The sequence below is a fragment of the Cohnella boryungensis genome (genome assembly GCF_042651945.1).
In the GTDB taxonomy this organism is placed as follows: Bacteria; Bacillota; Bacilli; order Paenibacillales; family Paenibacillaceae; genus Cohnella; species Cohnella boryungensis.
In genome coordinates this window covers 1-95,228 of the sequence record NZ_JBHSED010000010.1, presented here as the reverse complement: position 1 = coordinate 95,228, position 95,228 = coordinate 1, and the positions used below count along the sequence as shown (strand labels likewise).

Here is a 95,228-nt window from a genome sequence, read left to right as displayed (position 1 = left end):
GCGCACACTCTACGCCACCGCTGACGCTTCACAGTCGCATTCTGCGACGATGCGCACACTCTGCGCCCCCGCTGACGCTTCACAGTCGCATTCTGCGACGGTGCGCACACTCTGCGCCACCGCTGACGCTTCATAGTCGCATTCTGCGACGATGCGTACACTCTGCGCCGCCGCCGACGCTTCACAGTCGCATTCTGTGACGATACGCACACTATGCGCCACCGCTGACGCTTCACAGTCGCATTCTGCGACGATGCGTACACTCTGCGCCACCGCCGACGCTCCACAGTCGCATTCTGCGACGATGCGCACACTCTGCGCCCCCGCTGACGCTTCACAGTCGCATTATGCGACGATGCACACACTCTGCACCCCCGCTGACACTTCACAGTCGCATTCTGCGACGACGCGCACTCTCTGCGCCACCGCTGACGCTTCACAGTCGTAATCTGCGGCGATATGCGACAAAGCACCCCCGGGTTCTATCGCATATCATCGTAAAAAAACGAGCTCCGAAGGCCATTTGCACCTCGGAAGCTCGCTCCTCTATAAGACCATCCACTTCTACTCGCTACGCTCCGTTAGTGGCCGACAATAATCGGAACTTCGGCATTCGCCGTTTCTCCGCCTTCCACCTTGGCAGGCTTTTTAAGCAAAATGCCTAATCCGGCTCCAGCGACGGCGACGAAAATCAGCACGAAGAAGGTATGCCCGAAAGCGTCGGCGAAGATCGGAAGATCCGGAGCCTGCTTCTGCTGGGCGACCATCAAATCCTGCATCTTCGTCGTGGAGATCGTCGTTAATACCGCCACGGCAAAGGACATCATGACCTGCTGTGCCGCATTCGTAAGCGAGGTTACACGGCCTACGAGGTTAAGCGGAGCCGATTGGATCAAGTGCGTATTCAGCGGCATCATGAACAAGCCCATTCCCGCCCCGAGCAATCCGAGCGGCAGCATAATCGCCAGCTTTCCGTCATCCGCAGAGATGTTGGACAGCAGGAATGCCGCCACTGTAGTAATCACCATCCCGACCATGACAAGAGGACGAGCGCCGAAGCGGTCGGACAGCTTGCCGCCAATCGGCATGAACAAGCCCGAAGCCAGCGCCTGCGGCAGCATCATCAAGCCCGACTCCATCGGAGAATACCCCTTCGCCTGTTGCAGGAACAAGGGCACAAGGAACATCGTACCGAACATTGCAATCTGGGACACCCATTGAACGATAATCCCTTTCGTGAAGTTGCCGGAGCGGAATACCCGAAGCTCCAGCAGAGGATTCTTCTTGTTCACCTCTACTAGAATGAACAGGATCAATGCGAATAAGCCGACACCGATCCCGATCAGCGTTGTAAGATCCGTCCAGGTGGACTGTCCTGTCGCCGGATCGATTCCGCCTTCGGACACGCCGTATACCAGCGCAGCGAACGCTAGCGGCCCGAGAATCATGCCAAGCGCATCCAGAGAAGCGACAGTCTGGCGGCTAATATTCGGTAGCGTCCGAATGCCGAGCACAATGCCGATTACGCCGATCGGCAGGTTAAGCAAGAAGATCCAATCCCAGCTATAGTACTCTACCAGCCATCCCGCAAGAACGGGACCCAGAGCAGGAGCGAGAAGAATAGGAATCCCCATCATGCCCATTACGGCGCCGACCTTGTTCGGCGGAGCCAGGCGGTAAATAAACGCCATCGAGATCGGAACTACGACGCCCCCGCCGATGCCTTGCACGATCCGGAAAGCGATCAGCATCTCTACGCTGTTGGCTAATGCGCATAGCAGAGAGCCAATCGTGAAGAGACCGATGGAGATGAGGAATACCCTCTTGGCTCCGTAGCGATCCGACAGCCATCCGGCCAGCGGAATAACCGCCGCCTGGGCGAGCGCATATCCGATAACCGTCCATTGCACCAGAGACAGATTCGGCAGATTAAATTCTTCCTGAAGCTTGGGCAACGCGACATTAACCGCAGTACCGTCGAGAATGACCATAAAAATGCCGATAATGATAGCTACCAAAGGCCCGATAATGCTTCGCATTGAGATTGAGCCTTCCGCCGCTCCCGGCGTTGATTGAGAACTCATGATACAGCCTCCTAATCCAGATAAGTGAGTACCCTCGCGCAATCTCTTTCCTCCATTGACCGTCGTTCCGGCTAGCGGTACAATAGAGTCATCTGGACGCTGCGATGGATAACTCGTGCATCAAACGGACAATTGTCCGTTTAATCTCGATGTTACCGGACAATTGTCCGGATGTCAATCGTGGAAATTCATTTTTAGCAAAGCGAGGTGGCATCCTTTGGCCATACGTCGTGAACGCAGAGACGCCGGCGAGAATCGCCAGCTCATCCTCCAGACCGCCCATGAGCTCTTTGACGAATATGGCGTTAATCCGGTAAGTATGCATCAGATTGCCAAGACGGCGGGGATCGGTCAGGCGACCCTCTATCGCAAGTACGCGCATAAAGGCGATTTGTGTTTGGATATGCTGCACGAATACGGAAACCATCTTATCGGCGAGATGGACGCTTATCTTGAGCGCCATCGCCATGAGCCCGCTTTGATTCGCCTCGCGGGCATCGTCAATTTCTGGATCGATGCGATTGAGGAGAAGGCGGATCTGCTGATGGAAACCGAGGCAAAGATGAATTGCAAGGAAGACCGGGGAAATTTCTTTCACTCTCCGATGTACCGCTATTCAATGAGCAAGATGTCCGAGTTGTTATCCGAGGTTGCCGAAGAACTGGAAAACTCCGAGCTTGATCCCGATATCGCGGCCCATGCGATTATATGCTCCCTGTCCCCTCACGGTTATTTTCATATCAAGCAGGAGAAGGGCTATACGGCAGAACAGATCAAAGAATATTACAAACGGATGTGTCTATTCGTCTTAAAATAAATAAAAAATGGTGAGGCGTGGATAATCCCGCCCACCATTTTTTTCATTAATCTCGCTTTGCAACAAATCAAGCCCCGAAGGTGCTCTTCTGACGCTCTCTCGATACGCGCAGCTTGCGCTCGAACACGATAATGACTGCCGTTACGACTTCAACCAGCAAAATCCCCGCCAGCGCATCGACGATGACGTGTTGTTTTACGAACAACGTGGACAGAATAATTAAGGAGGACATTCCCGTAATCAACGAAACATTCCATTTGTTCCGGAAGGAACTCGTCCAGATCGCTCTCATGACCATATAGCTGGAGAAGCAATGAATGCTCGGGAAGCAATTAAACGGCTGATCGCGATTATAAATATACCGCATCAGAAAACTAAACGGATCGTCCCCTACCACCGGCGGCCGCGCTACCGTCGTTTGAAAAACCGAGTAGATGAGATAGCAAAGCAACGCGCACACAACATAAGTCATCAAGGACCGATAATAAACGTTAATATCCTTCTTGAAGAAGTAAAACAAGCAGACGTAAATATAGAAAATCCAGATCGAGTACGGCAAGGCGAAATACTTGATAAACGGAATCGCCTCGTCGACAGACGTAAGCAGGCTGTACACTTCCTGATTTTCAATGTTGTTCGTCATCGCGTACATCCACCCGAGCACTGGAAACACGAGCATCAGCAGCAAGGGCGAATATTTTTTCCAATCGATCTCTTTAAGCTTAACCATTGTGACCCCCCTATCTTGCTATGAATCACTGCCCGTCAGTCATGCGTCGGCAAATGGCTCACATAGCTGTCCGAAAGCCGGAGAAGCTCCAGCGCTCGATTATATTCTTCTTCCGTCGAGTCTGCCTCCGTCGGCTGCCCCCCGTCGAAAGGATAGTTCGCGCCGTCCTTGAAGCTCAAGCCGGGCACGAAAATGCCTTTGCCGTTCACGAAGGAGCCCGACGGCAAATAGTACCTTTGCGGCAGCAAATTGTCCTTGCTGTTCAGAATGTCCTGCCCGAAGTAAATGTGGCCTTTAAGCGATATGCCGAGCAGGTTGGCAAGCGTCGGAAAAATGTCTATCTGGCCTCCCGTTTGCGGCAGCACCTGCGGCTCTGTCACTCCCGGAGCGATGATCATTAACGGAATATTGAGCATTTCTGTAAATTTATAGTCTCTTCCGTAAATATCCTTCATCAGGCCCTTCTCATGCTCGGTCAGCGAATAGATCGGCAGGCCGAGGTGATCGCCATAGATGACCAGCATCGTATTATCCCACAAGCCTTCCTTCTTAAGCTTGTCGATAAACAATCCGAGAGCGTAATCCGTGTAATTCTGCGCCTGAATGTAATCGCCCACAAGCGTATCGGAGAATCTGTCCGGAAGCTCCAGGCGAACCTTGCTCTCCGGAATGTTGAACGGATGATGGGACGACATCGAGATGACTTGCGCATAGAAAGGCTTGCCCTCACGACTCATCTTCAGCAATTCATCGGCAGTCTTATCGTACAGAACTTCGTCGGACGAGCCGAAGAATACGAGGTCTTCATCGCCGAAAAACTCTGAATCGTAATACTTCTCAAAGCCCAGCGCCTTATACAGCTCCTTGCGATTCCAGAACTGCACATTATTCGTATGGAACGTAGCCGTTTGATACCCTTGCTCCTTCAACACCTTCGGCATGCTGGGCAAAGCCAGACCGCCGTAATCTTGAGCTGCGGCGCCGTATTGAGGGATATAGAACGACGTATTGACTACGAATTCCGCATCCGAAGTATTGCCCTGACCCACTTGCTGATAAAAATGCGGGAAGTAGAAATGCTCCTTCGCCAGCTTATTCATATTCGGCGTAATTTCTTTCCCGTCGATCGTACGGCCGATCAGGAAGTTCTGAGCCGCCTCCAGCTGCAGGACGATCAGATTTTTGCCTTGCGCTTTTCCCCAGTAGAGCGGAACCGCCGGCTGATCCTCCGTACCCTTCAGCTTGGCGATGGCTTCTTCGGTGACAAGCGAAGGATCCGCAACCTCCTGCGTCGCGCTGGAGATGACGGCGTAAGCCTCGTAATTGAGAATGCCCATATTCTCGGCTTGCTTCAATTCGTTGATGCTGTCGCTGTGCGTCCAGATCGTCGCCGTGCTCCCAAGCAGCGATACGACGAAGACAGATGAGATCAAGACATTGGACTCTCTTCTGGCAAGCGACCTGCCCCAGCTTCTGAACCTTTTGCTCATATAGAGCAGCAGGAACACGACGATATCCGTATAGATAAACAGGAAATACGGATGCAGCAGAGAAAAGACGCTTCCTCTGACCTCCGTCACTTGGTTCACTTGCTGCAACGCATGATAGGTCACGATCACGCCAAAATATTTGTAATACATAATAACGGCGAAAAAGATCGACGTTACGAATAAATTAACGGCCAGATACACGCCCAGCTTTCTTCTCGGCGCAAGCCATTCAATCAGGCAGAACAGTACCCAAACCGATGCAATTCCCGTCGCGAGCTGAAGCCATGCCGAGGCCGTATCGAAGATAACAAGCCGGGCGAGAAGAATCTTCAGCACCATGATCAGGGAGAAAAAGACGAAAGGCTTGGATAACCAAACGCCCAGCCTTGACGATTTCACTGCGATTCACCCCCCAGAACCTTATCTATTATACAAAATGTTAACTCAGTGTTAAAGCCCAACATGAAGGAAGAACCCCTAAAGGTTGGCTAAAGATTTCGCTGTCGCGTATAATGGAACAAAACTTTAAAGGAGTTGCCCCATGGCCATATCGTATACCCGATCCTATGATCATATTCTAGACGACCTGTCCCGTGCAATTATGACCGTTCCGCAATTCTACGAGGCGTTCGAGATGGAAGCCTCCGATTGGGATGAGCTGTCCTCGGACGAACGCAAGGTATGCGTCCGCACATTGGCCGACGATTTGTTCTATCTGCTCGGTTCGGAGCCGACGGCGGAGATCGGATCGGGAACCGCGGAATACGATGCCGGTCACGCCGTCATCAAGGTTGCCGCAGACTCCCAGCTCGTTCACGTCATCTCTTTGCGCGAATAGGTCTCCCGGATTCCTCGGAACTGGAAGGCCAGATAGATAAAGAACAGCGTCAGGACGGCGCCGATGCCGACAACCGAATAGTTGACGGGAACCTCCATCTTCCTCAGCGTCAAGTACAGGAACAGACCGAGTACCGTCAGCGCATTCTCCACGAAGTTCTGCACGGCGATTGTCCTGCCCGACCCGATGACGGATTTGCCTTCCTCCTGGAGCATCGTATTAAGCGGGATGAGGAATATGCCCCCCATTACCCCCGTAATAAACAGCAGAGTGACCGTCAGCCACAGCTCGTTCGTGAAGTTCGCCGTCATGACTGCCGCAACCATCGCAATTCCGTAGAAGAATCCCCTGTACAGCCGGCCTTCGGGCACAAGCTTCGGCGTAAGCCACGCGCTGGCTACGACGCCCAGCGCCGTAACGCCGATGATCATCGATTGCTGATCGGTATCCTCGATTCCCAGGTTCAGAGGTAGCCACGCAATCAGCGCAATGCGAAGGACCGAGGCCGTCAGCCAGAAAGCCCCCGTGCCGATCAGCGAGAAGCGGCTTCTGCGGTTGCGGAACAGCTTGATCGTATCCTGGAAGAACTGTCCCGACGCCGCGCCGTAGCGAATGTTCGGATTTCCCGCTCTGGCGGGGACAAGGAAGGTCATGGCAAGCGACAGCAAGTAAATAAACAAGCAGACGAGGATCGCCGGCAGGTCCGAACGCGCCGCCAGAAATCCGCCGGCGACCGTACCGAGCAAGATCGCGAGAATCGTCGACCCTTCCACCTGCGCGTTTGCCCTCAGAAGCTCCCCTTCGGTTTTGGTCAACTCGGACAGAATGCCGTATTTGCCGGGAGAATAGATCACCGCGCCGACGCCGACGAAGAAGTAACATAACGCCGGAGGCACGCCCACCAGCAGCAGCAGAATGCCGGTCGCCTTAAGTATGTTGCCGAGCAGCAGGACGTTCGACTTCGCCTGCTTGTCAGCGAACGCGCCGACAAGAGGGGCAAGAATGACATAAGCGAATAGAAACGCCATTTGAATATAGGTAACCATTCCATCGGGGTCCGACGCACCCTCCCGCTTGACCAGACCCACAATCAGAAAGAAATTCAAGTTGTCCGCAAAAGCGCTTAGAAATTGAGTCCACACTACCGCATTCAGCGGCGATATCTTCTTGATGTTAGCAAGCAAAATTTCCCACCCTTTCCTTTCAGCCCCCTTATTATACTCCTTCCCGTCAAGTTCGTCCCGTCTCATTTGTGCTTTTTTACGCAACCTTTAACTAACCAACGGGACTCTCTTAAGGAAGCAATCAGGCATTCAACCCTGCATAGCGGCCGCGACAAAAAACGGCGCCTGGCCGCTAAGGCCGCATGCGCCGTGACAAGACTCTGCTATCGCTTCGCGGAGACATCCCGCGCGTGCCAGACCTACTCCTGCCCGGACGCAGGACAAGCTCTGGGCGGCCCCTTCTATCTCCTGGACAACGTCTCCCGAATATGAGCCGCCGTTTTATCGACATCCACGTTTTCGAATACATGCTCGCACGCTTTGCGGTAAGTCACTTCATCGGAGTAGCGGTTCAAGTAGCTTTCGATAACCTCGTACCCGAAGCCCTTGCTTTCCAGCCTTTCTTGTACCGTTCGTTTGTCCGTATAAATAAAGATGCGCACCGCCCTGTCTCCATACAGACGCTTAAGAGCCTCGGCGCCCTCCCGGTTGAGCACAACACAGACATCCTTCTCCCCGTTCAAAGCCTGCTCCAGATCCTCGCGCAAAATCCCGTATTTGTTTCCGTCGATGAGCGCCGTCTGCACGAATCTGCCTTCGTTTTCCCAGTCTGTGAATTGTTCAAGCGCAAGGTAACGGTAATCTCCGTCGGGCTGATGCGGAATTCTCGGCAATCGCGTCGTACAGGAAGGCACGCGGGCCCATCCCATCAGATGGGAAGCCTTTCGGGCCAAGGTTTTGCGCCCCGCTCCGCTCGCTCCCGTAAATACGTAGATTATCGGCTTGGTCATCTCAAGCACCCCCAATACGTGGTTCTTAATTCTTATATCGGTTTTTGAAGGCGCAAATCATAGAGGCTTCGGCCCGAAATCACACCCGGAGACCTATCGAAAACACATCTTAAGACCGCAACCGAAGCTTGTCACATTAGGCTCCGCGGCGGTTCCCAACCCGCTTCCGATTATGTTTAGCTTATTAAGCCGATCAATTCCGGCAATTCAGTTACGGGAGGATCTTCATGCGTCGCTTGTCATTGTTCGTCATTATCCTGGCGCTGCTTAGCACGGGAAGCGCCGCCTACGCGCAAGAGTCGAAAGACTCGCCCTTCAAGGACATTAAAGGACACTGGGCGGAACCCACGATTAAAGAAATGGTCGCCAGAGGCATTCTGGACGGTTATCCGAATGGCAGCTTTCGTCCGGACGAGCCGGTCAAGGTGGATCAATTCATCAAGATGCTCATCCTATCCTACACGACTCTTCATCAGAACGGGGAACGCAGCTGGAGCCCCGCCTTCCTTCAGAGCCTAAGCCCGGAGAACCAAACGATTCTCAAGCAGGATTACCGCTATTACACCTTCAAGGCGGCCACCGTCGGGTACTGGGCCAAGCCTTATATCGATGTCGCGAGCGATCTTCACTTTCTGAACAAGAGCCGCTACAGCGACTTCCAGGCCGATATGACGCGGGAGAACGTAGCCGAAGTGCTCTACTACACGCTGCAGGAAACGGAATTTCTGGAGGATTCCCAATTCAGCCAGACACTGGCCCGGGCCTATGGAGATCTGATGAGCGCGACGGATCGAGAGCAGAAATTTATCGCCGAAGCGCTCGTCAAGGGCATCATGCAAGGCTATCCGAACGGCTATTTCGGCGTCGGAGACAAGGTGACGAGAGCGCAGTCGCTCGTGCTGCTTCAGCGCTTGACCGACAAGACTAAGCGAATTGCCGTGCGAGCCGCCGAAGAGAACGAGCTGCAGCTGGCGGTTCCAACAAGCGGCGGCGGCACCCGAGTCGTGGTTTTTCCCGATCGCCGGATGCGGGACGCGTATGACGTTCTGAAGCAAGCGGGAGCGCTGCGCGGCTCGAACCAGGATCTGCTGGATACCCGCCTGCGGCTGTTCAAGGATCAGAAGGAGAAGGACGCCGTCCTGGCCTCCTCCGCCGGCAGCGTCAAGGCCCAGGAAGAAACGGCGCTCTGGCTCGATCCCCAATACAATACCTACGGCATTACGATCAATCTCCACGAAGGCACGCTGGCCCGCAACCGGGAAGCGGTGGAGACGTTCGCCAACTATCTGTTCGGCTATCAAGCTGCAACGTTCCGCAAATGGTTCGACGAGGTATGCACGCATGTGGAAGCGGGAACGAAGGTGTCCTCCAAGCAGGTTCTTATCGGCGAGGACACCGTGAATATCATGATCGATACCGCCGACAAGCGGGTCGTATTCTCGATCGCGCGCAAGAGCTAACCCCCTTTTGCCGCAGCAAGCAGGCTTCGAGAAGTAAACACGCGTGCCGCCGTCTTTGAGAACGGCGGCACGCGTTTTGTATCGTAACGTTAGGATGAGGATTGGGATGTCGCTACCTTATGCTTTCCGATCGTTACACAAAAAACAGGGCTGTCTCCCCGGTCTTTGCAGACCTTGCGAGACAGCCCTGTCTTGTTGCATAGCTTACAGTTTAACCACGTTTTCCGCTTGCGGTCCGCGGTTGCCTTGTACTACGTTGAATTGAACGCGTTGACCTTCGTCCAACGTTTTGAAGCCTTCGCCCGTGATCGCGCTGAAGTGCACGAATACGTCGTTTCCGCCTTCAACTTCGATGAAACCGAAGCCTTTATCAGCGTTGAACCATTTTACTGTACCTTCTTGCATGTTTTTCACCTCCAAATGCTGTTGCCTCATGAACTTTTTTATTCATACGAATAAAAAATTCACAAAAAGAATAGGGTTAACTTCAAAATGATAACCCTTTCCATTTTGTGAATTCAGGTCACGATTTCGATGGCTCTAACTATATCAGGTTCCCGGGCAAAAAGCAAACTAAATCTAGCCCCTTGCAGTTTCCGTCCCCTTTTCCGTCATTTAGCTTGCCCGAATTTCAGGTTTTTATACGTTTAACCAAAGAATGGAGCGGATTTGCTCTCTTGTTGTATGCCGCTGCGAAAGTATCTGCCGAAGGGCTTTTACGGTATACTGTCTTAAAGAATGGAGCGTGAGCAAAGCATGTCCGTACCCGAAAGCATCACCGTTCGTTCAGTCTGTCCTTTCGATTGTCCCGATACCTGCAGCTTGAACGTGAAAATAGATCAAGGCGTCATCGTGTCCGTGGACGGGAATCCGGACCACCCGGTCACCCAAGGCGCGATCTGCAATAAAGTCAGGCACCTGCACGAAAGGGTCTATCATCCCGATCGGCTGCTCCATCCTCTTCGCCGAATCGGGCCGAAAGGCTCGCAGAAGTTCGAGCGCATCAGTTGGGAAGAGGCCTATGAAGAAATCGTCGGCCGCATGAAGCGCGCGATTGCCGACAAAGGAGCGGAATCGATTCTTCCATACAGCTTCTATGGAAATATGGGAATTCTGAACGCCGAAGGCATGGATCGGAGGTTCTTTCATCGGCTCGGCGCCAGCCAGCTCGAGAGAACGATCTGCAACGGAGCCGGCTCGGCGGGCTATAAATATACGATGGGCGCTTCCGCCGGCACGGATCCGGAGACAACCGTCCATACCCAATATGCCCTGGTATGGGGCTGCAACCTCGTATCGACCAACATGCATCAAGTGATGTACCTGACCCAAGCCCGCAAGAACGGAGCCAAAATCGTCCATATCGACGTGCACCGCAACCGAACGTCGGCTTGGGCGGACGAATTCATCCCGATTCTGCCTGGCACGGATGCCGCGCTGGCTCTGGGCTTGATGCACGTGCTTATTCGGGAGAAGCTGACGGATGAGCGATTTATCGCCGAGCATACGAAAGGGTATGACGAGCTCGCCGCGCAGGCTGAGCTCTACCCGCCGGAGCGGGTCGCCGACATTACCGGAATTCCCGCAGCGACGATCGTCAGGCTTGCCCGCGAATACGGCGAAGCCTCGCCCTCCTTCATCCGCATCGGCAACGGCCTCCAGCACCACGACAATGGAGGCATGGCCGTTCGGGCGATCGCCTGCTTGCCCGCTCTGACGGGCCAGTGGGGCATACCGGGCGGGGGCGCGATCAAGGGCAACGGCTATTATTCGTCCGTCAACGCGGACAAGCTGGAGCGCCCCGATCTGCTTCCCGATCCGAATGTCCGCAGCATTAACATGAACCGGCTGGGCGAGGCGTTGCTGCAAGCCGATCCGCCGGTCGACGTTCTGTTCGTCTACAACAGCAATCCGGCGGTCGTCGCCCCCGATCAGAATCAGGTTCGGCAAGGGCTGATGCGAGACGACCTCTTCACCGTCGTCCACGACCTGTTCCTCACCGATACGTGCCTTTACGCCGACATCGTGCTGCCCGCGACGAGCCACTTCGAGAACCTGGATCTGTTCTCCTCTTATTGGCATTTATATTTGCAGCTGCATGAACCGATCATCGATACAATGGGGGAGTGCAAATCCAACTTTACGCTGTTCAAGGAGCTTGGCTTGCGCATGGGGTTCGAGCCGGAGACGTTCGACTTAACCGAGGAGCAATTGATTCGGGAAGCCCTCGACTATCGCAGCCCGTTCCTTGACGGCTTGACCTACGAGGAGCTTCGGAGAGACGGCTGGGCGAAAATGAAGCTGGACAGCCCTTCGATGATTCCAGGCCGCATCCCGACGCCTTCCGGCAAAATCGAGCTCTATTCCGAGGCGATGCTTCAAGCGCAATTGCCTCCCGTGCCGGAATACGAGCCGATCAAGGAGCCGGAAGGGCTGCCGTTCCTGCTCGTCACCGGACCCAACCACAGCTTCCTGAACTCCACGTTCGCCAATCAGCCGCGAATGAAGAAGCTGGAGAAGCAGCCTAAGGCAGACATGAATTCGGCCGATGCCGCCGCCCGGGGCATCCAGGACGGCGATTGCGTGCGGCTGTGGAACGAGAGAGGCGACGTCCGAATCGCCGTCAGGGTTGCGGACAACGTGCTCCCGGGCGTCCTGGTCACACAGGGCTTATGGTGGGAGCACGGGAACGAAGGGTTGCAAGCCGTTAATACGCTCACGCCGCAGCGGCTGTCCGATATGGGCAAGGGGGCGACCTTCTTCTCCACGAGAGTCGATGTCGAGAAGCTGTAGCGGTATTCACGGCCCCTCGGTCCCCTGTGTCGATCGCGGGAAGGAGGCGGCCTCCTCCTTCTCCTCGTCTAGACCAGCCTTACGGCATCCGAGGCTTCCAGCTTCTCAATCAGTTGCTCGACGATCGGCCGCTCTTGCAGCCTCAGCTCCTCAATCGTCTTAAGAATAGACGGTATACCGCTTTTGTCGCCCTTCATCCAGCCCCGCATCATCTCGTTTCTGGCGGAGAAGGCCAGCTTCTCGATCTTGTCGCAAGGCTCGCGCATCGGCTCCAATCCTTCAATGCCGATCTCTTCGCTCATGTAGCGCAGTCGGGCCGTCATACACTTCTTATGCTCCCAGATCAGATGCAGCGGCCGGATATCCATGCGCAGCTCCCCCTGCTGCATCAGGCTGAGATGCTCCACAATTTTATCGTATACCGCCATCCCGTACTTCGTGCCGACCGGATTGCTGTACATTCGCTTGCTGCTGCACCGGTTGTCCGATGCGACGTAATCCTTCAACGAATCGATAACGAACTCCAGATCGAACTCATACCCCCGCGTCCGCTCAATCCGGAATCGGCAGACGCTGGACTGCCACAGCTGCTTGCCCGGCTTGTGGGCCACTTCCTGAAAGGCTTGCTGCATTGAGGCGAACGTCACCTCGGCCGGAGCGAATTGCCCTTGTTTGTTGTAGCCGAGCGTATGAAAGCATTTGCGATCGTAGTCGTATCCGGTAACCAGCATCTCATGGAAAAATTCCGTTTGCAGATAATGCACCGTATGGGGCAAATAAAATTCATCCACGATCAGACACACATAAATATCTTTGTCGAGAGAATCGATCAGAAACGGCACGACGCCGATCTCGAAGCGGACGAAAACATCGAAGCCTATTCTTTCGCGGTACAGCCACGGGCAATAATCCATATCCAGAAAAATGTTTCCTGATGTAAATAGAATAGGCAAATTGACGTGCACCTTGAGGTTGTCAGCCGCATGCAACTGGATAAAGTTGCTATGGACCCACGCCCAGCTTTGTTTCTCGGAGGTCATAATGGAAAGAGGGATTCCGATATACTGGTAACATCGGATTGGGGTTTGACCGATCGGGAGCTTCTTCTCGTTCATGACTCGACTCTCCTTGATTAGGGAAAATGCAGGACGGTTCACTCCCGATCGGGGTACTTGCGTATGGTTACTGTTATTATACTACATTCGCAGCGGAAAACCTTTTCCTCTACGCCTGTTTCTTCACTCCCTCTGTCTGGGCTCGCGCCTTTTTCCGGCAGGACCGCTCCCCCTCTTTCAGCTCTCGTCCGCCGACGCCGGCACGAGCACCGAATGCTGGGCAACCGTGTGCAAATCCCGCCAAATCCGGTTGATCGGATGATCCTCCATAAGCACTGCCATACCCAGCAATCGGAAAACAATATTCGCATATTCTAATGTGTGGCTGGCCAGCCTCTGACAAGCCTCCCCGACCTCGGCCTGTTCCGCATCCGACATCCGCCCCCTGTCCTCGAACGCAGCCCACGTCCGCTCCACAGCCTCGTAGAAATTCCTCCCGTCGGTCTCCAGTCCGGCCGTCTGCCCGGCAACAACCCTGTCCGCATTCGCATAACGCCCGAGCCGTGCCGTCTCCCATACCTCGCGCCTCGACTCGATGAAGGCGCGCGCCTCTTCGAGAAAATGCCGGCAAATGCCCAAGCACACCGCCGCGAACGAGGTCTGGGCAAACGGCAGGAACGGATAGCGGAAGATTGCATCGTCGTAATGCGGCTCGCTCATAATACTGAACGTACGCTCGGCAGGCACGAACGCCCCCTTGACTGCGATCGAATGGCTTTCCGTGCCTCGCAAGCCGAACGAGTTCCAATCGGGGATCACCTCTACCTGATCGGGAAGAAACGCGAATGAACGAATGTCGTCCTTCATACCTTCAATGCGGCAATTGGCTGTGTAGAGACTTGCATAAGTCGATCCGCTGCAGTATGGCCATTCACCATCCACGAGGTAGCCGCCCTCAACGGGACGTGCAAGCCCATTCGCGTGTCCGCTTCCCGCGACGACCGCATTCGCGCCGGAGAACAGCTCGCGGGCCTGAGCCGGAGGCAAAGCGGCCGAGAAGAAGCCGCCGCCCGAGCCGATGGTCACCAGCCAGCCGAAGCTCCCGTCAATTCGGGACGCTTGCTCGAACACGCGCAGCGCATCCGGCAGCGGAAGCATCAAGCCGTTCAACTGCTCGGGCACGAACAGCTTAAATAACTTCGCTTCATATAGGTAAGCCAGCAGGCCCGGCGTAAGAACGCCCTGATTCAAGCGCGCGTTTGCGCGCACCTCGCTTGCGATTGACTGCGGAATAATAACGCTCATCCTGTAGCACCTCATCTTTCAATAAACAAATGTTTGTATTGTGGACTTTTGTCTGAACATCGATTATGATGAAATCAGTTAAGTCATATTTAATCAAGGAGGATCGGATGATGGACCGCGAGCGGCAAATATTGGAGCTGATCCGCCACAACCCCTTCATCTCCCAGAACGAGATCGCCGCCGACATCGGCATCTCAAGATCCGCCGTCGCAGGCTATATCGCATCCCTAACCAAGCGCGGCATTATCAGAGGAAGAGCCTATGTGACGGCGGAAGACAATACGGCGCTCTGTATCGGCGGAGCCAATCTGGACAGCAAGGCAACCGCGAAGCAGCGCATTCGCCCGGGCTCCTCCAATCCCGCCAACGTGAAGGAATCCTGCGGGGGCGTCTCGCGCAATATCGCGGAGAACCTCGCGCATCTCGGCTGTTCCGTTTCCCTGATGACCGTTGTCGGAGACGACCAGGCCGGGCAATGGGTGCTGAAGGAAACGGCCAAGGCCGGCGTGAACACCGGACTTGCGCTAACTCTCCCGGGAGAGAAAACGGGAACCTACACCGCTCTGCTCGATGTCGACGGAGAGATGTTCGTGGCTTATGCCGACATGGATGTCTACGAGCGTTTCTCTCCGCAGCTGCTCCGTGAGAAGTGGCCTCATATCGCCGCCTCTAAGCTTGTGATCGCGGATACCAATCTGCCTGCCGACACGTTAAGCGAGCTGATCGGGCGCTGCCGCGAAAGCTCGTTGACGCTGTTCATCGACCCGGTCTCCTCGGAAAAGGCGAAGAAGCTGCCCGCCGATCTGCAGGGGGTGACCGCCATCTTCCCCAATCTGGAGGAAGCGGTTCAGCTGGCCGACGGCTCCGCCGCAGACAAGCCGGATTACGCCAAGCTTGCTCGCGCCATTCACGAACGCGGCGTAACGCATGTCTTCATTACGGCGGGCGAGCAAGGCGTCTATTACTCCGAGACCGCAGACGAAGACGGCCCCTCGTTATTTTCCCCGATTCCGACGAAGGTCGTTGAAGTAACGGGAGCGGGAGACGCGTTCGTGGCCGGTGTCGCTTACGGCATTCTGCACAATCATTCTTACAAGGAAGCCTGCCGCCTTGGCTTAGCAGCCTCCCACTTGACGCTGCAAACCGCCGAGTCCGTATCGGCGCAATTAAACGAGCATACGCTCCAACTAACCCTTAAGGAGAGCTGATCGACATGAATCCGAACCCGTCCGCAAGCCAATATCTCACCTATACCGAAGAAGTCCGCGAGGCGCTCGCGAGCAACAAGCCGATTGTCGCCCTGGAGACGACGATTATTTCGCACGGAATGCCCTATCCCCAGAACATCGAGATGGCCCGCACGGTGGAACGCATTATTCGCGAGCAAGGCGCCGTTCCGGCCACAATCGGCATCCTGGACGGACGCATCAAGATCGGCTTGAACGAACAAGAGCTGGAAGCCTTCGCGAACACCCCGCAAGTCGAGAAGGTCAGCCGCCGCGACTTCCCTTATATTCTGTCCTCCGGCAAGATCGGCGCGACGACGGTTTCCGCCACGATGATCGGCGCGGCGCTCGCCGGCATCGAAGTGTTCGCGACAGGCGGCATCGGCGGCGTACACCGCGAAGGCGAGACGACGATGGACATCTCTGCGGATTTGACGGAGCTTGCCCAGACGAACGTGGCCGTGGTGTGCGCAGGAGCCAAATCGATTCTCGATATCGGACGCACGCTTGAATTTCTGGAGACGCACGGCGTTCCCGTCGTGGGCTACAAGACGGACGAGTTTCCGTCCTTCTATGCGAGAGAGAGCGGCTACGGCGTAGACTTCCGCCTCGACGAGCCCGCCCAGGTGGCCGACGTTCTGAGGAAGAAATGGGAGCTTGGCCTAAGCGGCGGCGCGATCATCGCCAATCCCGTACCCGAGGAATCCGCCCTTCAGCAGCACGAGATTGAGAAGGTCATCCAACAGGCGCTGTCGGAGGCCAAGGAGCAGAATATTACAGGCAAAAAAGTGACTCCGTTCCTGCTCGCCCGCATTAAAGAGCTGACCGAAGGACGGAGCCTGGAGACGAATATCGCTCTCGTTTACCATAATGCCAAGGTGGCGGCGCAGATCGCCGTCGCGCTTAAGGCATAAGCTTCCCCACTCGACCAAGCAGCCGTCCGAGTCTTCCCCTATAGCGGGTTGACCCGGACGGCTGCTTGTTTGCCGCTAAGCTGAATGCCGGTCTCTTGTTTCCCCGCTTCCGCCAGATCCTTCAACAATTGCTCCAGCAAGCTCTTCGCCCGCTGCCCTTCCTTGCCCTGTATTTTCACGACGAGCTGCACGGCATCTCCTGAAGCCAGCAGCTTCTCCGCCTGCCTTCTCTTCGTCTCGTAGTCGTGCTCCTCGATCTGCGGAGTCAGCCGGATCTCCTTCAGCTTCGGCGGCTGCGCTTGCTTGCGCGCCTCCTGCTTCTCCTTGTCGGCTTCCCGCTTCGCCGTTCCGCGCGCCACCAGCTTACAGGGCGGGGGGCTGCTGTACAGAGACGTGCAGACCAGATCGGCCTTAAGCTGCCGCGCCAGATTCAGCGCCTCCTCCCGCGAGACCAGCCCCAGATTTTCCCCGTCCAGTCCGGTCAGCTGCAGCTCCGATGCTTTAATCTTTTCATTCAGAATCACAGGCAATAGCCTCCTTCTCGTATGAAGCCGCTAATCTAATAATAGGTTGTCTCCGCTTTCCCGGCAAATCGAATGCATCCTGCACTTGCGGCACCCGACGCCCTCGATGGACGACAAAGAGGGCATACGGCCATTTTCCTCGACCGAACGCCCTCTGGCTCTATCGCTGCTATACCCGCTCCAGCATCAGTTCCCCCGTCGACTCGTCCTTCAGCGCGATCCGCGCTTCGAACGCCTCCCCGCCGTCCTGACCGAATTTGAGCTTGGCGGTTTTGCCCTTTCCGATCAGCGCTTTCACCATCGTATCGGTGAGCGTGCGGCCCAGGCTTTCCTTCCAGATGACGAAGCCGCAGCCGGATTTGTAGTGGCTGCACCCATAGCCTTTGCGGCCCATAAAAATATGACCGCCGCAGCCAGGCCGCGGGCAAAGGCCGATAACACCCGGCTGGGCGGCAGCCTGCGCGGCCTCCTTGACCGAAGACGCGCCTTTGCCTCTTCCGCTCCCTCCGGCCTCCGCCGTCCTCCTGCCGACCGCATTGCCGCCGCCAGCCGCCTTCTTCGCCTTCGTCCCCTTGGCCGGCGGCTCGGGCTTCGCGAACGCGTTGCGGGCTGCGGGCCGCTGATGATTAACCTTGTCCACGATTAACCACGTGAACTTCTTCACGTTGCCCATGAACGCTTCGGCGGACGCCTGACCGCGCGAAATCTCCGTCAGCCGCCGCTCCCAGTGTCCCGTCATCTCCGGGGAGGTCAACAGCTCGACGCCCGCCCCGCGAATCAGCTCGATGGCCGTTCGTCCTTTCGGCGTAATGACGATCCGCTTGCCCTGCATGTCCACGTAACCGACCTGCTTGAGCCGTTCAATCGTCGCCGCCCGGGTAGCCGGAGTGCCGAGTCCCGAATCCTTCATCGCCTCGCGCAGCTCTTCGTCCTCAATCTGCTTGCCCGCGCTTTCCATCGCTTTCAGCAGCGTGCCCTCCGTGTAGGCCTTCGGAGGCTGCGTCTCCTTCTCCTTCACCTCAACGTCGGTACAGACAACCGGCTGGCTCGGATCGACCTCGAACGGAGCGTCCGTCTCCAGCTCCTCGTCCTCGGCGGAGGTCGCGCCCTCCTCCTTGTCCTTGCCTTTCTCCTTGCCTCCCGACTTCGGAGCCGCATCTCCCGCATAGATGACCTTCCAGCCCAGAGAAAGCAATTGCTTCACGGTCGTCTTGAAGGTCTCCTTCTCAACCTCGGTCATCACCGTATGCACTTTATACTCCGCTGCCGGATAGAAGTGGGATAGAAAGCGTTTGGCGACCAGATCATACAGCTTGCGCTCATCGGGACTCAGCCCCTGCGGCTTCTTCATAGTCGGCATAATCGCATGGTGGTCCTCCACCTTCGCCGGATTGCAAACGTTTTTGTTATTCGTGTGCACCAGCTTCTTGTTCGCTCCGTTCACGAACGTTCCGTAATCCGGGGAGCTTCGCATCGTCTCCAGGATTTTGTGCATCTCGGGAATGTTCTGCTCGTTCACATAGTTCGAATTCGTCCGGGGATACGAGATGACCTTATGCTTTTCGTACAGCGCCTGAGCGACGTCCAAGGTTTTTTTCGCGGAAAACCCGAATTTGCCGTTCGCCTCCCGCTGCAGCAAGGTCAAGTCGTACAGCTTATAGGGATACTCCTTCGTATCCTTCACCTCGTAGCTCGCCACAGCTCCCGTCTTCCCCTTGACCTTGTCCGCAATGGCCTGGGCCTTCTCCGGGTCGGTCAGCCGCTCTCCTTGCCAGATGCCCTTATAAGCCGTCCCGCCAGCCTGCTCGAACTGTCCCGTCAGATCGTAGAACTTCAACGAATCGAACGCCTCGATCTGCTTCTGCCGATCGTAGATCAGCGCCAACACCGGCGTCTGCACGCGGCCCACGGACAGCAGCTCGTTATGCTTCGTCGTAAAGGCGCGGGAGCCGTTCATCCCGATCAGCCAATCCGCTTCGCTTCGCACTCTCGCGGCCTGGGTCAGGTTGTCGTATTCCGTATTGTCCTTCAATTGATCGAAGCCCTTGCGAATCGTCTCGGCCGTCAGATCGGAGATCCACAGCCGTTTTACCGGCTGCCGCAGCCCCAGATGGCGGACGATCAGCGAGAAAATATGCTGCCCCTCCCTCCCTGCGTCGCATGCGTTAACCAGCGCTCCGCTTCGGCTCGCGAGCTCTTCGATCACCTTAAGCTGATCCTGCGTCCGCGGGTTGGGGAGCAGCTTGAATACCTCCGGAATGATCGGCAAATCCCCGAATCTCCACTTCTTGTATTTCTCATCGTATAAATCCGGCTCGGCCAGCCCGATCAGATGCCCGATCGCCCAGGTGATGATATAGTTTCCGCCCTCCAGATAGGAGCGTTTGTTTTGCGCCTTCGGTTCGATAACGGCGGCGATGTTGCGGCCCATATCCGGCTTCTCCGCAATGACCAGCGTCTTCAACAAGCCTCGTCCCTCTCCCCTAGAAAATGATGCTTCTCGTAATTGCTCTCTTCGAATTATACTACACTCCCGTCTCGCGGGCGCTGTCGATTTTTCATAACGAAGAATCCGCAACACGAGGATGAAGGAGATCTGAAGCTTGTCATCCCGGCACTCCGGACTAAGACGCGAAGTCGTTGTGCTCCGTCGAGGAAGACCGATTCCCCCGGTCGGATCAGAGATGCCAGAAAAAAAAGACCTGCCGCATGGACAGGACTTCATTTTCATAGGATGAACCCATTCACCAAGCGATGACCGACACGACCAATGCGACGGCGGCGGGCAAGCCTTGGCTCGCAAGAATCGATTTCTTGGCCGTCAGCCCTCCGTACAAAGCCGCAACAACTACGCAAATCAGGAAAAAGAGCTGAATCTGGTGCCCGGTCGAAGCATCCGGATGCAAGAGTCCCCAGATCAGGCCTGCTGCCAGAAACCCGTTATACAAGCCCTGGTTTGCAGCCAGCGATTTCGTTTGCTCCGCAAACGCCTCCGATGTCCCGAAAGTTCGGCGAACGCGCGGAGTCGTCCACAGAAACATTTCCATAACCAGAATATACACATGCTCCAAAGCGACTATAGCTACGAGTACAAGCGCAACGACTTCCATAGCCCTTCTCCTTCCGCTGTCGAGCAGCCCCTGCTCTCCGCATAACAGATTTATCATACTCCTCTTTGTTCGCGCCTACAAGCGGCTGCAAGCTCCTTTGCCGCCATCGAAAAACCCGCGATAAAAAGAAGACCCGACACGAGCGGACGGGCGCTCGTGCGGAGTCTTCGGCTGTAGACGAATCTTCCTCTCACCAGACGGTGAGCACGGCAATCCATGCGGCAGCAGCCGGAATGCCCTGAACGTACAATATTCCCTTCCTCGCCGTCCATCCTCCATGCAGGGCGGCGATCAGGATACAGGCAAGCACGAACGCCTGTATCTGATACCCGAAGGACGCGTCGGGGTGCACGATGCCCCAGATCAACCCGGCGGCCAGAAAGCCGTTGTACAGCCCCTGTCTGGCAGCGAGGGGCTTCGTATCCCGCGCGAAGCCTGTGGTCATGCCTTGAGATTGCCGGAAGCCGGGCGACGTCCATAAGAACATTTCCATGAACATAAAATACAAATGAATCAACGCGACAAGCCCCGCCAATACCGCAGCGATAATCATCCGACAGCCACTTCCTCTCTTGTGATCGGCGTGACTTATTCAACGATACAGACTTTATAAGCTTCACGCTTATCCTTGCCTGTATCGTCTCCGCAAAGCTCTCCGGCTGTCTGTAGACGCCGAAGGTGTTTTTGCATGTAACGCTACTCTTTATTTATTCGGACAATGGAGGAAATTATCACTTGGATTTGGCGGAAATTCCCGTTGCGGCATTCCGCTTGCCGCGGCCGGGGAACCACCAGCTTGCCCGGCCGAGCAGCTTCATCGATACGGGAACGAGCAGCATGCGAACGACGGTGGAATCCAGCGCTATCGCGACGCCCATCCCGAACCCGAGCATCTGGATCGGCAGCACGCCCGAGAAGGAGAACCCCGCGAAGACGGCGACCATCAGCACGGCGGCTCCCGTGATCAGCGGCCCCGTTTTCTCCATTCCTTCCGCAATGCTGTCTTCATGCGCCCCGGTTTGATCGAACTCCTCCTTGACGCGGCTAACCAGGAACACCTCATAATCTGTGCTTAAGCCGAATAGCAGAGCCAGCAGCAGCACCGGCACGAAGTGAATGATGTATCCGTTAGTCTCGACGGCAAAAATATCCGAGCCGTAGCCGAGCGCGAATACGAACACCAGGATGCCGTAGGTAGCCGCTACGGAAATCAGATTAAGCACGATCGCCTTAAGCGGCAGCAGCAGGCTGCGGAAGGTGAGCACCAGAATAAGAAAGATGAGCCCCAGCATGACTCCCAGCGCCGGCAGCAGGCTGTCGGTAATGGCCTTGGACGTTTCCACGCCGGCCATCGTTTCTCCTCCGATGTGGAAGGTTGCGCCTTCGGGCAGATCGAATGAAGGCAGCACCTGATCGCGAAGATGCTTGACGACCTCGTTGCCGATTTCGTTCGACCCTTCCTTGTTGACCTCGACCTCCACTACGCCCGTATGACGGTCTTCGCTCAGGTAACGGTTCACCATATAGCTCGCATCTGCCGGCAATTCGCCTGCCGCCCCGCTCAAGACGGCGGAGACAGCCGCGGGCTCCATTCCCGGAAAGAAGGAGGCGACCGAGCTGACCTGCGTAATATGCTCTTGCTTGCCGAGCTCCTCGTGCAGCATCGCAAGCTTCGCCATAGCATCGGCCGAGGCCAGATTTCCCTGCTCGCTACGCAGCACGATGCTGATCCGATTCGCCGCGCCCGCGCCGAACGATTCCTCCATCGCCGTCAAGCCTTGGCGGACCGTCGTGTCTGCCGGCAGCGTGCGAATGTCGGGAGAATCCAGCTTCATATCGAGCGCCGGGAAGGCGAAGACTCCCATCAACGCAAGCGTAAGCAGCAGAAAAAGCGCCGGACGCCGCATGATCGCCTTCGTCCACCTCTGCCAGCCGCTAGCACCCGAAGCGGAACGATTACGCCGGAACGGAAGGGTTCCCTTATTGATTCTGGCGCCCAGAATGACCAGCACGGCAGGCAGCAGCGTCAAGCTCGCCAAGCCGGCGATAAGCACGACTACTATGCCTCCGAAGGCGATCGCCTTGATCGAAGCAATCGGCACGGTGAACAGCGCCGACAGCGCGGCAACGACCGTAATGGCCGAGAAGAATACGGTATGCCCGGCCGTCTGCATCGTTTTCGTCAGAGCGTCGCGTTTGTCTTTACCGGCAGCCAGTTCGGATTTAAACCGGCTGACGATAAAGAGAGAATAATCGATACCCACGCCGAGGCCCAGCATCATCGCGGAGTTGGTCACGAATACGGATAGCTCCACTTCCCTGGCGACCAGATAGATGATCCCCATCGCTGCGAGCACGGAAGCGATCGTGACGATCAGCGGCGTAATCGTCGCCATCAGCGACCGGAATACGAGCAGCAGAATAATGACGATCAGCGGGAAAACGATCATCTCCGCCTTCACAAGCCCTTTCTGACTTTGCACGCTGCTCTCGCCCCAGAACGCGGCCGACCCGACCAGATACGCTTCGACTCCGAGCGATTTCGCCTGCTCTTCGACGCGCTGCTGATAATCGGGAACCGCGTTGATCGCGAAGTCCAGCTTCATGCTCATGTCTACGAAGGCGATGCTCAGATTCGGGTCCTTGCCTACCAATCCGGCTCCGATGCCTTCGGAAGCGTCCAGCAGGCTGAATATGCCCGCTACTCCTTCTTCTCCGCGCAGCCGCTCGACCATCTGCTTGAGCTTGCCGTTATACTCGGGCGTGCCTGCGGCATGCTGCGGGTCCTTCAGCACGAACGTCAGCGAGCTCTCCGAACGGCCCGCGAATTCCGACGCGAGCAGCTTCGCCGCCGCCAAAGACTGCGAGCCGGGAACCTCCCAGCCCCCGCCGCTTAGCAGAGGCGTCAGCTTGCCGAAGGAAAGGCCTCCGAGCAGCGCGCAGATTAACCAACCTCCCACAACGATCCATCTTGCTTTATCCAGCCCTTTGCCCAAGCTTCCCAATAACGCATGCATGATAGCTCACCGCTTTCCCGATAGAATCTTCTTGCCAATGCCTTGCGCTGCTCCGGGCGGCTCATTAGGCCCTTTCACTCACGCCCGATCTCCCGTCCCGCCTGGATTTCCGCCTCTCCCGGCTTCCGCTTCGTCGCTTGCTCGCAATACGCTCCCAGCATGCCCGAGAGCATGCTGTACGCCTCATCGTATTTGAAGTCCGGGTCCGCCACCTTCTGCAGGCCCAATCCTTCGATTGCAGCATATAGAATCGAAGCGATCGTCTCCGACTGCTCCTTCGGAAAACCGCTGAGCGCGGCGATCTTCCCGGTCATATACTTGCGCTTCGTATCCAGAGTCTCCTTCAGCGTGTCCGCCGCCCTCTCGTTGCGCAAGCCGATCGCGAACAGCTCATAGCGGAGCCTGAACCACTCCGGCTCTTGAAGTGCTCTGCTTTTGGGAACCTCCAGAAGCTTCTCGATAGCCTCGGCCGTTAGCGGCTCTTGTCGTTCTTCCGGAAGGAGAGGAGTGAAAGCTTCGCAGTATTTACGCGTCTCTCTGCGAAAGACCTCGGAGAACAGCAAGTCCTTGCTCGGAAAATAATAGTTGATCAACCCCTGCGCCACCCCGGCCGAACTCGCGATTTCCTTGGTCGAGGCTTTATCGTAGCCTTTCTCCGACAACACCCGGTAAGCGGCTGTGATAATGCGTTCTCTCTTGTCGACTTCTGTCACGGGCACCCCTCCTGCATGTATGGAATGAATTTGCTGACCGCGCTCGTGTCCACCCTTGCGCCAAATTTGAATGAACGTTCAAACAGTAGTATAGCTTTCCACAATTACCCATGCAACACGCCTAAGCGCACTTTTCACGAAGTCCCTGCCAGCATACGGTCTTGCGCCGCTTTCTTCGCGTCGAACCGCTTCGGCGATCCTCCAGTCCGCACATAAGTATCCTCCCCTATCCTAGCATGACCTCCCGATTCCGCAACAAAAAAACCGGCGACTTCGCCGGTGTGCGATTTTCCTATGCTTATCCCATCTTCCGAAGCCAATGCTCCACTAAACGATGGGCTTCTTTGTTGACCAGAATGCCGTCATGCCCGCAATTGCGGATCAGTCGAACCTCCGCGCGGTTATGCTCGGCGAACATCGGAGCGTACTGCCCCGGGAGAAACACCTCGTCCTGCTCGCCTACCAGCACAAGCGTCGGCTGCGTCATCGCCCGCAGCTCGCGCGCGTATCCCGCCTTCGGCATTCTTGACAGCAGCAGCCTGTAGCTCAGCTCAAGCGTTTCGCGGCCATGACGGGATGCCGAGGGCTTCTCGTTGCGCAGGACGATCTTATTGTGCCAGAAGCGCAGTCCCACCCGGCCCAGCGCAGAGAGCAACCGGACCCGCGGCATGTCGATCCTGAGCGTACCTGGGGCGGCTTCCGCGGGAGCATTATTCGGAGCCTCGGGATGTACGAAGGGAGCCAGCAGCAGATAGGCGGACACCTCTTGAGCCAGCCGATGCCTCGCCAGGCGAATTACATTTCCTCCCCCGCCGGAATGGCCGGCCAGAATAAGCTCCAATTTTCCCGGGTCTCGTCCGCGAAGCCATTTAACCAGATCCTCGATGTCATGATCGTGCTGCCCAACGTATTCCACGTCTCCCCGGCGCACAGGATGCAGGCCGTAGCCTCTTAAATCCGGGACGACGACCTGCGCCAGCCCTTTCTTGGATATGGCATCCGCCAGCGGATGGAGACATTGTCCATCCTCCGAGATCCCGTGGAGCAGAAGGATTATTTTGTTGGAGGCGGCTCCGTAATGGCGGTAGCACAAAGATCGGCCGTCTCTGGCCTCGTAAGTCTGAATTGGCGGCAGTACATTCTCGAACATGAACATCCTCCGACGACTCTGTATGCGCTTGCGGAACTTCAGACTGCTCGCCGCACGCATAACACACAACGCTGTTTTCCGCTAGTATATCACAAATGTACTATAAGACCTATTTTTAATTTAGGACCACAGACTCATTCGCAACTAAGCTTGAACGAAAGACTTGGCTATGCTTCAATTAGGATACATAGAGCGGAGCAAAGGAGGGACGTCCTTATGTGCGGAAGATTTACAATCGCAGTGACTCTGGAGGAATTAATGCTCCGGTATTTGATCGAGACGCCAAGCGGCCGGTTCCATCTGCCCCGGTATAACGTTGCGCCAATGCAGAACGTGGCGGCCGTCATACACGATGGCGAGAAGAACAGGCTCGGGGAGCTGCGATGGGGGCTTGTTCCTTCCTGGGCTTCCGACGATAAGATCGGCAGCAAGATGATTAACGCCCGCGCGGAAACGCTGCTGGAGAAAAACGCCTTCAAAGCTCTTGTGCGGCGCAAAAGAGCTTTGATTCCGTCAGACGGGTTCTATGAGTGGAAAAAAAGCGGAACGAGCAAGCAGCCTATGAGAATAACGCTGAAGGACGGCTCACTCTTCTCCATGGCGGGCTTGTACGATACGTGGACAGCGCCCGACGGGCGGAAAATCAGCACCTGCACGATCATCACGACCGCGCCGAACAGCCTGATGGCCGACATTCATGATCGCATGCCGGTCATTCTCCGGCCCGAGGACGAAGCCGATTGGCTCGGGCGAGACAATGACGATCTGGATCGGCTAATGTCTATGCTCCGGCCGCATCCCGCCGAGAACATGCGGGCTTATCCCGTATCCCCGATTGTCGGCAACGTTCGGAACGACGAGCCCGAATGCATCAAGGAGCTGCCTTCCCCGCCAGTACAGAGCCTCATCGAGAATTAGACAAGCCATCCGAGCTCATGCGCTCAGATGCTCTTAACCATCCCGCCGTCCACAAGCAGCGACTGCCCTGTCACGTACGTATTGGCGAACGAGCCGTAGAACACGACATGACGGGCAAACTCCTCCGGAGTGCCCATGCGTCCCAACGGAATTTGCTTTGCCGCTTCCGCCTGAATATCCTCCACGGCGCGGCCTTGCTCCAAGGCTCTCTTGCCGTCCAGCTCGGCGATGCGATCGGTTCCGATGCGTCCCGGCGCGACCGTGTTGACGAGAATGCCGTCCTTGGCCAGCTCCGTGGCGAGGCTTTTGGTCAAGGCGTTCACGCCCGAGCGGAATACGTTGGACAAAATGAGCCCGTCGATCGGCTGCTTGATGGACGTAGAGGTCAGATTGACGATCCGGCCTTCCCCAGCCGTCTTCATGAACGGCAAGGCTTCGCGAATCATGCGAATCGTGCTCAGCAGGTTAAGCTCAAAGCCCCCTAACCAATCCTCGTCGGCCATATCGGAGAAAAACCCGCCCTTCGGCCCGCCCGCATTCGTAATCAGCACATCTAGGCCGTCCGAAGCCGCGGCAGCTGTACGGATGGCATTGCGAATGTCCTCTCCGGCGGAAGCGTCCATCTGCAAGAGCGCGGCCTCGACGCCGGTCTCCGCTTTGATCTCGTCGCGGGCCTGCGCCAGGCGTTCAAGACTGCGGCTCGCGATCGTCAGTCGCGCTCCCTCTCTGGCATATTGTAGTGCGACGGCCTTGCCCAAGCCCTTGCTCGCCGCCGCCACGAAAACCGATTTTCCCGAAAGCATCAAGTCCATGTCGTGCTGCACCCTTTCGCTTTAAAGTCGATGGCTGCGATTAATCGAACCGCCAGCAGCTTAAACTAAGAGTGCCATATTGATAGCTGCGGTGCAACAGCTTCGCCTGGCGCGTTCGATCGCCGGCTCCCATCGCCAGCAGCAAAGGAATGAAATGCTCGCTCGTCGGCACGGCTTCCACCGCGTGAGGAGCAATCGCGCGATATTGGAACAGCGCCTCCGTATCCCATGCCAGAAGCTTCTCCTCCAGCCACCGGTCGAACGCAACGGCCCAGGGCTCCGCTTGCGCGGCGCGCCAGTCTACCCTCCGAAGATTGTGGACGGTGCCCCCGCTGCCGACGATCATAATGTCCTTCTCTCGCAGCTCCGCCAGCGCTTGACCGATCTGATACTGCTCCTCGTTCGACAGATAACGGTTCACGGATAACGAAACGACGGGAATGTCCGCATCGGGGTACATCAGCTTCAGAATCGCCCAAGCTCCGTGGTCCAGCCCTCTCTCTACATTTACCGCGCTGTCGATGCCGTGCGACTTGAACAGCCGTCCGATCTCGTCGCTCAGCTCCTTATCGCCGTGCGCCGGATACTTCATCTGATACAGCTCGTCCTGGAATCCGCCGAAATCGTAGATGGTCTCATAAGCGTCGGGAACCTGACTGATCGTCTGCGTCCTGCTTTCCCAGTGAGCGGAGAACAAGGCAATGGCTTTCGGCTTCGGCTGGCTGTCGGCGAAGCTCTTTAGAAATGTCGTGTATTCATGCTCATCCAGAACAAGCGAGGGAGCTCCGTGGGAAATAAAATAAGCGGGCATCATAGTTGTTCACACTCCTTAAGCCATTGTTGTAACTCTTCCTGATTGCGTTCCGATACGCCGTGATCCGTCGGATAGGTCCGGAAGGTCATTTCCGGGATCAGCGGGCGGAAATACGCCGCAGTCTCCTCCCCGATCCGCAGTGGGAAGATGGAATCGAACTGTCCGTGGGAGACCCATACCTTAACTTGGCCGATATCGCGCAGCGGATATTCGGTTTTGACGAATTCCGGCACATAGCCGTTCAGCGCCGCGATTCCTTTAAGTCGATCGCCCATCGTAAGCGCCAGCGTCATGGAGAGGATGGCCCCTTGGCTGAAGCCCAGCAGATAACGTCTGCTTGCGTCAATCGGGTATTTCGCCGTCGCGTATTCGATAAAGGCGTCCAGATCGGCGACTGCCCGGTCGAACATCTCCCGAATCGGGTTGCCCAGGCTCTTCAGCTCGTAATACTGGTAGCCCGCCCCCAGCGGGAGGTTCCCCCGGATGCCGATCAGGATGAAGCTGTCGGACAGCGAAGCGACCAGGCCCATCATATTGCGCTCATTGGAGCCTTTGCCGTGCAAGGTGAAAATGACCGGATACCGCCGACCGGGTTCCCTATTCGAAGGAAGGTGAATCTCGTATTCGTAAGCCGCGCTCATGCATGCGCCTCCTGTCTGCTCTATTTCGAACCGTAGATATTACTAATAGAAAATAATAATTTGTATGACTAATTTTTATCTAAAAACGACTGGATTGTCAACATGAAAATTGTTAATATCAAATTATCATTCATATTACAAATATTATGAGGGGGCGGGATACGATGGACATCGGCTCCACAATCCGCACGATCCGGCAGCGCAAAAAAATCACAATCGCCCAAATCTGCGCCGAGACGGGCTTGTCCCAAGGCTTCATGAGCCAGGTAGAAACGAATAAAACCTCGCCATCCATCGCCACCCTGGACAATATCGCGAATGCGTTGAAGGTGCCGCTGACTTATTTGCTGATGAAAAAAGACGAGCGGATGAGCATCGTCCGGAAGGAGGAGCGCAAGACGACAACAAGCGGGAGCGAGAGCCTGAAGGTCGAACACCTCTGCTCCTCGAAAACGTTGAAGCTCAGGCTCGTCGAATTTCCTCCGGGCGCTTCGACCGGCGAGACTCCCCATGCCCATAAGGGGGAAGAGGTTCATATGGTCATTCGGGGAAAGATGCTCGCCGAGCAAGGCGAGGATTCCGCCTTGCTGGAGGAAGGAGATTCCTTCAGCTGGAACGCATGCATTCCCCATCGCGTGACGAATGTCGGCGATGAGACGGGCCTTGTGCTTGTGGCGCTGCACCTCGAAGCGGAGGACGCGCAGGACGAGGATATTCTGTAAAAGCAGGTCTTGACACCCCGGAGGGAGTCCGGTATAGTTACGGACACAACCTTATTTTTCCACACTTACGACGGAAGCACCCGTAAGCAGGGCTGAACAAGCCTTACTTGCCGGTGCTTTTTTGTCGTCCAAATCCAAGGAGGGTTATGTCATGTTGCTTCGAAAGTCGCTTTCGTTCGTTCTGCTCGCCGCGCTTCTCGTCTCGTCCTTCGTCTCCGCGCCTCCCGGCGCGGCCGCGGCAGCCGTCGAGCTGACCGTTGCCGTCAAAGCCTCGTTCGACAAGACCTCGGCAGCAGCCGACGCCAAGACAGCCGCCGCGCTGAACGCCCTGTACAACGACCTGTCTTCCCTGCTCAAGGAGGACAAAGAGCTTGAAGCGAAGATTAAGGCCCAACGTTATCGTAATGAAGAAACGCTTATCGCGCTGCGCAAGCAAATTCGCGAGATTGACGCCCCGAAGCTCGCCAGGCTGGCCCAGCAGACCCAGCAGGCGAAAGCCCGCTACCAGCCGTTGTTCGATGCTTATTCCGCCTTGAACAAGCAAATTACGCTCGCCAAGGGCGTGAAGAACAAGACGTTGAACGCCTTGCTGCGTACTCAGGCCGATGCCATGAAGCTGTCCGTGCAATTCGCCCGGGAGGAGATCAAGGAGAAGGAGGCCGCGCACAAGGCCGCTCGCACCGCCGCTTCGAACAAAATCAAGGCAGCGCGCGATTCGCTCGCATCCATCGAGAAGCTTAAGGTGCAGATCAAAGCCCAGCGAAGCGCCGCCAGTCTGCCCCGAAGCAGCCGATCCCCTGTATGGGCGAACTTCAAGTACGCGATCAAGCGCAACGATGCCCGGGGCTCGCAGGATTCGCTCTCTACGCTTGTCATGCTCTCTCGCCAGATCGTCGAGCAGCAGAAGAAGATTCAGTCTCTGGAGCTTCGAATCGCCGACTCTCTTTCCGGAACGAAAGCGCAATTCCTATAACCCTCGCCCGTTTCAAGGTATAATAGACTCCACTGAGCCGCTGTCGGGAGGAACGCTTAAGCCGTTCCCGGCTGCATCGGAAGGAGGGAGATACCCGAGATGGCCTTGAATATTCGCTTGCTTACCGATACCGATTTCCAGGAAACGATGGAAAGGCACGCCCGCGTGAGGGTATTCAAAGACGATCACATCATCGATGACCGCGGCGTGATCGTCCGCTTCGACGAGCGTATCGTCGTCGTTCAGTCCGGCGTCGGCGATCTGGCTTATCACGACAGAGCCGCATGCGAGTTTTTCGAGCTGCGCAATCGCTAGCTTGCGGAAGAATCGGATTTCCTCGGACAGGCCGTGAAGTACCATAATCCCCGGGCTCGCGCATATATAGTGTAAACAGCGTATCTCGGGGAGGCCTTTTGAGGATGAAGTTTTCTTTATGCGGCCGCGTATTGGCCGTCCTGGTTTTTTTGTCGGCATGTCTGCTCGTTCCGCTTCAATCCAACGCCTACGCGGCCAAAACCGTTCAACTGGCGAAGAAGTTCGTCAAGTATGAACAATTCATCATGATCGACAAATCCGCCAACAAGCTATACTTTTTCGAGGAAGGCAAGCTGATTCGCTCGTTCCCCGTCGCCACGGGAAAGAAGCCTTCCTATACGCCGGAAGGCTTGTTCACGATCCATGAGAAGATTAAAAACCGCCCTTATTACAAAGAGAAAATCAAAGGCGGAGACCCCCGCAACCCGCTCGGCGACCGCTGGCTCGGGCTGAAGGTGACCCGCAACGGCAAAACCTCTTACGCCTATGGCATTCACGGCAACAACAACGCCAAATCCATCGGCAAATACGTATCCGCCGGATGCATTCGCATGCATAACAAGGACGTCCGGTGGCTCTTCGAGCAAATCCGGACGTCCACACCGGTCTACATCGTTAAGAAGCTTCCCTGACGGCTAGCCCTGGATCGCCGAGGTCCAGCCCCAATAGAAGGCGTCCCTGTCCCACGCCGCTTTGCCGCCGTGGAGCTTCTTGAACGCCTTCTTGACCTCCTTGTCGATGGAGGCGTGTCCGTTCTCGTTGACATACACGTAGTGCTCTCCATAATGCTTGCGGATATATTCCACCGCCTCCGCCTGATACAGAACGCCTTTCTCCTTCATCTCTTCGAACATCCAAGCGGCGACATCGTTTGCCGTGTCGCTCATGCTTCCACCTCCCTCCGACCCCGCACCATATCGCTGTAGAGGCCGGGCCGCGCTAACAGCTCCTCGTGCGTGCCCCGCTCCAGCAATTCGCCGTCCTTAAGCACAAGAATCTGGTCCGCCCGCCGAATCGTATTCAGCCTGTGGGCGATCACGAAGCTCGTCCGTCCCTCCATCAGCCGCTGCAGTCCCTCTTGAATTTTGATTTCCGTCACGGTATCGATGCTGCTCGTCGCCTCGTCCAGCACCAGAATAGCCGGATCGGCAAGAATCGCTCTGGCGATGGCCAGCAGCTGTTTCTGCCCCTGGCTGATCCCGCCTCCATCGCCATACAGCACTTTGTCGTAGCCTCCCGGAAGCCGCGCGATGAACGAATGCGCATTCGCCAGCCTCGCGGCTTGCTCCACCTCCTCGTCCGTCGCCGTAGGCCTGCCGTAACGAAGGTTGTCGCGAATCGTTCCTTCGAACAGGAACGTATCCTGCAGCACGAAAGCCATGTGGGAACGAAGGCTTTCCCGGCGAATTGTGCGTATATCTCGTCCATCGACCTCGATTGTCCCCGAGTCCGCCTCGTAGAAGCGGGAGAGCAGTTGAAGCAGGGACGTTTTGCCGGCGCCTGTAGGCCCGATGATCGCAATTGTCTCGCCCGGCTTCGCCTCGAAGCTGATCCTCTTCAGCGTCTCTTCCCCTCGATTATAGGAGAACGACACTTGAGCGAAGGACACCGCCCCTCGGATCGATTCGATCTGCCCGGCTTCTCCCTCGTCCCCGCCCTCCTCGTCCTCATCCATAATCTCGAACACGCGCTCCGCGCCGGCGATCGCGGACAGCAGCGTATTCCACTGGTTCGCCAGATCGTTCAGCGGTCTGGTGAACTGTCGGGCGTATTCCACGAAGATGACGATGACCCCGACCGTTATCGTCCCCCGGATGGCGAGCAGCCCTCCAACCCCGACGATGACTGCATAGCTCAAATTGTTCAACCCGTTCATCAGCTTGGGAATAAATCCGGAGATCGCTTGCGCCCAGAAGCCCGACAGCTTGATTCGGGCATTTCGTTGTCCGAACTCGCGAATGACGCGCTCCTCCTGCGAGAAAGCCTTCACGATCCGCTGGCCGGACAACGTCTCCTCGATGTAGCCGTTCAGATCGCCGAGATTCCGCTGGCGCTCCTTGAAGAGAACTCCGGTTCGCCGCGTAATCCATTTCATCCCCGCCGACATCAGCGGCACGACGAGGAACGTCAGCAGCATTAGGAGCGGACTCAGAAGAAGCATGACGATAACCGTTCCGACGAGAATCAATACGCTGGAGAAAATCTGGATGGCCGAGCTGTTCAAGGTCGTACTGACATTGTCCATGTCATTGGTCATCCGGCTCATCAGCTCTCCGCGCTGCCGCTTGGCGAAGAACGGAATCGGCAGCCGATGCAGCTTGCCAAACAGATCGAGCCGCATGCGGTACACCGTCTCCTGGGCAATCGCGATCATCCATACATTTTGCAGCCAGCCTACGACCGAGCTTATTCCGTATACCGCCGCCAGCCCGGCCAGAAACCATCCCCACGAAGCCCCGCCGCTCCCCTCAAGATAATGATCGATGGCGACGCCGATCATATAAGGTCCAAGCAAGGACAGGCCCGAGCCGATCAGGACAAGCAGCAGGACAAGGGACAGCATACCCTTGCGTTCCGCCAGGTACCCCCATATCCGCTGGAGCGTAGTCCGCCAATCCTTGGCTTTCGCCTTCCCCTTGGCAGGCTGCGCTGCCGAAGTGTCCTTATGCTTCCGCATCGCCTGGGAGCCCGGATAACGAAGAGGATCACTTAGCGCCTTCCACATGCAAGCCCTCCTCCCCGTACTGCGATTCATAGATGCGACGATACAACGCGCTTTCGGCCAGCAATTCGCGATGACGGCCCCTTGCGATCAGACAGCCGTCGTCCAGCAGCAGAATCAGGTCTGCATCCAATGTGGAGCTGATCTTCTGCGTGATGATGAAAGTCGTGCAAGCCATGCCCTTCAGCGCTTGCAGCAGTGCAGCCTCGGTGCGGACGTCCAAGGCGCTCGTACTATCGTCCAGCAGCAGAATCGCAGGCTTGCGGACAAGCGCCCGCGCGATGGAGATCCGCTGCTTCTGGCCGCCGGACAGGTTGATGCCCCGTTGGCCTAGCTGCGTATCGTAGCCATGGGGAAGCTGCATGATCGTCTCGTGAATTTGCGCCTTCCGCGCGGCCTCGACGATCGCTCCCTCGCTCGCGTCTCCGGCTCCCCATGCAATATTTTCCCGAATCGAGCCTGTAAACAGCACGACCTCCTGAGGTACGTATCCGATCGAATCGTGAAGCTTGCCGAGCTCCCACTCGCGCGCTTCTCTTCCGGCGATGCGGATCGTACCGGTCTCCTGCTCGTACAAACGCAGAATGAGCTGCATGAGGGAGGACTTTCCCGCCCCTGTCGCTCCCAGAATCGCAACGGTGTCCCCCGAAGCCGCGCGGAAGGAAATCCCCTCCAGAACGGGAGCTTCCGTCTCCGGATATCGAAAGCCGACCCGCTCGAATGTTACGCTTCCATCGCTTATTCGCCCGACCTGCCCTGCGCCCGCCGTGCGTCCGTCCTCGCCGACCGCCTCTCCCGTATCCGTCGACAGCGTCTCCTCGATACGTTGGGCGGAAGCTCTGGCTCTGGAGTACGCTCCGACCAGCATCGACAGCGCCGACAGCGCTCCCGCCGTACGGAGGGAATAGTTTACGATAGCCACCACTTCTCCGGTCGAAGCGCTGCCCGCATGAATCTCCAGCTGTCCGAACGAGAGGATGGCAATCACGCCGACGCTCATGATCAGAACGATGAACGGCTGCGTCATCTCGGTCAGCCGCTGCGCCAGCGTCGAGCTCTGTCTCAGCTCCTCGCTGCGCCGGGCAAAACGCCGCTCCTCTTGCTTCCTGCGCACGAAGATGCGAATAAGCCGCATTCCCGTCAGGTTTTCCTGCATGACGCCGTTCATGGCGTCGAGTCGAAGCTGTACCACGCGGAACAATTCGGCGGCCTTCTTGACCACCCATAGAATGAAGACGACCAGAATCGGCACCGTCAGCAGCAGCAAGAAGCCCAATTCGGCGTGAACGACGATCGCCATAATCATGCTGCCCAGCACGACCAGCGGCACGCGCAGCATGAAGCGCAGCCCCATGAACGTCGTATCCTGTACCTGCGTAATATCGTTTGTAAGGCGCGTAATAAGCGAAGATGAGGGAAAGCGATTAAACACGGCGTAAGCGAACGCCTGGATTCGGCCGTACAGCCTCTCGCGAAGATCATAGCCTAAGCTCTGGCTTACGTGCGCAGCGTAGAAGGAGCTCAGAATGCCCGCTCCGAAGGCGACGATCGTCCCTCCGACCAGCGCAGCGCCCCAGCCGATCACGACATGGACGTTCCGGGGCACGATGCCCTCATCGATAATTTTCGAGATGAGCAGCGGTTGGGCCAATTCGACCGCAAGCTCCACCAGCATCAGGAAAATCGCCGTGAACGCCGCTATTCGATAGGTTTTCAACGTTTGAAATACGATTCTCATTCCGTGTCCTCCGACGGGGGCTTCCCCCCGCTTCAACCGCCAATGATGGGCAACCCGTATGCCTTACCTTCTATATTACCCCTTATCGACGGAAGAAGGTAACCCTTTCCTCCTTCCCGGCCTCGTTCTCCGCCGCGCGCAGCAACGTAAAAAAGCCCGGGAGAGTAAGCCCGGGCGGTTTATCCTTCTATTCTATTCGCTTCACACGCTAGGCCTGTCCCCGATAGAAAGGATTAAGACCTTCGCCTTTGCCCGATGGCATCGCTCCCGGCACGCCCTCCGTCTCCAGCAGCGGACGGATCACCAGCTTCACCGGCCAGGTTGGGCTTTCGAACAGAGAATGCCGCAGGACGTTTCTATCGGCTTCGGGAATATCGATCATCGACAACGCCTCCCTGCACTGCGTCTCCGTAATCTCCCACAGACAGTCGCCAGGGATCGCGTACGCTTCCGACAGGGCTTCCATGATCGAGGCCAGATTGACCTGCGTGCCGAGCGACTGGACGTAGAAAATCAGCTTTTCCAGCGTCTCATTATATAAGCTGTTCGAATAGCCGGGTCGAATGCGATAACCGGGATCCCGAATCCCATGCTTGTCCAGATAAGGCTGGTGCAGACGCACGGAGTCGTGGTCTCTGAACAGCAGGGCGGCCGGTTCGTTGTCTTTCAGCGCGAGACAGCAATTCTGCCCGTGTATTTCGGGCACGATACCGACCTTGAACAGCCTCATTACCACCTCGTAAAACAATGCCGACATCTTCGTATAGAAACGAAGCGCGTTGTCCGCCGAGACTGCTCCCCCGAGAATTTCCGTCAGAAAGTGGCCTTCCTTCCGCACCACGCCCAGGGCCGACATCGGGATGACCTTCCAGCCCTCCCGCAGCAGCTCCGCCGGATAATGCCGAAGCTGTGCGGCCAAATGACGAGGGTGGTCGTCGAACAGCCCCATCGACGGCGGCATATACCCCCACCAGTGCTTTTCCTCGCAGAGCAGAACTTTGCCCGCCAGTTGCTCGTCGCAAGCGACAGCTTGACGGAACATGCTCTCCCCGGCAAGGCCGTTAAGCAATTTCACGACCGGCAAATAGCGGGCGGCCCCCAGAGAGGCTACGCTGATCGGCAGCTTCAGCATGCTGGCCGATTCCTCCGACGACGTCAAGGAACGAACGGAGGACGTTGCCAGATAATCGCCCGCCAGCGATTCCAGCACGACAATCGTGCCGTTCGCGATTTCCTGACGGAAATCCGGGCGGATTTTGTTGTCCAGCTGCCACGGGTGCACCGGAATAACCGTATACTTCCGCTTCGACAAGCCCCGCTCTCTCAGCTCCGTCTCGATGACGGCTCTCTGCCGCTCGTTCAGCGCATCCAGCGCCTCGCTCTCTTCTTCCGGGCAGCCTCGCACGACGAAATCCCGGTCGATGGCGACCCAGTGCAACGCCGTCGATCGGCCGAACTCGGCCATATACCGCTCATAATCCTCGTCCGAGAAGCCGACCTTCGCCTTGGACAAGGGATGAAACGGCCGGTCTCTTAAGGAAGCGATTCTCTCGCCCTTCACATACCATGCGTAGGGAGACTTCGGCGCCTCTCCCCAATTGGGCTCCCGCTCCAGGCTCAAGCTCAGCTGCCTGATCGCCGTACTCAACCCTTCGAGGAACTCCCCTGTTCCCGGGAATGCGCCGCCGCTTTCCGCCACGGCCCCTTCCAGCACTATTCGGCAAAGCTCCACCGGAGAGCGCGTTTCTCTCCAGGCTTCCTCCGTTCGAATATAGATCGGAGAATCGGGCACCCATTGATAGCCCTGCCTGCGGCTGGGTTCGATGAGAAAACTGACCTCTCCGACATAAGCCAAAGCCTGATCATATCCGGGATACAGTCGGGCAAGCTCCGGCTCGGATATCCGCTTGATCGTCTGCGGATCGCCGACATCCCAGAATCGCTCAAGAAGCAACGCATCCATTAGATCCTTCATAATCAATCGTTCGGCAGCTCTGCTTCCGACTTGCGCAATCGCTCTATTCATCCTGATCTCCTTCCGTAAGATAATGAAATTCGGGATGGGGGTGGCTCAAAAAATCGTGGTGGGAGATGGTCCAGCAGTACGCGCCCGATTTCTCGAATACAAGCACATCGCCGACGCGAAGCCTGTCCAGCTCCGCATCGGCATGCAGTCGATCCTTCGGGGTACACAGCTCCCCGACGATCGTCACCCGGGAGTGCTCCGCCTCCGGCCGTTCGAAGACATACGGCCATTCCTCTCTCTCTAGGATGCGAAATGGGTGATTGTGCCCCCAGGACGCAGGCAGCCGATTATGATGGGTGCCGCCCCGGACGACGGCGAATACGCAGTCGTGCGACCGCTTGATATCGACGACCTCGGCCGCGTAGTAGCCGTAATCGGCCACGATCAGTCTTCCGGGCTCGAAGATCAGCCTCGCGGTTCCCAGATTGCGCACGGCTTCGCTCTGGCCCAGCAGGGAGGCGAAGCGTTGCCAGTCAAAGCCGGGAGAGCCGTCGTAAGCGACGCCGAATCCTCCGCCCGCGTTGACAATCCGAACGTCCAGTCCGAACAGGCGCTCCCACTCCGACGCCTTTTCCAAGTAATGCTGAACCATCGTCGCATGAAGCTCTGCATCCGGATTGTTCGATAGAGAATGGAAATGGAAGCCGCAAAATTGCACATAGCGGTTGTCCGGCTCTCGCAGAATCGCCGCCGCTTCTCCGATATAAGCCTCATCCAATCCGAACGGGCTGGGGCGGCCTCCCATGGCGATCTTCGTTTGCGGCAGCGTCTTCGATCTCAAGTTGATCCGCAGCAGCACTTGGGTAAGGCGCTTCCCTTCATTCGCATACATGATGATTTTGCGCAGCTCCAGCAAGCTCTCCACATGAAGATAAGCCACATTGTGCGCGATCGCCGTCCGCAGCTCGAAGTCTTTCTTTCCCGGACCGCCGAACAGAATCGGCACGTCCCGGGACACCTCCCGCACTCGTAGCAGCTCGCCGGCCGAAGCGACCTCAAAGCCCGCCACGAGCGGCAGCAGAGCCTCAATGATGCGCTTGTCCGGATTGGCTTTAATCGCATAGAACAGTCGGGTCTTGGGAGGCATTGCCGCCAGCATTGCCGCAACGTGACCTCGAATACCCGTGAGGTCGTATACGTAAGCGCACAGTGGCTGATCGCTTGACGAGCGTATCTCGCAGAGCCGTCTCTCGACAAGGCGATTCATCGGATCCCCTCCATCGCGCTCAGGTAGTCGTTTCGATGCTGTCGGTAAGCCCTGAACGCCGTATTGCGGTCGTCGCCCAGCACGAAGATGCGGACGCCTCTGGCCGCCCATTCGCGATGCCCCGTCCGGCTCCGCGAGACGGACGCATACGGCACCCCGCATCGTTGCGAAGTCTCAAGGAGCAGCTCTAGATGCTCTTGCACGACCGGATGCCCGGTATCCCAAGGCACGGAGAGCGATTGCGACAGATCCGCCGCGCCTTCCAGAACGAAAGCGACATGCGGCGCAGACAAGATCGATTCGCTGCGCCTTACGCCTTCCGCGCTTTCGATCATCGGCACGATCAGCAGCTCCTCGTTCGCTTCCGCGATGTAATGCTTAAGCGAATGCTTCGCATACTCGCCCGGCCTTCCGCTATTGAGGCTTCTGTGACCAAGCGGATGATAGTAGACGTAACGAGCGGCTTCCTCGATCTGCGCCCGACTCTCGACGTGCGGAATCACGATTCCCTGCGCGCCGCTATCCAGCACCTTCAGAATCTCGCTCCGCTCCACGCGGGAGATTCTGACCAGCGGCGTAATGTCCATCAGCTCCGCGGCGCGAATCATATTCTCAACCGTTTCCAGGCTCGTTGTCGTATGCTCCAGGTCGATAATCACAAAATCATATTCGGCATGACCGAGAAGCTCGATCATCGTCGGATGAGGAATCGACACGAACATCCCGAATACCGGGACGCCGCTCCCGAGTTTTTGCTTTAGCTTGTTTTTTCTCATGGCAGGCTGTCCCTCGCCGCCCGCAGCGGGTTGTTCGCCCGGCGGAAATACAGCTCGCCGTCGCCGTAGATGCGCCGCTTCGTCATCTCCTCAATCTGGGCGTCCTCGGCGAACAGGTCGAACCATTCGTATCTGTCCTTGTGCTCCGGGTAAGCGGTCTGATAGCCGACGATCGTCGACGCGCACTTGCGCCAGAACTCCTGCTCGCCGAGCCCGAAGGGTTCAAGCGCAAAGCAAATATCCGTCATACAGATGAAGAAAAATGCATCTAGCGTGTAATCTCTTACCTCCGATGCCGCTTCCGTCCTCAGGAACGAATAGCGATTGAATTTCCGATGAGTCTCGGGCTCGGGAATCAGCTCGGGGGCCCACTCGGGCCGCAGCAGCTTGTCGGGCGCATAGCGAACGCCGTCGTGCAAATCCTTGACGATGATTCGGGTCGGGAGGCGGTCTTTAACGACCAAAATAATGTTCTGGGCGTGCGACTCCAATGCGATTCCGTGCGCGTACAGCAGGTGGACGATCGGAAGCGTAACCGTACGAATCAGGGCGTCGCTCCAGACCTCTATCCCATGAAGGTCAATCGCCTCGCGGAGAAACGGCACCCCGTTCTTCTGCGTAAGGAACAGCGCGTTCAGCGGCCAAGCCTCCTCGCCCTCTTCCAGATACATGGATACGTTCTCCCGATAGATCGCGCCCAACGTCCCGTAAGCCGCGCGGTATTGAACGGACGGCAGCGCTTCATAGCGGAAGGAAATTCCCTTCCATTCCCTTAGAAGCTGAAATCTCTCCTTCTGCAGCAGCTCGTCTCTCTGAGCGAGAGTATGGAGCCAGTCGCTGATGCGCGGCGCGTTCTGCGTCGTATGGGAGGCCAGAATCCGGCTTGTAGACGTATTCGTAATGCTGAGAGCCAGCTTAAGATAGGGAGCGTCATCGCGATCGCGCCGGGCCAGCGTACGGATCGATTGCTGCGCCCTGTAGGAGCCGTCAGAGGGTCCAAGCGGCACGATATCCCGCGCCGCCAGCTGTTCGACGAATACCGTCGGCAGCACATGCTCCATCTGCCACGGATGCACCGGCACATAGACATACTTCTTCTCCCGGTCCCCTTGCTCCAGCAGGATCCGGGCGAATCTACGTCGGTCGTCCTCCGTCAGATGCCGCTTATCCATCTCTTCCCCCGCATAATCCCGGGAGAGTGCGAGATCGACCAGTCGCTCGTTCACCGCCGCCCAATGCAGCGACAGCGCTTGATTGAATTCCGGTCCGTAGGCGTAGTTGTCCGCCAGGGAAAAGCCGATTCTCGATTTATAGCTGGGATGATAGCGATGGCCGTCCGTCATGTGGCTTTCCAGAGCCTCATAATGCCGTTCTTGCTGCGGAATGCGATCCGGTTGATGCATCCTGCATTGATAATCCTTCGCCAGCGTCTCCAGCAGCTCGCGAATGAACGAGGCCTTGTGCGCTCCGTCCAGCCTGTTCTCAATGATCTCCTCCAGCAGAAGCGGCAAACTCCCGCATGGCTCTCCTTCCCTGCGGATCGAGTTCGGGGCGATCTGCACTCTGCCGAACGTAAACTTTTCTTCCGCTTCACAAGAATAACCGACTGTGGCTCCATCGGCGGTTATTCCGGTGAAGCGCCATGTGCCGGGGTTTTTCTCGACCTCGATAATCCCTTCGAACAGCAAGGCCGCTATCGTCTGGCGCATGATTCTCTCCGAGACTTCCCCGTACGCGGTCTGCTCTCTGCTAGACAAGCTGCTTGTGTGCACCCTTCCATTCCCTCCCCATGCTCTTCATCCGATTAATCACCGGTACGTAGTCAGGCGTCTCGCTGTTTCCGGCCAGGCAGCTCATCATGTTTTTCTTCGCATAGAACACATCGGCAGCGAGCAGCTCTCCCGCGAACTCGTTGCCGCCCAATTCGTATTCCTCCGCGAGAGCCTCTCGCACAATGCCCCATAGATACGTCTCGTCGGAGCTCATATCTCTCGCGATCGCATGAATGAGAGATCCGAGGTGGTTCACGAAGTAATAGTACGCTGTCCGCGCCCGCGCCTGTTCCCGCTCGTAGAACAGAGGGCCGGACGTATCCTCCTGCTCGCCGGCCTTCTCCCGCTCTACGCTTACCCCTTCCAGATCGCGAATAATGAACGTGTCCGGCATCCCGTCCTTAACGGTAAGGAGAGCGTTCTGCAAATGCGCTTCGAAGTGTATGCCCTGCTCCTCCGCGATTCGAACGATGGGCCGCAGGGAGATGTCTAGGTAACGGCGGAACCACGCTTCGACATGGTTCGGCTCCATAACCGAGAGCAGGCGGACGGGCTCTCCCCGCGCAGGGGGCTCTACTAGACTTGACAGCACGTAGGTTGCCGCCGTATCGAATCGGATCGGACGATAAGCGACCGTCAGCCAAGCCGTCGCTTGCTCCTCTTCGAACGCGCAGCAGCAGACGCCCTCCTCGAAGGCGATCCGGGTATGCGGCTCCTGCGCGAAGCCGCGGCTTCGCCGCAAATAGCGTGCGGCGTCCAGCGTTCTGCGCATTTGCTCCTTCGTATTGTTTCTCTTCAAGTTGGTGATCTGAATATCGAGAGATAGCTTAATGTTGCATCGCATAGCGGGAACATAGACCGTCCGAACCGATGAGGTTGGATAAGCCAATGGGCCGCAGCTCCCGAGCGGCACGATTTTCCCTTGTCGCACATAATCCCGAACAGCATCGCAGCCTTGAACATGCGCGTACTGCCAGGGATGCACCGGAAGCAGCTCATAGGCATCCCGTCTATTCCCCAGCGCGTCTCCCGCATGAGCCTCCACGCTCTCGGGAAGCTCGACCTCCCTGCGTTCCGCAATCCACTCCTCCCGGTACGCGTCCTTGCGCACGGCCATATAGCACAACGGGAAAGCCGCCCGAAGTTCCGGCGAGAACCGTCTGACCTCCTCCTCCATAAAGCCGAGCGTGTTTTTCGGATACGGATGAAAAGGATGCCCGAAGCGCAAGGATTGCTCGGAGGACAGGTAGTCCTCGACCCGGACAGGCTCCGAATGCTCCAAGAACAGAGCGGTGTTGCGTACGCTGTTGGCGACTTTATCCGCAAAATCCGCCGCCTGCTCGTCGGTCGCAGCCCCACGATGCAGCCGCAGCTCCGCGACGATCCACTCCGCCAGCTCCGTGCAGGTCGGCTCGTTCCCCTCATGCGTATGGAAGCTGTCGTACTCGTGCTCGCCCATCACCGAATAGCCGCTCAGCTTTCCCGACAGGACAACGCCGCTTGCCGGAAAGCGGATTTCATACGTTTTTTCCGCAGGCTTCAAGGTGATGCCGGACGAGTGCTCGCTGCCGCACTCCCGGAGATAACAGTTCAATAAAATTTTGCAGGTATGCCTGTTCGCTTGCTCACGGCTATCCAGACGCCGTCTTTCCCTCATTTCGGACAACGTCGTTCACCTTCTTCCTGTTCATCAGCTTCACTAGCGGTAAAGTGAGCGCCATCAATACGCCCAAAGCGAAACATTCTTCTCTTAATGCCGTCCATCTGGCTTGTTCGGCAAGCTCTCCGGCGCCGATCAGCAGCTGCGTGCGAAGCTCGAAGTACACGGCCAGCAGCATAACGGCGAAGGAGGAAGCCAGACGTTGAATCGTGCTGGACAAGGCGGAGCCCTCGTGCAGGTCCTCCTCCGGCAGCGCGTTTAATCCGATCGCCGTCACCGTCATATCCGACAATCCGTTCCCAACGCCTCGCAGAGCCATCAGAATTAGCAGAAGCGCGATAGGAACGCCTTCGCTTACGAACGCAAAGGAAAATATCGAAATCGCAATGAAGCCGATTCCGTACGCGATAAACCTGAGCGATTTGCCCGCATCGATCCAGCGCCCTCCAAGCCATACGAACAGACTGGTCAATACAGCGGTCGGAATGAACATAGCCCCGGTCAAGGAGGGAGATAGCTGAAGCACCTCTTGGAAGATCAAGGGCAGCACGAAAATCACGCCGAACATGACCGAGTCCTGCACGGCGGAAATCAGCAGCGAGATCGAAAATATCGAGTTGCGTCGCAGCAGCTTGTAACGAATGAGAGGCTCTTCTTTGGCATTCTCCTTCCGCACAAACCACGCCAGCGCAGCCGCTCCCAACAGAAGCAGCAGGAAGGCCGTCCCCTTGGAGCCGGCGGGCTCCGACACCCTCTGTATGCCCAGACTTAAGGAAGCGATGCCTAGAACAACCAGCATAATGCCTTGCAGATCGATCGTTTTCCGGCAAGCCGGAGCATAGCGTTTAATCTGAGTGCAGCAGAGCAGCAGGGAGATCGCCGCGAACGGAACGTTAATCCAGAACAGATAGCGTAGCCCGCCGAACTGCATCACGGCGCCTCCAAGCGTCGGACCGATCGCCGGAGCGATCGTAAGCAGCATCCCCCAAGCGCCGATCACCCTGCCGCGCACCTGTATGCCGTAATGGTCGAACAGCAGCACCAGAGACAACGGAATCATCAGCCCCGCCGCAACGCCGTGCATGACGCGCACCGCCAGAACAACCGGCAGGTATTGGCAGAACAAGCCCCCGAATAGCGAAAACAAGCCGTATAGGCCAAGCCCTGCGATGTAGGTCCGCTTTTTGCCGAAGCGATCGACGACGAGAGCGGTTAACGGCATCGTAATCGTCATCGCCAGAATGTACAGCGTAATGATCCATCCGCCCGTTGCCGTAGAAATCCCGTATAAGCGCACAAAGCTCGGAAGCAAAATGTTAAAAGCGCTATTGGTCAACACCAATGCAAACGCGCCAAGCAGAACAGCAAGCAAGACGGAATGCTTCTTCAGGAAAGCCGCAACGCTCATTGCCGCCGCAGCGTCGCAAGAGCTTCGACGACGGCTTGCTCGAACACGGACAGGACTTCCGCCGTTTCTTGCGCCGTGATCGTCAGCGGCGGCAGAAACCGCAGAACGGACGAACGCCGGCCGCCCACCTCGATAATAAGGCCTCTCTTGAAGCATTCCTCCTGAATTCTGGAAGCCCGCTCGCCGCATGGCGGATAATGCCCGAGCCGATCCTTGCGGCCGTTCGGGTCCACTACCTCGACTCCGATCATCAGACCTCTGCCGCGAACGTCGCCGATCTCCTCATAGCGCGTCTGCAGTCGGCACAAGGCTTCGAAGAATTGCTCGCTCCGCTCGTTGACATTGCTCAGCACATCGGCTTCCTTCATGAACTTCAAGGTTGCAAGCCCCGTCGCCATGCCTAATTGATTCCCGCGAAAGGTGCCTGTGTGCGCCCCCGGCTGCCACCGATCCAGCTCTGCTTTATACAGGACGACCGACATCGGCAGGCTTCCGCCGATCGCCTTCGAGCACACGATGACATCGGGCACAATGCCCGCGTGCTCGAAGGAGAACATTTTGCCGGTGCGGCCGATCCCCGTCTGAACCTCGTCCACCACGAGGGGAATGCCTCTTTCGGCCGTTATGCGCCGCAATTGTCGAAGCCATTCGACATCGGCGGGAACCGCGCCGCCCTCCCCTTGGACGGTCTCTACGATTACGCCGCATGGCGCAGCGATTCCGCTCTCGCAATCATCCAGCAGATTCTCGATATACTGCGCGCTGATCCGGGCGGTCATCCCTCCCCCCACGCCGAACGGGCAGCGGTATTCATAGGGGAAAGGCAAGAAATGCACGTCCGGCAGGAGGCTTTGAAGATGCTGCTTCTTGCCCAGATTGCCGCTCATGGCCATCGTCGCTTGCGTCGAGCCGTGATAGCCGCCCTGAAAGGCCAATATCGATTTGCCCCCGGTTGCGTTCTTCACCAGCTTGATGGCCGCCTCCACGCCGTCCGCGCCCGTCGGGCCGCAGAACTGGATTTTGGCCTTCTCCTTGAAGCCCGCAGGCAGCAGGGAAAGCACCTCCTGCATAAACGCGATCTTGAGCGGAGTAGCCAGATCCAGCGTATGAAGCGGGATTTGCTGATCCAGCACCGCCCTGATCGCCGCTAGTACGACATCGTGATTGTGCCCGAGCGCCAGCGTGCCCGCGCCTGCCAGACAATCGTAATAGGTTTTGCCTTCCGTATCGGTGATGATGAGGCCCTTCGCTTTGTCGATGACAAGCGGGAAGCGGCGAGGATAAGACCGGGCGTTGGACTCCCAATCCTGCTGCAGCTGCAAGTAGGCTTGATCTGCCTGAGTAGTAATCATTCACCCCACACTCCCTTATTCTTCGAATAAATAGCGCAAATAAAGCTCGAACACGTCTGTAGAGGCCCCTTCGTACAGAAGGTGCTGATCGACCATATCCGGCAATGCGTTAACCTCAAGAATCCCCCCGTTCTCTTCAGTGAGCGGCAGACGGATATCCCGGCAGCGGATATCGACGCCGGCCACATCGAGCTGCAGCGCCCCGGCCGCGTCCACGGCCATCTGCGCGCTCTCGGGATGCAAGTCCCCGGATCGGTCGAGCGCGATTTCGCTGATATCTTCCGCCAGCATGTTGCCGCTTGCATACAGCTCTGCCCGCTCGCCCTTCTTCAGAATCTCCTCCAGGCTTCTTCCGCTCTCCTCCAGATGCCTCAGCAATGAGCCGGACCGGATATCGATCGGCTGGAACGATCCGGCCTCCCCAGCGCCATTGCGCCTCATCTGGTTGTCATTCAAGCGGGCGATCAATTGCTCGACCGTGGATTCGCCATCGCCTTCGACAGCCGCAGGCCGATATTCCAACGCGCCGGCGGCTTTCCCGTCGATGACCAGGATGCGGTAATCGGTGCCTTCGACATATTTTTGAACCATGACCTGCTTGCTGAAGCGACGTGCCGTCCGAATCGCCTCCGCAAGCTCGTCCTCTCCCCGAATGCGCAAGGTGACGCCTACGCTGCGGCTTGTATCCAGCGGCTTCACCGTCACCAGCCGATAGGCTTCCAGAAACCGGACAGCCTCCTCGCCCGGCTCGGACAGGACGATATACTCCGGTATAGGCAGCCCCTTTCTTCGCAGGAGCAGATTGGAGGCCTCTTTGTTTTTCGCCAGCAATCCCGCCATTAGCGGCATTCTGTGGGATCTGGTTCTATTGATAATGATGCTTTTGCCCTTATACGTCAGCTCAAGGAAATCCTCGCAGCCTTCTATGAGGGGCTTTCCCGTTATCCCCATCTCCTCTGCTTTTTTGAGAATAAGTCTGTTCTGCGTCTGCGCATCTCGCGACTGGCTGCGGTTCAATGCCATCCCTCCCGAATATGAGACAAAGTCGTACAGCATCCCCCTTTAATTGATAATGATTTTCAATATCACCATAATCATCATAGGGTTTGGCGGAAATCGTGTCAATATATATAATTTATGTTTATTTATGTAACAAAAAACAAACGCCCGTTTCTCCTGGAAACAAGGCGTTTGTTAAGTCGAGCTTCGTGTTGCGATTCAGCCGGGTTGACCCGCGGCGATCGCTTCGTGTTTGATTTTAGGGCAGGTTACGCAGTAATCCTCGGGCTCATCCGATGCCTGGTAATAATAGCAGCACGTTTTTCGAATTCGTATCGGCTGCTCAGACGCGCGGGTGGCTTGCTTGGGACTGTCGAACCTCGCCAGCGGATTTTTGGTTTCTCCGAAGAGCTCCCCGGGCGCGACCCGAACCAAATAGTCGTAATCCTCCCGAACGCGTTCCTTGTCGGCTTTACCGATTCCCTCGATGAATTTGTTCTCATAGAGCCAGAACACATAGATCGCGGTATTCTCCCACAGAACGGCTTTGGAGATCGGCACGGACTTGGCTAGAAATTGCCATGTCGGAGCCAGGTTCCCGGCGAAAATACTGCGAACGATCCGCTCCCGCCACGCTTCCCGCTCCCCCGCGACCGGCTGGGAGACTTGCCACTCGGCCAAGCGGACTCTCGGAAGCCAGGCCTGCCCCTGGTAATAGGACTCGACATGGCAATTATCGATGGAATAATCCAGTCCCTTGTTAAATACACTCATCGCATACAGGCTGGACGCCATAATCAGAAAGCTGTATCTCTTGGCGAACAGAGAAGCCGTAGCCGTCTGGGTCGAGGCTTCGAACACCTCTCTAACCCTCTCCAAATAAGGCGCGCACTTCTCCCGATTCAGCAGGTCGAGCGCCGGGATGGAAAGGCTTCTATTGTCGGACGGCTCCAGCGCCAACCGATGGTCTTTCGTTAATATCGCGATCTCTTCCGGCGTATATGTACCTGTCATCGCCATTCCCTCATTTTCTTCATGAGATCATTCTGCCTTTGCCCCATGGCACGCACAGCGGTGTTCCGTACAGCGGGTCCCGGATAACGTTCGACCTCATGTTGAATACGGACTCAATCATCTCAGACGTTACGACCTGCTCCGGCGGTCCCTCGACGAACACCTTCTGATCCCGAATGGCCACGAGATGATGCGCGTAACGGCAAGCCAGATTAATGTCGTGAAGCACCATCACAATCGTGCGCCCTTCGCGCTCGTACAGCTCGTACAGCAGGTCCAGGGCTTCGATCTGATGCGTCAGATCCAGGTAAGTCGTCGGTTCGTCCAGCAGCACGATCTCCGTGCCTTGCGCCAGCACCATCGCAATCCAGGCCCGCTGCCGCTGTCCGCCGGACAACGAATCGACCTTTCGCTCCGCAAGCTCGGTCAGGCCGGTCGTCTCCAAAGCGTGCCGCACATGGCGCTCGTCTTCCTTCGACCATTGGTGAAGCCAGCTCTGATAGGGATATCGGCCCTGCTTGACCAGCTGCAGCACGGTCAGGCCCTCCGGCGCCGAAGGTCCTTGCGGAAGCAGCGCCATGCGCTTGGCGACGTCCTTCGTCGGCAGCGCGGCAATGCTTCTTCCTTCGAGCAGCACATTGCCTTCCCGCGGCTTGAGCAATCGGGCCATCGTGCGAAGCAGCGTTGACTTGCCGCAGCCGTTGGCGCCGATCAGCGCCGTGATTTTGCCTTTGCCGATAGATAGATTCAAATCCTGAAAGATGAATTGATTGCCGTAGCTGACCGTCAGCTCACGAGCTTCAAGGGCCTCCATGGTTCACGTCTCCTTTATTTACCATTACTTTAAGCATTTATACGAGTTCTGTCAATGATACTGATAATTATTATCAATAAATGATTGAAAATGAATTCCATTTCCTCTACAATGTTTGAGGATATGTTCAAAAAATCCAATAGACAACCTAGGAGGGATCAACTTGAAACGGTCACTTGTACTCGCTTTAGCGGCGGTACTGTGGGTGATAGCGGGCTGCGGCGCCTCCCCGTCATCCGACAGATATATAGAAACCCGGAAAAGCACGGGCGAGCCTGCCTCGACGGCAAGCGCGGAAGCCATGCCGACGAGCACCGCCGACGCAAGCGGGCAATCGGACTTGCAAGCCAGTCCGGCGCAAGAGGCTTCTCCAGAAGCAGAGGCTTCGCAGGAAATCCAGGAAGCAGAGTCTCCGACACCTACGCCTTCACCATCGAAATCGAGCGAAGCTCCCCCCAAGAAATCCGCCCCTCAGAAAGCTCAAGAGGCCAAGCAGAGCAATGCCTCTGTCGGCAAGACTGTTACCGACTCCATTATCGCCAAAGACGAGAAGCCCCCTGAGGCCGGAGCGCTGAAAAAACCGGTCGAGCAAATCCGCTCTCTCGTGAAAGAGCTGAAGCAGCATGCGGAGAACGGAGATGCCGAGAAGATCAAGGACATTTCCGCACAGATCGTGCAAGGCTGGGTGGACATGAAGGGCGACGTCAATGCCTCCTATCCGGAGATGACCGAGTTTCTGCAGGAAAAGATCGATAGCCTAAGCGAGCTGCACTCCGCGGAATCGCTAGATTCCGAGGCGCTTCTTCAGTTGGATTACGAGCTCTATCAAGCGTTCCGACAATTGGCAGACAAAGCGGGCCTGTAACAGCCGTTTTATTTTCTGGAAAATTATTCTTGACATCAACGGGCAAGCGCAATAGTATGAATACGTCATACATGATAATGATAATCATTATCAAATAACTCGAAGGGTGGATTTTGTTTTCATGATAAAGTCTGCATTCCGCACGTTGTCCTTATGTCTTTCCTTCCTGATCGCCGCCGTTGCCGTTCCGTTCGCTGCAGCGTCGGCCGCTGCCCCTATTCAAGTCATCGTCGACGGAAAGCAGCTTAGTCTCGATGTGCCGCCTCAGATCGTCAACGGGACGACCATGATTCCTTACGGCGCGCTGGCATCCAAGATCGGCGCCAAGATAAGCACGGATTCCAAAACCAAAAAGCTCATCGCCAAAAGAAACAATACGACCGTTGAATTGACCATCGGCAGCAACAAAGCGACGGTGAACGGCAAGTCCGTCACGTTGAGCACCGCGGTCATAGAGAAGAACGGCCGCACCCTCGTCCCTCTGCGCTTTCTGGGCGAAGCCTTCGGCCTGTGGGTGAATTGGTCCGACAGCACGAAAACGGCAAGCATCGAAACCAAGCGCACCATCAAGCACGCCATGGGAGAAACGACGCTTACCGCTGTTCCGCAGCGCGTCGTCGTGCTGTTTAACGGAATGGTCGATATCTCGCTAACGCTGGGCGTCAAGCCGATCGGCGCTGTGGAATCCTGGGTACAGGCGCCTTGGTACCACTATCTCCGTTCGGACATGAGCGGCGCCAAAAGCCTGGGCAGCGAGCTTCAGCCTAATATCGAAGCGATCGTCGCCTTGAAGCCGGATTTGATCATCGGCGCGAAGACGCGTCACGAGAAGATTTACGGCCAGCTGTCCAAGATCGCTCCGACGCTGTACGCCGACCAGCTGTTTGAATGGAAAGACAATATGGATCTTGCCGCCAAGGCGCTGAATAAAGAGACCAAGGCCTCGGCGTTCATGAAAGAATGGAACAAACGGGTCGCGGACTTCAAGTCCAAAATTCGCAACCACGCCGATATCGAGGTGTCGATCGTCCGCTTCTATGACGACAACTCCGCGCGTATCTACAACACCGGATTCGCGGGCAACATTCTCAATGAGCTTGGCTTGAGCCGGCCCAAGGCTCTGAAGGGCTCCGATAAGGTGTTCATGGATCTGGCTTCCCAGGAGCAAATTCCGCTGATCGACGGCGATATCATCTTCGACATTACTTCCAGCAACAACGGCGGAGACGAGTTCAAGACCCAGGCGGAATGGCAGAAAAATCCATTGTGGACCAATCTCAAGGCCGTCAAGAACGGCAAGTATTACAAAGTGAACGACATTACCTGGAACATGTCGGGCGGCGCCACTGCCGCGAAAATGATGCTTGACGATTTGTACTTCTACTTCGACCTGTAATCCTTCTTACAAGAACCGAATGAGCGCGACACGAAAGAATGGGCTTCCGGCTCATTCTTTCGCATGTCGCGGGACTGGAGCGACCCGTATGGAAAGGCTATTTTCCGGAAATCTGGCCAAGGTCTCCGGACTGGCGATCGGCTTCCTTCTGCTGATCGCGTTTGTGTTCGCCAGCATGGCTTACGGAATCACGACGCTTAGCTGGTCCGATGTCTTTCATTCCTTTACGCAATACGACGAGACGTCGAACGCGCATATTATCGTTCAAACCTCCCGCGTCCCGAGGGCCTTTACCGCTGCCGCGATCGGCGCCAGCCTGGCTGTCGCCGGCGCGTTGATCCAGGGACTGACGAGAAACCCGCTCGCCGATCCGAATATTCTCGGAATCAACTATGGAGCCTCCTTCATGATCGTGTTTGCCGTCACTCAGCTATCCATCTCTTCCTTGCCGGTGCTGACGGGCGTTTCCTTCGGCGGCGCGGCCGCGGCCGCCATCGCGGTCTACTTGCTCGGATCGCTCGGCCGCGACGGCTTGACGCCGCTCAAGATCATTCTGGCGGGAGCCGCGCTGAGCGCTCTCTTCTCTTCGTTCACGCAGGGAATGCTTGTGCTTGACGAGCAGGGGCTGAACGAGGTCATGTTCTGGTTGACCGGCTCCGTCGCCGGAAGATCGATGGAGATGCTGAGCGCGGTATTGCCGATGATGGTTGCGGGGTGGATCGCTGCGATGTGGATATCCAGACAAATGAATGTACTGACGATGGGCGAGGATACAGCGCAAGGGCTGGGTCAGCGGACACTGCTCATCAAGCTGGCCGCCGGGCTGATCATTGTGGCGCTGGCAGGAAGCTCCGTCGCAGTGGCCGGTCCCGTCGGATTTATCGGCTTGGTCGTACCGACAATCGCCCGCGTCTTCTCCGGCAACGATTACCGTTGGATAATCCCGTATAGCGCGCTGCTCGGAGCGATTCTCGTGCTCGCGGCCGACATTGCCGCCCGACTCGTCATTCGGCCGGAGGAGCTTCCGGTAGGCGTCATGACGGCGATTATCGGCATTCCGGCCTTCATCGCGATCGCCAGAAAGGGGATCGACAAGAAATGAAATCCTTTGCATCCATTCGCCTCAAGAAGCTTCCCGTTTCCTTTTTCGTTCATCGAAGAGCTTTGCTCTTGACGCTCTCGCTCTCTGTCGTCAGTCTTGTCGCCATGATTCTGAGCGCTGCGATGGGAGACATGAGCATACATCCGCTGGAGGTGATCCGAGCGGCGTTCGGGGCGGGCTCCGAGGAGCATATTCTCGTCGTTCAGACGCTTCGCCTTCCCCGCATTCTAGCGGCGTTTCTCGTTGGCGTGGCGCTGGCCGTAGCGGGCTCGATCCTCCAAGGGATCATTCGCAATCCGCTGGCTTCGCCCGACATCATCGGCATCACGAGCGGCGCTTCTGCGGCGGCAGTCGCCTTCATCAGCTATCTGGCGGGAACGGTCAGCATCGCATGGCTGCCCGTAGCGGCAATGGCAGGAGCCGGCATAACGTCTATCCTGATCTATCTGCTGGCGTGGAAACGGGGAGTTACCGCGATACGGCTCGTGCTTATCGGAATCGGCATCAATTTCCTACTCGGGTCCGTCACCAAAGTGATGCTTCTGAAAAACCCGGTCTATACGTCGTCGCAGGCTTATGTATGGCTGACCGGCACGGTGTACGGCAGCGATTGGAGCATCGTCATGATGATCGTGCCGTGGGTAGGCTTCTTTGTTCCGCTTGCCTTCGTGCTTGCCCGAAACGTAAACGTGCTTCAGTTGGGAGACGACATCGCCGCCAGCGTGGGCAGCTCGGTCCAACGGCAGCGGTTCACGCTGCTTATGATCAGCGTTGCTCTGGCCGGGGCATCCGTAGCGGTCGGGGGCGCGATCTCGTTCATCGGACTGATCGCGCCCCACATGACCCGCAAGCTGGTAGGACCTTCATTCGGGGGCGTGCTGCCGGTATCGGCATTGATCGGCGGACTCATCGTCGTTGTCGCGGACACGATCGCCCGCACGGCGTTTCTGCCTTACGATATTCCCGTCGGCGTATTTACCGCCGGCGTCGGCGCCCCCTTCTTCATCTACTTGCTGTATCGGCATCGCAACTCATAGCCTCCGGCGGCGAAGCGCTCAGAGAACGGTCTCGCAGATCGGCTGCGCGCTTCGCCCCGGCGTCTCCGCCCCCTTCGTCAGACCGAGATGCTCCCGCAGCGTGCGGCCTTCATACTCCGTTCGGTAGATTCCCCGGCTTTGCAATTCGGGAACGACCTTATCCACGAAATCATCAAGCCCTTCCGGCAAAAGCGGAGGCATCAGGTTAAATCCGTCGGCCGCCTCCGAGAGCAGCCATCGTTCCATGACATCGGCGATTTGCGAGGGCGTCCCGGCATACGTAAAATGTCCCCTTCCCCCTGCCGTGCGCACAATCAGCTCGCGAATCGACAAGCTTTCCCTGCGCGCCAGGTCGACCATGAGCTCGAAGCGAGCCTTTTGCCCCCTGATTTCGTCAAGACTGGGAAGCGCGTCATACGGCAATGGGCCGTCCAGAGGACAATCGAACAGGTTCGTCTGCAGAATATCGGACAAGCACTTCACCCCGTATTCCGAAACGGCTAGCTCGTTCAGCTCCCGCTCCTTCTGTTTGGCCTCCCCTTCCGTATCTCCGACAATCGGAACAAAGCCCGGCATGATTTTCAGCTGTGAGGACGACCTTCCAAGCTGCCGCGCCCTCTGTTTAACATCCGCATAGAATGCTGCCGCTTGCTCCATCGTGTTCTGGGCGGTGAAGATCACCTCGGCCAATTCGGCCGCAAATTGCTTGCCGTCCTCCGAAGAGCCCGCCTGTACGAGTACGGGATACGTCTGCGGCGAACGCGGAAGATTGAGAGCTCCCTTCACCGATAAGTATTTCCCTTGAAACTCTGCCCCCGTAATCCGATTGACGTCCGCATAGATGCCGGACTGCTTGTCCATCACGAGAGCATCCTCCGACCAGCTGTGCCACAGCCGCTTGACGACCTCCACGAATTCCCTCCCTTTGTCGTATCTGTCCTTATGCTCAAGATGGCTTTCCTGGCTGAAATTTTGCGCGGTGGCATCCCCCGTGGAGGTTACGATGTTCCAGCCGGCGCGGCCTCCGCTGATGTGATCCAAAGAGGCGAACTGACGGGCCAGCTGATAAGGCTCGTTGTAGGTGGTCGAAGCCGTTCCCGTCAATCCGATCCGCTCGGTTGCCGCCGCCAGGGCAGACAGCAGCGTCAGCGCCTCCAGCTGGGGGATGACCCGATGCTTGATCGTGTTGGCCAGCCGGTACTTCGCGGCAATGAAAATCGAATCCATCTTTCCCCGTTCCGCCGTCTGCGCCAGCTTGCGGTAATAGTCGAAATCGGTAGCCGATTGCGGTTGGGCGTTCGGGTGACGCCAGGATGCTTCATGATGCCCCGTGCTTAAAATAAACAAATTAAGATGAAGCCGCCGGTTCGGTACGCTCATGAGTAGCTTTCTTCCCCTTCCATTCGTTGGTATTTTTAGTTCTGTCTTCATTATATTGATAACGATTATCAATTTCAATTATAAAGTAAGGTAAGGAGCAATCTAGCAAGCCGAACGCCGCCGTTCCGGCTTGATATCCCCGTTCGACGCAGACTGTGGATTCCTGCGCGACCAAATGATATGATACGAATGGATATAGAAGACAAGGGGGGACTTGATATGAGATTCGCAAGAAACCGATTGTCCGTATCCTTGATTGCGGTAATTGCGCTTCTGCTTATCGTAACGGGATGCGGGAGCAAGGAACGTTCAAATTCACCATCTGATACGGCGCCCTCCTCCAACGGCGGCGCTGCATCCACACAGGAGGCTTCCCCAATGAGCAATGTAGACACATCCGGAGACAACCCGATCGTCACAATCGAAATGGAAAACGGCGGCAAGATCACAATCGAGCTTTACCCCAAGGTTGCTCCGAACTCGGTCAACAACTTTATTTCCCTGGTGAAAAAAGGCTTCTACGACGGCACCATTTTCCACCGCGTCATCCCCGGCTTCATGGTCCAGGGCGGCGACCCGGACGGTACGGGCATGGGCGGACCGGGCTATTCCATCGCCGGCGAATTCACGCAAAACGGCTTTGAGAACAATCTGAAGCATACGACAGGGGTTCTCTCCATGGCTCGCGCGCAGAATCCGAACAGCGCCGGCTCCCAGTTCTTCATCATGGTCGCCGATTCCCCACATCTGGACGGCGCATACGCCGCCTTCGGCAAGGTTACGGAGGGAATGGACGTGGTGAACGAGATCGTCTCCCAGAAGAGAGATCGCAGCGACCGTCCCGAGACGCCTCAAGTGATGAAGAAGGTTACGGTAGACACTCGCGGAGCGGAAGCGCCGGAGCCGGAAATCATCAAGTAAGCGCAACGCGCATACATCGCTTTAAATCAGGAAGGAGCCGTCCCGCGTGGACGGCTCCTTCCTGATTTTATTTGAAATCGGAGAACGGAATTTCGAACTCCGGCATCCCTTCGGCATACGGCGTATACTCGTATTGGCCGAAATACACGACAACGCCGTTATGCTTCAGGAAATAATCCCTGTCCGGCTCAATCGTCTTGAACGGATTGAGCATCTTAATGCCCCGCGCTTTGATCTGGCTCTGGATTTTGGCATTGATAATCGCGACGTAATTCTCCTTGCCGAGCGCGGCCTCCTTCAGCGTCACAACCTTGCCGCTGCTTAGATCGAACGTGTACGGAACGCGAGCGGTAGAGCCGTGCGCCCCGCCTGTGTAAATATAATAATCGACGTACAGGCTCAGCTTGCCTTGCTCATTATAGGTAATCGTATAGGTGCCCTCGAAAGATACAGGCATAGTCGGCTTAAAGTCCCCATCTCCGAGCGCTTGCTCAAGCGAATCGCGGGCTACCTCCGCATTCAGCTCCGCGTCGGACTTGAGCGTCTCGTTGATCTTCTTCTCCGCCTCCTTGCTTACAAGACCCGATAGCTGCGGGTAATGAATCGCAAGCGACTTGTCGGTCGACTTTTCCCGAATGACCTCTGTTGCGATTTGCAAGTCGTTCTCCTTGATCGCTTCGATGCCGATGACCTTGGTGGACGAATCGTAGGCTACCCCGAAGCCCATACGCTCAAGCAAAAACCGGAACGGCACGTAAGTCGTGTTGTTCTGGACGATCGCCGGCAAGCCGTAGATTTGCTGACCGTTCAGCGTCGCGCTTCCGTCCTTTAGATTCAACGCAAGCTCGCGATCCCTTCCGGACACCGTCACGACCTGCTTCGCCTGATCCCAATCCGTCGTCAAGCCGATGCTGTTGTTCAGGCTGCGAATGGCGATGTACGTCGTGTTGTCCGTGTTCAACGCCGACAGGCTTGATCTGACGCCATTCACCTCGATTGCCTGATTCAGGATCCGGTAGTCGGATGCGGCCGCGTTCGCTCGTTGCGGGTGCAGCAGCGAAGCGAAGGCGATTGCGGCCGAAGCCGTGACGACAAGGAGCTTCTGCGTTCTGCTGTTCCATCGGGATTGGATCATCATTTCATTTCTCCTTTCATGCTGCTTACTTGTTCATATAGACGTAATCCATGGCGAAAGAGTTCATGAATTGGCGGAAAATGTTCCGAGAAGCCGGCGATAGGCTTCAATCGCCGCTGCTCGCGAAGCCTTCAGATCCACGATGGCATGCGGTCTAGGCAGATGTATGTCCTTGTCGTTCAGATTCGCCAGCTCGGGCAGCCAGCGCCGGATATAGCTTCCGGAAGGATCGTGCGTCCGGGATTGGGCAACCGGGTTCATAATGCGAAAATAAGGAGCGGCGTCGAACCCCAGCGACGAGCACCACAGCCAGCCGCCGCGATTCAGCGTATTGTCGTAATCCGCCAGCTTGCGGCGGAAATAGCGCTCCCCGAAGGGAAACGGGCACAGCAGATTTTTGGTCAGGAACATCGCCGTCACCATGCGCAGCCGATTCGGCATCGCTCCGGTTTCGTTGAGCTCCGTCATTGCGGCGTCGACTACCGGAATGCCCGTCCGGGCTTCCGCCCATGCGCGAAAGTGCGCGTCCGACAGGCCGCTCAGGTCGAAGGCCCGTTCGTAGCGAAAAAAACGCTTGTCCATACGGGATTGATACAGATAGAAATCCCGCCAGGCCAGCTGCCGCTTCCAGCTCTCGCCGCCCTCCGGCCGCGCCAGCAGGCGCTCGTGCACGGTACGAACCGACAAGGAGCCGCAGTTCAGATAACGGCTTATGCCGCTTGTCGCGCCAAGTGCGTACCGATCGCGATCCCGGGAATACTCGGTTAGCCTTTCCTCCAGAAAGCTCTCCAGCAGCCCCTCCGGCACAAGCGGCTCTCCGTCCCAGGTTATCGCCGCCCTCACTTCCTCCGGAAGCGGGAAAAGCTGCCCGATCCCCTCCTCGTCCCCTTCCGCTTGCGGAAGCTCCGCGATACGCGTCGCATAGGGGAAGCGCGGATGCTCCTGCAGATAATCGCTCCATTTGCGGTAGAAGGGCGTAAACACCTTGTACCCTTCGCTTCTTCCCGACTCCCGGTGAAAGCCCGGCAGGTCGACCAGCGGCTGATCCGGCAACGCCGTCCACCGCACGCCCGCTTCGGCTGCCGCTGCGGCCAAATCGCGGTCGCGCTGCATCGCGTAAGGCGTCCCGTCCTCGTGACAGACGATCTCGTCGATGCCGGGTAGCTCGGCCAGCAAGCGGCGAACGACGGCCACGGGCTCCCCGTAATAGAGCCGAAGCTTTATTCCGCAGCGCTCATAAGTCGCGCGCAGCCTTCCGACTTGCCGAAGGAAGTGCTTGCCGCTATGCTCCGCAGCCCTCCCCTCGCGAAGAAGAAAGGGGTCCAGGATGAGAATCGGCAGCATCGGCCGGTTCAAAGCCCGAATATAGTCCAGTGCCGGCAGATCCTCCGTTCGCAAGTCCTTCCGATGAATAAACAGCTTCATTCCGCACCTCGTTTCTCTCTCTATCCTATCAAACTTCCTGCACGGGTGCCTATTCTCCCGGCTCCTCTATTGAAATCCAGTTCTATCCTCTTATATGATGGTAGTAATAAACGCAATCAGGAGCGGTCAGGCGGTGCTTACGAATTGTTGGATAACGTAAGAAATAGAGCGGATAGGAACCGAACGATCTCGCTGGATGAGCGGGAGCGGGCGGAATATGCCCGGCGACTCGTTCGGCTGCACGCCCCCGCCGAGCCGGGGGACGTTCTGGGCCGGACGATCTGCCAGGATTTGTTCGAGACGATCGATTATTTGCCGGACGCATTCGTCGATCTGTTGTTTGTAGACCCTCCGTACAATCTGACCAAGACGTTCAACGGAACGACCTTCAGCCAGATGGAGAACGGACAGTATACGCAATGGCTCGACGCCTGGTTTTCCAGGCTGGTGCGCATCCTCAAACCCGACGCTACCGTGTACATATGCGGAGATTGGCGTTCAAGCCACTCCATATACGAGGTCGCCTCCCGCCATCTTCATATCCTTAACCGGATTACCTGGGAACGCGAAAAAGGCCGAGGCGCTTTATCCAACTGGAAAAACGCCTCGGAGGATATCTGGCACTGCACCCGATCCGACAAGTATAAGTTTTACGTCGACCGCGTCAAGCTGAAACGGAAGGTTCTCGCCCCCTATCGCACCGAGGAAGGAACGCCCAAGGATTGGGACGACGATCGGGACGGCAAATTCCGTCTGACTCACCCCTCCAACCTGTGGACCGATCTGACCGTGCCGTTCTGGTCGATGCCCGAGAATACGGATCATCCGACGCAGAAGCCCGAGAAGCTGCTGGCCAAAATCATATTGGCCAGCTCGGACGAGCAGGACGTCGTGTTCGATCCCTTCGGCGGGGCCGGAACGACCGCCGTTGTCGCGAAGAAGCTGAACAGGCGGTTTGCCAGCGTGGAGATCGACGAAACTTACTGCTGTCTTGCGGAGAAGAGACTGCGAATGGCCGAGGCGGACGCCTCCATCCAAGGCTATTCGGAGGGCGTATTCTGGGACCGGAACGCCTCTCGCCAGAAGAAGCAGACCAGACATCCCTGAACTCGTCGCACGCTCTATGAAACAGGCTTGGGACCCTCGAATATTCGAGGGCCGGCCTGCATTTGACACCCGATTCCAGCAATGGTATGGTTGGAGCCATATGGGCATTCCGCGCGGCTTGCGGGATGCTTAATTCTATGTGAGAAGCGTCCTGGGAAAGGAGGATCGCCATGATCCGAGTTAGAGAGTTTCTGGATACCGACAGCTCGCTGGCCGAGAAAAGAGTCAACGAATTTCTTGCCGAGCTGGAGGACGAGCAGGTGATCAACATTTGCTACAGCTCCATCAGCAAAGCGAATCTCAACAATGTAAGCGAACAACGAAGCGCGATATTGGTCGTGTATAAAGAATATCCGAAAGGCTAGGAACGAACGCTCTTCTCTCCGACGATCAGCACGCCGCTGTCGCCGACCGCCAGAAACCGCTGGCCGTCCCACACGACGCTTCGCAGCATTTTGACCGTCGGGGAGGCGATCTTAGTCCATCCCTTCCCCTTCTCGGACATGTAGATCATTCCCTTGTCCCCTACCGCGACGACCGTTCCCTCTCCGTTCACCGCAAGTCCCCGCAAATATTCATAGCGTAAGTCCAGGGTCGTTTTCCATGTCGTGCCGTTCGAGGATTCAATCAAGTCGTCACCGTTGATGGCCACGAACTTGGTCCCCGTCCACACCGCCTTCTCCAATGGATTGTACAAGGGGTTGCCATCTACCGTCGCTTTGGCCTTCGACCAGGTCCGGCCGTTCTTAGACGTATAGACGTCGCGATCCCGATAGCCCAGCCATAGCTTACCGCTCGTCGCGACCGGTATCGCCTGAACGCCCTGTAGAGGAGTCCACGTTCGCCCATCCTTGCTGATCGAGGCTTTCGTTTTGCCGAAGACACGGAATTGCCCGCCTGCCGCCGATACGGTCTGAATACCTTCCGGCAAGGCCGAGTCAAACTCCAGCAACTCGCCCCCTGCATAGAGGAAATTGGCCCTGTTTAGCACCCCCTCTATCATCTGAAAGCCGTTGGCCGCGAAGAATCCCTGATTGGCATTCAAATCATAGAGAGAAACCGCCTCTCCAATACGCTCTCGATCAATTGCCGCCCAGTTTTTTCCGTCCTCGGATACCTTGAAGCTTCCGGTCCCGGCCAACGCATAACGTCCGCCCGAGTAGGCGATGCCGTACCAGTCTCCGCTCTCGCCCGATGCCTCAAGCGTCCAACTCTCCTCCAGCCCAATCGCCGATCGGATCGCCCCGCCCGCGCCTACGGCCACATAGCCGTTCGACTCGCGCATGATGCTATGAATATCGCCCTTCAGTCCGCTATATTGAATAGGGAAGAACGGACTGATCCCCCCGACTTGCTCTTGCGTTCTTGACTGCCAGGCTTTCCCGTCGCGGGACTCGTACAGCGAGCCGTAATCTCCCGCCATCACGAATTTCCCGTCCTCCCAGATCACCGCGTTAAGCGATTGGCTGAAGCTGTTGGACAATCGCGTATAGGACAAGCCGTCCTCGGATGTAAATGCGGCTCCTCCAATCGACCGTCCCGTGCCCGCGCGGCCGTCCCACCCGACAGCGACAAGAACCTTGCCATTGTGGGCAATCCCATGAATAGCCGCTCCGACGTCCGTTTTCCGAAAGCTCCAGGTATTGAGGTCCCGCGAATAGAACGTTCCCTCGCTCGCCACAATGAGCCAATTGCTCTTGAATCTCACGACCTGAAGCTTCTGGGTGAAGAGGCTGATCCGCGCCGTTGAAGGCAGAGGAGTCACCTTCCACTCCGTGCCGTTGGCGGACACCGCCGCAAGGGGTGAGGAAAACTCCGTATCCTTGCCCTTCCATCGTCCCTCGGCCGCAGCCACGTATTGCTTGCCGTCCCAGATCGCATCCATCCAGAGAATATTATCCGGCTGCAGCTCCAGCTTGCCTTCCGCTCTATTCCTGTAATATTCGCTGATCTGCGATAGCTTGATCGTGTTCTTGACGCGAGCCTTCTTCCAGACTCGTCCGTCTCCCGAATACAGCGCCAAGCCGTGATCACCCACGGCCACGACCGACTTCCCGCTTGTCGCCGCCGCGTTCAGATTGCCCCGCCCCGGCGCAGCGACGATACTCCATGACGCATTGCTCCCGGCGCTGCGCAGAATCGTCGCGTCCTCCCCGACGGCAACTCTTACCCCGTCATCCATGGCCACGACATCGTTCAGGCTCGAGTTCTCCCGCCCGATCTGCTGTTTCCATTGCCACGCGGGCGATGCCGCAAAGCTCTCGCTGCCGAAGCTCCCGACGGCCAGAATAAAGGAAAGCAAGAATCCCGCGCAGACGGGGATCCGGCGCTTCGTCGGCTCGCTTAGTTTGACTGTTCTCGTTGTCAGCAAAAAAGTTCCCTCCGGTTCAATAGATTTGGCATGTGCATCTTTAACAATGCCAACGTTTAACGTCGCGAATGATTTCTATCGTTATTATTGTATACCAGAATCTCCCTGCGGCAAAAGCCCGTCGTCCAGGCGCGCCAAGGGGGCGGCAGACCGGATGTTCGAACGGGCGCGCAGACAAAGAGAGCGGGCAGACCTCCGAAGGCCCGCTTCCGCTCTCATATCGTTTCTATTCTATAGGTACCGTACGAGCCTTACGGCCGCTGAACGCGGTCCATTCCTTGTAGCCTGCTCCGATCGCCGCCTCTCGCGCTTCGTCCAGCAGATTGCCGATATCATCGGGAAAATGGGCATCCGACGACTGCGCGATCGGGACGTTGTACGCGGCCAGCACGGATAGAAACAGCGGGCTGGGACAGGCTTCGGCGACCGGATAACGGTAGGCAAGCCCGGTATTGATCTCCGTAGCGACGCCGGCCAGCACCATCTCCTCCGCAGTCTGACGGTAGAGCGGAAGCAGGTCGCGTTCGTCCTCCGGGCGGAAGCCGAACACCTTCAGATTATCCGGGTGCGCGATCAGATCGAACAGACCGGAACGGCAGGCTTGACGCAGCAGATCAAAGTAGATCGAATAGGCCTCCAGCGGCTTCAGATCTGCGAATCGCGACTGCGTCTGCGGATTGTCGAAGCCCCAGCCGTCCATGAAGTGAACCGAACCGATGATATAATCCCAGTCGTATCCGGCCAGCAGATCGCCCAGCTCCCGCTCGCCCCCGGGAAAGAAATCGGCTTCGATGCCGAGCAGCAAGTCCGGCCGGGTCTTCTTCGCCTCCGTCACGAACGACACGAATTCGTCAAGCGAGGTTACGCATACCTGGTTCAGCCATTTCAGCTGCGCCTGACCGACCGGGCTGTCATCCAGAAGCATATGCTTCTCATAATACGGACGGCATTCCCGAAATCGGTAGAGGTGATCGACTACGCCGAACACGCCGATTCCACGGGCCCGCCCCGTGTTTAAGAAACGGTCCAGCCACGCCTCGTTGAAGCAGCCGTGCCATACTCGACTCTCCAGCTGCTCCGCCAGCGCCTCCGCCCAGGCGAGCGAATGCTCCGGCCCTTGCTCGGCGTCGGCGTTCGTAGCGGCTAACGCTTGCATCGTGCGGGTAAGCCAGCGCAAAGAATACGGTCCTTCCTCCAGATGAAAATGCAAATCAACCTTCATCGTCCCAGACCCTCCCCTCCTCCAGCGGCAGCATCCGGTCCGCCTCGTTCATCGAAGGCGACGGCTCCAGGCCGAGGCAGCGGCACATGAGAGGGGCGATGGCCAACTGCGGCAAAGCATCCGCTTCAACTCGCTCCGGCAAGCTCTCTCCCGCAAGATAGAGGGGAACGCGCCGCTCCTCGGCAGTCGTTCCGCCATGCTGACCGTTCGCGCTCATGCCGTGGTCCGAGGTCACCATCACGCTATATCCTGCCGACCTCCACAGCGGGATCAGCATCGCAAGCAGACTGTCCGCAATCCGTACGGCCAGCTCATACTCCTTGCTCTCTCCTCCATGCTTATGCCCCGCATCGTCGATGTTCATCGAGTGAACGTAGAGAAAATCCGGATCGTGCGCTTGCCTCAGCCGCTCCGCGTCCGCGAACAAATGGCTGTCCGGATAATGATCCTCGAAGTAGAACATGCCGTGTTGAATCGCCTGGCTCTCGTCATGCTGATGCCGGTCCAACAGCGGGTTGAACGGAGCCGAGTTATACAGCTCGCTTATCCAGTGATACGCCGCGGCGGCCGTAGTCAGCCCGGCCTCCCTTGCCAAATGGAACACGCTGGTTTCCTTGCTGCGGCGAACAACATGATTCGCGGTAATCCCGTTTCTGTACGCCGGCGTGCCGGTCAACAGCACCTCGTAAAGCGGCCTGGACAGGCTGGGCAGCTCCGATTGAACCGAATAGCGGGCCGCTTCACCCTGTTCGACCAGATGCTCCAGATAACCGAGACAGCTGCGCGCACTATCGTAACGAAGGCCATCCAGCACGACAACGATTAAGCGGGAACGATGTTGATCCAGCGTCATAAGATTAGATTTCCCCTTTCGCTTCGATCCACTGAATGCGATGCTGCTTGAGCGTCGACAGCCATTCCCGAGGAGGAACGACGTTGCTTACGACGGTATCCACCTTGCGAATAGGTACGATTTCGACGAACGCTTCCTTGCCCAGCTTCGAGTCGTCCGCGAGCACAATCGTCCGGCCCGCGGCCTCGATCATTCGCCGCGACAGCATAGTCTCCTCCAGATCGTAATCGCTGATGCCCCTCTTCATGGAAATTCCGCCGACCGAGATAAACGCTTTGTCCACACGGAATTGCGTCATTACCTGCTCGCCGGGCGCTCCGGTCAGCGATTGCTGCTCCGGGTTGAGCCGGCCTCCGAGGACGATAATCTTGCCCGCGAAGCGCCCTTCGTTCAAAGACTCCATCAGATGGTACGCCACAGCGATGGAATTCGTGAGCACGGTCAGTCTTTCCTTATCCGCGATCGCTTTGGCGAGCTCCAGCGTTGTCGTACCGACATCGATCACGATCGTATCTCCCGACGAGATCAGCTCTGCGGCCGCCCTGCCGATCCGGCCCTTCTCCTCCGCGTTTACCTTCTGCCGTTGCAGATACGGCGGCTCATAGCTGGCCGGCTTGGCCAGCACCGCCCCGCCGTACACGCGCCTGACGTGCCCCTCTTGCTCCAGCAGCATCAGGTCCCTGCGGACGGTTTCTTCGGATACCGCGCATCTTTGCGCGACATCGGGCACTTTCACCTGCCCTTTCAGTCTAAGGCTGTCCAGAATAATTCGTTTGCGCCGCTCCGAGGATACCGACATCCCGATTATGCTCCTTCCTTCTCCAGGACTAGCAGCTGGGAAGGATCAAGCGCCAGCCTAACGCCTCCGCTTCCATCCTCCCGAAGCGAACGGCCGTCGTTCAGAAGATCGATCGTGAGCCGCACGTCCGCTGCGATGACGAAATAACGGAGAATATTGCCGAGAACGCTGATCGACTCGATCTTCCCCTCCACCGTACGATAACCGCGCTCGCCCTCGGCAAGCGCCCCTTGGGAGGCGGGAAGCAATCTGACCGATTCCGGCCTCAGCGCGTAGCTGTCCGAGAAGCCGATCTCGTCTCCGAACAAGCGAAGGGCCTCCCCTCTGGACAGCACATTGTAGCTTCCCATGAATCTCGCCACGAATTCTGTGCGAGGCTTCGTATACAATGCCTCAGGCGTTCCGTCCTGTACGATGTTGCCGTGATTCATAATGCAGATGCGGTCGGATACCGTAAGCGCCTCCTCTTGATCGTGCGTAACGAAAATCGTCGTCATTTTCAAGCGGCGCTGAATGTCGCGAATTTCCGTCCTCAGGCTTTTGCGGATTTTGGCGTCCAATGCGCTCAGAGGCTCATCCAGCAGCAGCACCTTCGGCTGCACGGCCAGCGATCTCGCCAGCGCGACGCGCTGCTGCTGACCGCCGGAGAGCTGCTGCGGATACGAATTCCGCTTCTCCTCCAGATCGACAAGCGCAAGCAGCTCCTCGCATCGGCTCTTTCGCGCCGCCTTGCCCTCTCCCCGCATTTTCAATCCGTACTCGATATTCTCATACACCGTTAAATTCGGAAACAAGGCGTAGGACTGGAACACCATGCCGACCTCGCGCTGGCGCGGCGGAAGCCGGCCGATATCCGTATGCCCCAGCAGAATCCGGCCTTCATCCAGCTCCGTCAAGCCGGCGATGCAGCGAAGCAGCGTGCTTTTCCCGCAGCCCGAAGGACCGAGCAGCGTTATCAGCTCTCCTTCGCGGATGGACAGATCCACGTCGTTCAGCACGGTCGTGTCTCCGAAGGTTTTCCGAATGCCCTTGAGTTCCAAATACGACGCGCTCATCGGCCCGCCTCCCGGTTCATTTTTTTGCCAAGCTTCATCAAGACGGCCGACAGCGCCAGAATAAACAAGAAATAGGAAATCGCAATCGCGCTGGCCAGATGCCCGCTCTCCCCGACGCGCTTGTACAGATACACTTGGATCGTCTGAATATGTCCGCCGACCAGCATGTTCGTAAGCACGAATTCTCCGAACAGCACGGAGAAGCTGAGCAGAGTCGAGACGATGATTCCCGGCCAGATGTTCGGCAGAATTACCGTCGCGAACGCCCGAAAGCGCGAAGCTCCGAGCAGCTCCGCCGAGCTGAGCAATTCGACTGCCGATACGGTGATCAGACTGTTGCGAATGCCTTGATACATATAAGGAAGGATGACGACGAAGTAAGCCCCGATCAGAATATAGGGCGTGCCGGCGATATCGATCGGCCCGGAAGAATACGTGCGGATCAGCCCGACCGCCGCTACGACTCCGGGAACCGCATAGGGCAGCACAACCAGCCCCTTCATGAACGTCTCCCACTTCGGCAAGTACACGGTGATGACGAATACCGCAGGCAGCATCACCGCCAGGCTCAAGGCGACGCTGATTGCGCACAGATAGAGCGAAGTCCACAGCGCATCCATAAATCGGATGTCCCGCAGCATCTCGCGCATCCATTCCAGCGTCCAGCTCTCCGGCAACACCGTCGTCTGCCACTGCTTCGCGAAGCCGTACAGGAAGGTTGCAAGAAGCGGAAGCAGCAAGTAAATCATGAGCAGCAGCATCAAGGAACGATGCGTCCATCCCGCTTTCAGCCTGTTCATGCGCCGGCCTCCCCGTTCGCAACCGCAATCGGCTGTCCCCGCTTCATTCGGGAACGCTTGGTCGCCGCATGAGGACTGAAGGAGGCGGTGAATTGCTGGGATCGCTTCGACATGCGGTGGTTCAAGTAAACCGCAAGCAAGGTCGAAAGGGCGAGCAGCACGGCCAAGGCGCTGCCAAGCTCCGGCTGGTTCACGACATCGCCCGCCACAAGCGAGCCGATGCGAATCGCCAGCAGGTTATAATTGCCTCCGACAAGCGCATAAGCCGTCGCATAGGCGCCCATCGCATTGGCGAACAGAATGCCGAGCGTCCCGAAGATCGCAGGCGTCAGCATAGGCAGGCCGACGGTTCTCCAGAACTGCCAGGAGCGGGCGCCGAGCAGCGCCGCCGCTTCCTTCCATTGCTCGCGAATACCGTAGAAGGACGGGTACAGCAGCAGCAGTGCCAGCGGAATCTGGAAGTAGACGTACACAAGCACGAGTCCCGACCAGCTGTACAGGTTAAAGCCGGCGAATACGTCCCAGCCCCACTGCTTGAAGAGGAGCGTGAACACTCCGTTGTTGCCCAGCAAAATAATATAGGCGAAGGCGAGCGGAACGCCTGCGAAATTCGAGGTCATATTGGATAACAGCAGCAGCCTGTCGCGGATTCTCGGCGCAAACCTGGTAATGGAATAGGCGCACAGCAGGCCCGCTATGATGCCGATTACGCTGGAATAGACGGCGATCAGAAGACTATTCTTGATCGCTTGCAAGTAAAACGCGCTATGCAAGATCTGATTAAAGTGACTGAACGTAAACCCGGAGCCCCCCGGTCGGCTGACGCTTCCCGTCAGCATGGCCGCAATCGGCGCGAACTGGAACGCCAGCACCATGAAGGCGAACGGAACCAGGCCAAGCAGCATCCAGCGATTTCTATGCTTCATGGCTTCCCCTCTCCCGGACCGAATGCGACAGGGCGCCTCCGCGTCGCGGGCGAAGGCGCTCTATCGTCGATTGCAGCCGTTTAGTTAATATGAACCAGAATGCGATCCTGCCATTGCTGCGGAATGCCCTTAGCCGTTTCTTCCCAGACCTTGTAATCGTCGACCGGCTTTGCGTTCGCATATTCTTCCTTCGGCAGCAGCTTCGCCGCGACATCCGCAGGAAGCTCGACGCTGTCCCGGATCGGGCGAGCGTAGCCCTTGGCCAGATTGATCTGTCCCGCATCGCTAAGAATGTATTCTCTCGTCAGCTTGGCGGCATTCGGATGCGGAGCATATTTGTTGATGATGGTCGCATATCCGCTCACGACGCTGCCTTCCTTCGGAATCGTAACCTCGTATTGGTCTTTTCCAAGCTGGTCCCTGTAGTTCAGAGCGTTGAAATCCCACAGCAGCGTCACTTCGACTTCGCCCTTCTCGATGTTCGCAAGAGAAGCTTCCACATTGGCAATGCGGCCGTTCTTGGCCAAGTCCTCGAAGAACGCGAGTCCCGGTTCGAGATTCGATTCGTCTCCGCCGAACGCCATCGCCGCCGCCAGAACGGCCATCTGCGCTTGCGCCGCCTTCGTCACGTCGCCGGTGACGATTTTGTAATTGCCGTTTTTCAGATCCTCCCAGCTTTTCGGCGGATTCGCCACCAGCTTCTTGTTCGTCAGGAAAGCGATCGTCCCCTGGTAGCCGAGAAGCCAGTGTCCGTCGTTATCCTTAGCCCAGTCGGGGATTTCATCCCAGTAGGAGGTTTTGTACGGCTGAGTGACGCCCTTCTCGACGGCCACCGGTCCGAACGCAATGCCGACATCTCCGATATCCGCCGTCGGCTTATCCTTCTCGGCATCGAACTTGGCGATCTCCTCCGCGCTGGACATGTCCGTATCCGTATGCGAAAGCCCGTATTTCGACTGCATGTCCGCCCAGGTATCCTTCCAGTTCGCCCACGAATCCGGCATCCCGACGCTGACGACGCTTCCCTCTTCCTTCGCTTTCGCTTCAATCTCGCTTAAGGTGAGCTCCGGAGCGGCTGGATTCTCGCTGTTGCCGTTGTTCTTGGCGCCTCCGCAAGCTGCGATCAGAGTGGTTAACAGCATTAAAATCAGACCGACGGATAATGGCTTCTTGAATCCCGTTTTCATGGTTCGCTGTTCCTCCTATGTGGCATTCTGTGGGATGTTTCTATAATCTTGTTGTTTTTCTGCCTGTTATTACTATAGAACCGGTCTATTTCCGTCACATTAACCGGAATCGGATTGTTTGTAAAAAAAAGAAGAACGCCTGATTGGCGCTCTTCTTGCATGGAGTTGCGATTAGATTTGGGAAATCGAACTGATTTCATACTGCTCGCCCGTGTTATAAAATACAATCTGGAAAAGGGGCGTACTGTCGTCCGTGTAGCTGTCTACCTTCAAGTGAAAAGTAAATTGTGCCCTTCCGCCTCCCACTTCAGCATACGTCACAGATACATGGTTGATCGTCGTTTCCGACACTGCTTTCGCCCAGTCGGCTAACTCATCCTTATCGTTAGAGTTTATAGTACTCAGGGTTAGCTCGTTCAAGTTTTGGATGCTTTGCTCAGGACCCCGCAGATTAAGTCCCTCATTCTTTGACGCAATCCATGCCTTCAGGAGTTTATCGCTTCTAGACGTATCTCCCGATGGAAACGCGCTTACATAGGCCTGATAAAATCTCCATACTTGGGGTCGCAAACGTTCCGAAATGTCATCTTTATTGAAATCGAGCGGCAATGTCTTGATGACCGGCAAAGCCGACAAGTACTTCAGTGTTTCTTTCTCTACATACTTTTCAAGCTCTTCATTAAATCTGGAGAGATAATCCTGCCCTTTTTCAATTGTAGCGATTCCTTTGTTAAAAGCTTTCGTATTCCCGGGCGGCTTCGAGATGGAGCCCTGAATCTCGATATAGCCCTTCAAGGTCGTATCCGCATATTGGATGAGAATTTTATGTATACGAGCGAGCTCTTTATTCTTCGGCTTGATTTTTTTTATGCCATTTACGTATATCGTATAGTTAGGAATAATCGTTTTTTTGTAAAGATCATACATGGCCTTCCGATTTTTTGTATTATAGATGAGATTTGCGTTATAGGCAGCCACTGCTTTTGAAGAATACTTGGAAAACGCGTCGAATTGATTTATGTATGCCAAAACTTCATTCAGCTCTTTGGAGGAAGCTGAAGATACTCCAGGGATTACGGTCGTCACAATCAGGACCAGCAACATAAAAGACTTAATAAACTTGCTCTTGGATAGATAGCTCACCCTATTGCCTCCTCTTCTGAATAGCCTAGTGCCTCTGTCGCAATTCCTTCGACAAAATCAGAGTTATTTTACCAAATATTCGGAGGAAAATCTAATGCTGCATTGTACCTCTTGGGCCTCCGCCTCACTTCCGCCCGTAATCCGCTTTGATCTCGCCCCATTGCTTCGTCTGCCATTTAAGCACTTTATTGGAATAATCGTTCGTCTTGAGCCATCGGACGGCGCGATCGACGAGATCCCATATTTCGCGGGTCGACTCGTCCCGGACAAGCGTGGAGGAGACTTGCTTCTGCTTCACCCATTTGAGCGCATTGACGGAATCGCTGTAGATCGTTTTGGCACTGCCCGCTTTCTTCAAATGCGCCAATCCATGTACGATCGCCAGAAACTCGCCGAGATTATTCGTTCCTTTCGCGATTGGCCCTACCGCGAACAGCACTTCGCCCGTTCTCGTATCCACGCCCTTGTATTCGACCGGTCCCGGATTACCGCTCGTTCCGACGTCCACGGAGATGCTGTCGTAATCGATCTCGTCCTCTGCGGCGATTCCCGCACTGCTCGGTTTGAAGCTGCGCGCGGAGCCCTTGCCTGCCCCATCGCCCGCCGTTTTTCCGCTGCCCCAATGCTTCTTCCAGCCCTCACGGTAAGCTTGCTCCGCGCCGGCCTTCGTCTCGTAGGATTTGAACTTCGCCTCGTCAAACTTGTTGATCTGCTCCTGACATTCGGCCCAGGTCGCATAGATGCCCGGCTTCCTGCCGGACCATACGACATAATATTTCTGCTTCGCCATCTATTTCATCCCTCTTTCGCTGAAAGGTGCTTCATCCGAAATCCGGCCGCTAGAGCATATACCTCGAATCGGCCGTCCGCTTTACTATAGTAACCCGCGGTCAAGCTTACTTCAATAAAGACGGATCGCAGCAAGGCTTCTTCCGGCAGCTTCTACCGCATAGAGAGGATATTCGCTTATACGAAGGCTCTCAGCGGAGCCCTACTGCATGAAAAACCGGCTGCGTCGTCCATAACGGACAACACAGCCGGTTGCTATTAGCTGACGGAAGCCAGGGAATTGCCGTTACTGCCGGAGGTTGATCCGAACGGCTCCCTCTTCCGATCCCTATCATTTAGGCCAGTATAGCCTCGATGCGCGCCAGTTCCTCGCTCGTAAACTCCAAGCCGCGCAGGGCTTCAACCGCGTCGTCGATCTGGGACACTCTGCTGGCGCCGATAAGCGCGGAAGTAACCCGCCCGCCGCGCAGCACCCAAGCGAGCGCCATCTGCGACAGCTTCTGTCCTCTCTCGCCAGCCATGGCATTTAACGCCCGAACCTTGTCCAGCGTCTCCTCGGTCAATTCATCCGGATTAAGGAAGGCGCTCGGCCCGGCAGCACGCGAGTCCGGCGCGATGCCGTTCAAGTAACGATCGGTCAGAATTCCCTTCGCCAGCGGGGAGAAGACGATCGAACCGATCCCCTCTTCGTCCAGCACATCCAGCAGTCCGGCCTCGGGTCCGCGAGCCAGCATCGAGTATTGCGGCTGATGGATCAGGCAAGGCGTGCCCAACCGCTTAAGTATGCGCGATGCTTCGCGGGTCTGTTCGGGGGAATAGTTGGAAAGCCCGACGTAGAGCGCTTTGCCTTGGCGAACGATCAAGTCCAGCGCCGCCATCGTTTCCTCCAACGGCGTATTCGGGTCAGGCCGATGATGGTAGTAAATATCGACGTAATCGAGCCCCATGCGCTTCAAGCTCTGGTCCAGGCTGGACACGAGGCTTTTCTTGGAGCCCCATTCTCCGTAAGGCCCCGGCCACATGTAGTAGCCGGCCTTGGTGGAGATAATCATCTCGTCGCGATACGGCAAGAAGTCTGCTTTCAGAATGCCGCCGAAGGTCGTCTCGGCCGAGCCGGCAGGCGGTCCGTAATTGTTCGCCAGATCGAAATGCGTAATTCCGAGATCGAAAGCCCGGCGAATCATTTCCCGCCCCCTCTCGAAGGTGTCGATGCCGCCGAAGTTATGCCACAGCCCCAGAGAGATCGCGGGCAGCTTCAAGCCGCTTTGTCCGCTCCGGCGATAAGCCATCGTGTCGTATCTATTCGCGCTTGCCGAGTAAGTCATTTTATTGCCTCCTTGTCTCATTACGTTCCCCATCAGTGTAATGAACAAGGAAGGACAAATCGATATCATAAGGAAAGGAAAATATGGACTAATGTCCGATTTTCGCAAATTGTCTCGGCGAGCTGCCCTTCCAGCTTTTGAACATTTTCGAAAACTGCAGCGCATCGGGATAGCCGACCGACCGGGCGACCTCTCCGACCGTATAGGTGCCTTTGAGCAGAAGCTCCGACGCTTTGTCCATCCGGTATTGCAGCAAATAGCGGCGGGGAGGAACGCCTACCGCCTCCTTAAACATTGCCGATACGTATTTGCGATCCAGCTTAAGCAGCTCCGCAAGCTCCCGTACAGAAATATTTTCGCTGTAATGGGAGTGAATGAACTCCAGCATCCGATGCACGTAGGCATCTTGCTTGCTCATCCTCAGCTCTCCGCTAGAGCTCGCGGGCAAGCTGTCGATAAGAACGGCCAACAGGTCGTGCATGAGCGCCTGCAGCCTCAGGTCTCTGCTGTTTTCGTGCGCCAGCGTCTCCGTCAGCCTGTCGTACAAGCTGGGCATGAGCTGCATGTCCATGGCAAATATGGGCATGTCCGGAGACAAGCCCGTTCGGGACAGCACCGAAAGCACCCTTTCGCCGTAGAAGCCGATCCAGGAATACGTCCATGGCTCCTCAACGTCCGCTGCGTGGTAGGTCACATGATGCGGGTAGGTCAGGAACGCCTGGCCAGCGGTCAGGATATACTCCCGCTCTCCGATGCGCACGCAGCCTTTACCCTGATGAATGAAATGAATTTTGAAGGTTTCCCGAATGCCGGGACCGACGGCATGCCCCGGCGAGCAATGTTCCTTGCCCCAGAATTGCAAATATAGCTCTGGCGGCTCTCCCGACGGACTGTCGGGATTGTACTGGTAGACGGGAGTTCCTCTCAGCATGCGGTCGTAATGATCGGTTTGCCGTTCGTGACAATGACCGTATGCTCGAATTGGGCGACTCGACTGCGGGTATCCGGCACCTGCAAGGTCCAGCCGTCCGGCTGTTCTACGACATAGGAGGCGCCTGTGGACAAGAACGGCTCAATGGTAATGACTTGGCCCGCCTTCAGCACTCTTCGGTCGCGGGGCTCGAAATAGGGCAGAATCTCGACGGGCTCCTCGTGCAGCCCTCTGCCGACGCCGTGGCTGCACAGGTTTTCGACAATGCGATGCCCGCTCCTTCTGGCCTCGTCCTCCATGATTCTGCCGATTTGATTCAGCCTCATGCCCGCTTTCAAGCCGGATATCACCTTCATCATCGTCGCGTAGGCGCTCTTGCACAGCCGCTCCAGATCGGTCGAGGCGGGAGCGATCTGGAAGGACTGGCCGGCATCGGCATAGTAGCCGTCCCGCTCCGCCGACACGTCGATATTGACGAGGTCGCCCGGCTTCAGGACACGATCCCCCGGGATGCCGTGGGCCACCTCCTCGTTCACGCATATGCAAGTATACGCCGGAAAACCGACGTCCTTCATCGGCGCAGATGTCGCGCCGTGACGGGCCAGCGCGTCCCGGCCGATCCAATCGAGCTCTCTCGTTGTCATGCCGGGCTTGGCGCTGCGCTTCATCTCTTCTATCGTCAACGCGACTATTCTGCCGATCTTCAACAATTGCTCAATGTCTTGCTGAGATTCTATCGTCATGAAACGTCCCTTCTCTCGTCCAGGAAATTGGACAGCAGCAGTAAGATGTATTTCTAATCTTATCCCAAAAGCAACCGCCGAACAATGATGCCGGGCGTTGCCTCGATCAGCTTATGCCGTTCCAGCCTTCTCATGCTTGCGTATCATCAGCGGGTAACACAGCATCGCTCCGACGTTGGCCGCCGCGATCGTCAGTCCCATCGGCAGCGCATTCGCGCTGCCCGCAACGCCGACTATCGGAGCAAGCGCTCCGCCGAGCAGAAAGGACAGCAAGCCCAGAAGCGCCGATGCGCTGCCGGCCGCATGCCCATGGTCCCTCATCGCCAAGGTAAACCCGGCGGCTCCCACAATGCCGACGCTGGACACCACGAAGAACAGCGGAACAAGTATTGCCGCAAGCCCCGCCGAAGCGACGATCATGACGAGCAGCAGCAGCCCGCCAAGCAGCGTCATCCACAGCCCTGCCAGGAACAGCCTTCTTTCCCCGACTCTCGGCGCAAGCCTTCCCGTCGCCTGTCCTGCGAGAATAATGCCAAGCCCGTTGACGGCAAAAAACACGCTGAACTCCTGGGGCGACACCCCGTACAGATTCTGCAGGACAAACGGCGATCCCGCAATATAGGCGAACATAGCCGCCGTCACCAGCGCCTGCCCGAGAGCATAGCCCATAAAGCGGCGATCTCCGAGGAGCTTGCGAAAGGTGGTCAGCGTCTCGCGGAAGCCCCCTGTCATTCTTCGTTCCGAAGGCAGCGTCTCCTTCATGCCGAAGAACACGGCAGCCAGCGTCAACAGCCCCCATGCGGCCAGCACGACAAACAGACCTTCCCACGGCATCCCCTTCAGCAGTTGGCCCCCGAGAACCGGTGCGAAGATCGGCGCCGCTCCGTTCACGAGCATTAGCATCGCGAAAAACTTCGTCAGCTCCGACCCCGAATACATATCTCTTACGATGGCGCGCGAGATGACGATTCCCGCCGCGCCGGCCAGCCCTTGCACGAATCGCAGCGCGATTAACGCGCCTATCGAAGGACTGAACGCGCATAAGAGAGAGGCGACCGCATACAGCAGCAAGCCGATCAGCAACGGCCCTCTCCGGCCGCGGAGATCGCTTAACGGGCCCGCGAGCAATTGACCAACCGACAGCCCGACCATGCAAGCCGTCAAGCTTAATTGCGCGTAGGACGAGGAGGTGTTCAGATTGTCCGCCAGCATCGGCAGTGCCGGCAAATATAAGTCGAGCGATAACGGCCCGAACGCCGATAACGAGCCAAGCAGAATAACGAGCCCTATCCGATTTCCGGTTCGAGGCGGCATGGTATCGATTCGGGCTGTCTCTTGGCGGGATTTCATTGGCGCTCCTCTTCTCTGTATCCGTGTCCTCCTATCATAGTACGAGTCCATTTGGGCTTTCAAGCCGGATATGCCGGCGATTCCCCTTTATTCCCATGTATCCGGCGCTGATATATAATACAGTTGTACCCACTGGCTCGTCCTTTAATGAAATCAACGATAGGAGATCAAGCATGGACATCGTACATATTCCCACGCATTTGATCGACGAAGATAAAGATCAGCCGCGCTATCAATTCGACGAGGAAGCCCTTCGGGAATTGATGAGCAGCATCGAGGAGCTCGGCCTGCTGTCGCCCATCAAGGTCAGAACGACGCAGGACGTAAGATACAAAATCATCTACGGCAACCGTCGCTATAAAGCCTGCTCCTCGCTTAACCTGCCGACGATTCCCTGTATCGTGTCCACGGCAACGGACGATCTGGAAATCTACCTGGAGCAGATCGCCGAGAACCTGACCCGGCAAGGCTTCTCCCCGATCGAGGAGGCGGAAGCGTTCAACAAGCTGCTCACCGATCCCAAATTCAGCAGCTCTCTCAAATACTTGTCCAGCAAGTTGGGCAAGCCCGAGGCCTATCTCAAGAACAAGCTGGATCTGCTGAAGTTCAGCCCCGCTGTCCGCAAGCTGATTGTCGGCGGCACCGAGATCAGGAAGGACCAACTGACGGAAGACCAGCTCATGCCCTTGAAGGACTTACCGCTGGAGTATCGCGACTCGCTCGCTCTGATCATGGCCTCCGACGAGATGCCGGTAACCGACGTGAAGCGGATCGCCCGCCTGTTCAAGGACAAGGACATTTCCGACGGAACGAAAGGCAAGCTCCTGTTCAAAACGGGATCTCAGTTGCTCGAAACCTGGTCCACCTATGAGCACAACCGTAAGGAACGGGCCAAGCAAGCGGAGCCTAAAGCGGCAGTCGTCGTCGCGGAGAACGGCGAAGCTTCGCCGCAAAGCGCTGCTGCGGAGGCAAGCAGCCCGGCGGCGCCGCAACGAGAGCGGGCGAGAACGAAGACGGAGGCGGCGGGCATAGAGCCGCTCAGCGAGCCGGACGCTCAGTTGTCAGGGGAAATGTCCAGCGAGCATGACGAGGCGCACGAAGAAGCGCAATCGGAAAGCTTCGTCGAAGGGATGCTGAACCTGCTGCTGTCCGCCTTGCCCGCTCCTTGCCATCTCTCGCCGTCCGACCTGCCCCGGCTGGAGGGCGTGGAAAAGCAACAGTTCGCGCAGGATGTCGACACGCTCATCTCCGATCTGGAGAAGCACCTGGCGGAATGGCGATCCGTCAAAGACATGTTAACCGTCAAAAATTAAAAATCGCCTGCCGCAGACTCTTCTCGCGGCAGGCGATTTGCTATTGTACGGTCATGGACTCTCCAATAGAGATCAATTGCTCTTTGGTCACGGAGTCGGAGATGCTTCCTACAGTGTACAGGACGGAAGCTTCCGGCTGCGTGTCGATCCAGCTTAAGTTGGCATTACGCTGCGTATCGCTGTAAGGGAAATGGGCATTATCGACGAAGAGCGCTTCCTGGCCATTGAGCGCGACCATCTCCTGAATGCCGGACGTCATGCCGACCATCTTGGATTTTTTTTGCATGACTTGCATCGTGACATAGATTTCCGCGCCGTTCGCATCCGTGTATACCGTAGTATATGCGGGAAAAGCTTCGGACTCGCGCTCGATTTTTTGCCACGCAAGTTGCTTGCCGCTCTCGACCTCCGAATGCAGTTCCTTGGCTACGTCGTTCTCCACAACCACCCCTCCGAATTGCATTTCCTCTTTGCCGCCGGCGAACGACAATGCATTCGAATTCGTGTCAGGCAGCTTGTATCCGGACACCTTAGCTGCCAGATTGCTTTCCCAGGACGTTATATCCCGATCAAGGCGAGGATTCGATACGTACTCCGCGAAGTAATAATCGCCCGACAATTTCGGCAGGGTCATTTTCTTGATTTCAGGAGAGTACACCAGTGCTTTCTCCCCGATCTGAAGCTGATCCTTGACCTGCTGCAATTGCTCCCGAACGACCTCCGCAGTCTCGGCATTATAAGAGACTGCCTCGATCTGTGTCATCTCCACGCTGAAGCGCTCGTCTCCGATCTTCGAGAAATATTGGACGCCGAAGCCCGTAATCACGAGGGCAAGCACTCCGGCAGCCACAAGAAGGAACGCTTTCCTGCGCGGGGCGCGGGGAGCACCTCTGAAGCGGGCCAGCTCCCTTCGATAATTCTCTCTGACTTTGGCATCAAGCGACCCGGGCGTAGTCAGGGTCAGCGCAGCCTTCGAATAAGCATCGTTCATTTTCTCCTCAATCCGCATGAAGAACGGCCTCCTTAAGCATTTGGTCTTGTCCGATCCAGTGCCGCAGCTTGCTTAGAGCCGAATGATGCCGGGACTTCACCGTACCCAGAGGAATGCCCAAGATCGATGCGATTTCCTCCAGGGTGCACTCCCGGTAGTGCCGCAGAACGACGACCTCCCTCAGCTTGTAGGGCAGCCGGTTCACGAGAGCAAGCATCTCCGAGCCTTGCTCCCGTTCCAGAATCCGCTCGTCGGCATGTCGCTCGGGAGGCTCCGCTGCATTGAGCTTGACCCGGTCGAACAGCCGCATTCTTCTCCACAGCTTGCGTCTCCAGTTGCTGGCTTGACGTACGGCGATGCCGTTCAGCCATTTGCGAAACGGCTGCTCGAAGCGATATCCTGGCAGCGAGCGAGGCAGGTTCATATAGACCTCGCTCAATACGTCTCCGGCATCCTCCGGATTCTTCAGCAGAAAGACGAGCAACCGGTATACCTCGTCTTTCGTAAGCTCGTACACGTGATGGAATGCTTGCGAATCACCCTGGACCATTTTCGCTAGCCATGGATGAATTTCATGATCCTGCATATAGGGGCGCCTCCTAGTGGGTTATTCATCCTCTATTGGTTCAATGCAGGAAAAAGGTTCGGTTCTGCTTTTCAAGCTTTCGTCCAACGATACTTCTCCGAATCCGGCTCGTCAACCGAGACTCCGCAGGCGGCCCGGAGCGGCCGTTAACGCCGAAAAGACGGCCGGGACAGAGTTTCCTCTGCCCGGCCGCCTCGTGCGCGCTCCCTGCTCATTCCCGTAGAGAACCCGCCGCTTCAAGCCCGATAGAACTACCGTTGTATCGGTTCAACCCAGAAGACGCTCTCGCTCTCTTCGCGAAGCGTCCAGCCAAAGGACAAGACGGATGTCAGAAGCGCCTTCTCCTCCGCCGACAGCGACACGCGCACCGCTTCCTGCCCTTCTTCAAGCAGCAGCCCCGGCTCGCGGCCGAACCGCACCAGAATCCAGCTGCGGATGCCGCGCACGGTGTTGTACTTGATCTGGTAGCCGTTCTTTACGGCCGCTTCGAACGTGTCCGGCTCCGCAGCCGCATACTCCGCAAGCGTCTCGTACTTGAAATGAAAATCGCTTTCGTCCGCCGGCAGCTCGCCGGCTCTTACCCGCTCAATCAACTGATCGTCCGACCAGCCGAGCGAGCGCAGCGATTCCAGCATTAACGCGTCCCACTGCGACAGCTTGACTCTATCGATTGTCCCCATGGCTCAGTCCGCTCCTTTATGTGTCGATAACCTTTCACGCCGCGAATCCTTCGCAGCCTCTATTCTGGAATCGCAGCCATTCGCGTCCTCAGTGATCCGCGACATAGTGTCCCGGGCTCACCTCGCGAAGCTTGCCGTCTCCTCCGCCGAACTCGGCTCGTTCCCAAGCAATCCGCTGACTTACCGCTCCGGGATCGGGGATGGGAATCGCCGACAGAAGCGCCCTCGTATACGGATGCAGCGGATTGTCGTACAGCTCGTCGCTGTCCGCCACCTCGACCAGCCGTCCGCCGTACATAACCCCGATCCGGTCGGATATGTGCCTGACCATGGACAGATCATGCGCGATGAACAGATAGGTCAGGCCGAACTCGGCTTGCAGATCCTCCAGCATGTTCACGACCTGAGCCTGTACGGAAACGTCGAGCGCCGAGATCGGCTCGTCGCACACGACGAACTCCGGCTTCACCGACAACGCGCGGGCAATCGAGATGCGCTGGCGCTGGCCGCCGCTGAACTCATGCGAATACCGATTAAGATGCTCCTTCTTCAATCCGACTTTGACGAGCAGCTCGGCTACGGCCTCCTTGCGGGCGCTGCCTTGGTGCAAGCCGTGAATGTCCATCGGCTCGCCGATCAGCTCAAGCACGTTCATGCCGGGATTGAGCGAAGAGTACGGGTCCTGGAAGATCGTCTGTATTCTCCGTCGAAAAGGCTTGAGCTGCTTCTCGCCGAGCTTCGACAGATTGTGGCCGTCATAGAAAACTTCTCCGTCCGTATAGTCGTACAGACGGATCAGACAGCGGCCGACCGTCGACTTGCCGCTGCCGGATTCCCCGACCAGCCCGAACGTCTCGCCCTTGCGGATCTGGAAGCTCACCCCGTCCACCGCCTTCAGCACCTGCTTGCTGCGGCCCCACAGGTCCTTCTCCTTGGTGAAGTGCTTTCGCAGATTCCTTACGTCGACAAGAACCTTGGCTTCACTCATGCGTCCTTCTCCTCTCCGCGATGCAAACGACTCCCGTCCCGATTTCCCTTCTCCGCGAAGGCCGGGCGTTGTCCATCCGCCGCGAGCCAGCAGGCCGAACGGTGGCCTTCGCCCAGCTCGAACAACGGCGGACGCTCCGTACACTTCCCGAAAGCGTGCGGGCACCGTTCGATGAACGGGCAGCCCGGCGGCGGGTCCAGCAGATCCGGCGGCGTACCCTCGATCGGCACAAGCCGTTCCCGCGATCCGCCCCCCCGCTTGGGCACGGACCGCAGCAGTCCTTGCGTGTAGGGATGTCCCGGACGATAGAAGATATCCTCGACCGCGCCTTCCTCCATAATCCGTCCGCCGTACATCACGAGAACCCGGGTGCATACCTGGGCCACCACGCCCAGATCGTGCGTAATGAGCACAATCGCCATATTTGATTTTTCTTTAATCTCTTTAAGCAAGTCGAGAATTTGCGCTTGAATCGTAACATCGAGCGCCGTTGTCGGCTCGTCGGCGAGCAAGAGCTCCGGCTGGCAGGACAACGCCATGGCGATCATGACGCGCTGGCGCATGCCGCCGCTGAATTCGTGAGGGTATTGCTCAACCCTCCGCTCCGGCTCTACGATGCCGACCTCCCGCAGCTTGGCGATCGCTTCCTTAAGCGCTTCTTCCTTGCTCAGTCGGCGGTGTCGGCGAATGACCTCAGTCATCTGAGCGCCAATCTTCTTGACCGGGTTCAGGGCGGTCATCGGATCCTGGAAGACCATGGCCGCTTTGTTGCCTCTAAGACTCCGCCATTGCTTGTCGCTCCAGCGGATTACGCTTTCTCCGCGATACCGGATGTCGCCTCCGATGATTTTGCCGGGATGCCCGATCAGGCCGAGCGCCGCCTTCGCGGTAACGCTCTTGCCGCTGCCCGATTCCCCCACAATCCCGACGGTCTCGCCGGCATCGACGTGGAAGCTGACCCCGCGCACCGCCTGATTTTCACCGCTCCGCGTATAGAAGGATACCTGCAAATCCTCTACGTCCAGCAATCTTCGTTCTGTCATGTTGAGTCCCTCCTTTGCGTCGCGCCGGCGAGCTACCTGCGAATCAGCTTCGGCTCGAAGCCGACGCGCAGAATATCGCCGAGGACGTTAAAGCTAAGCACCGTCAGCAAAATAAACAACCCGGGGAAGAGCGCCAGATAAGGCGCCTGGGCGATGTATCCCTGAGCGTTGTTGAGCATGCTGCCCCACGTCGCATTGGGAGCCTGCACGCCGAAGCCGAGGAAGCTTAAGGAGGACTCCATCATGATCGCCGAAGCAATATTGTTGGTCGCGCCGACGATTATGACGGGCATCAGGTTCGGCAGAATATGCTTGCCGATAATGCCGAAAGCCCCTTGCCCCGAAGCCCTCGCATAGAGAACGTATTCCCTCTCCTTAAGAGACATCGTCTCCGCACGCACGATCCGGGCGATATTCATCCACATCAGCAGAGCAATAATGACGATGATATTTCCTACGCTCGGCTTCAGATACACGCTCAGCAGAAGCAATACCAGGAACGATGGAATGGACATGAAGATTTCTACAAAACGCATGAGGAGATTATCGATGAGCCCGCCAAAATATCCGCTGACGACGCCGATCACCACGCCGATTCCGGTCGCCAGAATCATTGCGGCAAAGCCGACCGTCAACGACACCCGTCCGCCGTACAGCGCTCTGGTAAAATAATCCCGTCCGTAATCGTCCGTGCCGAACCAGTGCGCGCCGCTCGGAGCTTTCAGCCGCTCCATTGCATTCAAGGCGTTGGGATCATGCGGCGACAAGAAAGCGAGGGCCGCCGCAATCGTAAAGATGAGTAGCAATAGCATGCCGATGATGCCGAATCTGTTCGAAAGCAGCTCGCTGCCGACGCTTCGCCATTTGCTCCGATTCATGGGGTCACCTCTTTGTTTTGATTCTCGGGTCTGCGATGCCGTACAGAATGTCCGCTACCAGATTGCCCAGGATCAGCATGATGGAGGAGAACAGCGTTATTCCCATAATGACGGGATAATCCATGCCCCTCACGGCTGTCATGCCAAGCGAGCCGATCCCCGGCCAGGAGAATACCGTCTCCGTGACGATCGCCCCCGCAACAAGGTCCCCCATGGACATGCCCAGCAAAGTAATAATTGGGAGCAGTACATGCTTCAGCACGTGCCGGAACAGAACGGTTCTCTTCGTAGAGCCGAAGGCATACTGAATCTGCACGTAATCTTCCTTAAGCTGTCCGATCGTACTCGAACGAATATATCGAACGTAGATGGCCAGGAAGCCGAAGGCCAGCACGACGCAGGGAAGGATGCCATGCTTGAGAACGTCCGCGACGGATTCGACCCCGATCGTCCGCATCCCCATGCTGGGCAGCCATCGCAGCTTGACGGCGAAAAAATAGATCAGCAAGATCGCCAGCCAGAAGAGCGGAACCGATATTCCGATATACGCGAACAGATTGACCAGCTTGTCTATCCAGCGATTACGATTGGCGCCGGCCACCAGGCCCAGCGGAATTGCCAGCAGCACGGCCAGAGCGATGGAGGCGCCCATCAAGCCCGCCGTCGCCGGCAGCCGGTCGAGAATCTGGTCGAGGACAGGCTGATGGTTCACGAGCGAATAACCCAGATTGCCGGATACGGCCTCTTTGATCCATAGAAAATATTGAATATACGCCGGCTGGTCCAGGCCAAGATTGTGCCGGATCCGCTCAATATCCTCCGCATGCATATTCGGCGTAACGAACGACAGCACCGGATCTCCCGGCGCGAACTTGATCATGGCGAAGCAGGCCACCGATACGAAAAACAGCATCGGAATCGTCTGCAGCAGCCTTCTGACGATGAGTTGTCTCATGCCCCTACTCTCCCAGCCGTATTCGGACAAAAAAATAAGCTGGACGCACCAGCTTATTTTTCCCGCCCGTCCTTATTTCAGGTAAACCTTAGACAAGTCCTCGAAAATGACGACCGGCTTGAGCACCGCTTCTTCGATGCCGCCGTAACGCTTGTCCACTGCCACAATCGTCTTCGTGTAGGCGACAGGATAGATGCCCGCCTCTTCCGCGACAATGTTCTGAATTTGCTTGTAGATGCCTTCGCGCTTGGCCGCATCCGGTTCTCCGGCGCCTTGCTTGAAGAGCTCGTCCACTTCCTTGTTATCGTAATGAGAGTAGTTCGAGGAAGCGCCCGATGTGTACAGAATGCTGTAGGAATCCGGGTCGAAGCTCATGATGTAGCCGGTAACGGCCAGCTCGTAATCCGTCGCGTCCTTATCGAGGAACTTCGTGACCCAAGCGGAGGAATCCATGCTCTGCAATTCGACCGTCACGCCGATTTCCTTCAGCTTCTGCTGCACGTATAGCGCGATCGCTTCCTGCGCCTTATTGCCGCTTTGCACGATAAACCGCAGCTTCAGGTTGCTCGCGCCGGCCGCTTCAAGCAGCTCCTTCGCTTTCGCCGCGTCGTTGTCGAAGGTCGGTACGTCGTTCGTGTGATACAGCACGTCCGGCGTCAGGATCGATTTGGCCGGGTCGGCATATTCGGGCGACGTGTAGGCGACTTGGATCAGTTCTTCGCGATTCAACGCGTAGGAGATCGCTTGACGAACCTCTTTCTTGTTCATCAGATTCGTGTCGCTCTTCTGGTTGAACATCATATAGCCCAGACGGCCTTCGCTGTAAGGCAGAATCTCGAAATTGCCGTTCGACTGAATCGTTGCTACGTCTTGCGGATCAAGATATTTGATGTTGATCTCGCCGTTCTGCAGAGCAAGGTTCGCAGCGTTCGTGTCCTTCGCAATACGGTACGTGACCGTATCCAGGTGCGGCTTGCCGCCGAAATAGCTATCGAATCTTTCCAGCGTCAAATACTCGCCCGTCTTATATTCCTTGAACTTGAACGGTCCGGAGCCGATCGGAGCTTTGTTCTTCTCGCTCTTCTCGATGTTCGTCTCGTTCTCGAAAATGTGCTTCGGAATCGGAAACACCTGCACCAGCGTCGCCTCGAAAGCCGGGCTGATCTGCGGGAGCTTGAATTCTACGGTCGTGTCGTCCACTTTCTTCGCCTCGACCGGCTTGCCGCCGATTATCAGATTGCCGCGAAGGAAGCTGTTTTGCGACTCGTCCAAAATTTTATCGATCGTGAAGACGACATCGTCAGCCGTCAGTTTCTCGCCATCATGCCAAGTCAGTCCGTCTTTCAGCTTCAACGTATACGTGAGCTGGTCATCGGACAGCGTCAGGCTGTCGGCCAGATAGAACGTTTTTTTACCGTTGTTTACTTGGAATAGCGGGGCATACAGCGCTTGATCGATCGTCAGGCTGACGCGATCGCCCGCATAGTTGGGGTTAAGCACGATCGGATCGGACGCGACCGCGATGATGAGACCACCGCCGTCCTTAGGCTGGCCGCTCGCAGCCGGCTGCGACTCGGAAGGAGAAGCGTTCGAGGCGCTTGGCGCAGGAGATGAATTGGAGTTTCCACCCGTGCAGGCACTTACCGCTAATGCCAACAGAGTCAAAATAATGATGCCGGACAAGCTCTTGCTGATGGGATTACGCATTGTTCCATCCTCCGTGTTTCTCATGTTGTGTTTTTGATTCCCTAATAGTACATCGGATTACTCGGAAATGCAATCCTTTTACTTATGTCTATTTTTTGTCCTGCCCGAGGGGCTGGTCCCATACCTTGACTTCCTTCATTTTGTCTCCGCGCTTCAAGGCATCGACATGCTCCATTCCCGACACGACTTCCCCGAATACGGTGTGCCAGCCGTCGAGATAATCGAACCTGTCGTAGCAGATGAAAAACTGGCAGCTTCCCGAATTCGGCCCGAAGTGGGCCATAGAGACCGCGCCGCGAACATGTTTGTGCGGATTGCCCGCCGTCTCGCACGGGATTTTGTCGGTGCCGCCGCGTCCGTTTCCGTCCGGGCAGCCTCCCTGGACGACGAAACCGCGGACGACACGCTGGAAAGCCAGACCGTCATAGAATCCGCGGTTGGCCAGCTTCTCGAAGTTGGCCACCGTCCCGGGCGCCTCCTGGTCGAAAAAAGCAATGACGATCCGCTTGCCGTTCTCCAATGTGATCGAACCCATCTTCATTCGTTTAACCCCGCTGACTATTTATGGTATTCCTCAATTGGACCGCCAATATGTACAACCGTCTTGGCGGCTTTGTCCGGCGCGTAGATTTCCTGTACCTCGTCAGCCGTGAGGGGCTGACGGCTCCCGTCCTCGGCGCGAAGCAGCACCTCCGCCTTCGGGTTCATCGCCAGCAGCAAATCAATCAGTTCCTGTACCTTAAGTCCGTTAACCATTGCTAATTCCCGCCTCTAGTCGCTGACATCGTCCGATAGCTTCTTCTATCCCAAGGATACCATAGAATATGAAAAAGAATGTGAACGACCATCGCCGCGATTAATCCGTATTCAAGCAGTGCGTAACCGCAAAACAAAGTCACCCAGAAATTACCAAGAATAGCCGTCCATACGAACAGCGGCGTCGGCTTGCAGCCTTCCTCCAGATTGCCGGGCAGATGGGCCAGACCGAACAGCAAACCGCTGACGAGCAGAGCGATTCGGATCGATGCCTCATCGCTTAGCGACAGCCAGGACAGCCCCCATGCGAGCGCCGTCAGCAAGCCCCAGCGGAAGATTACCTCCTCCACGATTCCTCCTGAGGTCACCCTTGTCCATAAGCCAAGTCGGGCTCGCAATCCTTCCGAGATCCATACCGTCTCTTCGTCCAGCTTCTTTCTTACAAAACCGTAGTATACAACCATCCAACCAATCGCGCAAATAACGCCGGCAAGCGCCCCTGCGCCGAGCTGAACCAGCAGCTCTTCCCCCTGCCAGGTCGATCGGGCGGCGCCTTCAATAACCGAATCGCGGATGCCGATCCTCGGCCCCCAGTAGACGCCCGCTGCGGCGCATACGGCAGCGATCGCCAGCGTCTGCCCGAATGTAAGCAGATAGAGCGACCTTGCCGACAGCCGATTGTCCGGCTTGGCCGCGAGCAACTGGGCCGACGCTCTGCTCATCGCTTCGATTCCGGGAAGGCACAGCAGCACAATAATTCCTATACTGATCGCATTAACCATGAGCTCTCGCCCCTTTCTCCAATGCTTCCGACTCTCGCCCGAAGCGCAGCGGGAGGGCCGGCCACGCCGAGAGCACGCAGAGCGCTGCGGCCGCCAGATAAGCCGGCACAACTCCCGCCGAGTGACTCACGTATCCCGAAGCGGACGTTCCTAGCAGCAGGGCGCCCATGAAAAGCGGGGTAAGAATCCCGTTCACCCGTCCGACCATCTTCTCGGGAATTTTGGCAATGACGTAGCTGCCGACGGCGGTGTTGACAATCGCCAGCAAGACGCCGTTCGCGAAACGAAAAGCGCCGGTCAGCCAAGGCCACACCGACAGTCCTTCGACGATAAACGTCAGTCCCAGGAAGACGACTGCCGCCGGAAAGAGATAGCGGAGATGGAGCAAGCGCGTAAAGACGGCCGCGATCAAGGCTCCGAGCAGCAAGCCCAGCCCGTCCGCCGCCGCGAACCACTGCACCTGATCCGGCGACAGGCCAAGCCGCTCCGTGACGATAAAGATTTCCAGCGGCTGCGTCAGCCCCGAGCCCAGGCCGATCAGCAGGAAAGCCAGGAACAGCCGCTTCAATCCGCTCTCCGACCGAACGAAGCCGATTCCCTCGCGCAGATCGTCTTGAAGCGAAGCAGGCTGCTGCGGCTTCGCCGCTTTGTCGCCCGGCAGGAACGACAGCACCAGCGCCGACAGCAGGAAGAGAATCGGCAAGGCGATAAGCGAGGCCTGCAGTCCCGCCCACTGATAGATCGCCGTCCCGGCAACAGGACCCAGAATCAGAAAGAGCGAGCTCATGCTCTGCGTCAGCCCGATCGCGGCAGGAACCTGCTCCTCCGGCACGCGGGCTTTGAACATTTTCGCGGATGACGGCTGGGAGAACTGACTAAGAATGGCCGATAAGAACACCGCTCCATACAGCGACTGCCAAGCATCGTTCGCGATTAACGCAAGGATGAGCAGAATAGATGCCGCGCTGAGCAGGTCGCTTGCAATCATCGTTCGCTTCGGGTTCCATCTGTCGGCGAACAGCCCTCCCACGATGGAAAAAATGAAGATCGGCGCATATTCGACGATGGACAGCAGCGAGATTGCGAATTTGTCGCCGTTTGTCTTCTCCATGACAAAATAGAGCAAGGCCATATTCCGAATCCAGATGGCCATCTGCTGCAGCAGATCGGATACGAAAATCAATCGGAAGGTTCGATTCTTGAATAACATGCGTACTGCCTCCAAATTAGACCGACCGTACGGTCTAGTTAATTGATAAAAAAAACCAAGCTTCCCCCAAACGCGCTTTCAGGTTGGCTTGGCTCGAATTCCTTCCAGTAGCAATCGAACGGCATCCCGATAATAGGCCCTTACGCTTTCCTGCTCCCGTTCCCGTTCGTCCATGTAATAAATCTTGCTGAGCCCCTCCATCAGGCTGCTAACGAGAACCACCAGCCGATCAAGATCGCCTCCCGCGAAGTCCCCCCGTTCCATCCCCTCTCCGAGCACCTGCCGACAGGCTTGTGAATTGCTGTCGTTAATTCTCAGCAGCCTCTCCACGAGCTCCTCTGTAATGATATGGCTGCGGGCATATTCCTCCAGGCTATGAAGCAGCGGGTTCTGAAAATCGTTCGCGTAATGCTCGGCAAGGGCGTACAGCTGCTCCTCCGTAGAGCTTGTAGACAGCCGGAGCTTCTCCCATTCTTCTCGCCATTGCTCCGTATCCTCTTCCACCACATGAAGGAATAGCTCGTCTTTGCTCGGAAAATGGTGATATAAGCTGCCTTTGCTGACTGCCGCCGCCTCGCACACCTCGTTCATCGTGACGGCCCCGTAGCCCTTCTGGTTAAAGAGCTGCTTGGCTTTTTCCGATATTCGTTTCTTCGTTTCTTCCCCGTCCGAACGACCTCTCCCCATAGCGCACCTCCTATAGACCGACCAGTTGGTCTAATTATAGCATTACGCAAAGCCTTATCAAAGCCCCTCATCCGCACTATTTTAGAATTTCCCGAATTCTCTTCAAGGAATAGCCCGTATGCTGGACGAGATCCATCACCGTCGCTCCGGGATTGTTCTTGATGTACTCCTTGACGATCAGAGCTTCCGAGATATAGATTTGCTGACACTCCTTGCATAACGTATCCGGGCGCTGCACCTGAAGCTTCCCGCATCTGCCGCAATTGATCAATTCCATCCTCGCCCACCCTATCCATCCGGATTCCGTAGACTCCCATGTCTGTCTTTCTATTGTAACATCGTCCTTCCCAGTCGTCTCCTATGGCGGGCAACGGTCCGGAGGCGTGCATAAGGAAGGGGCTGTTCTCCAATGGGAATAGCCCCTTCCGGATTAGTGTTGGATCAGCCGTTGGACAGAGTAAACGAGGTCGTGTCGCTTTCGTTAGCCGATACGAGATGGTAGAAGTAGTTAGTTGTACAATGTACAACTAAGCCGACTGCCAATTAGTGCAAGATAGCCTCTAATTGTACTTTGTACATCTAATTTCGAAGGTTAAGCGTTACTTGGCAAAGCTGCTCTGTTTTAGTTGCAGTTTATACAAATAGTCACAACAAAATCCTCATCCGCTGTCATTTTATTGTATTCCGTGCAACTAGCTCAAAAGCTTTTGTCCTGTCTCGCCCCGCGTTTCCTGTCGAATTGGCCGCCATCTCCAGCTTCAAGAGCGTCTGGCATTCAACTGGCTGCAACATGGACATATACGCGGAGATACCCTGCCGTCTGTGTCCCCGCCCCGAAAATGTCAGAGGATAACCGCCTCCTTCGGATAAGCTGCGAAAGAAGCCTCCCTGCCGCTGGGTAGCGGACGGGGGAGGCTTCTTAATCGCTAAGCAGGTAGTCGTTTTAATCGACGCTGATGAAGCCCGCCTGCTGCAGCAGGCGGCTGACCATAACCGCCGTCTCCGCTCTGGTAATCAACGCCTGAGGCTTCAGTCCGCCTTGCACGCCTTTCAGCAAGCCGCCCTTTACCGCAGCGGCAACCTCTCCTTGCGCCCACGGACTGATGCTCTTTCCGTCCTCATAGTCATCAAGCGCGGAGAGGCTTTCGGAGACGCCGATTCCGGTCATCTTCATGGCTCTGGCGAGCATGACCGCCGCCTCCTCCCGGGTAATCGTATGTCCGGGAAGGAACGTCCCCTCGCGGTTTCCTTTCACGATTTCGTACTCCGTAGCCGTCGCTACCGCTGCCCGATACCAGGCGTCCGGCTTCACGTCCGCGAAGGCGCCAGCGCCCTCAGACGGAGACAAGCCAAGCGCCCTCACGATAATCGCGGCGAACTCCGCTCTAGTAATCGGGGCCGCAGGCTCGTAGCGAACGGAATCCACCCCGTTCAAGATCCGGCGCGAGGCCAGATCCTCCACTTCCGCCTGCGCCCAATGACCGGTCAGATCGGCGAAGCTGACCGGATTGGAGATGAGCGCATAGACGCTGTTCGTCAGGCTATGAATAACTGCCACCGGCTTGCCTTCTCTGATCTCCGTTCGGGAAGGCACATGACGCAGCGAGCCGTCCTTCTCCACGACGACAGCCGTTGTCACGCGGCGCGCATCCGTTCCTTCCGGCAATCGGATCGTTCTCTCCACATAGGTGCTGAACCTGGCCGCTTCAACGCTCCGACCACGGAAGTCGGCATGGATCGAGAACTCGATCAGAGGAGCAATCAGCTTGGCGCCGGCAATCGTTTCGTTCGCGCGCTGCGCGATGGATAATCTCACTGTAATGTCCGCCAAGGCGTTCTGCCCCTCCAGCAGCTCGGACAGCCGGAGAATCCGGATTTCCTCTGCGGGAAGCCTGTAGCTTCCGAGAGAGGTGCGGAGCTCCACATTCGCTTCCTTGTTCTCCAAGGCGCGAACGATCTCGCCCGTCAGCTCCAGCTGTATGCGCCCGCCCGCAGCTTCGCCCGTCTCTAACCGTAAAGTAAACCTATCCGCTTCCCGTTCCAGTCTGGCCAATAGCGATTCGGTGTTCCTGTCTAACATCACAATCGTATCGCCCTCTGCCGTCCTCCGTTCGGACAGAAAGCCCTGCAGGGACTGCCCGTTAACTGAAGCGGAAGCGAGCCCTGCAGTCTTCGGCTCCTCCTGCGTCACGGGCTGCTGCGGCTGCACCGGATCGCTTGAACCGGAGGATGGCGCATTCGCCCGCACCAACGAGATCGTATAGCGCTCGCCTGTTCCATCCTCTGCCGCTACGTTCAGCTCGATGCGATTGGAGCCTTCATCCAGCGGAAGCTGGGCGCTCGCCGCTCCGCTCATCAAGGGCAGCGGCCCCAGCTTCAGCGTGCCCGCACGTCCGTAGACGCTGGCCGTTACGCTTGCGCGCGGGTCGTAAGTCGCCGCCGTTACGGATACCGAAGATGTCCCGTAAGCAACGTTGACTGAATACGACACTGTCGATCTGTCGAAGGAAGGGTTCAGGGCAACCGCTTGTCCCCCTGCGGCGGCTAAGATCAGCCCGGACAGCGTGGCGTCTCCGGATGGAGGGAACGTCCCCGGATCCCGGAGCCATTTCGCATAAAGCGTAACGTTGCCGGCAGGCATAAGGAACTCATCGCCCGGCTGATAGTCCATCCCCAGTCCGTTCGCTTGAGCGTTCCAGCCCGCGAAGGAAAAGCCCGCTCTGCCCAGACCGCCGGTATTGCCGAGAACCTCGGCCTGCTCGTTTTCCCAGTATTCGTAAGGGTCCAACGGCGGCTCTCCGCTCGTATTGCCATTGCCTTCATACCAGATCGTATAGGTCGGCTCTTCCGGGGTATTGACCTTTAATTTGGCGTAGGCGCTTTTCCGGCCCGCCTTGTCCTTGACGATCACGATAAAGTGATACGACTGTCCCCCGTACAGCCCCGTTGCCAGCTTCTCGGAGATGTCAGCCTCGTACGGACCTATCGGCGTCCCCGAAGATTCGATCGCGCTTACCGTGCTCGGATTGTTGCTGCCTACGCGATAGACCCGATATTCCAGCTCTTCCGGCTTGCTCAGATTATCGCTCGCCTTCGTCCAAGACAACATTGCTTGCGATTGCGTGACATTGGAAGCAATCAGTTGCGGGTCGCCGACAGTAGGAGGGGTCAGATCCAGTACAGCCCGATTGATGACGGGAATGAGCCTGGTTTCTGTGGTGTTGTCCCCGAGCTCCCCGCTTCCATTCGAGCCCCAGCCCCATACCGTGCCGTCCGTCTCCATCGCCGTGCCGGAGAAGCCGCCGGCCGCAATAGCCGCGATATCCTTTAAGGCCGTAATGTTGATTGGCGCATAGCGCGTAATGAGCGTACCGTCTCCCATCTCGCCATAATTGTTGAAGCCCCAGGCCCATACGTCTCCCTGATTCGTCAGGGCGTAGCTGTGATGGCCGCCTCCCGACACGGCTTTAACGTCGCCGACTCCGATAGTTTGAACGGGCAGAGAACGGTTGGAGCTTGTCCCGTCTCCGAGCATTCCCCATGTATTCATGCCCCAGCTCCACACCGTGCCGTCCGCCTTGACCGCCAGACTATGGGAGTTGCCCGCCGAGATCGCCGTAACCTCGCTGATGGCGATCTGATGCGGAACGCTGCGGTTAACCAGCGACCCGTCGCCCAGCTCGCCGAATTCGTTGTTCCCCCACGTCCATACCGTACCGTCGGACTTGAGCGCCATGCTGTGCCATCCTCCGGCGGCAATCGCGACGACATCCGTCAAGCCGGATACCTGCACGGGGGTATCGCGCTGAATCGTCGTACCGTCGCCCAGCTCGCCGCTGTCGTTTTTGCCCCAGGCCCACACCTTGCCGTCATCGGTCAAAGCAAGGGTATGATAGCTGACCCCTGTCGAGATCGCTCTTACGCCGCTGATCCCCGCAATCAGCACCGGCTTTGTTCGATTGGTCGAAGTACCGTCGCCTAATTGACCGTTCTCGTTCATGCCCCACGCCCATAGCGTGCCGTCCTCTTGCATCGCGTAGCTGCTTCGGATCCCGGTGGCGACAGCCTTCACCCGGCTTAAGTCGGCGACTTTAGTCGGCACCTTTCTACCGCCGGTCGTGCCGTCGCCGAGCTGCCCTTTCGTATTCTGGCCCCAGGAATATACGGTGCCGTCCGACAGCAATGAAAGACTATGATAGTAGCCCATCGCGATCTGCGGGGCCACAACGTAATCCGATGCGCTGGCCGTCCTCTCCGGGAGAAAAGGGAAACACCCCAGCAGCAAAACGAGGCTCAAGCCGAGTTTATTCCATCGTGACATGCTCTCCATCCTTCCGCTTATCCGGCGTTGTCCGCCTAATTTCCCGTCCATTTTACGAAGAAAAAATGAAAATTTCGATTTACTAAAGTTAACTTCTCGACATTTTTTTTGCACAAAGAAAACACCCCTCCGGCGTCTTCAGACAGCCGGGAGAAGCTTTGCGGAGACGATACAGGTAAAGATAAGCGTGAAACTTATAAAATCTGTATCGTAAAAAAGCCAACCGGAAACCGGTTGACTTGATTCTGCGAACGAGGCATTCTCCAGCCCGCTTTACCTGTAAAGCTCCATGATTCGATGTCCGTACAACATAAATGCCGACAACACTCCGGCCAGCAGCAAATACGCGGCCAGCACCTTCCACTTCACCGCAGCCGGGGCTTCGTAATAAGTGCGGTACCGGTTCAGCTCCTCGTCGAGCTCGCGAATGTTCGCCTCCGCCTTTTCCCCCGTTTCCAGGAGCAGCGTTGACGGAATCGGCCGACTCGGGTCGCCCTCCTCGTACTGCACGGGCTCGTACTCCCATTGCTGCAACAAAGCCAGCGTGCGCTCAGCGAATTCCCGATCCATCCGCACCCGCTCGCGATCAAGCTTCTCTTCGTCCTGCAGGAAAGGAATCAGCCTTCTGCGACCGCCGGTCTCTTGGGCCCGCTTGGCGATGTCGACTTGCGCCTGCAGCGCTTGCTTCAGCTCCCAAGTGCTGTAGAGACTCGGCCATCTCCGAACGCTATCGCGGAGCTCGCTGAGCTTCGTCCTCTCGTAAGCCAGAAGCGAGCCGCGATAGCCCTCCCGGGCCCGATTCCACCAGCTTACGGCGCCGATGATCAGGATCAGCACCATCAGCGGACTATGCGTATAGAAGGCATACGCCCCAAGCAGCAGCAGACCGATCAGCCAGATTCTCGTCGACAGAACGGAAACGATGCGCCCTCCATCCAACGGCGAAACCGGGATCAGGTTAAATAAATTGATCATCGCGCCCAGAAAGACGACAAGCGCCCAGAACGGCTCCCGGGTCGTCTCGTACAGCACGACAGCCGGCAAAAAGGAGATCAGGCCGGCAAGCGGGCCGCCGTAAGCCAAATAAGCTTCCGTTGCGGCATCGCGCGGACGTTCCTTCATGGAGATTAGCGCTCCGACGAATGGAATGAAGAAGGCCGGCGACGTCGGGATGCCTTTTATTCGCGCCGCCACAAGATGTCCCATCTCGTGAACGAAAATCAAATATACGACGGCTACGCCGAATTTCCATCCGTACAAACTCGCATAAGCGCCCAGGCTGATCATCATCGTAATCAGCGTGCCGCCGAACTTCGTCCACTTCAGCAAAGCGACCGCCCACTTGAACTTCGCTAGCAGGAATACTCCGATTCCCATCAACAAGGATCTGGTTTTCGTGTTATTCACTTTGGTCTTCCTTTCCTTGCCCTGAATGCCGGCTGGATTATCGCTTATTGTCCTAAGGTATACGGACGGGCATCTCTATCGGTTTCGCAGACGCGGCCGAATCCGTCCGACTTCAGGTGCGGTTTGCGCGCTTCTTTACCCGCTGCCCCATCTGTGTTACACTTACCGATACTTACAGGAAACGGAGGGTTAAACGTGATAGACTTCATCCGAGTTAGATCCTTGCGCGGCTAATTGAATAGCGCTTAAGGCTCTGCCTGCGTGCAGAGGACTCAGGATAGGTCTGTCCTATAACCCAATTATAACGGTAATCGACAGGAAATGCTTGGAACGGATGAAGGCTGGCGGGCTTGCGCCGTCAACCGATTTTCAGGCATGTCTCCGTCATTTTCACCGTGGGATTAGGCTTGATCGGCAGCTCGCGACCGTTGCTTCGTGTCGGGCTGGCCTCTTCCGAACCTCTATCGTCATAACGACCGCACAGGCAGAGCGATGTCTGTGTTTTTTGTTGCGTTCATTTACGATTGGAGGAATGTACAATATGGAACCATTACGCGAAAAAGCCATTACGGTCGGCGTACAGCTGCAGTTGATCCAAGCTGCCCGCTTCGCGGCCTCGATGGAGGAGCTGCGCAATCTGGCGGAAGCCTGCGAGCTGGACGTTGTCGGCGAAGTCACTCAGAAAGCCGAACGCGTGCTGTCGGGTACCTATATCGGCAGCGGCAAAATTCAGGAGCTAAAGGAAAGAATGACCGCCGCCCAAGCGGGAATAGCGATCTTCAACGACGAGCTGTCGCCCTCGCAAATACGGAATCTCGAAGCGGAACTGGACTGCCGGGTTATCGACCGCACGCTGCTCATCCTCGACATCTTCTCCAGCCGGGCCCAAACCCGTGAAGCCAAGCTGCAGGTCGAAGTCGCACGGCTTCAATACATGCTGCCCAGACTGGTCGGCCTGCGCGAATCGCTCGGGCGTCAGGGCGGAGGCTCCGGACTGAAAAACCGGGGCGCCGGGGAAACGAAGCTGGAGCTCGACCGCCGAAGAATCGAAGACCGGATCGCCGCATTGCGGGAGGATCTGGAGAAGCTCGTCGCACGACGACAGATTCAGCGCCAGCAAAGACGCAAAAACGAGATTCCCGTCGTCTGTCTGGTCGGCTACACGAATGCGGGCAAATCGAGCTTGCTGAATGCCGTCATTCGGAAATACAGCCTTGGCGCGGACAAAGAGGTATTGGCCAAAGATATGCTGTTCGCCACACTGGAAACCTCGGTGCGAAGCATCGCGCTCCCGAATCGACGTTCCTTCCTGCTCGCCGACACAGTCGGCTTTGTCAGCCAGCTGCCCCACCATCTCGTCAAAGCCTTCCGTTCGACGCTGGAAGAGGTAAGGGAGGCCGATCTGCTGCTGCACGTCGTCGACTGCTCCGACCCCGATAGCGACAAGCGGATCGAGGTGACCAAGGAGACTCTAGATGAGCTCGGCGCAGGCGGCATCCCTGTGCTGTACGTGTACAACAAGGCGGATCGGGCCCCTTCGCAGGCCTACCCGGAGGTTACGGACGAGGGCATCTACCTGTCCGCCCGCGAGGGCGCCGGAATCGAAGAGCTCGTGCAGCTGATCGGTCGTTCGGTGTTCACCGATGACCTCACCTGCGAGGTGCTTATCCCCTTCGATCAGGGGCGGCTGGTGTCTTACTTCAGCGAGCATGCCGTCATCCACACCATGTGCCATGAGGAGAACGGCACCCGGCTGGAGATGACTTGCCGGGAAGCGGAGTTCGAGAAATTCCGTCACCTCTTCACTACACTCAGCTCGCTGTAATCGATCACGGCAAGCGGCGCTGGGAGGTTGCTCGCGCCCGCGCCGCCTGCGCAACGGGGCGGGTTTGACGAGCAAGGGAGCTGGGTTGCGGGTTGCGGGTTGCGGGTTGCGGGTTGCGGGTTGCGGGTTGCGGGTTGCGGGTTGCGGGTTGCGGGTTGCGGCTTTATTGCCGGACCGGCCCAGGGCGGGTACTTCTCTCCCTCTCCCCCGTTATCGCCGCAACTTGCGGCTTTGGCGAACTAACTTGCTGATCGGCGGCGCTTCGGCGTGATTTAGTTTGACTTTGGCGAACTAATTGGCTGATCGGGTACGCTGCGGCGCACTTTAGTTCGACTTTGCGTAACTAACCGGTGGCTCGGCGGCGCTGTGGCGCGCTTTAGTTCGACTTTGCATAACTAATTGGCTGCTCGGCGGCGCTATGGCGTGATTTAGTTCGACTTTGGCGAACTAATCGGCTGTTCGGCGGGGCTTTGGCGTGCTTTAGTTCGACTTTGCATAACTAACCGGTGGCTCGGCGGCGCGATGGCGTGATTTAGTTAGAGTTTGCGTAACTAATTGGCTGCTGGGTGGGGCTTTGGCGCGCTTTAGTTAGACTTTACGTAACTAATTGGCTGCTGGGCGAGGCTTTGGCGCGCTTTAGTTCGACTTTGCATAACTAATCGGCTGATCGGCGGAGCTTTGGCGTGATTTAGTTAGAGTTTGCGTAACTAATTGGCTGCTGGGTGGGGCTTTGGCGCGCTTTAGTTCGACTTTGCGTAACTAATTGGCTGCTGGGTGGGGCTTTGGCGCGCTGTAGTTCGGCTTTGCGTAACTAATTGGCTGATCGGCGGGCCCATGGGATGAAGTAAAGTTGTTTGTGTACCAGCATTTGGAGCCTTATCAGGCAACAAAAAAGTAGGGTATTCTCGGGATTGCGACGTCCACAAGAAGGAGCCCTACTCGATGACAACTATACCCGATAACGCTTTTGACAATCTACTTGAAAATGCTGTAACTAAGCTCGTACAGGAGAAACTCGAACTCCTGCTTCGTGAAGAAATTAAAAATTACATTAGCACAGAGCACCAAGGACCGCGCACCAGTCTTAACGGTAACTATTCGCGTACTTACCAAACTCGCTACGGTACCATTGATGCGCTTCAAGTTCCGCGAGATCGAAAAGGTTACTTTCAAACGCGGTTGTTCCAGCCCTACCAACGTCGCGAAGGGTGGCCTGAAGAAGCCATCATTCACATGTACAAAGGCGGCATGAGCACGCGTGAAGTTGCCAAATTCATCGAGAGCATGTTTGGCACGCAGTACTCACCGACGACC

Annotated in this window: 86 protein-coding genes; 21 read left to right on the top strand and 65 right to left on the bottom strand. The window is 56.8% G+C overall.

The features are described from left to right. A partial coding sequence (locus ACFO1S_RS07310; protein ID WP_378126520.1) for a hypothetical protein occupies positions 1-314 on the bottom strand: 314 nt, incomplete at its 3' end. Positions 315-581: 267 nt separating this feature from the next. Then, entirely contained in the window at positions 582-2,084 is a 1,503-nt protein-coding gene (locus tag ACFO1S_RS07305) for a DHA2 family efflux MFS transporter permease subunit (RefSeq protein ID WP_204605121.1), read from the bottom strand. A gap of 217 nt (positions 2,085-2,301) precedes the next feature. Between ACFO1S_RS07305 and ACFO1S_RS07300 the strand changes: the two genes are divergently transcribed. Further along, positions 2,302-2,901, top strand: a complete 600-nt coding sequence (locus tag ACFO1S_RS07300) for a TetR/AcrR family transcriptional regulator (RefSeq protein ID WP_378126518.1) — start codon at positions 2,302-2,304, stop codon at positions 2,899-2,901. A 67-nt stretch (positions 2,902-2,968) separates the two neighbouring features. On the opposite strand, the gene ACFO1S_RS07295 is transcribed toward ACFO1S_RS07300, so the two are convergent. Together ACFO1S_RS07295 and ACFO1S_RS07290 are read right to left on the bottom strand one after the other, a co-directional pair. Continuing rightward, positions 2,969-3,631 (bottom strand): phosphatase PAP2 family protein, encoded by a 663-nt coding sequence (locus ACFO1S_RS07295; RefSeq protein ID WP_204605122.1) that lies wholly within the window; start codon positions 3,629-3,631, stop codon positions 2,969-2,971. A gap of 35 nt (positions 3,632-3,666) precedes the next feature. Then, positions 3,667-5,460: an LTA synthase family protein gene (locus ACFO1S_RS07290; RefSeq protein ID WP_204605197.1), complete on the bottom strand. Its 1,794-nt coding sequence runs from the start codon at positions 5,458-5,460 to the stop codon at positions 3,667-3,669. A 202-nt stretch (positions 5,461-5,662) separates the two neighbouring features. Between ACFO1S_RS07290 and ACFO1S_RS07285 the strand changes: the two genes are divergently transcribed. Further along, entirely contained in the window at positions 5,663-5,959 is a 297-nt protein-coding gene (locus tag ACFO1S_RS07285; protein ID WP_204605123.1) for a hypothetical protein, read from the top strand. Here ACFO1S_RS07285 and lplT read toward each other — a convergent pair. Both lplT and ACFO1S_RS07275 read right to left on the bottom strand, forming a co-directional pair. Next, positions 5,935-7,143 (bottom strand): lysophospholipid transporter LplT, encoded by a 1,209-nt coding sequence (lplT, locus tag ACFO1S_RS07280; protein ID WP_204605124.1) that lies wholly within the window; start codon positions 7,141-7,143, stop codon positions 5,935-5,937. The genes ACFO1S_RS07285 and lplT overlap by 25 nt on opposite strands. A 281-nt stretch (positions 7,144-7,424) precedes the next feature. Next, positions 7,425-7,973 (bottom strand): guanylate kinase, encoded by a 549-nt coding sequence (locus tag ACFO1S_RS07275; RefSeq protein ID WP_204605125.1) that lies wholly within the window; start codon positions 7,971-7,973, stop codon positions 7,425-7,427. Positions 7,974-8,200: 227 nt separating this feature from the next. Here ACFO1S_RS07275 and ACFO1S_RS07270 point away from each other — a divergent pair, with 227 nt between their 5' ends. Continuing rightward, on the top strand, positions 8,201-9,433 hold the full coding sequence (locus tag ACFO1S_RS07270; RefSeq protein ID WP_204605126.1) for an S-layer homology domain-containing protein: 1,233 nt from the start codon (positions 8,201-8,203) through the stop codon (positions 9,431-9,433). 204 nt (positions 9,434-9,637) lie between these two features. Here ACFO1S_RS07270 and ACFO1S_RS07265 read toward each other — a convergent pair whose 3' ends face one another. Then, positions 9,638-9,838 carry a cold-shock protein gene (locus tag ACFO1S_RS07265; RefSeq protein WP_094043234.1) on the bottom strand — a complete coding sequence of 67 codons (201 nt, stop codon included), beginning with the start codon at positions 9,836-9,838 and terminating at the stop codon, positions 9,638-9,640. 351 nt (positions 9,839-10,189) lie between these two features. Between ACFO1S_RS07265 and ACFO1S_RS07260 the strand changes: the two genes are divergently transcribed. Continuing rightward, positions 10,190-12,226 (top strand): molybdopterin-containing oxidoreductase family protein, encoded by a 2,037-nt coding sequence (locus ACFO1S_RS07260; RefSeq protein WP_204605198.1) that lies wholly within the window; start codon positions 10,190-10,192, stop codon positions 12,224-12,226. 68 nt (positions 12,227-12,294) lie between these two features. Here the strand turns inward: ACFO1S_RS07260 and ACFO1S_RS07255 are convergent, their stop codons facing one another. Together ACFO1S_RS07255 and ACFO1S_RS07250 are read right to left on the bottom strand one after the other, a co-directional pair. Then, entirely contained in the window at positions 12,295-13,341 is a 1,047-nt protein-coding gene (locus ACFO1S_RS07255; RefSeq protein ID WP_204605127.1) for a hypothetical protein, read from the bottom strand. Between the two features lie 177 nt (positions 13,342-13,518). After that, positions 13,519-14,586, bottom strand: coding sequence for an acyl-CoA dehydrogenase family protein (locus ACFO1S_RS07250; RefSeq protein ID WP_204605128.1), 1,068 nt, complete (start codon positions 14,584-14,586; stop codon positions 13,519-13,521). 107 nt (positions 14,587-14,693) lie between these two features. Here ACFO1S_RS07250 and ACFO1S_RS07245 point away from each other — a divergent pair, with 107 nt between their 5' ends. Both ACFO1S_RS07245 and ACFO1S_RS07240 read left to right on the top strand, forming a co-directional pair. After that, positions 14,694-15,794 (top strand): carbohydrate kinase, encoded by a 1,101-nt coding sequence (locus tag ACFO1S_RS07245; RefSeq protein ID WP_378126515.1) that lies wholly within the window; start codon positions 14,694-14,696, stop codon positions 15,792-15,794. A gap of 5 nt (positions 15,795-15,799) precedes the next feature. Next, complete coding sequence (locus ACFO1S_RS07240) at positions 15,800-16,726, top strand: pseudouridine-5'-phosphate glycosidase (RefSeq protein WP_204605129.1); 927 nt, start codon at positions 15,800-15,802, stop codon at positions 16,724-16,726. Positions 16,727-16,764: 38 nt separating this feature from the next. On the opposite strand, the gene infC is transcribed toward ACFO1S_RS07240, so the two are convergent. The 7 genes from infC to ACFO1S_RS07205 form a co-directional block, all read right to left on the bottom strand. Then, positions 16,765-17,250, bottom strand: a complete 486-nt coding sequence (gene infC, locus ACFO1S_RS07235) for a translation initiation factor IF-3 (protein ID WP_204605130.1) — start codon at positions 17,248-17,250, stop codon at positions 16,765-16,767. A gap of 169 nt (positions 17,251-17,419) precedes the next feature. Then, positions 17,420-19,714, bottom strand: a complete 2,295-nt coding sequence (locus ACFO1S_RS07230; RefSeq protein ID WP_204605200.1) for a type IA DNA topoisomerase — start codon at positions 19,712-19,714, stop codon at positions 17,420-17,422. 280 nt (positions 19,715-19,994) lie between these two features. Then, positions 19,995-20,360 (bottom strand): DUF1304 domain-containing protein, encoded by a 366-nt coding sequence (locus tag ACFO1S_RS07225; RefSeq protein ID WP_204605201.1) that lies wholly within the window; start codon positions 20,358-20,360, stop codon positions 19,995-19,997. A gap of 190 nt (positions 20,361-20,550) precedes the next feature. Further along, complete coding sequence (locus tag ACFO1S_RS07220) at positions 20,551-20,913, bottom strand: DUF1304 domain-containing protein (protein ID WP_204605131.1); 363 nt, start codon at positions 20,911-20,913, stop codon at positions 20,551-20,553. Between the two features lie 178 nt (positions 20,914-21,091). Further along, positions 21,092-23,377 carry an MMPL family transporter gene (locus tag ACFO1S_RS07215; protein ID WP_204605132.1) on the bottom strand — a complete coding sequence of 762 codons (2,286 nt, stop codon included), beginning with the start codon at positions 23,375-23,377 and terminating at the stop codon, positions 21,092-21,094. Positions 23,378-23,451: 74 nt separating this feature from the next. Next, positions 23,452-24,090: a TetR/AcrR family transcriptional regulator gene (locus ACFO1S_RS07210; RefSeq protein ID WP_204605133.1), complete on the bottom strand. Its 639-nt coding sequence runs from the start codon at positions 24,088-24,090 to the stop codon at positions 23,452-23,454. 298 nt (positions 24,091-24,388) lie between these two features. After that, entirely contained in the window at positions 24,389-25,240 is an 852-nt protein-coding gene (locus ACFO1S_RS07205) for an alpha/beta hydrolase (RefSeq protein WP_204605134.1), read from the bottom strand. Positions 25,241-25,456: 216 nt separating this feature from the next. On the opposite strand from ACFO1S_RS07205, the gene ACFO1S_RS07200 reads away from it, so the two are divergent. Then, on the top strand, positions 25,457-26,158 hold the full coding sequence (locus ACFO1S_RS07200; protein WP_204605135.1) for an SOS response-associated peptidase: 702 nt from the start codon (positions 25,457-25,459) through the stop codon (positions 26,156-26,158). 23 nt (positions 26,159-26,181) lie between these two features. Here ACFO1S_RS07200 and ACFO1S_RS07195 read toward each other — a convergent pair whose 3' ends face one another. The 3 genes from ACFO1S_RS07195 to ACFO1S_RS07185 are packed head-to-tail and all read right to left on the bottom strand — an operon-like array spanning position 26,182 to position 28,425. Beyond that, complete coding sequence (locus ACFO1S_RS07195) at positions 26,182-26,970, bottom strand: SDR family oxidoreductase (protein WP_204605136.1); 789 nt, start codon at positions 26,968-26,970, stop codon at positions 26,182-26,184. A gap of 40 nt (positions 26,971-27,010) precedes the next feature. Continuing rightward, positions 27,011-27,784, bottom strand: coding sequence for a DODA-type extradiol aromatic ring-opening family dioxygenase (locus tag ACFO1S_RS07190; protein WP_204605137.1), 774 nt, complete (start codon positions 27,782-27,784; stop codon positions 27,011-27,013). Further along, entirely contained in the window at positions 27,781-28,425 is a 645-nt protein-coding gene (locus tag ACFO1S_RS07185) for an alpha/beta hydrolase (protein WP_204605138.1), read from the bottom strand. The genes ACFO1S_RS07190 and ACFO1S_RS07185 overlap by 4 nt, the downstream gene beginning before the upstream one ends. A 164-nt stretch (positions 28,426-28,589) precedes the next feature. Between ACFO1S_RS07185 and ACFO1S_RS07180 the strand changes: the two genes are divergently transcribed. The 4 genes from ACFO1S_RS07180 (at position 28,590) to ACFO1S_RS07165 (ending at position 31,067) form a co-directional block, all read left to right on the top strand. Continuing rightward, on the top strand, positions 28,590-29,147 hold the full coding sequence (locus ACFO1S_RS07180; protein WP_204605139.1) for a helix-turn-helix domain-containing protein: 558 nt from the start codon (positions 28,590-28,592) through the stop codon (positions 29,145-29,147). Positions 29,148-29,298: 151 nt separating this feature from the next. Next, positions 29,299-30,120 carry a hypothetical protein gene (locus ACFO1S_RS07175; protein WP_204605140.1) on the top strand — a complete coding sequence of 274 codons (822 nt, stop codon included), beginning with the start codon at positions 29,299-29,301 and terminating at the stop codon, positions 30,118-30,120. Positions 30,121-30,219: 99 nt separating this feature from the next. Further along, positions 30,220-30,435, top strand: coding sequence for a hypothetical protein (locus ACFO1S_RS07170; RefSeq protein WP_204605141.1), 216 nt, complete (start codon positions 30,220-30,222; stop codon positions 30,433-30,435). A gap of 104 nt (positions 30,436-30,539) precedes the next feature. Then, the gene (locus tag ACFO1S_RS07165; protein ID WP_204605142.1) at positions 30,540-31,067 is read left to right on the top strand and encodes a L,D-transpeptidase; all 528 of its coding nucleotides are present in this window, start codon (positions 30,540-30,542) and stop codon (positions 31,065-31,067) included. A gap of 3 nt (positions 31,068-31,070) precedes the next feature. Here the strand turns inward: ACFO1S_RS07165 and ACFO1S_RS07160 are convergent, their stop codons facing one another. From ACFO1S_RS07160 to ACFO1S_RS07100, 13 genes are all read right to left on the bottom strand, one after another. After that, the gene (locus ACFO1S_RS07160; RefSeq protein WP_204605143.1) at positions 31,071-31,322 is read right to left on the bottom strand and encodes a DUF6953 family protein; all 252 of its coding nucleotides are present in this window, start codon (positions 31,320-31,322) and stop codon (positions 31,071-31,073) included. Next, positions 31,319-33,112, bottom strand: a complete 1,794-nt coding sequence (locus ACFO1S_RS07155) for an ABC transporter ATP-binding protein (RefSeq protein WP_378126523.1) — start codon at positions 33,110-33,112, stop codon at positions 31,319-31,321. The genes ACFO1S_RS07160 and ACFO1S_RS07155 overlap by 4 nt, the downstream gene beginning before the upstream one ends. A gap of 28 nt (positions 33,113-33,140) precedes the next feature. Then, positions 33,141-34,895, bottom strand: coding sequence for an ABC transporter ATP-binding protein (locus ACFO1S_RS07150; RefSeq protein WP_204605145.1), 1,755 nt, complete (start codon positions 34,893-34,895; stop codon positions 33,141-33,143). 208 nt (positions 34,896-35,103) lie between these two features. Beyond that, positions 35,104-36,921 carry an IucA/IucC family protein gene (locus ACFO1S_RS07145; RefSeq protein ID WP_204605146.1) on the bottom strand — a complete coding sequence of 606 codons (1,818 nt, stop codon included), beginning with the start codon at positions 36,919-36,921 and terminating at the stop codon, positions 35,104-35,106. Next, on the bottom strand, positions 36,914-38,128 hold the full coding sequence (locus tag ACFO1S_RS07140; protein ID WP_204605147.1) for a type III PLP-dependent enzyme: 1,215 nt from the start codon (positions 38,126-38,128) through the stop codon (positions 36,914-36,916). Before ACFO1S_RS07140 ends, ACFO1S_RS07145 begins: the two co-directional genes overlap by 8 nt. Then, positions 38,125-38,904, bottom strand: a complete 780-nt coding sequence (locus ACFO1S_RS07135) for an HpcH/HpaI aldolase family protein (protein ID WP_204605148.1) — start codon at positions 38,902-38,904, stop codon at positions 38,125-38,127. Before ACFO1S_RS07135 ends, ACFO1S_RS07140 begins: the two co-directional genes overlap by 4 nt. Then, positions 38,901-40,676, bottom strand: a complete 1,776-nt coding sequence (locus ACFO1S_RS07130) for an IucA/IucC family protein (RefSeq protein ID WP_378126511.1) — start codon at positions 40,674-40,676, stop codon at positions 38,901-38,903. The genes ACFO1S_RS07135 and ACFO1S_RS07130 overlap by 4 nt, the downstream gene beginning before the upstream one ends. Further along, positions 40,654-42,333 (bottom strand): IucA/IucC family protein, encoded by a 1,680-nt coding sequence (locus tag ACFO1S_RS07125; protein ID WP_378126522.1) that lies wholly within the window; start codon positions 42,331-42,333, stop codon positions 40,654-40,656. The genes ACFO1S_RS07130 and ACFO1S_RS07125 overlap by 23 nt, the downstream gene beginning before the upstream one ends. Then, positions 42,308-43,744 carry an MFS transporter gene (locus ACFO1S_RS07120; RefSeq protein WP_204605150.1) on the bottom strand — a complete coding sequence of 479 codons (1,437 nt, stop codon included), beginning with the start codon at positions 43,742-43,744 and terminating at the stop codon, positions 42,308-42,310. Before ACFO1S_RS07120 ends, ACFO1S_RS07125 begins: the two co-directional genes overlap by 26 nt. Further along, positions 43,741-45,096 (bottom strand): diaminobutyrate--2-oxoglutarate transaminase, encoded by a 1,356-nt coding sequence (locus ACFO1S_RS07115; protein WP_204605151.1) that lies wholly within the window; start codon positions 45,094-45,096, stop codon positions 43,741-43,743. The genes ACFO1S_RS07120 and ACFO1S_RS07115 overlap by 4 nt, the downstream gene beginning before the upstream one ends. A gap of 15 nt (positions 45,097-45,111) precedes the next feature. Next, positions 45,112-46,113, bottom strand: coding sequence for an ATP-grasp domain-containing protein (locus ACFO1S_RS07110; protein ID WP_378126509.1), 1,002 nt, complete (start codon positions 46,111-46,113; stop codon positions 45,112-45,114). Between the two features lie 201 nt (positions 46,114-46,314). After that, complete coding sequence (locus ACFO1S_RS07105; RefSeq protein WP_204605153.1) at positions 46,315-47,109, bottom strand: IucA/IucC family C-terminal-domain containing protein; 795 nt, start codon at positions 47,107-47,109, stop codon at positions 46,315-46,317. Positions 47,110-47,128: 19 nt separating this feature from the next. Next, a complete protein-coding gene (locus tag ACFO1S_RS07100) occupies positions 47,129-47,923 on the bottom strand; it encodes an ABC transporter ATP-binding protein (protein WP_204605154.1) in 795 nt (264 codons plus the stop codon). A gap of 163 nt (positions 47,924-48,086) precedes the next feature. On the opposite strand from ACFO1S_RS07100, the gene ACFO1S_RS07095 reads away from it, so the two are divergent. The 4 genes from ACFO1S_RS07095 (at position 48,087) to ACFO1S_RS07080 (ending at position 52,323) form a co-directional block, all read left to right on the top strand. Then, positions 48,087-48,788, top strand: a complete 702-nt coding sequence (locus ACFO1S_RS07095) for a hypothetical protein (RefSeq protein WP_204605155.1) — start codon at positions 48,087-48,089, stop codon at positions 48,786-48,788. Between the two features lie 121 nt (positions 48,789-48,909). Then, entirely contained in the window at positions 48,910-50,184 is a 1,275-nt protein-coding gene (locus ACFO1S_RS07090) for a stalk domain-containing protein (RefSeq protein WP_204605156.1), read from the top strand. Positions 50,185-50,272: 88 nt separating this feature from the next. Beyond that, positions 50,273-51,286: a FecCD family ABC transporter permease gene (locus tag ACFO1S_RS07085; RefSeq protein WP_204605157.1), complete on the top strand. Its 1,014-nt coding sequence runs from the start codon at positions 50,273-50,275 to the stop codon at positions 51,284-51,286. After that, positions 51,283-52,323 carry a FecCD family ABC transporter permease gene (locus tag ACFO1S_RS07080; protein WP_204605158.1) on the top strand — a complete coding sequence of 347 codons (1,041 nt, stop codon included), beginning with the start codon at positions 51,283-51,285 and terminating at the stop codon, positions 52,321-52,323. Before ACFO1S_RS07085 ends, ACFO1S_RS07080 begins: the two co-directional genes overlap by 4 nt. Before the next feature lie 18 nt (positions 52,324-52,341). Here the strand turns inward: ACFO1S_RS07080 and ACFO1S_RS07075 are convergent, their stop codons facing one another. Then, positions 52,342-53,703, bottom strand: coding sequence for an LLM class flavin-dependent oxidoreductase (locus ACFO1S_RS07075; protein ID WP_204605159.1), 1,362 nt, complete (start codon positions 53,701-53,703; stop codon positions 52,342-52,344). Positions 53,704-53,922: 219 nt separating this feature from the next. On the opposite strand from ACFO1S_RS07075, the gene ACFO1S_RS07070 reads away from it, so the two are divergent. After that, positions 53,923-54,624 carry a peptidylprolyl isomerase gene (locus ACFO1S_RS07070; RefSeq protein ID WP_204605160.1) on the top strand — a complete coding sequence of 234 codons (702 nt, stop codon included), beginning with the start codon at positions 53,923-53,925 and terminating at the stop codon, positions 54,622-54,624. Between the two features lie 67 nt (positions 54,625-54,691). On the opposite strand, the gene ACFO1S_RS07065 is transcribed toward ACFO1S_RS07070, so the two are convergent. Next, the gene (locus ACFO1S_RS07065) at positions 54,692-55,762 is read right to left on the bottom strand and encodes a stalk domain-containing protein (RefSeq protein WP_204605161.1); all 1,071 of its coding nucleotides are present in this window, start codon (positions 55,760-55,762) and stop codon (positions 54,692-54,694) included. Positions 55,763-55,822: 60 nt separating this feature from the next. Further along, a complete protein-coding gene (locus ACFO1S_RS07060) occupies positions 55,823-57,184 on the bottom strand; it encodes a cryptochrome/photolyase family protein (protein WP_204605162.1) in 1,362 nt (453 codons plus the stop codon). Positions 57,185-57,328: 144 nt separating this feature from the next. On the opposite strand from ACFO1S_RS07060, the gene ACFO1S_RS07055 reads away from it, so the two are divergent. Then, complete coding sequence (locus ACFO1S_RS07055) at positions 57,329-58,291, top strand: DNA-methyltransferase (protein ID WP_204605163.1); 963 nt, start codon at positions 57,329-57,331, stop codon at positions 58,289-58,291. 170 nt (positions 58,292-58,461) lie between these two features. Beyond that, positions 58,462-58,656 (top strand): sporulation protein Cse60, encoded by a 195-nt coding sequence (locus ACFO1S_RS07050; RefSeq protein ID WP_204605164.1) that lies wholly within the window; start codon positions 58,462-58,464, stop codon positions 58,654-58,656. Here the strand turns inward: ACFO1S_RS07050 and ACFO1S_RS07045 are convergent. The 14 genes from ACFO1S_RS07045 to ACFO1S_RS06980 all read right to left on the bottom strand — a co-directional run bounded on the left by ACFO1S_RS07045 (position 58,653) and on the right by ACFO1S_RS06980 (position 73,785). After that, a complete protein-coding gene (locus tag ACFO1S_RS07045) occupies positions 58,653-60,662 on the bottom strand; it encodes a sialidase family protein (protein ID WP_204605165.1) in 2,010 nt (669 codons plus the stop codon). The genes ACFO1S_RS07050 and ACFO1S_RS07045 overlap by 4 nt on opposite strands. Positions 60,663-60,888: 226 nt before the next feature. Then, entirely contained in the window at positions 60,889-61,884 is a 996-nt protein-coding gene (locus ACFO1S_RS07040; protein ID WP_204605166.1) for a PHP domain-containing protein, read from the bottom strand. Next, a complete protein-coding gene (locus ACFO1S_RS07035; RefSeq protein ID WP_204605167.1) occupies positions 61,874-62,737 on the bottom strand; it encodes an alkaline phosphatase family protein in 864 nt (287 codons plus the stop codon). Before ACFO1S_RS07035 ends, ACFO1S_RS07040 begins: the two co-directional genes overlap by 11 nt. A gap of 4 nt (positions 62,738-62,741) precedes the next feature. Further along, entirely contained in the window at positions 62,742-63,536 is a 795-nt protein-coding gene (locus tag ACFO1S_RS07030) for a DeoR/GlpR family DNA-binding transcription regulator (protein ID WP_204605168.1), read from the bottom strand. A 5-nt stretch (positions 63,537-63,541) separates the two neighbouring features. After that, positions 63,542-64,591, bottom strand: a complete 1,050-nt coding sequence (locus tag ACFO1S_RS07025) for an ABC transporter ATP-binding protein (protein ID WP_204605169.1) — start codon at positions 64,589-64,591, stop codon at positions 63,542-63,544. Continuing rightward, positions 64,588-65,391 (bottom strand): ABC transporter permease, encoded by an 804-nt coding sequence (locus tag ACFO1S_RS07020; RefSeq protein WP_204605170.1) that lies wholly within the window; start codon positions 65,389-65,391, stop codon positions 64,588-64,590. The genes ACFO1S_RS07025 and ACFO1S_RS07020 overlap by 4 nt, the downstream gene beginning before the upstream one ends. Next, entirely contained in the window at positions 65,388-66,317 is a 930-nt protein-coding gene (locus ACFO1S_RS07015) for an ABC transporter permease (protein WP_204605171.1), read from the bottom strand. Before ACFO1S_RS07015 ends, ACFO1S_RS07020 begins: the two co-directional genes overlap by 4 nt. Positions 66,318-66,397: 80 nt before the next feature. Beyond that, positions 66,398-67,504, bottom strand: a complete 1,107-nt coding sequence (locus ACFO1S_RS07010; RefSeq protein ID WP_204605172.1) for an ABC transporter substrate-binding protein — start codon at positions 67,502-67,504, stop codon at positions 66,398-66,400. A 171-nt stretch (positions 67,505-67,675) separates the two neighbouring features. Further along, positions 67,676-68,647 (bottom strand): hypothetical protein, encoded by a 972-nt coding sequence (locus ACFO1S_RS07005; protein ID WP_204605173.1) that lies wholly within the window; start codon positions 68,645-68,647, stop codon positions 67,676-67,678. A gap of 124 nt (positions 68,648-68,771) precedes the next feature. Further along, entirely contained in the window at positions 68,772-69,437 is a 666-nt protein-coding gene (rnhA, locus tag ACFO1S_RS07000; protein ID WP_204605174.1) for a ribonuclease H, read from the bottom strand. A 334-nt stretch (positions 69,438-69,771) separates the two neighbouring features. Continuing rightward, a complete protein-coding gene (locus tag ACFO1S_RS06995) occupies positions 69,772-70,761 on the bottom strand; it encodes an aldo/keto reductase (RefSeq protein ID WP_204605175.1) in 990 nt (329 codons plus the stop codon). Between the two features lie 88 nt (positions 70,762-70,849). Next, positions 70,850-71,692 (bottom strand): AraC family transcriptional regulator, encoded by an 843-nt coding sequence (locus ACFO1S_RS06990; protein WP_204605176.1) that lies wholly within the window; start codon positions 71,690-71,692, stop codon positions 70,850-70,852. Then, positions 71,686-72,435, bottom strand: coding sequence for a type I methionyl aminopeptidase (map, locus tag ACFO1S_RS06985; protein ID WP_204605177.1), 750 nt, complete (start codon positions 72,433-72,435; stop codon positions 71,686-71,688). The genes ACFO1S_RS06990 and map overlap by 7 nt, the downstream gene beginning before the upstream one ends. Before the next feature lie 111 nt (positions 72,436-72,546). Next, positions 72,547-73,785, bottom strand: coding sequence for a multidrug effflux MFS transporter (locus tag ACFO1S_RS06980; RefSeq protein ID WP_204605178.1), 1,239 nt, complete (start codon positions 73,783-73,785; stop codon positions 72,547-72,549). Positions 73,786-73,958: 173 nt separating this feature from the next. Between ACFO1S_RS06980 and ACFO1S_RS06975 the strand changes: the two genes are divergently transcribed. Then, complete coding sequence (locus ACFO1S_RS06975) at positions 73,959-75,098, top strand: ParB/RepB/Spo0J family partition protein (protein ID WP_204605179.1); 1,140 nt, start codon at positions 73,959-73,961, stop codon at positions 75,096-75,098. Positions 75,099-75,138: 40 nt separating this feature from the next. On the opposite strand, the gene ACFO1S_RS06970 is transcribed toward ACFO1S_RS06975, so the two are convergent. The 16 genes from ACFO1S_RS06970 to ACFO1S_RS06895 form a co-directional block, all read right to left on the bottom strand. After that, positions 75,139-76,107: a hypothetical protein gene (locus tag ACFO1S_RS06970; protein ID WP_204605180.1), complete on the bottom strand. Its 969-nt coding sequence runs from the start codon at positions 76,105-76,107 to the stop codon at positions 75,139-75,141. After that, positions 76,097-76,675 carry a sigma-70 family RNA polymerase sigma factor gene (locus ACFO1S_RS06965; protein WP_204605181.1) on the bottom strand — a complete coding sequence of 193 codons (579 nt, stop codon included), beginning with the start codon at positions 76,673-76,675 and terminating at the stop codon, positions 76,097-76,099. The genes ACFO1S_RS06970 and ACFO1S_RS06965 overlap by 11 nt, the downstream gene beginning before the upstream one ends. A gap of 251 nt (positions 76,676-76,926) precedes the next feature. Continuing rightward, complete coding sequence (locus tag ACFO1S_RS06960) at positions 76,927-77,355, bottom strand: phosphohexomutase domain-containing protein (protein ID WP_204605182.1); 429 nt, start codon at positions 77,353-77,355, stop codon at positions 76,927-76,929. 88 nt (positions 77,356-77,443) lie between these two features. Further along, the gene (locus ACFO1S_RS06955; protein ID WP_204605183.1) at positions 77,444-78,343 is read right to left on the bottom strand and encodes an ABC transporter ATP-binding protein; all 900 of its coding nucleotides are present in this window, start codon (positions 78,341-78,343) and stop codon (positions 77,444-77,446) included. Beyond that, positions 78,340-79,386: an ABC transporter ATP-binding protein gene (locus ACFO1S_RS06950; protein WP_204605184.1), complete on the bottom strand. Its 1,047-nt coding sequence runs from the start codon at positions 79,384-79,386 to the stop codon at positions 78,340-78,342. Before ACFO1S_RS06950 ends, ACFO1S_RS06955 begins: the two co-directional genes overlap by 4 nt. 32 nt (positions 79,387-79,418) lie before the next feature. Beyond that, positions 79,419-80,264, bottom strand: a complete 846-nt coding sequence (locus ACFO1S_RS06945) for an ABC transporter permease (RefSeq protein WP_204605185.1) — start codon at positions 80,262-80,264, stop codon at positions 79,419-79,421. Positions 80,265-80,268: 4 nt separating this feature from the next. Then, positions 80,269-81,219 (bottom strand): ABC transporter permease, encoded by a 951-nt coding sequence (locus ACFO1S_RS06940; RefSeq protein ID WP_204605186.1) that lies wholly within the window; start codon positions 81,217-81,219, stop codon positions 80,269-80,271. Positions 81,220-81,291: 72 nt separating this feature from the next. After that, the gene (locus ACFO1S_RS06935; RefSeq protein ID WP_378126496.1) at positions 81,292-82,926 is read right to left on the bottom strand and encodes an ABC transporter substrate-binding protein; all 1,635 of its coding nucleotides are present in this window, start codon (positions 82,924-82,926) and stop codon (positions 81,292-81,294) included. An 88-nt stretch (positions 82,927-83,014) separates the two neighbouring features. After that, positions 83,015-83,467, bottom strand: coding sequence for a peptidylprolyl isomerase (locus ACFO1S_RS06930; protein WP_204605187.1), 453 nt, complete (start codon positions 83,465-83,467; stop codon positions 83,015-83,017). A 17-nt stretch (positions 83,468-83,484) separates the two neighbouring features. Next, positions 83,485-83,682: a hypothetical protein gene (locus ACFO1S_RS06925; protein WP_204605188.1), complete on the bottom strand. Its 198-nt coding sequence runs from the start codon at positions 83,680-83,682 to the stop codon at positions 83,485-83,487. 2 nt (positions 83,683-83,684) lie between these two features. Beyond that, on the bottom strand, positions 83,685-84,464 hold the full coding sequence (locus tag ACFO1S_RS06920; protein ID WP_204605189.1) for a CPBP family intramembrane glutamic endopeptidase: 780 nt from the start codon (positions 84,462-84,464) through the stop codon (positions 83,685-83,687). Then, positions 84,457-85,689 (bottom strand): MFS transporter, encoded by a 1,233-nt coding sequence (locus ACFO1S_RS06915; protein WP_378126494.1) that lies wholly within the window; start codon positions 85,687-85,689, stop codon positions 84,457-84,459. Before ACFO1S_RS06915 ends, ACFO1S_RS06920 begins: the two co-directional genes overlap by 8 nt. Before the next feature lie 63 nt (positions 85,690-85,752). Continuing rightward, positions 85,753-86,361: a TetR/AcrR family transcriptional regulator gene (locus ACFO1S_RS06910; protein WP_204605191.1), complete on the bottom strand. Its 609-nt coding sequence runs from the start codon at positions 86,359-86,361 to the stop codon at positions 85,753-85,755. Between the two features lie 76 nt (positions 86,362-86,437). After that, positions 86,438-86,638, bottom strand: a complete 201-nt coding sequence (locus tag ACFO1S_RS06905; RefSeq protein ID WP_204605192.1) for a hypothetical protein — start codon at positions 86,636-86,638, stop codon at positions 86,438-86,440. A gap of 666 nt (positions 86,639-87,304) precedes the next feature. Continuing rightward, the gene (locus tag ACFO1S_RS06900; protein WP_204605193.1) at positions 87,305-90,682 is read right to left on the bottom strand and encodes an RCC1 domain-containing protein; all 3,378 of its coding nucleotides are present in this window, start codon (positions 90,680-90,682) and stop codon (positions 87,305-87,307) included. Between the two features lie 273 nt (positions 90,683-90,955). Then, on the bottom strand, positions 90,956-92,059 hold the full coding sequence (locus ACFO1S_RS06895) for a site-2 protease family protein (protein ID WP_204605204.1): 1,104 nt from the start codon (positions 92,057-92,059) through the stop codon (positions 90,956-90,958). Between the two features lie 571 nt (positions 92,060-92,630). Here ACFO1S_RS06895 and hflX point away from each other — a divergent pair. Together hflX and ACFO1S_RS06885 are read left to right on the top strand one after the other, a co-directional pair. Next, a complete protein-coding gene (gene hflX, locus ACFO1S_RS06890; protein WP_204605194.1) occupies positions 92,631-93,914 on the top strand; it encodes a GTPase HflX in 1,284 nt (427 codons plus the stop codon). A 942-nt stretch (positions 93,915-94,856) separates the two neighbouring features. Beyond that, positions 94,857-95,228: transposase (locus ACFO1S_RS06885; RefSeq protein ID WP_378126490.1), on the top strand; the 372-nt coding region annotated here is incomplete at its 3' end.

Coding starts and splice junctions, on each gene's coding strand:
- ACFO1S_RS07010 (WP_204605172.1), bottom strand. CDS start 67,504: ATGAAAACGGGATTCAAGAAGCCATTATCCGTCGGTCTGATTTTAATG.
- ACFO1S_RS06925 (WP_204605188.1), bottom strand. CDS start 83,682: ATGGTTAACGGACTTAAGGTACAGGAACTGATTGATTTGCTGCTGGCG.
- ACFO1S_RS07145 (WP_204605146.1), bottom strand. CDS start 36,921: ATGAATAGAGCGATTGCGCAAGTCGGAAGCAGAGCTGCCGAACGATTG.
- ACFO1S_RS07115 (WP_204605151.1), bottom strand. CDS start 45,096: ATGATTACTACTCAGGCAGATCAAGCCTACTTGCAGCTGCAGCAGGAT.
- ACFO1S_RS07120 (WP_204605150.1), bottom strand. CDS start 43,744: ATGAGCGTTGCGGCTTTCCTGAAGAAGCATTCCGTCTTGCTTGCTGTT.
- ACFO1S_RS07070 (WP_204605160.1), top strand. CDS start 53,923: ATGAGATTCGCAAGAAACCGATTGTCCGTATCCTTGATTGCGGTAATT.
- hflX (WP_204605194.1), top strand. CDS start 92,631: ATGGAACCATTACGCGAAAAAGCCATTACGGTCGGCGTACAGCTGCAG.
- ACFO1S_RS06995 (WP_204605175.1), bottom strand. CDS start 70,761: ATGACTTACTCGGCAAGCGCGAATAGATACGACACGATGGCTTATCGC.
- ACFO1S_RS07075 (WP_204605159.1), bottom strand. CDS start 53,703: ATGAGCGTACCGAACCGGCGGCTTCATCTTAATTTGTTTATTTTAAGC.
- ACFO1S_RS07155 (WP_378126523.1), bottom strand. CDS start 33,112: ATGCGGAAGCATAAGGACACTTCGGCAGCGCAGCCTGCCAAGGGGAAG.
- ACFO1S_RS06965 (WP_204605181.1), bottom strand. CDS start 76,675: ATGCAGGATCATGAAATTCATCCATGGCTAGCGAAAATGGTCCAGGGT.
- ACFO1S_RS07215 (WP_204605132.1), bottom strand. CDS start 23,377: ATGCATGCGTTATTGGGAAGCTTGGGCAAAGGGCTGGATAAAGCAAGA.
- ACFO1S_RS07065 (WP_204605161.1), bottom strand. CDS start 55,762: ATGATGATCCAATCCCGATGGAACAGCAGAACGCAGAAGCTCCTTGTC.
- ACFO1S_RS07225 (WP_204605201.1), bottom strand. CDS start 20,360: ATGGAAGTCGTTGCGCTTGTACTCGTAGCTATAGTCGCTTTGGAGCAT.
- ACFO1S_RS07305 (WP_204605121.1), bottom strand. CDS start 2,084: ATGAGTTCTCAATCAACGCCGGGAGCGGCGGAAGGCTCAATCTCAATG.
- ACFO1S_RS07200 (WP_204605135.1), top strand. CDS start 25,457: ATGTGCGGAAGATTTACAATCGCAGTGACTCTGGAGGAATTAATGCTC.
- ACFO1S_RS06990 (WP_204605176.1), bottom strand. CDS start 71,692: ATGCTGAGAGGAACTCCCGTCTACCAGTACAATCCCGACAGTCCGTCG.
- ACFO1S_RS06950 (WP_204605184.1), bottom strand. CDS start 79,386: ATGACAGAACGAAGATTGCTGGACGTAGAGGATTTGCAGGTATCCTTC.
- ACFO1S_RS07050 (WP_204605164.1), top strand. CDS start 58,462: ATGATCCGAGTTAGAGAGTTTCTGGATACCGACAGCTCGCTGGCCGAG.
- ACFO1S_RS06910 (WP_204605191.1), bottom strand. CDS start 86,361: ATGGGGAGAGGTCGTTCGGACGGGGAAGAAACGAAGAAACGAATATCG.
- ACFO1S_RS07035 (WP_204605167.1), bottom strand. CDS start 62,737: ATGACGCTGGATCAACATCGTTCCCGCTTAATCGTTGTCGTGCTGGAT.
- ACFO1S_RS07195 (WP_204605136.1), bottom strand. CDS start 26,970: ATGGACTTGATGCTTTCGGGAAAATCGGTTTTCGTGGCGGCGGCGAGC.
- ACFO1S_RS07255 (WP_204605127.1), bottom strand. CDS start 13,341: ATGAACGAGAAGAAGCTCCCGATCGGTCAAACCCCAATCCGATGTTAC.
- ACFO1S_RS06935 (WP_378126496.1), bottom strand. CDS start 82,926: ATGCGTAATCCCATCAGCAAGAGCTTGTCCGGCATCATTATTTTGACT.
- ACFO1S_RS06955 (WP_204605183.1), bottom strand. CDS start 78,343: ATGAGTGAAGCCAAGGTTCTTGTCGACGTAAGGAATCTGCGAAAGCAC.
- map (WP_204605177.1), bottom strand. CDS start 72,435: ATGACGATAGAATCTCAGCAAGACATTGAGCAATTGTTGAAGATCGGC.
- ACFO1S_RS07270 (WP_204605126.1), top strand. CDS start 8,201: ATGCGTCGCTTGTCATTGTTCGTCATTATCCTGGCGCTGCTTAGCACG.
- ACFO1S_RS07105 (WP_204605153.1), bottom strand. CDS start 47,109: ATGACAGGTACATATACGCCGGAAGAGATCGCGATATTAACGAAAGAC.
- ACFO1S_RS07140 (WP_204605147.1), bottom strand. CDS start 38,128: ATGAATCGCCTTGTCGAGAGACGGCTCTGCGAGATACGCTCGTCAAGC.
- ACFO1S_RS07295 (WP_204605122.1), bottom strand. CDS start 3,631: ATGGTTAAGCTTAAAGAGATCGATTGGAAAAAATATTCGCCCTTGCTG.
- ACFO1S_RS07125 (WP_378126522.1), bottom strand. CDS start 42,333: ATGAGGGAAAGACGGCGTCTGGATAGCCGTGAGCAAGCGAACAGGCAT.
- ACFO1S_RS07165 (WP_204605142.1), top strand. CDS start 30,540: ATGAAGTTTTCTTTATGCGGCCGCGTATTGGCCGTCCTGGTTTTTTTG.
- ACFO1S_RS07250 (WP_204605128.1), bottom strand. CDS start 14,586: ATGAGCGTTATTATTCCGCAGTCAATCGCAAGCGAGGTGCGCGCAAAC.
- ACFO1S_RS07275 (WP_204605125.1), bottom strand. CDS start 7,973: ATGACCAAGCCGATAATCTACGTATTTACGGGAGCGAGCGGAGCGGGG.
- ACFO1S_RS07265 (WP_094043234.1), bottom strand. CDS start 9,838: ATGCAAGAAGGTACAGTAAAATGGTTCAACGCTGATAAAGGCTTCGGT.
- ACFO1S_RS07180 (WP_204605139.1), top strand. CDS start 28,590: ATGGACATCGGCTCCACAATCCGCACGATCCGGCAGCGCAAAAAAATC.
- ACFO1S_RS07185 (WP_204605138.1), bottom strand. CDS start 28,425: ATGAGCGCGGCTTACGAATACGAGATTCACCTTCCTTCGAATAGGGAA.
- ACFO1S_RS07080 (WP_204605158.1), top strand. CDS start 51,283: ATGAAATCCTTTGCATCCATTCGCCTCAAGAAGCTTCCCGTTTCCTTT.
- ACFO1S_RS07030 (WP_204605168.1), bottom strand. CDS start 63,536: ATGTCGGTATCCTCGGAGCGGCGCAAACGAATTATTCTGGACAGCCTT.
- ACFO1S_RS06900 (WP_204605193.1), bottom strand. CDS start 90,682: ATGTCACGATGGAATAAACTCGGCTTGAGCCTCGTTTTGCTGCTGGGG.
- ACFO1S_RS07025 (WP_204605169.1), bottom strand. CDS start 64,591: ATGAGCGCGTCGTATTTGGAACTCAAGGGCATTCGGAAAACCTTCGGA.
- ACFO1S_RS07040 (WP_204605166.1), bottom strand. CDS start 61,884: ATGAAGGTTGATTTGCATTTTCATCTGGAGGAAGGACCGTATTCTTTG.
- ACFO1S_RS06945 (WP_204605185.1), bottom strand. CDS start 80,264: ATGAATCGGAGCAAATGGCGAAGCGTCGGCAGCGAGCTGCTTTCGAAC.
- ACFO1S_RS07020 (WP_204605170.1), bottom strand. CDS start 65,391: ATGAACAGGCTGAAAGCGGGATGGACGCATCGTTCCTTGATGCTGCTG.
- ACFO1S_RS07135 (WP_204605148.1), bottom strand. CDS start 38,904: ATGAGAAAAAACAAGCTAAAGCAAAAACTCGGGAGCGGCGTCCCGGTA.
- ACFO1S_RS07160 (WP_204605143.1), bottom strand. CDS start 31,322: ATGAGCGACACGGCAAACGATGTCGCCGCTTGGATGTTCGAAGAGATG.
- ACFO1S_RS07170 (WP_204605141.1), top strand. CDS start 30,220: ATGGCCTTGAATATTCGCTTGCTTACCGATACCGATTTCCAGGAAACG.
- ACFO1S_RS06980 (WP_204605178.1), bottom strand. CDS start 73,785: ATGAAATCCCGCCAAGAGACAGCCCGAATCGATACCATGCCGCCTCGA.
- ACFO1S_RS07090 (WP_204605156.1), top strand. CDS start 48,910: ATGATAAAGTCTGCATTCCGCACGTTGTCCTTATGTCTTTCCTTCCTG.
- ACFO1S_RS06895 (WP_204605204.1), bottom strand. CDS start 92,059: ATGGGAATCGGAGTATTCCTGCTAGCGAAGTTCAAGTGGGCGGTCGCT.
- ACFO1S_RS06940 (WP_204605186.1), bottom strand. CDS start 81,219: ATGAGACAACTCATCGTCAGAAGGCTGCTGCAGACGATTCCGATGCTG.
- ACFO1S_RS07260 (WP_204605198.1), top strand. CDS start 10,190: ATGTCCGTACCCGAAAGCATCACCGTTCGTTCAGTCTGTCCTTTCGAT.
- ACFO1S_RS07245 (WP_378126515.1), top strand. CDS start 14,694: ATGATGGACCGCGAGCGGCAAATATTGGAGCTGATCCGCCACAACCCC.
- ACFO1S_RS06920 (WP_204605189.1), bottom strand. CDS start 84,464: ATGGTTAATGCGATCAGTATAGGAATTATTGTGCTGCTGTGCCTTCCC.
- ACFO1S_RS07085 (WP_204605157.1), top strand. CDS start 50,273: ATGGAAAGGCTATTTTCCGGAAATCTGGCCAAGGTCTCCGGACTGGCG.
- ACFO1S_RS07285 (WP_204605123.1), top strand. CDS start 5,663: ATGGCCATATCGTATACCCGATCCTATGATCATATTCTAGACGACCTG.
- ACFO1S_RS07175 (WP_204605140.1), top strand. CDS start 29,299: ATGTTGCTTCGAAAGTCGCTTTCGTTCGTTCTGCTCGCCGCGCTTCTC.
- ACFO1S_RS07190 (WP_204605137.1), bottom strand. CDS start 27,784: ATGATGCCCGCTTATTTTATTTCCCACGGAGCTCCCTCGCTTGTTCTG.
- ACFO1S_RS06960 (WP_204605182.1), bottom strand. CDS start 77,355: ATGGGGACAATCGATAGAGTCAAGCTGTCGCAGTGGGACGCGTTAATG.
- ACFO1S_RS06975 (WP_204605179.1), top strand. CDS start 73,959: ATGGACATCGTACATATTCCCACGCATTTGATCGACGAAGATAAAGAT.
- ACFO1S_RS07220 (WP_204605131.1), bottom strand. CDS start 20,913: ATGATTATCGCTGCGGTATTGGCGGGGCTTGTCGCGTTGATTCATTTG.
- ACFO1S_RS07240 (WP_204605129.1), top strand. CDS start 15,800: ATGAATCCGAACCCGTCCGCAAGCCAATATCTCACCTATACCGAAGAA.
- ACFO1S_RS06970 (WP_204605180.1), bottom strand. CDS start 76,107: ATGCGGATTGAGGAGAAAATGAACGATGCTTATTCGAAGGCTGCGCTG.
- ACFO1S_RS07290 (WP_204605197.1), bottom strand. CDS start 5,460: ATGGTGCTGAAGATTCTTCTCGCCCGGCTTGTTATCTTCGATACGGCC.
- ACFO1S_RS07205 (WP_204605134.1), bottom strand. CDS start 25,240: ATGTTCGAGAATGTACTGCCGCCAATTCAGACTTACGAGGCCAGAGAC.
- rnhA (WP_204605174.1), bottom strand. CDS start 69,437: ATGGCGAAGCAGAAATATTATGTCGTATGGTCCGGCAGGAAGCCGGGC.
- ACFO1S_RS07100 (WP_204605154.1), bottom strand. CDS start 47,923: ATGGAGGCCCTTGAAGCTCGTGAGCTGACGGTCAGCTACGGCAATCAA.
- ACFO1S_RS07060 (WP_204605162.1), bottom strand. CDS start 57,184: ATGAAGCTGTTTATTCATCGGAAGGACTTGCGAACGGAGGATCTGCCG.
- ACFO1S_RS06905 (WP_204605192.1), bottom strand. CDS start 86,638: ATGGAATTGATCAATTGCGGCAGATGCGGGAAGCTTCAGGTGCAGCGC.
- ACFO1S_RS07015 (WP_204605171.1), bottom strand. CDS start 66,317: ATGAAGCATAGAAATCGCTGGATGCTGCTTGGCCTGGTTCCGTTCGCC.
- ACFO1S_RS06930 (WP_204605187.1), bottom strand. CDS start 83,467: ATGAAGATGGGTTCGATCACATTGGAGAACGGCAAGCGGATCGTCATT.
- ACFO1S_RS07150 (WP_204605145.1), bottom strand. CDS start 34,895: ATGAGAATCGTATTTCAAACGTTGAAAACCTATCGAATAGCGGCGTTC.